Origin of the sequence: Streptomyces venezuelae, assembly GCF_008642315.1 — a bacterium.
GTDB classification, from domain to species: Bacteria; Actinomycetota; Actinomycetes; order Streptomycetales; family Streptomycetaceae; genus Streptomyces; species Streptomyces venezuelae_D.
This window is the reverse complement of record NZ_CP029192.1, coordinates 389,966-503,512: the sequence shown is the minus strand read 5'-3', so window position 1 is coordinate 503,512 and position 113,547 is coordinate 389,966. Positions and strand designations below refer to the sequence as shown.

The following is a 113,547-nucleotide window of genomic DNA, read 5'->3' as shown; positions in this document are numbered from 1 at the left end:
CGGCCACCGCGACACGACACCCGAGCCGCCCCGCAGACACCGCGACGAACTGCCCGCGTACTTCGACCGCATCGTCCTCGACCTGCTCGCCAAGGAGCCCAAGGGGCGACCGCACGACGCGCGGGAGCTGGGCCGCCGCATCGCGGCGGGACGCACCTCGATCACCTACGTCCCCACGGTCGCGACGCCACCCGTCCGCCGCGCCGAACCGCTGCCCGGCCACGGGGCGCGCCTGCCCTCCTGGACCCGGGGCATGACCACCGGGCACAAGGCCGGCGGCGCAGCCGTGCTGCGCACCACTCCGCCCGACGCGGCCGCGGGCCTGACCGGCGAGTGGATCCCGCGCATCGACGCGCGCCGCGCCGCGGACCCCCGGCCCACCGAGCGCCCCACACCCCCGCCCGAGCTGGTGGCCACCCTCACCAACCGCCACAACGCCGGACTCAGCCTCGGCCGGCTCGGCCGCTGGGCGGAGGCGGGCGAGGTGCACCGCTCGGTCGCCGCCGAACGCGAGCACGCCCTGGGCCCCGACCACCCCGATACCCTCGCCAGCCGGTACGAGGTCGGCTTCACGCTCAGCCGCACCGGCCGCGCCTCCGACGCCCTGCGCGAGTACACGCGCGTCGCGCAGGGCAGGGAGCGCACGCTCGGCCCCGAACACCCGGAGACGCTCGCCGCGCGCCAGGAGATGGCGTACGTGCTGGGCCAGCTCGGACGGCACTTCGAGGCCCACCAGACGTACACCTCGGTGCTCGCCGTCCGCGAGCGCACGGCGGGCACCGACCATCCGGACACGCTGCGCTGCCGCCACAACCTCGCGTACAACCTGAGCCGCCTCGGCCGCCTGGAGGACTCCTACCGGCTCGCCGAGGAAGTGGCCGCGGCCCGCGCGCGTGTCCTCGGCCCGGCGCACCCCGACACGCTGGTCACACGCTACGAAGTCGCCTACGCACTCGGCCAGTTGGGTCGCTGGACGGAGGCTCTCCAAACCTACCGGGAGGTCGCCGACGCCCGCGTACGGGCGCTGGGGCCCGACCACCCCGACACGCTCACCGCCCGCTACGAGGTCGGCATCAGCCTGGGCCGGCTCGGCCGCAGCAACGAGGCCCTCGACCTCTACCGCCACCTCATCGACGACCGCACCCGCGTCAACGGCCCCGCCGACCCCGAGACGCTCAGGGCCCGCCACGGGCTCGGCGTGAACCTGGGGCGGCTCGGCCGCTGGGAGGAGGCGCTCGCGGAGGCCCGCGACGTGTGCGCCATCCGCGAACGGGTGCTGGGCCCCGACCACCCCGACACCCTCGTCAGCCGCCGCGAGGTCGCGGTCGGCCTAGGCTGGCTCGGCCGCTGGACCGACGCGCTCGCGGAGTACCGCAGGGTGGCCACGTCCCGCGAACGGGTGCTGGGCCCCGACCACCCCGACACCCTCGCCAGCCACAACGACGAGGCCCACTGCCTGGAACAGCTGGGGCGGGGGGCGGAGGCGGTCGAGGTGTATCGGAGGGTGGCTGTGGTGCGGCAGAGGGGGGCGGGTGGGGGGCGGTGAGGGCAGGGATCCCCGGTGCTCCCAGGAGCTGCTGCCGAGCTTGCCGCGCGCTCGTGTCAGGTCGTCCGGGTCGCGGAGGCTTCTGTGGCTTCTGCGGGCTCTGCGGGCTCTGTGGCTTCTGTGGCTTCTGCGCGTTCCCCGGGTTCTGAGGGTTTCGCGGGTTCTGAGGGTTCCGCTGAAGGGGCCCCGGCTTGCTGCTCGCCGCTCGCTTCGACGGCTGGCCGTGTGCGTCGGATCGCCCAGCCGACCAGGCCCGCGGACACGAGGGTGAGCACGGTTCCGGAGACGGTGACCGCTTCCCGGAACTGCTCGGTCTGCTCAGGGCTCCAGTTCCCCGCGGTGACGTTCCCGACGAACACCGCGGCGAGCACCGTGCCGACCACGGCGACTCCGACCGCGGCGGTGACCTCGGCGGCGGTGTCGACCAGCGCGGCCCCCGTGGACGTGCGGTTGCGGGGCAGGCCGTTGAGCACGTTCACGCCGGCCGCGGCGCCGACGACCCGCATACCGGCGGCCACGAGGACCAGCGCGGCCGCCACCCACGGGTAGCCGAGGCGGCCGGAGAGCGTATAGACCGCGAGACCGGCCACGACCGAGCCCGCGCTGAGCCAGGCGGCCCGGTCGATGCCGGCCCGTTCGACGAACCGGTGGACGAATGGGCCGCCCGCGATCAGTACGACGACCTGAGGCAGCATGCCGACGGACGCGAGCGCGGGCGACCAGCCCCAGTCCAGCTGCAGTTGCAGCGTCACCAGGTAGGCGAGACCGGCGTTCGCGAGTCCTGACGCCGCCTTGTAGGCGAGGCCGCCGGAGACCCGTGGCCGAGCGACGAGTGCGAGGTCGAGCAGGGGGTGCCGGGTCGAGCGCTCGCGTACGACGAACAGGACCGCCGCCACGGCGAACCCCGCGGCGGCGGCCCACGGCGCCCACGAGCCGGCCCCCGAGTCCGCGAAGAGGGTGGGTGCGACGAGCGCGAGCACGATCGTCGCCGTGCCGAGTGCGCCGCCGGTCAGGTCCGCGGGCGCGCGGTGCAGGTCGGCCGGGTCGTCGGCCGGTACGCCGACGCGGATACCGATGATCGCGAGCGCCACGATCGGTACGTTGACCAGCAGCAGGACCTGCCACGGGGCGAAGGAGAGCACGAAGCCGCCCACGGTCGGCCCGATCGCGAGCCCGACCATGCCCACGGTGGAGATCAGGGTGATGGCCCGGACCCGCAGGCCCTCCGTATCGAACAACCGGAACGCCATCGCCATGGTCATCGGCGTGGTCATCGCGGCGGCGAGGCCCATCACGGCACGGACGGCGATCAGCTCGCCGGTGCTGGTGACGGCCACCGACGCAAGGCTCGCTCCGCCGAGCAGGGCCAGCCCGACGAGCATCACCCGGCGACGGCCGAGCCGGTCGGCGATCACGCCGAACACGAGCATCAGCGCACCGAACACGACCGAGTAGCCGTTGGTGACCCACTGCAGGGCGGCCGTCGGGGCCGCCAGGTCGCGGCCGATCGTGGGGAGGGCGACGTTGAGGACGGTGTTGCTCATCATCTCGAAGAGGAAGGCCGCCGAGAGCCCGGTCAGGGCCATCCACGCCTCGCGCAGGGAACGGAAGGGGCGGGGCGGGGCGACAGGTGGGGAAGACATGAGATCCCTCTCAGCAGGAGCGCGATGCGACGGACGAACACTGTTCGTCACGCGAACACCGTTCTACAGAGGAACACTGTTCGGGTCAAGCTATGCTGGGGTCATGGGCAACGGACGGGCTTCGGATCGCGCGGAGACGCACGACGAGTGGGCGGCGAAGATCGCGGCGCTGGGCGAGTCGGGCAGGACCGCGTCCCGATCCGGAAAGGCTCCGATCACGGTCGCGCGGATCATGGACGCGGCGTTCGGCCTCGTCGAGTCCGAGGGCTTCGATGCCCTGACGATGCGCCGGGTGGCCGCCGCGCTGCAGACCGGTCCGGCGTCGTTGTACGCACACGTACGCAACAAGGCGGAGCTGGACGAGCTGATGATCAGCGAGGTCTGCGCCAGGGTCACGGTGCCGGAGCCCGACCCCGCGCGGTGGACCGAGCAGATGCTCGACATCTGCCGGGAGCTGCGCGACGAGTACCTGCGCTACCCCGGCATCTCGCGGGCGGCGCTGGCCGCCGCCCCGAACAGCCTGGACGCTCTGCGGCTGAGCGAAGGCATGCTGACCATTCTGCTGGCGGCGGGGGTGCCGCCGCAGTCCGCGGCATGGGCGATCGACGCCGCGTTCCTCTACGTCTCGGCCTACTGCTTCGAGGTGTCGCTGCGGCACGACCCCGCGAGCGGGGCCGACCAGCGCGTCCTGGACCGCGACGCGCTGGTGGAGCGGTACCGGATGCTGCCCGGCGATACGTTCCCGAGCACCGTCGCCCACATCGACGAGCTCACCTCCGGTGACCCCCACGAGCGCTTCGACTTCACGCTCACGGCGCTACTGGGCGGACTCGCGCCGGGCACGCCACGGGGACGGGTGGGGTCCGCTTGAGACGGTTGATCCCGCACTCGACCGCACGCGGCTCCTCCCTATTGGGCTTCGGCGGTCGGGGCGGCCTACGCGGTGGTGGCGATGCCGCCGTCCACGGGGATCACGGTGCCTGTCAGGTATGCACCTGCCCGGCTGGCGAGGAACACGGCGACACCCGCCATGTCGTCGTCGCGGCCGATCCGGCGCAGTGGGGCCGACGCCGCGATCGCCTCGCCCAACTCGTCGAGGGTCTCAGCCATCATCGCCGAGGGGAACGGTCCCGGTGCCACGGCGTTCACGGTGACGTGCTGCGGTCCCAGTTCCTTGGCGAGCACTCGGGTGAGTTGATGCAGTGCGGCCTTGCTGCTGGAGTACGAGTAGTTGGGCCGCTGGGGGATGTGGATGGCGGCGATGCTGCCGATGTTGATGATCCGCGAGGGATCGTCGGCGGTGCCGGCCCTGCGAAGTGCGGGCAGCAGCGCCTGGACCAGCCAGAACGGCGACTTCAGGTTGAGGTTGACAACCGAGTCCCAGGCCGCGTCCGGGAACGTCTCCAGCGGCTCGTCCCACATCGTGCCCGCGTTGTTGACGAGGATGTCGAGGCGCTCCGAGTCGGCGGTGACGAGGTCGGACAGGCGCCGACACTCGTCGTGGCGGGACAGGTCGGCGGGGATGGCCCGTACGTCACCGAACTTGGACAGATGTTCCTGCGCCTCAGCGCACGCCTCTGCGTTGCGTGAGCTGATGACCACGCGGACGCCCGCCTGGAGAAGGCCCCGCGCGATCATCATGCCGATGCCTCGGGTGCCACCGGTGACGAGTGCGCGCTTTCCTCGCAGATCGAAGAGTTCCGTATGCGTGGTGAATTGGTTGTCTACCATTTGCAACCTGTCCAGTTGGTCGTGCGGGACGATGCGTCGACGCGTTGGGTGTTTCGGTTCAGCTGTCGAGACGCTAGGACCTTGGAGTGCACTCCAAGCAAGTGCGCGCCGCCCCCGTGCGCGGCGACCGTGCCGGGGATTTGACCTCGGACCTCCACAATCCACGGAGAAGACGCATGAGCGATGTGAGCACCGGCACCGGCAAAGTGGTCGTGAACAGGGCGATGTCGCTGGACGGGTTCATCGCCGGTCCTGACCACGCGATGGACTGGATCTTCGAGTATCTGACTGCGGACGCGTTCCCCGAGGTCATGGCGGCCACGGGTGCCATGCTCGTCGGCCGGGGCACATATGAGGTCGCCAAGCGGATGGCCGAGCAGGACGCCGCCTACGACGGGGGAGCGCAGTTCGTCCTCACTCACGAGCCGCCCGACGAGCCTGACCCCGCCGTCACGTTCCTCACGTGTGGCATCGAGGAAGCCGTCGCCACGGCACGCGACGCCGCGGGCGGCAAGAACGTGGAGATCCTTGGTGCCGATGTGGCTGCCCAGTGCCTGCGGCGCGGGCTCGTCGACGAGGTCCTGGTGTACGTCCTGCCGGTGTTGCTCGGCGACGGCGTCCGCTTCTCGCCCCCGAGCCTCGGCAGGATCGACCTGGAGCCTTTCGCCAACACCCAGTCGGGCGCCGTCACGATGCTCCGCTTCCACGTGCGCAATCAGGCGCGGCCCTCCCGTAGTTGACACCGGCCTGCGGCATGTCCGCTTTTCCTAGAACCGTGTGTTCGGCGACACTGTGGATCAAGGCGGGCCGTGTGACGGCGCCGCCGTACCGATGAGGACTGGGGGACGCGTGATGGTCATTGTTGCTGTGCTGGTCGTGGCCGCGGCTGCGATGGGAGCGTGCTGGCTCGTACTGCGGCGCCGAGGGGGCGCGGGGGAGCGCGGCGCGCTGGAGCGCGGGGCGGCTGAGCAGGGGTTGGCGCAGGGCCTCGGCGGGTTGAACGCCAGGAACCAGAACGTGGGGGGACCCGGGGTCTGAACCCTGCTGGTTACAGCCCCTGGCCCGGTGCAGTTTCCGGGCTGCCATTGCCGGGGTGACTCGGGGGCTCCCCGACGCACGGCCAGGGGGCAGGGGCGGGGCGGGCCAGTATGCGCCGCTTCGCTTCGACCTCGCGCAGAACGCGGGTTGGGTCGTGCAGAGCCACATGCAGAGCAATCGTCGGGTGGAATCCTGAGGGGTCAACCTGACGAGGTCGACCGTGTGCCCGTGGGCAGACCGCTCCCCGCATTCGTCACCGACGCGGCGCCGCGCCAAGTCGGCTTCCTCGGCCGGCCGTGCCTCGAGGACCTCACCAACTCTTTAGTCATAGGAGCACTGCGCTCTCGCGCAGGATATTCAGCCTAGTTGGATATCTCCGCTGAATAACATTTCAGGGATCTGTTATGCGTCCGTCATGCATTGCTGGGCAACCCTGACGGAGGGCTTCCGGATCTTCACTGTTTCTCCATGATTGCAGCCCTCGCTGGGTGAAAGCGGGGCTGCTGGGTGGGGTGACATGCCCTGAATCTGGTGCATTCACCCGTTACGTCGTACTGGACATGTGAACACCCTGTGGATTTGAATGAAGGTATTCACATGCCGACGGAACCGCGGGGGGCGCGTTCCATGGCCACCTTCGCCACGAAATACCGCACGTCGCGCGGCAAATCCGCAGCGTCGTGACCTTGTGCGATCCATGCGTACGGCACGCATCCGTACGCGGCACGGCTGGCAGAGGACAAGCGACCGGAACACGTCCTGCGCGGCGCGCACTCCCACGCAGGGCTGATGGCGCACGCCCCTGACCGGGGTGGCTGCGCCGGGGGAAGTAAACAGAGTGAAGATCGCGTTTTTGATCAACAATGCCTACGGCATCGGGGGGACGATCCGCGCCACCGTCAATCTGTCGCGCGCACTCGCCGACCGGCACGACGTCGAGGTCGTGACCGTCCACCAGGTCAGCGACCGAACTGAACTCGTCCTCGATGAACGGGTGACGCTGACCCCGCTCATCGACATGCGCGCGGAAAGCCCCGCCTACGAAGGCGGCCACCCGCTCACCGCTCAACCGTGCACGATGTTCCCGGACACCGGCGCCGCCGCGAACTCCGCGCGCCTGCCCTACTCCGCCTTGCAGGACGAACGCATCGGTGAGTGGCTGCGCGGGACGGACGCCGACGTGGTGATCGCCACCCGCCCCGACCTCAACGGCTACCTCGCCCGCGACGGCCAGAACCGGTACCTGCGAATTGGCCAGGAGCACCTGAGCCTGGACGCCCACAACCCCACGTTACGTGCGCACCAGAACAAGGCGATCGCCCAACTGGACGCCTTCGTGACCGTGTCCGGCGCCGACGCCGCACAGTACCGCCGGGCGCTGCCGGACGTACCGGCCCGCATCCTCTGCATTCCCAACAGCGTCCCCCAACCCGCCGTCGAGCCCTCGGACCTGCGCTCGAACGTCATCGTCGCCGCAGGCCGGCTCGTCGCCGTCAAACGCTACGACCGGCTCATCGACGCCTTCGCGAAGATCGCCGCCACCCACCCCACCTGGTCGCTGCGCCTCTACGGGCGAGGCCCGGAACGCCCCGCCCTGCGCCGCCGGATCGACGAACTCGGCCTGTACGACCGCGCGTTCCTCATGGGGCCGGTCTCCCCGATCGAGGCCGAGTGGGCGAAGGGCGCCATCGCCGCCGTCTCCTCCGACATGGAGTCCTTCGGCATGACGATCGTCGAGGCCATGCACTGCGGCGTCCCCGTGATCTCCACCGACTGTCCCCACGGGCCCGCGGAGATCATCGACGAGACGAACGGTGTCCTGGTGCCTCTGGACGCGGGCGTGGACGGGTACGCGGAGGCCCTCGACCGGCTCATGGCCGACTCGTTCCTCCGTGAGCGGCTCGGTGCCGCAGCTCGAGGACGGGCACGGACGTACGCTCCATCGGCTCTCGCCCTGCGCTACGAGACCCTGTTCCAGGAACTCTCGGCCCTGCCCCGCAAAGCCCCGGCCAAGACCGCGCACCGCGGCACATGGTGGTCCAAGTTGCGGTCCGCGTTACCGGCCACCGGCCGCGACACGCGAGAGGAACCGACCCCGGATCCCGCCTCTGCGTCCGAACCGTCCGAACCGTCCGCCGACTCTCAACCGGCCGCCGTGCGCCCCGTCGCTTTCGCCCGCGTCACGAATGACCGCGGCGTCAGCGTCCGCCTCGACACGGCATCCTTACCGCCCGGCCCCCTCGACTTCGTGGCCCGCCTGCGCCGCGATCCCAAGGGCCGCCACATACGCATCCCCTTACCGGCCGACATATCGCCGCCCCGCATCACACTCGACCCGGCCGAGCACGAACTGCCGGAAGGCCGCTGGGACTGTTACGTCACGGGCCGCGGCACCGCGGTGAAGAGGACGCGGCTCGTCTGCGCCCTGGCGGAACGGGCACGCAGCGTTGGATCCCTGCCCGCACTCGTCGACGGCAACGTGACCGCTGTGCTCCCCTACACCACCTCCGACGGCTTCCTGGCCCTGCGCACCTGGCAGCGCCCCGCACACGCCGAGGTCACCGGCATCACCATCGGCGACGCCCACGCCACAGTCACCGCGCGACTCCTCGCCAGCGACTTGCGCCGCCCCTTGTACGACGCATCGGTGATCGCCGTCTCCCGTCAGGGCGATGCGTACGACTTCACGGTCCCCGTCACGCCCGCTCCCGCCGAGGACGTACCGGCGACACCCCTCATGGAAGAGCCGTCCCGTCCGTCGGGCTTCTCCTTCACCCTGCCCTACTCCCGGGCGCTCGCCCGGCGGAGCAGCGCCCACGACGTGTGGGACCTACGCCTCTACGTGGGGCACGTCAGCCCGCCCATCACCATCGGCCGGATCGGAGGCGACATCGTCGAACGCAAGAAGACGGATGCCTTCCCGGCCGCCGACCTGTCGCACAGCACACGCGGCGCGACACGCGCCAAGCCCTTCTTCACGGTCACCAACGACCTGGCACTGAGCTTGCGGGACGTGCCCGCGGGCTAGGCGGGCGAGCGGCGCTGTCCGCGGCTGCCGCCGTCGCCGTGGCCCCGGCCGTTCAGGGGGAGCAGACTGTCCAGTCGGGCGCCCTTGACCCACGCCCCCAGCAGATCGCGGTGGACCGCGACGATGTCGTGCCGCACGGCCAGGCCCAGTGCGGCCGCCGTGAACCTGCGGCAGGTGGTGACGAACAGGGCGACGTCCGCGCCGTGTTCGTTGCGGGCCGTGCCGAGGAACTTCTGCATGTCCTGGGAGGAGACGCTGCGTTCCGGCGCGTACTTCTTGCACTGGATCACCAGCTTGCGGCCGTCCGCGAGACAGCCGATCACGTCGGCGCCCAGGTCACCACTCCGCCCGCTGACGACGACCTGCGTACAACCGTCCCGGCGGCACAGGTCGGCGACGTACCGTTCGAAGTCCTGCCAGGTGAGTGCGTCGACCTCGGTCATCGACAGCTCCCGCGCCCGCGCGTCCTCCTCCAGCCGCCACGCCCGGTCCTTGCCGACCGCGCGGCGGTGCGCCTGCCACAGCCCGTAACCGGAGCCGCCGAGCACGGCCACGATCAGGACGGCCAGCAGGACGGGCCACACGTTCGCCCAGTGCCCGGCCGCCCACATCGCGGCGACCAGCGCGGCCGCACTGCCCCAGAACCGCACCTGGCGACGCGTCCTCTTCCGTAACGGCCGTCGCCGTCGCCGTGCTGCTGCCATCGGCTCCCAAGCTTTCAGGATTCCAAGCTCCCCAAGTCCCGTGCCCCGCAGTGTGGAGGGCCCGCCGGAACGCGACAAGAGGGCTTTGCGGCCATGTCGAGGGAAGCAGTTCGGCCGAGGAGGGCTACCGGCGCCTCCGGATGCCGGTGGCGCTCAGGGCATGAATGCCCAGGCGGCCGCCCCCAGCATCGGAGCGAGCAGGATGTCCGACCACGCGACGCGGAAGCGGCGTCGCCCCGGCGTCGTCGCTGTGCCGGCTGCCTGCCGCACCGCGTGCCGCAATTCGCGCCGCGCAGCCCCCGCCCGGCGCCCGTCGAACACCGAGCGCGTCATCGCCCACGGCAGCACCGTCCCGATGCTCTCCACCTCCAGCGCCCCGCCCCGGCCCGCGCGGCCGAGCAGCCGCACACCGGAGAGGGGCACCTCGTACGTGAAGAACGGGTTGCGGACGACGAGTTGTTGGTCGTCCCACCCAACGTACGGGGCGAGCGCCGTTCTGATCAGCGTCCAGATGACCGCGCACGGGAGCGCGACGGCCAGGACGACCTCCCATGGGCCGGACGGCCGTTCGCCGTCGAAGAACAGGAACCACACCGCCACCGACACCATCAGCGACGTGACCACCCAGGCGGCGCGGCGCGCGGGTCGGTTGACGTAGTGGTGGCGGGGGCGTGTATCGACGTGCATGTCACATATTGTCGTTGCCTGCCCTCGTGCTACGGGGTGGAGGGGCCCGGCCCGGCGTCAGGCTGCGGACGTCGCCGTGGTGATGGCCACTCGGGACGCCTTGCGGGCGGGCCACAAGGACGCGAGCAGCGCGATCGTCATCGCGAGCGCGATGCCGGCGGCCAGGCGTCCCCAGGGCAGTACCAGCGTGTAGCCGGAGACGGTGTCCTGAAGGGTGCGGCCCAGGGCCCAGCCCAGGAAGATGCCGAGCAGCGTGCCGAGGGTCGCGCCGAACGCGCCGACGATCAGGGCCTCCCAGCGGATCATGCGGGTGACTTGGGCGCGGGCCAGGCCGACGGCCCGCAGGGTGCCGATCTCCTTCTGTCGTTCCAGGACCGACAGGGCCAGCGTGTTGGTGACGCCGAGCCCGGCGATCAGGGCCGCCATGGTCAGCAGGGCGTAGAAGATGTCGAGCTGGTCGCCGATGTCGCCGCTGTACTCGTCCTCGACCGCGCTCCGGTCGAGGACGGCCAGGGCCGGGTCGTCGCCGAGGGCGTGGGTGAGTGCGCTGTACGTCGCCGGGCTCGCGCCGCCGCTCGTCCGGTCCGTGGCGACCAGGATGACGTGGGTGTGCGGGCTCTCGTCGTAGCGGGCCACGAGGGAGTCGGCCGCGGTGATGCTGGGGAGCAGGTTGCTCTGGGGGTCGGCGCGGTAGATGGCGCCGACGGTGACCCGGCCGCTCTTCCCGCCGCGGCGCACGGGCAGGCTCTGGCCCACGTGCCAGCCGGCCTCCTTCGCCTTGTAGTCGGCGACCGCGATCCGGCCTCGGGTGAGGGCGTCGAGCGACCCGCCGACGAGGTCGTAGCGCATCAGCCGCCCGACGGCGGTGGGGTCCACGCCGGTCAGTACCGCCGGGCTGCCGCCGAGCACATAGCCGGTGGACTGGTTGAGTCCGCTGACCGTGGCGCCCGGCGTCCCGGCGGCCGCCTTCGTGTTGGCCGCGGTCAGCCGCGCGCTGTCGACAGCGGGCTTGACCAGGTAGTCCGCGGTGAAGTCGTGCGTGGTGGCCCGCTCCAGGTAGTGGCTTGCCGAGGCGCCGAGTACGGACAGGCCGGAGGCGAGCGCCAGCGCGACGGTGAGGGCGGCGGCCGTGGCGCCGGTGCGGCGCGGGTCGCGCGTCGTGTTGCGGGTGGCGAGGACGCCCTGGACCGGACTGATCCGTAGCAGCAGGGGGCGCAGCACGGCGACGAACGGCCGGGCGAGGAGCGGAATCAGGCCGAGTACGCCGACCACGGCGAGGAGGGTCCCCAGGCCGATGACGGTGCGTGCGTCGGGTCCCGCGCCCACGGCCCCGTACACCACGACCAGGACACCGATCCCCGTCAGCGCGGCGCCGACGGCCGTGCGCGGGGAGCGTGCCGTGGCGGGCGTCGGAGTGTCGCTGCCGGTGAGTGCGGTGACGGGGGCGATGGACATGGCCCGGCGGGCGGGCAGCCACGCGGCGACGACCGTCATCGCGGTGCCCAGCAGCATGGTGCCGAGCAGGGTGGCGGGCGACAGGACGAGCGGGCCCGCCGGGCTGCTCGCCGTGCCGAGGAGTCGGTTCAGGGCGGCGGCGACGCCGGTGCCGATGAGCAGGCCGAGCGCGGAGGCGACGGAGCCGACCAGGACGGACTCGGCGAGCAGGATGCGGCGTACCTGCCGGCCCGAGGCGCCGAGCAGACGCAGCAGGGCCAGTTCGCGGGTACGGCGCCCGATCAGCATGGTGAACGTGTTGGAGATCAGGAACGCGGCCACGAACATCGCCACCAGCGAGAAGCCGAGCAGGATCTGACCCATGGTGTCCTGGTCGCTGGAGGCGAGGTTCGCCTGGATGCGGCCGAGCGTCGCGCCGGTCACGGCGCCGGCTCCCTTCGGCAGCAACTTTTCGACACGTTCGGCGAGTTCGGGTGCGCTGATGCCGCTCTCCGCGGCCAGCTCGATGCTCTGTACGTGACCGGGCGTGGCGAAGAGGCGCTGGGCGGTCCGCGTCGTGAACAGGGTGAGGGTGCCGCCGTCGGTCAGGCGGTGGCCGTCGGAGCGGAAGACACCGCTGAGGCGGTACGTCGCCGCGGCCTGGCCCGTGCCCACGCGGACGCGGTCGCCCGCCCGGTAGCCGCCCCGCGCCGCGGTGGACGCGTCGAGTGCGATCTCGTCGTCGTGGGTCGGGCCGTGGCCGGCGGTGAAGCGGTACGCGGGGTCGGTGCCGTCGGTGCCTTCCGTGCCGTGCCGGTCGGCCGGGGCGTAGTTGCTGCCGCGGTGGGAGTCGCCGTCGCCGAGCAGCCGGCCGTTCCGGTCGGCCACTGCGGCGGAGCCGTCGACGCGGTTCGCGGCGTGCGCGACGCCGGGAACCCGGGCGAGCCGGGATGCGAGCCGCTCGTCCAGGCCGGTCGGCGCCCCGCCGTCCGGCACGGCGTCGACGCCGACGTTGACGGCGATGCGGTCGTAGCCCGCCGAGGCCTGTTCGGCGGCGGCGTCGGACCGGGTCTGGCTGAAGACGAGACTGCCGGTGGCGAACGCGACACCGAGGACGACAGCGAGCGCGGTCATCAGCAGACGCGCTTTGTGCGCGAGGACGTTGCGCAGGGCGGTACGGAACATGGGATACGGATCCTGGGGCAGGCCGGTGCCCTCCCACCGGGGAGGGAGGGAGCCGGGGGGGAGGGAGAGGTCGGGGGAGAGGGCGCGAGACGTGGGCAGATGCAGATGCAGATGCCTCAGACGGTGACGGCGCGCGGGTCGAAGTCCTTCATGCGTTCGAGCACCCGCTCCGCGCTCGGCCGCACCATCTCGTCGAAGACGCGGCCGTCGGCGAGGAAGACGACACGGTCCGCGTAACCGGCGGCGACAGGATCGTGGGTGACCATGACCACGGTCTGGCCCAGGTCGCGCACCGAGTCGCGGAGGAAGCCGAGGATCTCCGCACCGGTGCGTGAGTCGAGGTTCCCCGTCGGCTCGTCGGCGAAGACGATCGACGGTTGTGCCGCGAGCGCGCGGGCGACGGCGACGCGCTGCTGCTGCCCGCCGGAGAGCTCGGCGGGCCGGTGGTGCAGCCGTCCGGTCAGGCCGACCATGGCGATCACGTGGTCCAGCCACTGCCGGTCCGGGTGGCGCCCCGCGATGGTCAGGGGCAGGGTGATGTTCTCCAGAGCGGTCAGCGTGGGCAGCAGGTGGAACGCCTGGAAGACGAAGCCGATACGGTCCCTGCGCAGTTCGGTCAGCTGTCTGTCGTCGAGTCGGCCCAGTTCCGTGGTGCCGATGCGCACGGATCCCGACGTGAACGAGTCCAGTCCCGCCACGCAGTGCATCAGCGTCGACTTGCCGCTGCCGGACGGGCCCATGATCGCGGTGAACTCGCCCTGCCGGAAGGAGATGTCGACGCCGTCGAGGGCGCTGACACGGGTCTCGCCGCGGCCGTAGGTCTTGTGCAGATCGCGGGCGGCCGCGGCGACGGGGCCTTGGCCGGCGGGGCTCGGGGCGACGGTCATGAAGGACTCCTTCTCGGTGCGTGGCGTACGCGTCTGCGTGGTGGCGTACGCGTGTGCGTGGCGTACGCGTCTGCGTGACGTACACGTCGAAGGCTCCGCGAGCGGTGTATCAGCGGCTGATCCGCGCCCGCGCCACGGCGTATCAGTTCCGCGGCAGGTGCAGGGCGGCGACCGCGCCGCCGCCCTCGTCCTCGGCCGTGCCCAGCCGCAGCTCCGCCCCCAGCACCCGGGCCTGGCCCAGGGCGATGGTCAGGCCCAGACCGTGGCCGCCGCCGCGTTCCCGCGCGCCCGTACGGAATCGGCGGGGCCCCTCCCGCAGCAGGTCGGCGGGGAAGCCGGGACCGTGATCGCGGACCGTGACGGCGTTCTCGGCGACGGTGACCTCCACGGGCGTGCGGCCGTGCCGATGCGCGTTGACGACGAGATTGCCGACGATCCGTTCGAGCCGCCGGGGGTCGGTCCGTACCGTCGGCTGGGCCGTCGTGACGACTTCCGTGGGCAACCCGGTGCGCGCGACCGCCTCCCGCACCACCGCGTCGAGCGGGACGGACGTACGGGCCGGTTGTTCGGCGCCCGCGTCGAGACGGGAGACCTCCAGCAGATCCTCGACCAGGTCGCGCAGGTCACGGATCCTGGCCCGCAGCGCGTCCTCGGTCTCACCGGCGGGCAGCAGATCGGCGGCGGCCAGCAGACCGCCGACCGGGGTCCGCAGTTCGTGCGCGACGTCCGCGGTGAACCGGCGCTCGGAGTGCAGCTGTCGCGCCAGGCCGTCCGCCATCGCGTCGACGGCGGCCGCGATGCCGGAGATCTCGTCGCGCCCCTTGGTGGGGCCGGTACGGGCGTCCAGGTCCCCGGCGGAGATGCGGCCCGCGGTCTGCGACACGCGGTGCAGCCTGCGGCCCAGGACTCCCGAGCCGAGGACCGCGAGGGGCGTCACCACGGCCAGGGCTGCCAGCGAGGCGACCGTCATACTCATGTCGAGACGCTCGAGGCCGTGCATCTGCGGGCCCATGTTCACCTGGAACGCCAGGACCTTGCTGCCGGGGCCGCCGACCCGCTGGGCCGCCCACATCGAGGGGCCGAGGTTCCCGTCCACCCGCCCGTCGTAGACGCTGTGCCGCTCGCCGTCGGGCGGTTCGCGCAGAGCGGAGGGCAGGTCGGGTGGATCGACCCGTACGCCATCCGCCAGGATGTCGCCGCGACGATACGTGTCCACCGCCGAGTACAGCTTGTTGAGCGCCTCGGCCTCGGCGCGGGCCTGGATGTCCCACCGGGTCCACACGTGCACCATCACGCCCACGGTGGCGGCGACCAGTCCGGCGCAGGCCGCCGCGAGGGCCGCGATCTTCCACCGCACGGGCATGCTGCCGGACCTGGGCGAGCGGCCGGGGGCGTTCCGTGCCGTGGCGTTCCGTGCCACGTCAGCGCCTGAGCTTGTAGCCGAAGCCGCGGACGGTCTCGATGCGGTCCCGGCCGATCTTCCTGCGGAGCCGCTGGACACACAGGTCGACGACGCGGGTGTCGGCGTCCCAGCCGTAGTCCCACACGTTGCGCAGCAGCGCGTGCCGGTCGAGGACGATCCCCGGCTCGGCCGCGAACTCCAGCAGCAGCTTCAGCTCGGTGGGTGTCAGTGCGACGGGCGCACCGCCGACGGTCACGACCATGCCGCCCATGTCGATGCGCAGATCGCCGAACTCCAGCACGCCGGGGCCGGTCGGCGGCGCCTGCTCCGTGCCGGGCGCGGCCGCGAGCCGCGGGTACGTCGCGCGGCGCAGGAGGGATCGGATCCGTGCGACCAGGACGTAGGTGTCGACGGGCTTGACCACGTAGTCGTCGGCGCCGGCCTCCAGACCGGCGACCACGTCGAGTCCGTCGCCGCGCGCCGACATCATCAGCACGGGCACGAGGCTGGTCTCGCGGACCCTGCGGCACAGTCCGATGCCGTCGAGGCCGGGCAGCATCACGTCGAGGACGAGCAGGTCGAAGTCCTCCTCGCGGAAGCGCTCCAGGCCCTCCAGGCCGTCGCTCGCGGTCCGCACCCGATAGCCGTACCGCTCCAGGGCCGAACCGAAGGAGCGACGCATCAGGTCGTCGTCCTCCACCAGCAAGACGTGCTCGGCGGTTTCGGGTGGCGGGCTGGACGACATGAGAGCGGGGCCTTTCGAACGTCGCGGGGGTCCGGCGGGTGCCCGGAGGGACCCGGCCGCTGTCACCGGTGTCCCCTTCGAACCATATGTCAGACATGGCACACGGCATCGCCGAGCCGAAGCCACTCACGCCGGGCCCGCCCGACTCTGCATCATCGACCCGGCGGTCCGGTCGCAGCCGTGTATCAGCCGGGGCGCAACCCGGCCGGAGGCATGAGTACTGCGAACCGGCAGAAGCGGGTTTGTCGCAGCTCGCCGCGGCGGTCGCCGACTGGATCACGGACACCGCCTAGGCGCACACCAGGTAGGCGAGCCCCCGCGCACCCCGGACCTGCGAGCGGTCAGGAAGGTGTGGCGCTGCCCGGCGCGGTTCGGTGCGCCACGGGCGGCGGCCGGTCCGCGAGCCGGGCGCCTCGTGCTAGGAAGAGCCATGCCCGATCGTGATGCGTACGACGCCGTCATCGTCGGCGGTGGCCACAACGGCCTTGTCGCCGCCGCCTATCTCGCCCGCGCCGGACGGTCCGTGCTGCTCCTGGAGCGGCTCTCCGGAACCGGGGGCGCCGCCGTCTCCAGCCGCCCCTTCCCCGGGGTCGACGCGCGGCTCTCCCGCTACTCGTACCTCGTCAGCCTGCTGCCGAAGAAGATCGTCCGGGATCTCGACCTCAACTTCAGGGTGCGCACCCGCACCATCTCCTCCTACACCCCCACCGACCGGGACGGCCGCCCCACCGGCCTCCTCGTGGGCGGCGGCGAGGCCCGCACCCGGCAGGCCTTCGCGCGGCTCACCGGCGGACAGCGCGAGTACGACGCCTGGCGCGCGTTCTACACCATGACCGGCGAGGTCGCCCGCCGCGTCTTCCCCACACTCACCGAACCCCTGCCGAGCCGCGCCGAGCTGCGCGCCCGCGTCGACGACGACACCGCGTGGCGCACCCTCTTCGAAGAGCCGATCGGCACCGCCATCGAGGAGCGCTTCGCCGACGACCTGGTGCGCGGCGTCGTCCTCACCGACGCCCTCATCGGCACGTTCGCCGACGCCCACGATCCGTCCCTGCGACAGAACCGCTGCTTCCTCTACCACGTCATCGGCGGCGGCACCGGCGACTGGAACGTGCCCGTCGGCGGCATGGGCGCCCTCACCTCCGCCATCGCCGACTCGGCGCGCATGTCGGGCGCGCGGCTGCGCACGGGGTGCGAGGTGACGCGGATCGACACCGATGGGCGGCACGCCGAGGTGGCGTACCGGACGGAGGGCGCCGAACACACCGCCTCCGCACGCCACGTCCTGGTCAACGCCTCACCGGAGGCCCTCGCGGGACTGCTCGGCGACGAGCCGCCCGAGCCGGCCGAAGGCGCCCAGTTCAAGGTCAACATGCTGCTCGAACGGCTGCCGCGGCTCCGGGACACGACCGTCGACCCGCGCGAGGCCTTCGCGGGAACCTTCCACATCGCCGAGGGCTACGCGGAGTTGGGGACCGCGTACGCCCAGGCCGCCGCCGGTACGCTGCCCGCCGCCCCGCCCTCCGAGATCTACTGCCACTCCCTCACCGACCCCACCATCCTCGGGCCCGACCTCGTCGAGCGCGGCTGCCAGACCCTCACTCTCTTCGGTCTGCACACACCCGCCCGGCTCTTCGGCGGCGACCACGACACCGCGCGCGCCGAACTCCTGAAGTCCACCCTCGCCCAGCTCGACGCCCACCTCGCCGAGCCGATCGCCGACTGTCTGGCCCTCGACGCGCAGGGCCGCCCCTGCATCGAGGCGAAGACCCCGCTCGACCTGGAACGGGACCTACGGCTGCCCGGCGGCAACATCTTCCACCGCGACCTCGCCTTCCCCTACGCCCAGGAGAGCACCGGCCGTTGGGGCGTGGAGACCCGGCACGCCAACGTGCTGCTGTGCGGCGCGGGCGCAGTGCGCGGCGGCGGTGTCAGCGGCATCCCCGGGCACAACGCCGCGATGGCGGCGCTGGAGGCGGACGCCGGAGCCGGTCGGGCCGGTCAGAAGTAGCGCGTGAACGGAGTCGCGTCGACGGCGAACAGGCCGGCGAAGGGGCTGTCCATCTGGTAGATGAGGAGGACGGTGAAGGTGATCAGGCCGGAGAGGCCCATCACCATCACGACGTGCGTGAAGCTGCGCCGCACGCCGAACATGAACATGAAGGCGATGGTGAGGACGCCGCCGACGATCAGGCCGAACCAGATCACCGGGGACAGCTGCTCCGCGGAGTCGGCCTCACGTCCGCGGCGTGCCTCGTCGAGGATGCTCAGTTGTGCCAGCGTCTCCTGGCCCGTCGCCTGCTGGGCCGGCGTGGCGTCGGCGGGCACCTGACTCGTCGCGCGCACCTTGTCGAGCAGTTGCCAGCCCGTCGTGCCGAGCGGTGCGCGCTCGGCCATGGCGGGCCACTCGGTGTCGGCGACGTGCCGGACGTACGACTCGATCTCGCCGCGCATCCGGTCGCCCTGCCGTGCGGGCAGACCTGACGCGAGCAGATGGATCTGGTGCGCGGCGCTGGCCTCGGCGGCGGTGTGGTCCTCGGCTCCCGAGTGGGCGTCCCACACCGACACCAGGGCGAGGCCGAGGACGAGGGCGTACAGCACGCCGACCATCATCGAGATGTACTCGGCGACGTCCTCGCGGGGTTCGTCATCCGGTCCCGGCGGCCAGAACCTGTGTTTGATCAGGACGACCGTCGCGGCGAGCAGGGCGACGCCCAGGACGATGGCGAAACTCTCGATCATCGGCGGTCCCTTTTCGTTGCGGACGGCTGCGGACGGCTGCGGACGGTTGCGGACGGTCAGAGTCTGCGCGAGCCGAACACGGCGGCCGCGATGGCTGCGGGCAGGAGGATGAGGAACAGCGCGGCCAGCATGCCGAGTCCGGTGGGGGTGCGGTCCCGCCGGATGAAACGGCCGGCCAGGGAGCGCCGCGGTTCGTTGCGTGTTTCGGTACGCGGCTTGTTCTTCCTCGGCGGCGGCTGCTGCACCTGATCTCGGGCCGCACCCGGCGGGATGTCTCCCGGCGGCACAACGCCCGGCGCGACCACACCCGGTGGAAGCACACCCGGTGGCACCGCACCAGGCGGGACCGCGCCCGGTGGCACCACTCCCGGAGCCAGGCCCGCTCCGGGAGGCGGTGCGGGGCCGACAGGGCCGATCACCGGTGCCGCGATGCCCGGTGGAGGCGGCGGCAGGGGGAAGAGGGCGATGACCGGAGGCCCGGGCTGCGGTGGAGGTACGCCCGGTCGCCCCCGGGGCGGCCCGGCGTGCGGTGGCCGCGGCGCCACGGCCGTCGGCCGGTGAGGCCTCGGCGCGCGCGGGACGGGCGGCGGGGCGCGGAGCGTGAAGCGTGCGGAGGAACGTGCCGTCAGCCGAGGGGGCGCCACCGCCGCGCCGCGGGCGTCGAGCGTGCGCAGCAGGTCGCTGCCGTCCGCCTGACCGCGGCTCTCGTACGTACCGGGCGCGCGCCGCACCACGGCGACACACGTGGCCGACGCGCCGGGGGCGAGGTGGGCGAGGACCGGCTGCGCTGACCCCGCACAGCCGATCCGCTCCGCGGGCAGCGCCGTGTCCGTGACGCGTACGCCGTGGACGGGCTTGTTGCCGTGGTTGGCCACGACGTAGCGGACCTCCGCCCGGTCGGGTTCCGTTACGCGCGCCGTCTCCGTCAGACCGAGGGCCGCACCGACCCCCGCGTACCCCGAGCGCGCGGTCGCCTGCACCATCGCGCGCAGATAGGGCTGCTGGCCGACCGCCCGTACGTCACCGACCCAGGCACCCGGGCGCGCGGCCGCGGTCGCCGAGCAGTACACCGAGCGGTATCCCGCCAGCATCGGCACACGGTCGAGATCGCCGGGGCAGCGGATGGCGGCGCCGGGCATGCCGGGGTCGTGCACCCGTACGTGGTGCAGGTCGGCGCCACCGCGGTTGATCAGGCGGTACGACTTCACGACCGTGGCCCCGGTCCGGATGCCGGGGTCGAGGGCGCCGAGGCCGGGGCGGGTGTTGACCGTGACCTCAAGGCCGAGCTTGCCCGCGGTGGGACCGTCGGCGGCGGAGGGCCCGGCGGCCGACCAGCAGCCCCCGGTCAGGACAAGACCGACCAGCAGCCATCGCGCCCGAGCCGATCCCGCGCCCACTCCTCCGATGATCACACCGGGATGCTGGTACGGGACGTCCCGACCGTCGACCCCGGCACGCCCGCACGCCCGGCGATTCACCTGAGCGGCGGCAGCGGCCCCGCCGACCGGCCCCAAGGCAGGTCAGGGAGCGCCCCCGAGGCCGATCTCGTTGCCGTCGGGATCGCGGTACGTCGCCTTGCGGACCCCGTTCGCGTACGTGTCCCGCTGCGCCGGGGCGAGGCCGCGGTCGGCGATCCGCGCCACGCGCTCGTCGAAGTCGCCGACGAAGACGGTGAGGCGGGCGTGGCCCGCGTGGTCGGGGAGATGCTCGATGTACAGGTAGCGGTGTTCCGCGAGCTACCAGACGGCTTCGACGTCGTTCGGGGAGAACGTGGGAGGGCCGCCCAGCAGGCGTTCGTACCACGTCACGGCCGACGCGTAGTCGCTGACCGGAATGCCGGAGAGCAGATCGAGGGACATACGGCCATCGTAGGAAGAGCCCGTCCCGGTCGCGTGTCGAAAGACCGGCTCGGGCGGTTCACTCGGGCGTCTCCACGATGGCCGGCATCGGGGGGCCTCCCGGCTGCCATGCCTGGAGGAAGGCCTGCTGGCGGCTGAGGTCGACGAGTTCGACGCGTGCCCCGATGCTGTCCATCCGGTGGTAGGCGAACGGGCGGCCGTGGGGGCAACCGGAGAAGTCCACGGGGAAGCCCTCCCTCTCCAGGCGCCGTGAGCCCTCCCGGATGTCGCTCGACCAGAAGCCGATGTGGTCGAACCTGGCCCCGTCCTCCGTGTGCCAGGGGCTGCCGGGCGCGCCCTCTATGAGTTCGATGAAGGGAGCTCCGCCCGAGGTGAAGACGATCCGGTAGTCCCATGCCCCGAGCCGGTCGGAGACGGGTGCGCTCCATTCGACACCGGTGGAGGGCTGGAAGTCGCGCATGGCCTGTTCGAGATCGGGGACGGCGAAACACACGTGGTAGAAGTCAGCCATCCGTCCATGATCGGCTGTCGCGGCGCGTGGGGCCAGGGGGCCGACGCCCGACAGGGCGAACCGGTTGATCTGACACTGCATCAGAAAATCTCTTCCCTCGTCCGGACCGCTGCGGCATCCTGCGCCCATGCAGACGGAGTTGAGCAGGAGACTGGGAGTCGAGCACGCCATCTTCGGTTTCACGCCGTTCCCCGCGGTGGCCGCCGCCATCAGCAGGGCGGGCGGGTTCGGAGTGCTCGGCGCGGTCCGCTACACGGCACCCGACGAACTGGCCAGGGACCTCGACTGGATGGAGGAACACGTCGACGGCAGGCCCTACGGGCTCGACGTCGTCATGCCCGCCAAAAAGGTCGAGGGCGTCACGGAGGCCGACGTCGAGGCGATGATCCCGGAGGGGCACCGGCAGTTCGTGCGGGACACCCTCGCCAAGCACGGCGTGCCCGAGCTCGCCGAGGGCGAGGCGTCGGGCTGGCGCATCACCGGCTGGATGGAGCAGGTGGCCCGCAACCAGCTCGACGTCGCCTTCGACTACCCGATCAAACTCCTCGCCAACGCGCTCGGTTCACCCCCGGCCGACGTCATCCGACGCGCCCACGACCACGACGTCCTCGTCGCGGCCCTCGCGGGCAGCGCCCGGCACGCCCGCAAGCACGCGGACGCGGGCATCGACATCGTCGTCGCCCAGGGGTACGAGGCGGGCGGTCACACCGGTGAGATCGCCTCCATGGTGCTCACCCCCGAAGCCGTCGACGCGGTCGCGCCGCTCCCCGTGCTCGCCGCCGGAGGCATCGGCAGCGGGCAGCAGATCGCGGCCGCGCTCGCGCTCGGCGCGCAGGGCGTGTGGCTCGGCTCGCTGTGGCTCACCACCACGGAGGCCGACCTGCACTCGCCCGCGCTGACCCGGAAGCTCCTGGCGGCCGGTTCCGGCGACACGGTCCGCTCGCGGGCCCTCACCGGCAAGCCCGCACGCCAGTTGCGCACGGAGTGGACCGACGCCTGGGACGACCCGCAGGGCCCCGGCACGCTGCCGATGCCGCTCCAAGGCCTGCTGGTCGCCGAGGCCGTTTCGCGGATCCAGAAGTACGAGGTGCAGGAGCTGCTCGGCACCCCGGTCGGGCAGATCGTCGGCCGGATGAACAGCGAACGAAGCGTCCAGGCCGTCTTCGACGATCTGACGCGCGGCTTCGAGCGGGCCGTCGACCGTGTCATCCGTATCGCGGGAAGGGAAAGCCAGTCGTGAGCACACCCCCGAATGGATTCTGGGCCCAGGCCGCGGCCGACCCCGGCCGCACCGTCCTCGTGGCGCCCGACGGCGAGGAGTGGACGGCGGGCCGGCTGCACGGCGCCGTCAACCGGCTGGTGCACGGGCTGCGGGCCGCGGGCCTGGAGCGCGGGGACGCGTTCGCCGTCGTACTGCCCAACGGCGTGGAGTTCTTCACCGCGTACCTGGCCGCGTCCCAGGCCGGTTTCTACCTCGTGCCCGTCAACCACCACCTGGTCGGCCCCGAGATCGCCTGGATCGTCTCCGACTCCGGCGCCAAGGTGCTCATCGCGCACGAGAAGTTCGCTGACGCCGCGGTGGCCGCGGCCGACGAGGCCGGCCTGCCCCCGACCCACCGCCACGCCGTCGGTGACATCCCCGGCTTCCGTCCGTACGCCCAACTCATCGACGGCCACCCCGAGTCCGCCCCGGAGGGCCGCACGCTCGGCTGGGTCATGAACTACACCTCGGGCACGACCGGCCGTCCGCGCGGCATCCGCCGCCCCCTGTCCGGCAAGCTCCCCGAGGAGTCCTACCTCGGCGGCTTCCTCGGCATCTTCGGCATCAAGCCCTTCGACGGCAACGTCCACCTGGTCTGCTCGCCGCTCTACCACACGGCCGTCCTCCAGTTCGCGGGCGCGGCACTGCACATCGGCCACCCGCTGGTCCTGATGGACAAGTGGACGCCCGAGGACATGCTCCGCCTCATCGACGCGCACAAGTGCACGCACACGCACATGGTGCCGACCCAGTTCCACCGGCTGCTCGCGCTCCCCGATGCGACACGCGCCGCGTACGACGTGACGTCGATGCGGCACGCCATCCACGGCGCCGCGCCCTGCCCCGACCACGTGAAGCGGGCGATGATCGAGTGGTGGGGCGAGTGCGTCGAGGAGTACTACGCGGCGAGCGAGGGAGGCGGCGCCTTCGCCACCGCCCAGGACTGGCTGAAGAAGCCCGGGACGGTCGGAAAGGCCTGGCCCATCAGCGAGTTGGCGGTCTTCGACGACGACGGGAACCGCCTCGGCCCCGGCGAGCTCGGCACCGTCTACATGAAGATGTCCACCGGCGGATTCTCGTACCACAAGGACGAGTCGAAGACGAAGAAGAACCGCATCGGCGACTTCTTCACCGTCGGCGACCTCGGCCTCCTCGACGAGGACGGGTATCTCTTCCTGCGCGACCGGAAGATCGACATGATCATCTCGGGCGGGGTCAACATCTACCCCGCCGAGATCGAGTCGGCGCTGCTCACCCACCCCGCCGTCGCGGACGCCGCCGCCTTCGGCATCCCGCACGACGACTGGGGCGAGGAGGTGAAGGCCGTCGTGGAGGTCACCGAGGACCGGACCGGCGACGCCGCTCTCGCCGCCGAGATCCTCGCCCACTGCGAGCACCACCTCGCGGGCTACAAGCGCCCCAAGAGCGTCGACTTCATCGAGACGATGCCCCGCGACCCCAACGGCAAGCTGTACAAGCGGCGCCTGCGCGAGCCGTACTGGGAGGGGCGGGAGCGCGCCGTGTAGGCCGCGCCCCCGGCCCGCGCGGAGCAGGGGTTCAGCGGCGCTCGCGCACCCGCACCACCTCCAGCTCCGGGTCGCGCAGGATGTCCTTCTCGCAGAAGCGCGACGTCACCCAGCGCTCCTTGCCGTACAGGCGCGTCTGATCGCTGTAGTGAGGGGAGTTGGGGTTGGACGACTGGGAGTACGACAGGAGTGTGCGGGCCTCGGGGCAGCTGCCGGAGTTCCAGCCGACCGCCTGGATGTGGCTCGACCCGTGGGCGACCTCCGTGTAGCCCGCCTTCTTGTCCCAGTTCGCCTCGATCTTGTTCCACACGCCGAGGGACTCGGTGCCGCCGGAGACCGGGATGCGCTTGCCATGGCGTACGACGTACTGGTTCGCGCCGAGCGGGGCGTCCACGTCGGCGCCCGCCGCCGTCAGCTCGGTCACCGCGTCGGCGAGTGCGGTACGGAAGGCGGGCAGCGTGGTGTCGAGGGTGTTCGGCGTGCGCACAGGGTCCGCCGCCGAGAACGGCACCTTCCACAGCTGCGCGTTGGGCACGGCCGCCGTCAGCTTGCGCCAGAACCGGTCGAAGAGCAGGGCGCCGCGGCTGTCGGTGTCCATGCGGTGGTCCCAGCGGGCCAGGACCTTGCAGGCCCTGCGTACGTCAACCACCCTGCCGTCACTGCCCGTCGCCGTGCCGCCGGGCAGCGCCGCGCAGGCCTTCGCCGCGTCGTCCGCCGCGAGACCGGCGGCCGGGACGCGGTTGGCGAACTGCTGGCGCTGGAGGTCGCGTACGGTGAGGTCCCCCTTCTCCGCCATCGCCGCCACGTCCTCGACGGCGCCGCGGGTGCGCATCGAGCGCTGGGTGCCGATCGTCCCGAAGATCCGCTCGTAGCCGGTGATCGGGTGGTCGGCGTTGGTCAGCCAGGCGCTGTCGTTGGAGTTCTCCGCGTACGGGGCGTCCTGCAACGTCGGCATCCTCGACGGGCCGAAGGTGCCGGGCTGCACCGCGTCCTTGTCCGAACCCAGCGCGCACGCGCCGCGCGACCCGTCGAGGACGGCGACCCCGGAGGCCGGGTAGGTGACCTTCCCGAGCGGCGTGCTGCAGCGCTCCGCGAGGTCGTCGGTGATGCGGGGGAGCACCTGGGACTGGCTGAGCAGCGAGTGCCCGTGCCGGTCGGCGGCCACGGTGTTCACCCAGGGCAGCCCCTGTGTCTCGCGCAGGGACTTGAGGATGCCCGCGGTCGAGCGCGCCCTGCCGAAGCCGAGGTCGGTGTCGCTGCCGCGCAGGTTGACGGCGTTGGGGTCGTTGAGCGCGTACGCCGTGGTCGAGGTCCAGGGCAGCGGGAGCTGGGCGCCGAGGCCCGTGACGACGGGGCCGTACCGTGTCCAGTACTGGGTGCGCGTGATCGGGACGCCGTCCTTGACCGGCACGGTGACCGTGCGTTTCGTCATCTTCCTGCGCTTGCCGTCCACCAGGTAGGTGGTCGGGTCGGACGGGTCCAGCGTGAGCTGGTGCAGGTTCAGGGTGACGCCGGTAGCGACGGTGTGGCTCCACGCCACGTCGCCGTTGAAGCCGATGTTGACCACGCTCGTGCCGAGCAACGAGCCGCCGGAGACGTTCAGTTCGCCGGGTATGGTCTGCTGCGACTGCCAGAAGCGGCGGCCGCCCTGCCAGGGGTAGTGCGGGTTGCCCAGCAGCAGGCCCTTCCCGTTCGCGGTGGTCTCTCCGCCGAACGCGACGGCGTTGGAACCCATGTCGGCGTCCTGTGAGGAGAACAGCTCGCGAGCCGCCTCCGCGGTGCGCCCCGGGTCGGGGGCGGCCTGCCGGGTGGTGCTTCCCGATGGCGGGGTGGTCGGCGGCGCGGCCGCTGTGATGCCGTCGATGCCGCGGCCCTGCCCGCCGAGCACCTGCACGGCGAAGCCCTGCCGTGCCACGTCGAGTGCGGTGATCGGGCGTACCCAGTCGGCCTTCGCGCAGGCCGGGTCGGTGATGCGGTTCTGCTTCAGCCAGGCGTTGTAGCCCGCGGCGAAGCCCCGCATCAGCTCCTTCGTCCGGCGGCTCGGCCCGGCGGGCGAGGGCTGTGCGAGGAGCTTCTCCACGGTCCCCGCCTCCCGCACCCCGCGGAAGTACAGGTCGCTGCCGAGGTTCGTGGACGCCGACGACAGCGCGGAACCGGGCGAGGCGTCGGGCCCGAAGTGCCGCGAGCGCTCGCCGCGTACGGTCACGTAGCCGTCGGCGAGCGTGCACACCTGGTCGGCGGCCTGTGCCCAGCCGGTGCCGAAGCCGAGGTTCGCGTAGTCCTCGGCCAGGATGTGCGGAATGCCGTACTCGGTGTAGCGGATGGTGGCGTGCAGGCCGCCGCCCGAGGGGCGTGCGTCCTTCGGCGCGGCGCCCGCGCCGGACGACGGGAGCAGGGCCAACGCCGTCAGCAGGGTGATTCCCACGGCTGTCGTGCGTCTTGTGCGGATGCGCATCATGCCTCCCAACTGGGGTTAGGGAAGGGGCGGTTGAGCGTACCAAGCGGTCGGTCACTTTTCCCCGCCGCGGAACCGATCTCTTGACCTCACCGGTGCGCGGGCCGAGGATCACGCCATGACGGGTGTACGCGACAGCACGGTCGACGGAGTCCTCACGCGCAGCGCGCGCCGCACGCCACGGCGTACGGCGCTGCGCTACGGCGAGCGTGCCTGGACGTACGAGGAACTCGACGCCGCCGTGTCGCGCGCGGCCGGTGTCCTGCGCGACAGCGGCCTGACCCGCGGGGACCGTGTCGGCGCCTACGCCCACAACTCCGACGCCTATCTGATCGGCTTCCTCGCGTGCGCGCGGGCCGGCCTGATCCACGTGCCGGTCAACCAGAACCTGACCGGCGACGACCTCGCGTACATCGTCGGGCAGTCCGGCTGCTCCCTGGTCCTCGCCGACCCGGACATCGCGGGCCGCCTCCCGTCCGGCGTGCCGGTCCTGGCCCTGCGGGACGCGGACGACTCGCTGCTCACGCGGCTCGCGGACGCATCTGCGTTCGCGTCGTCCGAAGAGGACGGGCCCCGGGGTGGCGATCTGGCGCAGCTGCTCTACACGTCGGGGACCACGGCCCTCCCGAAGGGCGCGATGCTCTCGCACCGGGCCCTTGTCCACGAGTACGTCAGCGCTATCACCGCCCTGGACCTCAAGGAGACCGACAGGCCCGTCCACTCGCTGCCGCTCTACCACTCGGCGCAGATGCACGTGTTCCTCATGCCGTACCTGGCCGTCGGGGCGGAGAGCACCATCCTCGACGGGCCCGACGCCGAGCGGATCTTCGACCTTGTCGAGGCCGGCCGCGCCGACAGTCTCTTCGCGCCGCCCACCGTGTGGATCGGCCTCTCGCGGCATCCCGGCTTCGAGACTCGCGATCTGCGGGCGCTGCGCAAGGCCTACTACGGTGCGTCGATCATGCCCGTGCCGGTCCTGGAGCGGCTGCGCGCCAGGCTGCCGGGGCTCGCCTTCTACAACTGCTTCGGGCAGAGCGAGATCGGCCCGCTCGCCACGGTCCTCGGGCCCGCCGAGCACGAGGGGCGGCTGGATTCGTGCGGGCGGCCCGTGCTCTTCGTCGAGGCGCGTGTCGTCGACGAGGACGGGCGTGAGGTGCCGGACGGCACCCAGGGCGAAGTCGTCTACCGCTCACCGCAGTTGTGCGAGGGGTACTGGGGCAAACCGGAGGAGACGGCGGAGGCGTTTCGCGACGGTTGGTTCCGCTCCGGGGACCTCGCGGTGCGGGACGCCGAGGGGTACTTCACCGTCGTTGACCGCGTGAAGGATGTCATCAATTCGGGGGGAGTCCTGGTCGCGTCGCGGCAGGTCGAGGACGCGCTGTACGGGCACGCGGGAGTCGCGGAGGCAGCGGTGATCGGGCTGCCGGACGAGCGCTGGATCGAGGCGGTCACCGCCGTCGTCGTACGGAGTGACAAGGACCTCACCGAGGAGGAACTCATCACTCACGCACGTGGGAAGCTCGCTCGTTTCAAGGTGCCGAAGAGGGTCGTCTTCGTGGATGAACTGCCGCGCAACGCGAGTGGAAAGATCCTGAAGCGGGAGCTGCGGGACCTGTACGCCGTCGGCTGAGTCGGGGGGTCTGGCGGGTGGAGTCGGGATCAGGTTGCGGCGGGATGCCGTTCGCCGTCCTGACCGGAGCTGCTGCGGTCGGCCTCGTCCCGGGCGAGCAGGGAGAGCAGTGAGGCGACCGCCAGGTCGGCTTCGGCGGGGTGGCGAAGGACCTTGGCGGGGTCGATCTGGTATGTGTTCGTGCGTCCCTCCCGGGTGTGGGAGAGATAACCGTCCTGCTCGAGGTCGGCGATGATCTTTTGAACGGCTCGGTCCGTGAGCCTGCAGTGTGCGGCGATGTCACGGATGCGGGCGTTGTGGTTGTCGGCGATGGCCGCCAGTACGCGCGCGTGGTTCGTGAGAAACGTCCATCCAGTGTGGGGCTCCGGCACTCCATCCATGGCTCAACCCTAGTGCCTGCCATTCATGCTTTCAAAAACACGTACTCGATTTCATGTATTAGTTGACGTGCATGTCCCCGGGCGGGCAGCCTGGGAGCAGCGGAAGGCAGCGAGGTGAGGAGAGGCCATGCCGGAGCCCGCATCCACTCGGCAGCCCTTCGATGACGAGGGCGGCGAGCACAGTCAGGGCAGCCGCATCCCGATGGTCTCGTCGCCGCGGGACGGCAGCGCAGTGGGCGGCAGAAGAAGTCTGGTGGTGCGGGGAGAGCTCGACCTCGACACCGGTCAACGGCTCCGGATCGACCTGTACCGCGCGCTCACCGACACGGCCGCCGGACTCGACCTGGATCTGCGTGGGGTGGACTTCTGTGACTGCTCCGGCCTGAACCTGCTGCTCAGCCTGCGTCAGCACGCCGTGGAACAGGGCAAGACCGTGTTCATCCGCCACAGCAATTCGGCTGTGGACCGGCTGCTGGAACTGACCGGGACCGCCGGCCTGTTCGCGGCCCCGGAACCCGAGCCGGAGCCCGCGCCGCGGAGCGAGGAGACGCCCTGTCCGGTCGTGCACGAGGCGAACCAGCCCGAGGGGTCCGGTCAGGACCTGCAGGTCGTCGTGGCCCAGCTGCGCCGGGCCATGCGGACCCGGCCCACCATCGACCTGGCCCGGGGCATCCTGATGTCCACGTTCAACCTGAGCCCCGAAGCCGCTTGGGACGCGCTGGTCACGGCCTCGCAGAACACCAACACCAAACTGCATGTGCTCGCCGGGGACGTCGTCGGCACCGTCCACGGAACCGCCCTGCCCGACACCGTGCGCAAACAGCTCGACGCCGCGATCACCAAGGCGAGCCGGACGCACGCCGCCCGCCCCGCACACACGGGGCCGCGGACGGAGTCGCTGCCCGACCTGGCCGTCTCGGCGGTCGACCCCAGTCCGCCCACGGACGGCGTGCCATGACTGGCCGTCCGGCGGGAGGTGTCAGCCCCGGAGATCCACGATCCGCTTGAACTTGCCCACCGACCGTTCCAGCGTCTCCGGGTCGACGATCTCCACGCCCACCGAGACCCCGACCCCGTCCTTGACCGCCGTCGCGATCTCGCGGGCCGCGGCCTCGCGTCGCTCCGACGGCGTGTCCGCGCGTGCCTCGGCCCGCACGGTCAGGGCGTCCATGCGTCCCTCGCGCGTCAGCCGTAGCTGGAAGTGCGGGGCGACGCCCGCCGTGCGCAGCACGATCTCCTCGATCTGGGTGGGGAAGAGGTTGACGCCCCGCAGGATCACCATGTCGTCGCTGCGGCCGGTCACCTTCTCCATCCGCCGGAAGATCCGCGCCGTGCCGGGCAGCAGGCGCGTCAGGTCCCGCGTCCGGTACCGGATGACGGGCATCGCCTCCTTCGTGAGCGAGGTGAACACGAGCTCGCCGCGCTCACCGTCCGGCAGCACCTCGCCGGTGATCGGATCGACGACCTCCGGATAGAAGTGGTCCTCCCAGATGTGCAGCCCGTCCTTGGTCTCCACGCATTCCTGCGCGACACCGGGACCGATCACCTCCGAGAGCCCGTAGATGTCCACGGCGTCGATGGCGAAGCGCTCCTCGATCTCGCGCCGCATCTCCTCCGTCCACGGCTCCGCACCGAATATGCCGACCCGGAGGGAGGTCGTACGGGGATCGACGCCCTGCCGCTCGAACTCCTCCAGGAGCGTCAGCATGTACGAGGGCGTCACCATGATGATCTCGGGGCGGAAGTCCTGGATCAGCCGGACCTGCCGCGCCGTCATGCCGCCCGACGCGGGGATCACCGTGCACCCCAGGCGCTCCGCCCCGTAGTGCGCGCCCAGGCCGCCCGTGAACAGGCCGTACCCGTACGCCACATGGACCTTGTCGCCGGGACGGCCGCCCGCGGCACGTATCGAACGCGCCACCACGTCCGCCCACATGGACAGGTCCTGTTCCGTGTATCCCACCACCGTCGGCAGGCCCGTCGTGCCGCTCGACGCGTGCAGACGGCGCACCTCGGACTGCTCCACCGCGAACATCCCGAACGGGTAGTTGGCCCGCAGGTCGTCCTTGGCGGTGAAGGGGAACCGCGAGAGGTCGGCGAGCGAGCGGCAGTCGTCGGGGCGCAGCCCCGCCTTGTCGAACGCGGCCCGGTAGAACGGGACGTTCTCGTACGCATGCAACAAGGTGTCCTGGAGGCGCTCCAGCTGGAGGGCTGCGAGCTCGCGCGGGCCGAGTCGTTCGGCCGCGTCCAGCAGCAGCGGCATACGCGTCATAGGGAATGCTCCCGTCCTGAACGGGCGACCGATCATTCGGTCGTCGATCTTCTGTGGAGCTCAGTAATCCAGGCCGGACGGTGGGCGTCAAGGGATCTCGCACAGCGGTGTGAGCTGCGGCGCGAGGGTGCGGGCGGCGGCATGGGCCACCGTCATGGGCCACCGGGCGACAGCGTTGCCCGGGCGGCGCACGAGATGTGATGATCACCCCCATGCCGACATTCAGCGCGTACGACGGGACGGAGCTCGCCTACCACGAGAAGGGGGACGGCGAACCCCTGCTGTGTGTGCCGGGCGGCCCCATGCGTGCCTCCGCCTACCTCGGCGACCTCGGCGGGCTCACCGCCCACCGCCGCCTGATCCTGCTCGACCTGCGCGGCACGGGCGACTCCGCGGTGCCGGACGACCCGGCGACGTACCGCTGCGACCGGCTCGTCGACGACGTCGAGGCACTCCGCGAGCATCTGGGACTCGACCAGGTCGACCTCCTCGGGCACTCCGCGTCCGGCAACATCGCCACCCTGTACGCGGCCCGCCACCCGAAGCGGGTCCGCACCCTCGTCCTGGTCGCCCCGGCCACCCACTCCCTCGGCCTCGCCGTCACCGACCGGGACCACCGCGATGCGGCGTCGCTGCGCGCGGGCGAGCCCTGGTATCCGGCCGCCGAGGCCGCACTCGACAAGCTCGCCGCCGGCGCCGGCTTCGCGGAGGTGGCGGACGACCTCGCGCCCCTCGCCTACGGACGCTGGGACGCGGCCGCGCAGGCGCACCGCGCGGCGAGCGCCTCGGAGAAGAACGCCGAGGCGGCGGCTGCCTTCTACGGCGACGGCGCGTTCGGCCCGGCCGCCACCCGCGCCGCCCTGACGGAACTGGCCGCGCCGGTCCTCGTGCTCGCGGGGGAGTGGGACGGCGGCCCGAACCCCGCGCACGCGGAGGAGCTCGCCGGCTTCTTTCCGCACGGCGTGCGCCAGGTGCAGCCCCGCGCCGGGCACTTTCCGTGGCTGGACGACCCGGAGTGGTTCGTGCGGCGCGTCGCGGGGTTCCTCGCGCAGGATTGAGAACGACCGGCCTGACCATGTCCGAGGGAGACGTCGTGCGCCATACCCCGTCCGTCCGCCGCGTGCTGGTCACCGGTGCGCTCACCGCCGTCCTGCTCGTGAGCGGCGGCACCGCCGTCGCGGCGCCCGTGCAGCCCGCCGCCGCGCCGTCGGCGCCCGGTGCTTCCGTCGGCCCGTACGCCCAACTGCGTCCCCTCGCCGATCTGTCCGCGCGGCGCCTGGCCACCGCCGACCTCGTCGCCGCCGCCAAGTACGGCACGGACAGCCCCATCGACGACCCGGCCCGCGAGCGGCAGGTCCTGGACGCGGTGGCCGCGCAGGCCAAGGAGGCGGGCGCCGACCCTCAGGCGACCGTCCGTATCTTCCGGGACCAGATCGAGGCCAACAAGGTCGTCCAGCGGGGACTGTTCCGCCGGTGGGACGCGGACCCGGCGCAGGCGCCGACGGAACGGCCCGACCTCGCCGAGGTCCGCGAGGAGATCAACCGCGTCAACGGCGAGCTGGTGCGGTCCGTCGCGGCCTCACCGGTCGCGCGCTCGGCGCCGTACTGCGCAGGAGCGCTGACCGCCGCGGCCGCTCACGTGCGGCACGCACACCGGCTCGACGCACTGCACTCCGTCGCCCTGGGACGGGCACTGCCGTCGGTCTGCGCGGGCTGACACCCGCAGCTCGCCGCGGGGACCGCGGTAGGCGAACCGCGGCAGGAAGAACTGGGTGACGGAGCCGACGGCGACGGCGTAGAACACCGTGCCCACGCCCACGGTTCCGCCGAGCAGCCAGCCCGCGGCGAGCACGGCGAGCTCGATGAGGGTACGCACGCGGCGCAGCGAGAGGCCCGTCAGCGCGGCCGTGCCCGTCATCAGACCGTCGCGCGGCCCGGGGCCGAGACGCGCGCCCACGTAGACGGCCACGGCGAGACCGTTGAGGACCACCCCGGCGACCAGCAGAGCCACCCGCACGGGCAGGGCGAGGTGTTCGGGGACGACGAGCAGACCGAGGTCCGAAGAGACGGCGAGGACCACGATGTTGGCGACCGTGCCGAACGTGGGGCGTTGCTTCAGCGGTATCCACAGCAGCAGGACGAGCACGCCGAGGACGGCACTGATCATGCCGAAACTGAGGGGCGTGCGGCGCTCCAGGCCCTCGTACAGGACGCTCCACGGATTCACGCCCAACGCGGCCCGCACCAGGACCGACAGGCTGAAGCCGTAGAGGGCGAGACCGAGGAGCAGTTGGGGCAGTCGCCGGGAGGGGCATTCGCGCAGGGAGACGTATGAGATGGCCATTTCGGCAACTCTGTAGAGTGATTGGCCTGGAAAACACGGCCAATCCCAGGAGAATGGTGTGGTTGACGCCGATCGAACGCTGGGCGGCCGCAGGCTCGCCGGGATGCTGCCCGACCCGTCCGGCGCGCGGCCCGCCTACCGCCGTCTCGCCCACGCGATCAGCGCACTGATCCTGGACGGACGCATCGCCCTGCACGTCAGGCTCCCCGCCGAACGCGACCTTGCCGTCGCCCTCGGAACCAGCCGGACCACCGTCACCGCCGTGTACGACCTGCTGCGCGAGAACGGCTACGCCCACAGCCGTCAGGGCGCGGGCACCTGGACGGCGCTCCCCGAAGGGAGCGCGCCCAACGGCGTGCGGCGGCTCCTCGCGGCCGAGAACACCGCCGTCGAAGGCGCCGCGGCCGAGGACACCGTGATCGACCTGGCCAGAGCCGCACCGGGGCTGCCCGGCCAGGAACTCACCGACACTCTCGCCCGGATCGCCCCGCGCCTCGCCGAGCAGGCGCACACCCCCGGCTACCACCCGTACGGGCTGCCGGAGCTCCGTGCCGCCATCGCCGGGCGCTTCACCCGGCGCGGCCTGGCCACGGTGCCGGAGCAGATCCTGGTGACGTCCGGCGCCCAGCATGCGCTGACCCTCGTGCTGGGGCTGCTGTGCGGGCCGGGCGACCGCGTCCTGACCGAGAACCCGTCCTATCCGAACGCGCTGGAGGCCATGCGGCGCGCCCGTCTGCGCACGCTGTCCGTGCCCGTGACGGACGAGGGCTGGGGCGCAGACGTCGTCGAGGCGGCGTTCCGCGCATCCGTGCCGCAACTCGCCTACCTGATCCCGGACTTCCACAATCCGACCGGCTGCCTCATGCCCGAGGAGGAGCGGACACGGGTGCTGCGCGCCGCACAGCGGTCAGGCAGCTGGCTCGTCGTCGACGAGACCCTCGCCGAACTCGCCCTCGACGTGCCCGCACCCCTGCCGTTCGCCTCCCACGCCCCACCCGGCGGAGCGGCGAAACTCATCACCGTCGGCTCCATGAGCAAGACGCACTGGGCAGGGCTGCGCATCGGCTGGCTGCGCGCCCCCGCACGGCTCGTCACCGAACTCGCGGGACAGCGCGTCGCCACCGACATGGGCGGCTCGGTCCTCGACCAGCTGGTGGCCCTCGACCTCCTCGGCAGGACCGACGAACTGCTGCGGGACCGTCTGGAAGGCCTGCGCGAGCAGCGGGCCGCGCTCGGCGCCGCCTTGGACGAACACTTTCCGGCGTGGAGCTGGAGCCCGCCGCCCGGCGGCCTCTCGCTCTGGGTGGACCTGGGCGAGCCCGTCGCGTCGGCGCTGGCCGAGCGGGCCCGCGCCAAGGGCGTACGGATCGAGAGCGGCTCCTGCTTCGCCACCGATCCAGGCATCTTCGAGCAGCGGCTCCGCATCCCGTACACCGCTCCGTCCGCCACGTTGCGCGAGGCGGTGCGCCGCCTGGCGGTCGCCTCGGCGGACGGTCCCGGCCCGGCCTCCGGTGCGGCGCGGCCGCGCTGGGTGGCGTGAGGCGGGCGGGGGAGCGCGGTGTCAGGGGCGCGTCGCGGCCGCGACGTCCTCGTGCAGGGGGAAGACCTGGTCGAGCCCGACGATGCGCAGGATCCGCAGGGTGTTGGCCGGAACCGCGGCGAGGGCGATGTCCGCGTCGGCCGCCTGCGCGTGGTTGCGGGCGGCCAGCAACGCGGTGATGCCGCTGGAATCGCAGAAGTGCATCTCGGCGAGGTCGAGGACGAGGCGGTCGCCGGGCCGCAGGCCGAGGGTGGGGAGCACGTCGCGCAGCTCTGGGGCGGTGTAGTGGTCGAGGTCGCCGATGATCTGCAGGACGGGCCCCGTCGCGGAGTCACCGGTGATGATCTTCAGTGGTCGCATCGCGCTCCCAGTGCCAGCAGGGCGGTGTCGTCGTCCAGGCCCTCGCCGAGCCCCGTCAGGAGCTCAGTGAGCGCGGCGACGACGTCACCGGCGGACGTGCCGGCGTGCTCGGCGGTGAAGGCGCGCAGCGCCTCGTCCCCGAAGAGGTCCGAGCGGTCGGGGCCGGTGCGGGCCTCGGTGACGCCGTCGGTGTAGAGCAGCAGTGTGTCGCCTGGGGCGAGGGTGGTCCTGGCAGCCGTGAACTGCGGGCTGGGCAGCGCGCCGACGAGGAGGCCGCCGGGTGTGGGGAGGTACTCCGCCGTGCCGCCGCCGCGCAGGACCAGGGCCGGCGGGTGACCGCCGGAGGCCAGTTCCACGGAGACGTGACCGGAGACGGGGTCGGGGTCCAGAACGCCGAAGATGACGGTGCAGAAGCGCGGGTCGTCGCCAGAGTACCGGTCGTGGAGGACCTGGTTGAGCGTGGTCAGCGCGGCCACGGGGTCGGGGTCGTGCAGGGCGGCGGCGCGCAGGGTGTACCGGGTCAGCGAGGTGACCGCGGCCGCCTGGGGGCCCTTGCCGCACACGTCGCCGAGGAAGAACCCGAAGCGCCGGTCGTCGAGCGGGAAGACGTCATAGAAGTCGCCGCCGAGCTGGTCCGGGGAGGCCGTGTGGTAGTACGTGGCGGTGTCCACGCCGGGGATGGGAGGCAGGGCCGCGGGCAGCAGCGACTGCTGGAGGACGGCGAGCGCCTGCTGGAGCCTCTCCCGGTCGGCGCGGGCCTGCCGCGCGGACTCCTCGGCGGCCCTGCGACTGCGCAGCAGCTCCGTTTCGTAGGCGCGGCGGTCGGTGGCGTCGAACACGGTGATGCGGGTCAGCAGCGGGGCGCCGGTACTGCCGTACTTGATGACGGCGGAGACCAGGACCGGCCTGCGGCCGCCGTCGGCCTGCTTGACCTCCAGGGCCACTCCGCTGATCTCGCCCTGCATGCGCAGCAGCGGCGCGAAGTGCGTCTCGTGGTACAGCCTGCCGCCCACGGGGAGCAGGTCCGTGAACCGCAGCCGGCCCACCACCGCTTCCCGGTCGAGCCCCAGCCACTCGAGCAACGTGCTGTTGATCTTCACGACGGTGCCGTCCATCAGCGTTGACAGGTACCCGCAGGGTGCGTTCTCGTACAGATCCTCGGCGCTGTCCTCCAGGAGGGAGGCGAACACCGAGTCCGCGGAGGTTCCGCCGTCGGCCTCCTCGGGACCGGTTCCGGTGCGGCACATCACCCGAGGCCTGCCAGGAACGCGGTGATCGCCGCGTTGGTCGCCTCCGGAGCGGACAGGTGCGGGCAGTGCCCGGTCGCGTCGAGGGTGACCAGCTGCGAGGAGGGCACCGTCCGGTGCACGTAGGCGCCGACCTCGCGGGGCGCGATCGCGTCCTGCGTGCACTCCAGGACGAGCGTCGGGATGCATACGCTGGCCAGCTCGTCCCGGGTGTCCGAGAGGAACGTGGTCCGGGCGAAGACCAGGGCCATCTCGGGGTCGGTGGCGCAGAAGCTGTTCTTGAGCTCGTCGCCGAGCTCGGGACGCTCCGGGTTGCCCATGATGAGCGGAGCCATCGACGCGGACCAGCCCAGGTAGTTCGCCTCCAGGGACGCCAGGAGCTCGTCGATGTCCTCCTCGCTGAAGCCGCCGCGGTAGCCGTCGTCGTCGATGTACCGAGGGGACGGGGCGACCATCACGAGGGCCTTGATGCGCTCGGGGGCCCGCCTGGCGGCCAGGACACCGATCATGGAGCTCACCGAGTGGCCGACGAACACGGCGTCGCGCAGGTCGAGCCGCTCGCACACCTCCACCGCGTCCTGGGCGTACCCCTCCAGCGAGCCGTACCGCTCGGCGGAGAACGCGGAGAGGTCCGACCGGCCCGCGCCCACATAGTCGAACAGGACCACGCGGTAGTGCGGCTCCAGGGCGGGCACGGTCAGGCGCCACATGTTCTGGTCACAGCCGAAACCGTGGGCCAGCACCACCGTGGGCCCTTGCGGGTTACCGGTGACGGTGACGTTGTTCCTGTGGATGATGTCCATGGCTTCCATGATCTCAGACACCGGGAAGGGGCGGCCCCTTCGAGGGGGCCGCCCCAACGGCGTCGAACGGTGTCGCGGTCAGTGCTTGCCGATGTCCTTGGTCTTCTCCTTGGCCTGGCGCGCGTCACCCTTCGCCTGGTCGGCGCGGCCCGACGCGGTGAGGCGCTCGTTCCCGACAGCGCGGCCGGCCGCTTCCTTCGCGGCACCCTTGGCCTGCTCGGTCTTGGCCTTGGCCTTCTCGTTGGCGGTCATGGTCGCTCACGCTCCTTGGCATCGACATCAGGTGCTGAAGATCCGCGTGGCCGCTCAGCGCCGTGTCAAACATCGGCGACGCACTTTTTCGTCGCGTCGTCAGCCGTCGAGGAGCTTGTTCAGCTGCCGCAGGCCGTCCTCGTGGGTGTCGGCCACGATCAGGATGTCGATGACACCCGTGATCTCGAACAGTCGCTGGATGGCGCTGTGCAGGGGGCCGCAGAGGACGAAGGGGCGCTGCGCCTGCTCGTGCTCGGCGCGCGCCAGCAGGATCAGATTGAGCAGGGCGCTGTCGGCGAAGGTCAGCTCGGCGAGGTCGAGCAGGGTGGCCTCGGTGCCGCTCTCGGTCCGGGCGCGCTGGAAGGCGGCAGTGACCTCGCTCCCGTTCTCGAGGTCGATGTCGTGGCGCAACGTGACGACCGCCACCCGGTCCTGTCTGGCGAGTTCGATGCTGTTGAGGGACATGCCCCGACCTTGTCATATGCCGTAGCCGGGTGAGAATGGAGCGGTCCTTTCCATGGGTGCGACCGACCTCATTCACCAGGTACGAATGACCTTCCGGGGAAGGACCGGCAGGACGCCGTTTCACTGTTGTGAACGCGTTTCCTCCTTGTGGGGTGCAGGGGGTGTGCGCGCTGTGGGGTCGGGCATGCGAACACCAGGAAGGGTGCGATGCGGTCGCGTTTGCACGTGTGCAGGGAAAGGATCACAGCTTCATGAGCGCTCCCGAGATGCCCGACACGGTGCGGACGACCTGCGCTCAGGCCCGCGCCGAGGTGGACGCGGCACTGCGGACGGTGAGCCAGGGGCTGCCACGCGCGTCGGCACGGCGCGTGAACGAGGACGCGCTTCTGGTGGTCAGCGAGTTGACGGCCAACGCGATGCGGCACGGCGGGGGGCTCAGCGGACTGGCGGTCCGCGTCCAGGGCGGTGTCCTGCTGATCCGTGTGAGCGACCGCAGCGAGACGGTGCCTCTCCATGTGCCCGCGGACCCGGCCAGGCCGGGCGGCTTCGGCTGGCTGATGGTGCAGCGCCTCTGCTCCAGCGTCACCATCGATGTGGGGGACGGCGGCAAGACCATCGTGGCCGCTCTGGACCTGTCCGAGGAGCCCGGCCCGAAATCTTCGAAAAACTGTACGCGTGAGACGCGATCGACGGGGTAACCGTGGCGCTGCGGGGGTAAACAGCCGAGCTGAACAAGGAGCGGAACGCCATGATTACCGTGACGCAGGGGCAGACGCAGGACACGGCCACGCGTGCCGTGGAGGACCTCGTCGAGCGCGCGTACACGGACCCCTCCTCCATTGCGCCCAGGGACGCGCGTGAGGTCGGCAAGCGGTTCTTCGACCGCCTCACGCAGCTCGAGGAGGGGACGCACGAGTACCAGTACGTGCGTAACGCGCTGATCGAGATGAACCTCTCGCTGGTGCAGTACGCGGCATCGCGCTTCAAGCACCGCGGCCAGCAGGAGATGGAAGACATCATTCAGGTCGGCACCATCGGTCTGATCAAGGCGATCGACCGGTTCGAGCTCACCCGTGAGGTCGAGTTCACCTCCTTCGCCGTTCCGTACATCACAGGCGAGATCAAGCGCTTCTTCCGTGACACCTCGTGGGCCGTGCACGTCCCGCGCCGTCTCCAGGAAGCGCGCATCGAGCTGTCCAAGGCCACGGAGGAGCTGCGCACCCGGCTCGGCCGCATGCCCTCCACCGCCGAGCTCGCGGAGCTGATGCAGCTGGAGCCCTCGGAGGTCGCCGAGGCGCAGAAGGCGTCCAACGGCTACAGCGCGGTCTCCCTGAACGCCGCGGTCAACGGCCAGGACGACGAGTCCGACACGATGCTCGCCGACTTCATCGGCATCGACGAGGAGTCCTTCGAACTCGTCGAGAACTTCCACTCCCTGGCACCGCTCATCGCGGACCTGGACGAAAGGGACAGGACCCTCATCCACCTCCGCTTCGTCGAGGAGCAGACCCAGCAGCAGATCGCCGACACCCTGGGCTGCTCGCAGATGCACGTCTCCCGGCTGCTCTCCCGCGTCGTGAGCAAGCTCCGCGCGGGCCTCCTCACCACCGACTGATCCGCGGCTCACCCCTCCGCCACGACGAAGGCCCCCGCACGACCGCTTCGGTCGGGCGGGGGCCTTCGTCCGCTAGCCCTGGGCGGCCACCGTCTTGGCCCAGCGGTAGTCCGCCTTGCCGCTGGGGGAGCGCTGGATGTGGTCCGTGAAGACCACGGACCTCGGGATCTTGTAGCCGGCGAGCAGAGCGCGGCAGTGGGTCTGCACCGCCTCCAGGTCCAACGGAGCCGCTCCGTCCCTGAGCTGGACGACGGCGGCCACGTGGCTGCCCCACCGCTCGTCGGGCACCCCGGCGACCAGCGCGTCGTACACGTCGGGATGCGACTTGAGGGCCTGCTCGACCTCTTCCGGGTACACCTTCTCGCCGCCTGTGTTGATGCACTGCGAGCCCCGGCCGAGCACGGTGACGATGCCGTCCTCGTCCACCGTCGCCATGTCCCCGAGCAGCACCCAGCGCTCGCCGTCCTTCTGGAAGAAGGTCTCGGCCGTCTTCCTGTCGTCGTTGTAGTAGCCGAGCGGCACGTGGCCGCGCTGCGCCAGACGGCCGGGCACACCCACCGGCACCGGCTCGTGCGTGACCAGATCCACCACCTGCGTCCGCTCGTTGACCTCCAGCCGGAAGCCCTTCTCCGGGCCGGAGTCGTCGGTGGCCTTGCCGTTGGAGCCCGACTCGGAGGACCCGAAGTTGTTCAGGAGCAGCACGTTCGGCGCGAGCTCCTGAAACTGGGCGCGGACCGTCTCCGACATGATCGCCCCGGATGAGGAGACGCTGAACAGGGAGGACAGGTCGGTGCCCTTGAGCGGGCCGCGCAGCGCGTCGATGAGCGGCCTGAGCATCGCGTCGCCGACCAGCGAGACGCTGGACACCCGCTCCTTCTCGACGGTGCGAAGGAGCTCCTCGGGGACGTACTTGCGGTGCAGGGCGACCCGCTGCCCGTAGTTGAAGGCGATGAACGAGGTCAGGGTCGATGTGCCGTGCATCAGCGGCGGCGCGGGGAAGAACGTGATGCCGGGCCCGCCCGCCGCGACCCGCTCGGCGAGCTCCTCGGGCCGCTTCACCGGCTCGCCCGCCGGCTCCCCGCCGAAGAGCCCGGCGAAGAACAGGTCCTCCTGGCGCCACATGACGCCCTTGGGCATGCCTGTCGTGCCGCCCGTGTAGATGATGAACAGGTCGTCGGCCGAGCGGGGCCCGAACCCGCGCTCCGGCGACCCCGCCGCCTCCGCGTCGGCGAACGCCACCACGTCGAGCGCGGGGGCGTCGGCGGGCGGCTCGCCGACCCGCACCAGGTGCCGCAGCTTCTCGGTGCGCGGCAGCGCGGCCGCGACCCGCCCGGTGAACTCGGCGTCGAAGACGAGCGCCGCGAGGTCGGCGTCGCGGTAGAGGTAGACCAGCTCCTCCTCCACGTACCGGTAGTTCACGTTGACCGGTACGAGCCGTGCCTTCAGGCATGCCAGGACCGTCTGCAGGTATTCGACGCCGTTGTACAGGTGCAGGCCCAGGTGTTCGCCGGGGCGCAGACCGCTGTCGACGAGGTGGTGGGCGACGCGGTTGGCGGCCGCGTCGAGCTCGGCGTAGGTGAGGCGGTGTTCCGCTCCCGTGCCGGGGTGGTCGATGTAGACGAGCGCCTCGCGGTCGGGGACCACGTCGACGACCGACTCGAACAGGTCGGCAAGGTTGTACTCCACCGCACTCCTCCTGACCCCGGTGTCCACACTGACGTCTCGCTTGGCGGTCATCAGAGCAGAGGGGCCCCCAAGTGGGAAGGGTCCCTGCGGAAGAAAACTGACTGAGTGTCAGAAAACTATTGAACTGGCTCCCCGGCTACTGCAACCTGTTCCAGGTCTGCAGCCGACAGGCCGGCCGCGCGGGCGGCCGTCGATGGAGGGAGCACGGCCATGGGCGGGACGGAACGCGGTACGGAACACCTCTCCGTGCGGCGCGAGGGCGCCACACTGATACTCACGCTGAACAGGCCCGAGGCGAAGAACGCGCTGTCGCTCGCGATGCTCGTCGGCCTGTACGACGGGTGGGTCGAGGTCGACGAGGACGACGGGATCCGCTCCGTCGTGCTCACCGGCGCGGGCGGCTCCTTCTGTGCGGGCATGGACCTCAAGGCCCTCGCCGGCAACGGCATGGAGGGCGAGCAGTACAGGGACCGGCTGAAGGCCGACCCCGATCTGCACTGGAAGGCGATGCTCCGCCACCACCGCCCCCGCAAGCCCGTCATCGCCGCCGTCGAGGGGTACTGCGTGGCGGGCGGCACGGAGATCCTGCAGGGCACGGACATCCGCGTGGCGGGGGAGTCGGCCACGTTCGGCCTCTTCGAGGTGAAGCGGGGGCTCTTCCCCATCGGCGGCTCGACCGTACGGCTGCCGCGGCAGATCCCCCGTACCCACGCCCTGGAGATGCTGCTCACCGGGCGGCCCTACGCGGCGGCGGAGGCCGCGGCGATCGGGCTCATCGGGCACGTGGTGCCGGACGGCACGGCCCTGGAGAAGGCCCTCGTCATCGCCGAGCAGATCAACGCGTGCGGGCCGCTCGCCGTGGAGGCGGTGAAGGCGTCCGTGTACGAGACCGCCGAGATGACCGAGGCGGACGGCCTCGCGGCCGAGCTGAAACGGGGGTGGCCCGTCTTCGACACGGCCGACGCGAAGGAGGGCTCCAGAGCCTTCGCGGAGAAGCGGGCGCCCGTTTTCCGGCGTGCGTAGGTCGCTCTTGTACTGCGGGCCTGTCGTGGCTGGTCGCGCAGTTCCCCGCGCCCCTGAAGAGGCGCCCCCTTCCCCTCGTCGCCCGGAAACGGAGTCCCCGTCATGACGTCCGTCCCCTCCCCAGAAGTGCTGCGTGCTCCTCTCGTCGTCGAGTTCCCCTTCACCCGCTCGCTCGGGCCCGTGCAGAGCGCCTTCCTCACCGGGCTGCGCGAACGCACCGTGCTCGGTGTGCGGACCGGCGACGGCCGCACCCTCGTCCCGCCCGTCGAGTACGACCCCGTGACCGCCGAGGAGATCCGCGACCTCGTCGAAGTCGCCACCACCGGCACCGTCACCACCTGGGCCTGGAACCACGAGCCGCGCCGCGGCCAGCCGCTGGACACCCCGTTCGCCTGGGTGCTCGTCAAGCTCGACGGCGCCGACACCGCCCTGCTCCACGCACTGGACGCGCCCGGCCCCGACTCCGTGTACACCGGCATGCGGGTCCGCGTCCGCTGGGCCGGTGAACGCGTCGGCGCCATCACGGACATCGCCTGCTTCGAGGCGTACGACGGGGAGGCGGCCCGGACCGGGACCGCACCGCACACCGGCGCGTTCGACGACCCCGTCACCGGCATCGTCGCAGCCGCACGCCTCGACTACACCTACTCGCCGGGCCGCGCCCAGTCCGCGTACATCAACGCGCTCTCCGAGCGCCGGACCGTCGGCGAGCGCTGCCCGTCCTGCCGCAAGGTGTACGTTCCGCCGCGCGGCGCCTGCCCGACCTGCGGGGTCGCCACGGTGGAGCGCGTGGAGGTCGGGCCGCGCGGCACCGTCACCACGTACTGCATCGTCAACATCAAGGCGAAGAACCTCGACATCGAAGTCCCCTACGTCTACGCGCACATCGCCCTCGACGGCGCCGACCTGGCCCTGCACGCCCGTATCGCGGGCATCCCCTACGACCAGGTCCGCATGGGACTGCGCGTCGAACCCGTCTGGACCGAGGGCGGCCGCTACCCCGACCACTACCGGCCCACGGGCGAACCCGACGCCGACTACGACACGTACAAGGAGCTGGTCTAGATGGCGCCCCACGAGCGGCCGCACGTCGCCGTCGTCGCCTTCGCGCAGAGCGACCACCTGCGCACCACCGACGAGCTCTCCGAGGTCGAGATGCTCATGCCGGTGCTGCACGAAGTCCTCGCCGCCACCGGCCTGAAGACCAGCGACATCGGCTTCACCTGCTCCGGCTCGTCGGACTACCTCGCGGGCCGCGCCTTCTCCTTCACGATGGCGCTCGACGGGGTGGGCGCCTGGCCGCCGATCAGTGAGTCGCACGTCGAGATGGACGGCGCCTGGGCCCTGTACGAGGCCTGGGTGAAACTGCAGACCGGGGAGGCCGACACCGCGCTCGTCTACTCCTACGGCAAGTCCTCGCCCGGCTCGGTGCGCGACGTGCTCACCCGCCAGCTCGACCCGTACTACGTCGCCCCGCTCTGGCCCGACTCCGTGGCGCTCGCCGCACTGCAGGCACAGGCGCTGATCGACGCGGGCGAGACCGACGAACCCGCACTAGCCGGGATCGCGAGCCGGAGCCGCACGGCCGCCGCCGACAACCCGCACGCGCAGCTGAAAGGCGCGGTCGCGCAGGGCGATTACGCCGTACGTCCCCTGCGCACCGGCGACTGCCCGCCGATCGGCGACGGTGCGGCCGCCGTGATCCTCGCCGCGGGGGACCGCGCCCGGGAGCTCTGCGAGCGGCCCGCGTGGATCAGCGGCATCGACCACCGCATCGAGGCGCACGGCCTCGGCGTGCGCGACCTCACCGCATCGCCCTCCACCCGCCTGGCCGCTGAACGCGCCGGAGTCTTCGAACGGCCCGTCGACACGGCCGAGTTGCACGCCCCCTTCACCTCGCAGGAAGTCGTCCTGCGCAAGGCCCTGCGCCTGGCCGACGACGTCACCGTGAACCCGTCCGGCGGCGCGCTCGCCGCCAACCCCATGATGGCCGCCGGGCTCATCCGGATCGGCGAAGCCGCCGCACGCATCCACCGGGGCGCCTCGGACCGGGCCGTCGCCCACGCCACGTCCGGACCCTGCCTCCAGCAGAACCTGGTCGCCGTCCTGGAAGGAGAGACCCGTGACTAAGGAACCCGTGGCCGTGGTCGGGATCGGCCAGACCAAACACGTGGCCGCACGCCGTGACGTGTCGATCGCGGGCCTGGTCCGCGAGGCCGCCCAAAGCGCTCTTCTCGACGCCGAGTTGACCTGGGCCGACATCGACGCCGTCGTCATCGGGAAGGCGCCGGACTTCTTCGAGGGCGTCATGATGCCGGAGCTGTACCTGGCCGACGCGCTCGGCGCCGTCGGCAAACCCATGCTCCGCGTCCACACGGCGGGCTCCGTCGGCGGCTCCACGGCGCTCGTCGCCGCGAACCTCGTCGCCGGGCGCGTCCACGGCACCGTCCTCACCCTCGCCTTCGAAAAGCAGTCGGAATCCAACGCGATGTGGGGCCTCTCGCTGCCCGTCCCGTTCCAGCAGCCGCTGCTCGCGGGCGCGGGCGGATTCTTCGCGCCGCACGTTCGGGCGTACATGCGGCGCACGGGCGCCCCCGACACGGTCGGCTCCCTCGTCGCGTACAAGGACCGGCGCAACGCCCTGAAGAACCCGTACGCGCACCTCCACGAACAGGACATCACCCTGGAGAAGGTCCAGGCGTCGCCCATGCTCTGGGACCCGATCCGCTACTCGGAGACCTGCCCGTCCTCCGACGGCGCCTGCGCGATGATCCTCACCGACCGTGCGGGCGCTGCCCGTTCACCCCGGCGGCCCGCCTGGATGCACGGCGGCGCGATGCGCAGCGAGCCGACGCTCTTCGCCGGCAAGGACTTCGTCTCGCCGCAGGCGGGCAAGGACTGCGCGGCCGATGTGTACCGGCAGGCAGGCATCGCGGACCCGCGCCGGGAGATCGACGCCGTCGAGATGTACGTGCCGTTCTCCTGGTACGAGCCGATGTGGCTGGAGAACCTGGGCTTCGCCGAGGAGGGCGAGGGCTGGAAGCTCACCGAGTCCGGGGTCACGGAGCTGGACGGCGACCTGCCGGTCAACATGTCGGGCGGCGTCCTGTCCACCAACCCCATCGGCGCCTCCGGCATGATCCGCTTCGCCGAGGCGGCACTTCAGGTGCGCGGCCTGGCGGGGGAACACCAAGTGGACGGAGCGAGCAAGGCACTTGGGCACGCCTACGGAGGCGGCTCGCAGTTCTTCGCCATGTGGCTCGTCGGAGCCGAACCGCCCACGGGCTGACGGCGACCGCCGACGCCGGACGGACCGAGGAGCTGCCACCGCGGCCTGTCCGGCGCCCGGAGCGAAAGCTAGGCTGACGGCCGGACCGACGCATTCGGGAGGAGCACGGACGTGGCCGACAGCACCACTCAGCAGCATCCGCTCGCGGGCTGGGACAAGCCGGAGCTCGACCTCAGCACGGCGGACTGGCGATCGAGCAGCGAGGGGCGCGGAGACGTCGAGATCGCCTTCGTCGAGGGCTTCATCGCCATGCGCAACAGCGGCCGCCCGGAGAGCCCTTCCCTGATCTTCACCCCGGCGGAGTGGGGAGCCTTCGTCCATGGCGCCCGGGAGGGCGAGTTCGACCTGACGTAGCACGCGCCCTCGACGGTCTTTGGTCCCTGCCGGGCACGTGACCTTCGACTCTCGCCGCGAGCCCCGCACTGCACGAGGCTGAAGCCATGAGCAGCGAACCGGTCGGCAGCGTGAGCAGTGGGTCCGTGAGCGGCAAGGGGCCGGACGACGGCGGTGGGCCCGTCGTCGTGGCCGTGGACGGTTCGGGAGGCAGCGGCCGCGCCCTGGAGTGGGCGCTGGCCGCCGCCGCGCTGCGCGACGTGCCACTGAAGATCGTGCATGTTCGGGGATACGACGTACCGCTGGTCGACGGCCCCTTCGCGTCCGTGGTCGAGCGCGGCGAGAGCGACCCGGTCGTGGACTGGGCCCGCGAGTCCCTCGTGGGGCGGGCCGGTCTGCCCGAGCTGGAGTTCGTCACGGTGGACGGCAGCCCGGGGCGCGAGCTGCCGCGGCTCGGTGCCGGGGCGGGCCTGCTGGTCCTCGGCTCCCGGGGCAGGGGCGGCTTCGCCAGCCTGTTGCTCGGGTCGAACGGCCTGGCGTGCGCGCGCGAGGCGGCCTGCCCTGTGGTGGTCGTGCCGCGGCCGGCTCCCGCCGATCCCGGGAGCCCGGCACCGGACGCGGGGCCGCGTGTCGTCCTCGGCCTGTCGGCCCCGGCGCCGGACGAGCACTCCGTCGCGTTCGCCTTCGCCGAGGCCGAGCGGCGCGGGGCGCGGCTCCAGGTCGTCGTCGCCTACCCGTGGCCGGTCCTCAGCGCCACGCCCGCCGGAGAGTTCGTGATGAAGGCCGTCGCGGACGAGGAGACGGAACGGGACTACGCCGACCTCGCCGACGATCTGCTCACCCCGTACCGCGAACGCCACCCCGACGTCCCGGTGGACATGTGCATCGCCCCGGGCGACGCGGCCCGCCACCTCGTGGACGCCTCGCACGCCGCCGACCTCGTGGTGGTCGGCCGCCACCGCCGCAGGCTCGCCCCCGGCCGTATCCTCGGCTCCGTCACCCACGCGGTGCTGCTGCATGCGGCGTGCCCGGTGGCGGTGGTGCCGCCGGAGACCCCCGCGGCGTAGCGGAACCGCCGTCGTCCGCACCGGCCATGTGACGGAGGGCGCGACCGGGTCCGCTCCGTGGCTGGTGGGGCGGGCGTCGGTGCCTCGGGACGCCGTCGCCCCCGCGCCGGAACGCCCCGCAGGCCACGTACCATGGGCGCATGTCCTTCCTCCGCCGCCGCAGCTCCGCCACTCCCGCGGGCCCGGACTTCGATGTCCTGGCCATGGACCCCGGTGACTGGCCCGGCAATCTCGGCGCGGGCCTCCTGCCCGCCCCCGACGGCAGCTGCCAGGGTGTCTTCCTGCGCTACGACCTGTTCGGCGGCCGCGGCCCCGCGATGATCATCGGCAACCTCCCCGAGGGATCACCCGCGCGCGAGACCGCCGAGGGCGAGGTGCCCTTCGAGGTGGCCCAGCTGCTGCTCGCCCTGGAGAACGACGAGGACGTCACCGTCGTCTCCAGCGAGGACGTGCCGGTGATGCAGGGCGACAACCTCCTCATCGTGCGCCGCCTCAAGCTCTCCGAGAGCCGCATCTCCTGCGTGCAGTTCGACCGCAGCGACAACGTCCTGGTGACCATCGCCGCCTGGGACCGGCCGATCACCGACGACCTGTACGCGCTCCTGAAGCCGCTGCCCGCCGAGCTCTTCCAGCAGGGCTGACAGCGCCGCCGACCGACCTCCACGCACTGCCCCGTTCCCTCCTCGGGACGGGGCAGTTCCGCGTCGTGCTCCCGAACGGTCCCGCAGGACTCCTGTCGACACTCTTGTCAACCAGTCATCGGACTTTTAACGTGACCGGTCATGACTCAGGGGATCACGCGCAGGACGACCATGAAGTCCGCCGTCGGCGGGGCGGCCGCTCTGGCGGCGGGCGGAGGCACTCTCGGTGGCGCCCCGTCGGCTTCGGCGGCCGCGGCAGGGTCCGGGGAGGGCGGGAAGTCGGAGCGGAATACCTCCGATGAATCGACCTCGGATGAATCGATCGATGATCGGCCCGATGGATCGTCGCTCCGGTACGCCGCCCCCGCCGCCGACTGGGAGCGCGAGGCCCTGCCCATCGGCAACGGCTCCCTCGGCGCCATGGTCTTCGGCACCCTCGCCTCCGAACGGCTCCAGTTCAACGAGAAGACTTTGTGGACCGGCGGCCCGGGCTCCCGGGAGGGCTACGACTTCGGCAACTGGCGCGCGGCACGGCCCGGCACCCTCGACGCCGTGCGCGACGAGCTCGACGCGAAGGGCAGGCTGACCCCCGACGACGTGGCGGCCGAGCTCGGCCAGGCCCGGCGCGGCTACGGAGCCCACCAGACCTTCGGGGACCTCCACATCGACGTCCCCGGCGCCCCGGACGCGCCCGACGCCACGTACCGCCGCGCCCTCGACCTCGGACAGGGCCTCGCGACCGTTGAGTACGAGCAGGAACAGGCCCGTCACCACAGGGAGTTCTTCGCCTCGTACCCCGACGGAGTGCTCGTGGGCCGGCTCTCCGCCGACCGCGCGGCCCACATCACCTGCACCGTCCGCTACACCTCACCCCGCGCCGACTTCACCGCGAAGGCGAGAGGCGACCGGCTCACCGTCCGGGGCGAACTCGACGACAACGGGCTGAAGTTCGAGGCCCAGCTCCGCGTCCGGCAGCAGGGCGGCACGCGCACCGCGCACGACGACGGCAGCATCACCGTGACCGGGGCCGACCACGTGTGGTTCGTCCTCGCCGCGGGCACCGACTACGCCGACACGTACCCCGACTACCGAGGCGCCGACCCCCACACCGCCGTCGCCCGCGCCGTCGACGGAGCCGTCGCGGCGGGCCACGGCACGCTGCGCGCCCGCCATCTGCGCGACCACCGCGCCATGTTCGACCGCGTCACCCTCGACATCGGCCAGTCACTCCCCGCCGATCTGCCCACGGACCGGCTGCTCAAGCAGTACGGCACCGGGGCGGACGCTGCCGCCGACCGCGCGCTGGAAGCGCTCTTCTTCCAGTACGGCCGCTACCTCCTCATCGCCTCCTCGCGCGCCGGATCGCTGCCCGTCAACCTCCAGGGCGTCTGGAACAACAGCACCACACCACCCTGGTCGGCCGACTACCACACCAACATCAACCTCCAGATGAACTACTGGCTCGCCGAGGCGGCCAACCTGCCCGAGACGACCGCCCCGTACGACCGTTTCGTCGAGGCCCTGCGCGCGCCCGGACGGCGCACCGCCGAGGAGATGTTCGGCAGCCGCGGCTGGGTCGTGCACAACGAGACCAACCCGTATGGCTTCACCGGCGTCCACGACTGGTCGACCGCGTTCTGGTTCCCCGAGGCAGCGGCCTGGCTCACCGCGCAGCTCTACGAGCACTACCGCTTCGGCGGCTCCACGGACTACCTGCGCACCACCGCGTACCCGGCGATGAAGGAGGCCGCCCAGTTCTGGCTCGACAACCTGCGCACCGACCCGCGCGACGGCACCCTGATCGTCACGCCCAGCTACTCGCCGGAGCACGGCGACTTCACCGCGGGCGCGGCCATGGCCCAGCAGATCGTCCACGACCTGTTCACCAACACCCTGGAAGCGGCCCGCACCCTGGGGGACTCACCGGCCTTCCGCGCCGAGCTGGAGAAGACCCTTGGCGCCCTGGACCCCGGCCTGCGCATCGGATCCTGGGGGCAACTCCAGGAGTGGAAAGCGGACCTGGACGACCGCACGGACGACCACCGGCACGTCTCCCACCTCTACGCCCTCCACCCCGGCCGCCACATCGAACCCGGCAGCAAGTGGGCCGACGCGGCGAAAGTCTCCCTCACCGCGCGTGGCGACGGGGGCACCGGCTGGTCCAAGGCCTGGAAGATCAACTTCTGGGCGCGGCTCCTGGACGGCGACCACGCGCACAAGATGCTCGGCGAACAGCTGAAGTCCTCGACGCTGCCCAACCTCTGGGACACCCACCCGCCGTTCCAGATCGACGGCAACTTCGGCGCGACGTCGGGCATCGTCGAGATGCTCCTGCAGAGCCAGCACGACGCCATCGAGATCCTGCCCGCCCTGCCGTCCGGCTGGCCCGACGGTTCGGTGCGCGGACTGCGGGCCCGCGGCGGCGCGACGATCGACATCGACTGGGCGGCGGGCCGCGTCACCCGCGTCGTGCTGAGGGCCTCGCGCACCCGCGAACTGACGTTGCGCGGTGAACTGTTCAGCGGCGGGACGAGGACACTGAAGGTGCGTGCGGGGCGGCGCTACGTCTTCGGCGCCTGACCCCGCACCGGCCGCGTAGACAGGACGTCGTGTCCGTGCGCGGTGGCGAAGCGGCTGCGGTACTCGCTCGGCGTCGTGCCCAGCCGGCGGGCGAAGGCGCGGCGGAGCGTCTCGTCGCTGCCGAGGCCGCTGCGCCGGGCGGCCGCCGTGACGCTGTGTCCGTCCAGGAGGAGCCGCTGGGCGTGGTCGAGGCGGACCTGCTCGACCCAGCGGGCGGGCGTGGTGTGCAGCTCGGTCCGGAACAGCCGGGCGAGGTGCCGGGTGCTGACGGCGGCGGAGGCGGCCATGGTGGGCAGGGTGTGCTCGCCGGCCGGGTCGGCGAGCACCGCAGCGGTCAGCGAGCGGAGCACGTCGTTGCGCGCGGGCGGGGTCGCGAGGGCCGTGGAGAACTGTGACTGCCCGCCCGGTCGCTGCATGAAGACGACCAGTTCACGTGCGATCGTCCGGGCGGTGTCCGCTCCGTGGTCGTCCTCCACGAGTCCGAGGGCCAGATCGATGCCCGCGCTGATGCCCGCGGAGGTGACGTACCGGCCGTCGCGGATGTGGAGGGCGTCCGGCTCCACCCGGACCTCGGGGTGGCGGCGGGCGAGTGTCGTCGCGTGCCGCCAGTGCGTGGTCGCGCGGCGCCCGTCGAGCAGACCGAGCGCCGCGAGGACGAAGGCGCCGGTGCACACCGAGGCGACCCGCGCGGCCCGCCGGGCGAGGCTGTCGGCGGCTGCCAGTACGTCGTCGTCGAGGGGCTGGAGCGCCAGCCGGTCGGCGCCGACGATCACGACGGTGTCCAGCGGTCCGATGCCCGGGGAAGCGGTGTCGGCCGCCGCGACCGATCCGGCGAGCGCGATCCCCGAGGACGTCGTGACGTCGCCGCCGCGGGGTGAGACCAGCACCGTCTCGTAGGGGAAGCCGAGCCGTCCCGCCTGGTGGAGCACCTCCACGGGGCCGCTGACGTCCAGCAGCGTCACGCCGTCGAAGACCAGGAAGGCCACGCGGCGCGTCATGTCTGAATCTGTGGTTCTACTGGCCGTATGGACATGGCTCCAGAGTAGGACACCGGGCGACAGTGGAAGCGTTCACCGAGCGGACAAGGGAAGGCGCACCTCATGAGTGAGACGATCGCGGGCATTCGGATTCCGGACAGCGCTCTGGCGAAGGAGGCGACGGAGCTGGTGCGCGATGTCGCCGCGCCGCTGCTCTTCGACCACTCCCGGCGGGTGTTCCTGTGGGGGTCGCTGCGCGGCCGGGACCAGGGTCTGACGTTCGACCCGGAGCTGCTCTATGTGGGAGCGATGTTCCACGACCTGGGGCTGACCGAGCGCTTCCGCCGCACCGACCAGCGCTTCGAGATCGACGGCGCGGACGAGGCCCGCCGCTTCCTCCAGGGGCACGGCATCACGGGGGAGCGGGCGGACCGCGTCTGGACGGCCATCGCCCTGCACACCACCCCCGAGATCCCGCTGCACATGGCCCCCGAGATCGCCCTGGTCACCCGCGGCGTCGAACTGGACGTCCTCGGGATCGGGTACGACGCCGTCACCGACGAGGAGCGCGCCACCGTGGTCGCGGCGCACCCGCGCCCCGACTTCAAGAACCGCATCCTGGCCGCGTTCGCCGAGGGCATCAAGGACCGTCCGCAGACCACCTTCGGCAACGTGAAGGCGGATGTGCTGGCGCACTGTGTGCCCGGCTTCGAACGCGGCGACTTCGTGGAGGTCATCAAGGGCTCCGACTGGCCCGAGTGACGACCGGCCACAGAGCGGCGCCGGGCTCGGGGTCGGTCAGGCCGCGCCGTCGACGGGCATCCCGCTCCGCCGCAGGCCACCGGTCGTCCGGTGCGCCGGTCCCGCGCAGCCCGTCGCGGCGGGCCGCGCGGCGGTCCGTACGAGTTCCGCGTACGCGCAGCGCAGCGCGACCAGCGACTCCTGGGCGTCGCGGTAGGCGTCCGCGTCCGCCCCGCGCCGGTGCGCGAGGGTTCTGACGGCCACGCTGCGGCGGTCCAGGGTGGAGAGCCACGCGCGGTGCCGGGCAGCGAGATGCCGGCGTTGCTGGCACCGGCTGCCGGCCCCCATGGGGCCGCCCATGCCGAGCACGGCGTCGGCGGCGAGCAGCACCGGCGGCTCCAGCGCCTCCTGCTCGGCCAGCGCGGCGAGCACCGCGCACTGCTGACCGGTCGCGGGCGCCAGGCTCAACTTCACCGCGTTCGAGCGCAGTTGCCCGTGCAGTGCGTGCTGGACGCGGGTCATGCGGCACAGCGCGACGGAGACGGACCGGTCGCCGGGGGACCGGCCCGCCAGCGACTCGGCGAGACGGAACAGCCAGACCCCGTGGGCCTCCAGGCGCACCGTGGCCAGCATGAGCCGGTCGAGACGGGACAGCGGCTGGTCGCCTGCCGACCAGTGCACGATCGGCACGAGGGGTTCGGTGCGGGCCAGTTGGTCGACCGGCAGGGCCCGGCCGGGCTTGCGCAGCGGCGCCCAGTTGAGGAGCGACAGCATGGGCAGCCCGACGAGCCGGGTGTGGTCGCTGCGGTGGGCGAGGGACGTCCACAGGGCGAGGAACCGCTCGTCGGCCACCCGCCCGGCCCTCGACGACGTCGGGTCGAGGTCGGTCCACCCGCAGGCCGCCACGATCACCGCCATCCGCATGGCGGCCGCCTTGGCCCGGTGCTCCGACAGCCGGGCGACACGGAGGCGCAACGCGGGCAACTCGGTCGTGCGGCAGGCCTCTTCGACGAGGAGGCGGGCCTCCTCCCGGCACGGCGCGGCGGCGGCCGCGCGGGCCAGCGCGTCCAGGTCCGTCCAGCCTCCGGCGAGGTGGGGCGCCGGGAGCCGCTGCGGCAGGAAGCCGTGGACGAGCGGGTTGTCCGGGTCCGGGAGGGAGGTCATCGAGGCACCCTTTCGCACGTAACGGATGATCTTCGGGTACACCTTGATCGTCACAGTTCGCCGCTCTCGATCTCTTCGGCGAAAGTCCTCAAGGCGGGGGTCTTTGGCCCTCTGGCCGACGTCTGATCCGGTGCTCGCAGTCCGGTGAGGACCGGCCGGTGGTCGCTGCCCAGGTCCGGGAGGACCGTCGATCCCGTCGACGCGAGGCCGCGCACCAGAACGTGGTCGAGACGGACGACGGGGAACGCGGCGGGCCAGGTGAACCCGAGGCCGTGGCCCGCCCCGCCGTCCGCGGGGCGCAGTCCACGGGTCAGCGGGGCCAGACCCCGGTCCCGCAGGCTGCCGTTGAGGTCGCCGAGGACCACCACGCGCCGCGTGGGATCCCGGGCCACCCGCTCGGCGAGCCGGGCCGCGCTCGCGTCACGCCGCTGCACGGTGAAGCCCTCGCGGACGGTGACCCGTACGGACGGCAGGCGCACCGCGTACACCGCCGTGTCGCCGACCGGCGTGCGGGCGACGGCCCGGATCGCGTGCGGCCAGGCACCGCCGAGGTCGAGCTTCTCGACCCCGTGCAGCGGATACCGGGACCACAGGCCGAGCGTGTCGCCCGTCGAGTGGTGCGGATAGGCGGCGTGCAGTTCCTGCTCGTACGTCTTCACCGCGTTGTTCGGCACCTTCTCCAGGGCCACCACGTCGGCGCCGGTGGCGAGGATGTCGCGGGCGACATCGTGCGGCGCGGTGCGGTCGCCGCCGACGTTGAGGGTCAGGACCTGGAAGTCGGTACGGCCGGGGGCCGCTTCGGGGGACGGGACGAGGCCGGGGCCGAAGAGGACGGCCCAGGCCACCGTCGGGACCAGGGCGAAGGCGACCCCCCTGAGGGAACGCCGCACCGCTGCCGCCGCGAGCAGGAGCGGAATGCCGAGGCCGAACCACGGCAGTGCGGTCTCCACCAGACTCCCCAGGTGCCCCGGCGTGTCGGGCACCACGCCGGGGAAGACCAGGAGCGCCGTGAGCAGGAGTGCGCAGAGAGCGATACGCATCGTCGGTGCCGCCCCTCTCAGAATTCGCCGCTGCCGGCGCGCCGACCGGCCCCGCCCCGCCCGGCCACGCCCCGCCCGGCCACACCCCAGCCCGCCAGGGCGAACGCCACCGCCGTGACCGAGGTCCCGAGCAGCACGCCGCAGAGGAGCTGGGCCGTGCCGGGAGCCACGGTGGTCACCGCGGCCAGTACGACGGCGGCGACCGCGACGAGGGCGACGGCGGCCCGCAGGGACTCGCGCGACGTCATCGCTCGTCTCCCGTCACGAGATCCTCGTGCGGCAGCAGCAGGACGCGGTCACGGGCGTCGTACTCGAAGAGCTCGGCGTAACGGCCCCACGTGATGGCGGTGTTGAGCTGCTGGCGCGAGGCGCGGTCCGAGGAGCTCGCGCACAGCCGCTCCGTGACGTGGTGCTCCCGCAGCCGCCCGGTGCCGGACGCCATCAGGAGCGTACGGATGGTGGCGATGAGCGGGACGTTGGCGAGGACGGCGGCGGCGAAGAGGCGCTTGCGCGTGAGGATGTCGGCGCAGGCGAAGCCGCTGCCGGTGATCGTGAGCCGCAGCTCCCCGGCCCTGATCCGGGCGTAGGCGAGCGTCTCCGCCGCCTCCACCAGGGGCATCAGGTCGTCGAGCTCGTAGTTCAGCGCGTCCGCAAGAGAGGGGAGGTCCACCGAGCCGCCCCGGCTGTCGAGCTCTTCCAGGAGCCCGGTGAGCTGCTCGACGTCGGCCTGCGGCAGCGGCGCGGCGGCCCGGAGCGGGTCGTGCGTGCCGAGGGTGGGCGGGAGTTCGGCCCGTTCGCCGGTCAGGCATTCGTACGCGTCCTCGATGAGCGCCTCGAAGCCGCGGGTGCGGCGGTTGCGGGGGCGCGGGAGGTCCACCCGCAGCTCGACCTCGATGGTGCCGGGGTCGGTGCCGAGGATCAGGATGCGGTCGGCGAGCTGGACGGCCTCCTCGATGGAGTGGGTGACCAGGAGGGCGGTGCGGGTGGGGCTGTCGGGACGGGTGAGGAGTTCGACGAGCTCGTTGCGCAGGGTCTGCGCGGTCAGGACGTCGAGGGCGGAGAACGGCTCGTCCATCAGGAGCACGTCCGGCTCGACGACCAGGGCGCGGGCGAAGCCGACCCGCTGCCGCATGCCGCCGGAGAGCTCCTTGGGATAGGCGTTCTCGAAGCCGTCGAGGCCGACCATGTCGATGGCCGCGAGGGCCCGCCCCCGGCGCGCGATCGGTTCCACGCCCTGCGCCTGGAGGCCGAGTTCGACGTTCTGCTGCACCGTGAGCCACGGCATGAGGGCGAACGACTGGAACAGCATGGCCGTGCCCGGGTTGGGGCCGTTCACCGACCTGCCGCGGTAGTGGATCGTGCCGGCGGACGGGGCGAGCAGTCCGGCGATGTGGCGCAGCAGCGTCGACTTGCCGGAGCCGGACTTGCCGAGGAGCGCGACGATCTCGCCCTCGCGCACGGTCAGGTCGATGTCCTGGAGGACCGGCAGGACACCGCCGGTGGGGGAGGCGAAGTGCTTGTGGAGTCCGCGGACGGTGATGACCGCGGTGTCGGCGGCGACGGCGACGGCTGTGGTGTCGTTCATGGAATCGCTCCTCGGCGACGGGGTGGTGGGGTGGTGGACGTGGTGGGGCCGGCAGTGACGCCGCACGCGCGGCCGGTGCGCTCGGGCCCGGTGCCCGCTGCGCGCCGTCACAGCGCGCAGCGCTTCTGCGCGAACCGGTACAGGCGCCGCCACAGGAGCCGGTTGATGATGACGACGTAGACGCTCATCAGGACCGCGCCGAGGAAGTTGCGCGCGAAGTCGCCCGAGTCCGTGGCCTGCGTGATGTAGGCGCCGATGCCGACGGCGGTCAGCGTCGTGGTGCCGTAGCTGACGAGCTCGCCGGGGATCGAGGCGTTCCAGGCCCCGCCGGACGCGGCCAGCGCACCGGTCGTGTACGACGGGAAGACCGCGGGCAGGATGAGCTTCTTCCAGCGCAGCCAGCCGCGCAGCCCCAGGTCGTCGGCGGCCTCGCGGAGGTCACCGGGGATGGAGCTCGCACCGGCGATCACGTTGAACAGGACGTACCACTGGGCGCCGAGCGCCATCAGTGCGATGGCACCCCAGTTCAGCGAGATGCCCGAGGCGCCGAGCACCACGACGGCGAGCGGGAAGAGGAAGTTGGAGGGGAAGGAGGCGAGCACCTGGACGATCGGCTGGGCGATCCGGTTGACCCTCGGGTTCATGCCGATCCAGGCGCCGACCGGCACCCAGACGAGCGTGGAGAACACCACGAGGATCATCACGCGGCCGTACGTGACCAGCGCGAGCCAGGCCGCGTGCCCGATCTCGCCGACCGGGACGTTGTCCAGGATGTACGTGCAGGCCTGCCACAGGATGGCCGCGACCGCGGCGCCGTACAGCACGTAGAAGACGACGTCGGCGCGCTTGCGGCGGACCGGGTCGTGGTGAAGGCGCCCGGGGCTGGTGCCGAGGACACGCATGGCCCGGTCGAGCCGCTCACCGGCAGGACGCGCCGTACGGCCGAGCAGCGACGGCACCGTGGAGCGGCGCAGCAGGTCGAGGAACCAGCTGCGGGGCTGCTCGGCGAGCTCGCAGTCCTCGGTGCGGAACCGCTCCGCCCAGGCGGTCACGGGACGCCAGAAGAAGAAGTTCACGGACACGACCATCGCGATCATCACGACGATGGCGAGCGTGACCCGCATGCCTTCGCCGTTGTCCAGGGCCTGCGCGACGTAGGAGCCAACGCCCGGCAGGCCGTTGTCGCTGCCGTTGACGCTGATCGTCTCGGAGGCGGACAGCGCGAACCACGCGGCCCCGAAGCTGATCATGCCGTTCCAGACCTGGGCGATCATGCCGCTGGGCACGTCGACCTTCCAGAACCGCTGCCAGCGGGTGAGGCGCATCAGCCGTGCCGCCTCGTCCAGCTCCCTGGACTGGGTGATGAGGGACTGGTAGAACGCCATCGCCATGTTCCACACCAGAGCGGTGAACACGGCGAAGATCGACGCGAGTTCGAGGCCCAGGGTGGAGCCGGGGAACATCGCGATGAAGCCGGTGACGGTGATGCTGAGGAAGGTCAGGACCGGCACCGACTGCAGGATGTCGATGGCCGGCACGATCACCTTCGCCGCGCGCCGCGAGCGGGCGGCCCACGTGCCGAAGACGAAGGTGAAGAGCACGGCGGGCACGAGCCCCGCGAACATCCGCAGCAGGGAGCGGGCCGCGTAGTAGGGCAGCTCGCCCGGGTCGGTGGAGACGGCCGGGGGCGCGTCGACGTCGTAGGGCTGGTCGGTCGAGGCGCCGACCCGGATCACGACGTAGAAGAGCGCGACGATCCCGAGCAGGACCAGGAGGTCCACGGGGCGCATACGGGCGACGCGCACGGCGCCGCGGGAGGGGAACTGACGGAGCTTGGACATGGGGAACCCGAATGTTCTGCGGGTACGACGGCGCGACGGCATGGCGCGGTGCCACGGCTCGACGGCGTGGCACGACGGAATGGCACGGCGGACACCGCGCGCGGAAGGACCCGTGGGAAGGGGGACGGTCAAGGGGGGACACCCCGCCGTGACGACGTGCGTCAGGCGGCGGTCCGCCGCCGCTGTCCAGCGGTGACGACACGCGTGGAGCAGCGGGACACGCGACTGGGAGGGTCGCCGTAGAGCACAACGACCACCTCCTCACATCCTCGGGCAGCGCGTTTCTCGCACCGGCTCCCAAAGGATCGCGCCACGCCGCTGAAGACAACCTGAGCGACCTGAGTCCCTCTTCAGGATCCGGGCCCCCGGCGGGTTCAGGTTCCTCAGGAAGGACTCAGGAACCTCGGCATAGAGTGGGAGATCCGCGTCGTAATTACTGGATATGTGATATTTGCACCGTGAAGATCCTGGTCATCGAAGACGAGCACGCACTCGCCGACACTCTGCGCCGGGCCATCTCCTCGGACGGCCACTGGGTCGACGTCGCCCACGACGGGCACACCGGACTGGAGCTGGCGCTGACCGGCGGCTACGACGTGATCGTGCTTGATCTGATGCTGCCGGGCCTCAGCGGCCTTGAGGTGTGCCGCAGGCTCCGCGCCCACGACGAGCACGCACTCGTCCTGATCCTCACCGCCAAGGACAGCGAGTACGACGAGGCCGACGGGCTCGACGCGGGCGCCGACGACTACCTGACCAAGCCGTTCTCCCTCGTCGTGCTCCTCGCCAGACTGCGCGCCCTCGGCCGCCGCGCCGGACGGGAGCGCCCCGCGACGCTCCAGGTCGGCGACCTGACCCTCGACGTCGTCGCCCGGCTCTGCAAGCGCGGCGAGCAGACGGTCGAGCTGACCGCGCGGGAGGTCGAGGTGCTCGGCTGTCTGCTCGCCGCCGACGGGGGCGCCGTCTCCAAGCAGGACATCCTCGACGAGGTGTGGGACTCGCCGACCGACCTCGACCCCAACATCGTCGAGGTGTACGTCAGCTCGCTGCGGAAGAAGGTCGACGCGCCCTTCGGCCGGCACACCATCCGCACCGTGCGGGGCATCGGCTACCGGCTGGCTCCCGATGCCGCCTGACAGAGCCCGCGCGACCCGTGAAGCTCGTGGCCCCCGCCGCTTCCGCCCGCGCATGCCCCGCACCCTACGGGGCCGAGCCACAGCCGCGGCCGTCCTCATCATGGTCGTGGCCCTCGCCATCGGCGGCGGCTGGCTGTACGTCACCCTGCGCGGCAATCTCGTCGACAACGCGGGCGCCCGCACCGAACTCGCCGCCCGCCAGGCCGCCGCGGACATCGCCGCGAAGCAGGGCCGCCCGCACGGCGACATGCAGGAGCCCGACGGCGGCGTGGACGCCGTCCTCGTCCTCGACGACCAGGGGCGACCGCTGGCCAGCACCGCCCCGCACCCCGCCGCCCGCGCCGCCGTCCTCGCGGCGTTCCGCCCCGGCCGGGGCGAGGACTCGGCGGTACGGGACTTCGCCGCCGCCCCCGCGCTGGCCAGCGAGACCAGCGTCGTCGCGGTCGTCCGCACCCCGTCGCCCAGCGGTGACGGCGACCTCTACGTCTACGCGCTGACCGTCCTCGATGCCGTGGCCGACGCCGAGCGGGCCCTCGGTGTCACCGTCCTCGTCGGCGGTCCGCTGGTCGTCCTGCTCACCGGACTCATCGCCTGGTCGGTGAGCGGCGCCGCGCTGCGGCCCGTCGAGTCCATGCGCAGGGAACTCGTCGCCGTCTCCGCGGACCGGCTCAGCCGCCGCGTGCCCGCGCCGGGCGGCCAGGACGAGATCACCCGGCTCGCCGAGACCGTCAACGACACCCTGGAACGGCTCGAGCACTCCGTCACCCGGCAGCGCCAGTTCGTCGCCGACGCCTCGCACGAGCTGCGCAACCCCATCGCCGCGGCCCGCGCCGAACTCGAACTGGCCCTGCTCAACAAGCCGGACCCCGACACGGCGGCCTCACTCTCCCAGGCACTCGACTCGACCGTACGACTGGAGCGGATCGCCGCCGACCTCCTGCTCCTCGCCCGGCTCGACGCGCAGCAGCCGCCGAACGTGGAGCTCGTCGACCTGTCGCTGCTCGCGGCCGAACTGATCGCCCGCCGCCGCTCCGCACGGGTGCCCCTGCGCCTCGTGCCCGCCGAGGACCCGGTCCTCGTACGCGCCGATCCCGGACAGCTGGAGCGGCTGCTCGCGAACCTCCTGGACAACGCACAGCGGTTCGCCGACTCCGAGGTGCGCGTCGGCACGGCCACGGACCGGGCCACCGGCACGGCCCTGCTCGACGTGGCCGACGACGGTCCCGGCATCCCGCCCGAGGCGACGGAGGAGGTCTTCGACCGGTTCACCCGGCTGGAGGCGGACCGCAACCGGGCCAGCGGCGGCACGGGGCTCGGTCTCGCCATCGCCCGCGAGATCGCCCGTGCCCACGGCGGGAGTCTGCGGGTGGAGCCGAGCGGGCGCGGCGCACGCCTGGCCCTGCGGCTGCCGACGGCGGACTCCCCGTCCCGGCCGTGACCGCCCGTCGCTGAAGACCCGCTCCTGGAGACCCACTCCTGGAGGCCTCTTCCTGAAGACCTCTTCCGTTTCCTCAGGATCCGCTCAGGAACGGGCGTTCAGGATCGTCCCCATGCCTCAGCACCGAGCCGTCAGCCCCCGCTCCCGACGACATCGCGCGCGCCGCAGGGCGCGGATCGGCCGCACGCTGCTGGCCCTCACCGGTGTCCTGGTGCTCTGCGGCGGCGCCGCGGCCTGGTACCTGTACCGCGAGATCGACAGCATCGGCTCCTCCGCCGCTCTCGGCGCCGACGCGCCCAAGTCGAAGGACGGCTCGACGAACATCCTGCTGATGGGCCTCGACACGCGGAAGGACCAGAACGGGGACGATCTCCCCAAGGACGTGCTGAAGAAGCTGCACGCCGGGAACTCCGACATCGGCGGCTACAACGCCAACACGCTGATCCTGCTGCACGTCCCGGCCGACGGCGGCAAGGCGAAGGGCTTCTCCATCCCGCGCGACGACCTCGTCGACATACCGGGGTACGGCAAGGACAAGATCAAGAAGGCGTACGGGCTCGCCAAGGCGGCCGAGGAGGACAAGCTGCGCCGCGAGGGCGTCACGGACGCGCACAAGCTGGAGCACGACGGCCGGGAGGCGGGCCGGCAGTCCCAGATCCGGACCGTGCGCGACTTCCTCGGCGTCCCCATCGACCACTTCGCCGAGGTCAGCCTCTCCGGCTTCTACCGCCTCGCCGACGCGCTCGACGGCGTCGAGGTCTGCCTCAACCACCCGGTCAAGGACCGCTACTCGGGCGCCGACTTCCCCGCGGGCAAGCAGGAACTCGACGGACAGCAGGCACTCGCCTTCGTACGCCAGCGGCACGGCCTGCAACGCGGCGACCTGGACCGCACCCGCCGCCAGCAGGCGTTCCTCGCCTCGGCCCTGCATCAGGTGAACAGCGTCGGCACCCTCACCAACCCCGCGCGCCTGCTCGACCTGAAGAACGTCGCCAAGGACAACGTCGTCCTCGACGAGGGCTGGGGGGTCTTCTCCTTCGTCCGGCAGGCCAAGAACCTCACCGGCGGCAAGGTCGAGTTCACGACCCTGCCGGTGGAGAGCTTCGCCAAGCACAACGGCGAGGACGTGAACATCGTCGACCGCGACCTGGTGCGCAAGAGGGTGCAGGAGGCCCAGAAGCAGACCGGCGACAAGGTCGGGAAGAAGAAGTCCGACGACACCTCCGAAGGCCACTCCGAGGACCACTCCCCGAAGGTCGCGGGAGGCGGTGTGCCGTGCGTGGACTGATCACGCGGTATGCCGTGCGGCGGCCGGGCGCCCGCGACGCGGGCCCCCGCGCCCTCGACGCCCGGCGCACCGAGGCGCTGCTGCTCGCCTTCGCCCTCGCGGTCGTCATCTACGGCTACGCGTCCGCGGGCCTCGCCATGACGGGCGGCCTGCCCGCCCGGCTCACCCATTTCGCCGTCTCCCAGCTCTGCCTGGCCACCGCCGCCCACCTGGCCGTCCGCAGATTCGCCCCCTACGCCGACCCGCTGATCCTGCCGCTCGCGTTCCTCCTCACGGGCCTCGGCCTGGTCCTGATCCAGCGCCTGGACCCCGCCTACGCCGCACGTTTCGACTCGGCGCCCGCGAGCGGCGGACAGCTCGTGTGGACCGTCCTCGCGGTGGCCGCCACGATCGTCGTGCTGTGGGCGCTGCGGGACTACCGGCAGTTGCAGCGCTACCTCTACGTCACCATGGCCGCCTCCATGGCCCTGCTGATGGCGCCCGCCTTCTTCCCGGGCGACACCTACGGCGCCAAGCGCTGGGTGTACCTCGGCCCGCTCTCGTTCCAACCGGGGGAGTTCGCGAAGGTCAGCATCGTCGTGTTCTTCGCGGGTTTCCTGGTGCTCAACCGTGACGCCCTGTCCTGCACCGGCCGCCGCTGGCTCGGCATGACGCTGCCGTACGGTCGGCAGATCGGTCCCATCGCCGCGGTGTGGCTCCTGAGCCTGCTGGTGCTGGTGTTCGAACGCGACCTGGGTACGTCACTGCTGTTCTTCGGCGTCTTCATCGCCATGCTCTACATCGCCACCGAACGCACCAACTGGGTGGCCTGCGGCGTCGCCATGACCCTGGTGGGCGCCGTCGCGGTGGGCGCCACCGAACCGCACGTCAAAGGCCGGGTCATGGCCTGGCTGCACCCCTTCGACATCTATCTGCCGGCCGACCAGCGCCCGCCGGGCCTGATCTCGGACCAGGCCGCGCAGGCCCTGTTCAGCTTCGGCAGCGGCGGCGTCACGGGCAGCGGCCTGGGACAGGGGCACCCGGAACTCATCGGCTTCGCCGGGCGCAGCGACTTCATCCTCACCACGGTCGGCGAAGAGCTCGGCCTCGCCGGCGTGATGGCGGTCCTGCTGCTCTACACCCTGCTCGTCGCGCGCGGCTTCCGCACGGCCATCACCTGCGGCAACCCGTTCGGAAAGCTGCTCGCCGCGGGCCTGTCCCTGGTGATGGCGTTGCAGGTGTTCATCATCGTGGCGGGAGTGACCGGCCTGATGCCGTTCACCGGCAAGGCGCTGCCGTTCCTCGCCCAGGGCGGCTCGTCGATGGTCGCCAACTGGCTGATCGTCGCGCTCCTCCTGGCCATCAGCAACCAGGCCCGCAGGCACCTGAACCCGACCGACGGGGACCAGTACGGGACGGAGGTCTCAGATCCGGGCGCCGACCATCCCGAGCCCGTCGGCCGCGGCCGGGGACAGCACCGACTCGTCGAGACCGGCCAGGGGCATCCAGGCGACGTCTGACGTGGAGCCGTCGGACTCCACGACCCCGACGGAACCCGGCGCGAGCTCGACGACGTAGAAGAGCCCCACCAGATGCCAGCTCACCCCGAACCTGCGCGCCGAGTACGTCCGCGCGTCCACGAGGCGAGCACCGACGAGTTCGAGCCCCGTCTCCTCGTGCAGCTCCCGCGCGAGCGCCTCCTCCGGCTGCTCGCCCGGGTCGACGCCGCCACCGGGCAGATGCCAGAGACCGGGTTCGAAGACGGGGGAGGCGGCAGAGAGCCGCGTCAGCAGCAGCTCGTCCCGCACGGCCGCGACGGCGTAAGCCGAGACACGTGAGCGCACCTGATCCGTCGCCCGCTCGCCCACCTGAGCACCTCCGGAGTTCCCACCCGCGACACGAGATCGCTCCAGATCGTACGTCGGGCCCGGCACCGCCCCCACGCGGCCCCGGGCCCGACCGGTCGCGGCGCGGCTACTTGCCCGACCGTGCCGCCTGGACGTCGGCCGCCCGCACGTAGCCGACCCGGTGCCCGTACTGGATCACGTAGTACATGTCCTTGCCGCGCACCACCTTGTGCGGTGCCGTGTCGAACGTCGGGGAGTAGAAGTACTCGCCCGGCACCTTGTCACCGACCACGTACTTCTGACCCGCGAGGATCTTGTACGGCAGCGGCGGGACGGTCTGCACCGGCACACCGGCCGGGTAGGCCTCCTTCTCGGGGTACGCGCGCCCGTACACCGGGACGTCGCCCGCCCCGGCCTTCGGTGTCACCACGAGACCCTTCGCGTCGACCGCGGTGGGCTGCTTCTTCGGGTTCTTGAACCAGGCCTTCTGCCCGAGGTACCAGACGGCCGTCCAGTCGCCCTTGCGCTCCGCGACCGCGTACTGCTGGCCGGTGGAGAGCCGCGCCCCCGTGTCGTTCACGTCGATCGTGGAGTCCTGGCCGCCGGGGCGCTTGCCGATGTCCTTGATCAGCGGCGCGTCGTCACGCGGCTCGGTGTGGACGCGCACCGCCGCCGAACCGTGCGGCACGCACTTCTCGCCGGGCTTGACGCAGCCCGTGTACTCCGGACGGTTCTTGGAGTACGTGGGCGCCACCGTCACCACGCCGCCGTCCCGACCCGCCGTGCGGTGGAACGGCTTGCCGAGCAGCGTGAAGTAGTGCTGCCAGTCCCAGTACGGGCCCGGGTCCGTGTGCATGCCCGGGATAGACGACGTCACGGTGCCCTGGACGTTGTCGTGGCCGAGGATGTGCTGCCGGTCCAGGGGAATGTCGTACTTCTTCGCGAGGTACTTCACCAGCCGGGCCGACGTGCGGTACATCGCCTCCGTGTACCAGGTGTCGGGAGCGGTGAGGAAGCCCTCGTGCTCCAGGCCGATCGACTTGGCGTTCACGTACCAGTTGCCCGCGTGCCAGGCGACGTCCTTGGCCTTCACGTGCTGGGCGATGTGTCCGTCGGTGGAGCGCAGGGTGTACTGCCACGACACGTAGGTCGGGTCCTGCACCATGTTCAGGACGCCTTCCCACCTGCCCTCGGTGTCGTGGATGACGATCGTGTCGATGCTCTGGCTCTTCGGCCGGTCCGACAGGTCGTGGTTGCCGTAGTCCGGGTTGCCGTTGGGGTCCTTGAACTCCTCGTACGGCGCCGGGATCCACTCGCACGACACGGTCTTCGGGCACTCGGTCTCGGCCGCCGCCGCCCTGCGCAGGCCCATGCGCTTCAGCTGTGCCTCGTCGGGCGCGAGGCCCGGCTCCGGCGCGAGCGTCACGCGCTGGCCCGCGTCCGTGGTGCGCTGTTCGCCGTCACGGATCACGGCGAACACGTCGTTGGCGTACGTGGCCGCGGTGGCCTCGTCGTCCGCTCCGGAGAAGCGCGCCACGGCGCCGTACCAGTCGGCGGGGTCGCCGCTCAGCGGCTTGCCGAGCTTGCGCTGGGCCGCCGCGAGCAGGGCCGCGCCGCCCTCGACGTTCGCGGCGGGATCGGTGCGCAGCTCGTCGGCGGACCGGCCGCTCAGCTCGGCGGCGCGGGGCAGCGTCTTGAGGCGGGCGGGGAGTTCGGACTCCTCGGGCACCTCGGCCTTCGGCGGGGGCGCCGGGCGCGAGGTGTCGCCGCGCGGGTCCTCCGTGCCCTCGCTGTGGTGCGGGGCCGAGGCCAGGGCGGTGCGGGCGTCGGTCAGGTGCATGGGGCCGTAGCCCCCGGTGACGCTGGCCGCGCCGCCGTGGGCGTCCCACCGGGACTGCAGGTAGGACACGCCGAGCAGCACGCTCTGTGGCACGTGGTACGCGTCGGCGGCCGCGGCGAAGGCTCCCTGCAGCCGGTCCGGGGCAGCCTGTTGGGGTGCGCTCGACGACGGGGCCGCGCCGAGCAGTGGAACCAGCAGGCCGGCCGACGCGAGGGCGCCGGCCGTCCTGACGGTACGTCTGCGCGCGGACGGCGTACGGGCGGTGTCGGATCCTCGCAAGGCAGCCTCCTGGAACTCCTGGGCCGGTGAAGCGTGACGGGGCGTGCGGGGCCGGGCGTGCGTCAGTGGTACCGGCTCTCCGACGATCCGTCAATCATGCCCAGGGGCCGGAATTTCGCATGTCAGCGCTGGTCCTGATGGGTCAAGAGTGAGGTACGGACAAATTTTCGCAGGCGGTGGTCGCACCGGCTGCGGCGCGTCAGTGGCATGGACCAATGAGGCTCGGGCGAGGGGCCGACGTCACCCGGCGGTCCGGGCACGCCGCCGAACCGGCCCACGATGGTTCGGGGTGTTCCCGATCTCCAGACGCGGCCAGTCCGCGAGGTCCCGCAGCAGCTGCCGGTCGTGCGTCGCGACCACGACGGCGGCGCTCGTGACGCGGAGTGCGTCCGTCAACTCGTCGACGAGCGCGGACGACAGATGGTTGGTCGGCTCGTCGAGCAGGATCGCACCCGGCCGCCCGGACAGCGCCAGCGCCAGATCCAGGCGCCGCTGCTGGCCCTGTGACATCCTCCCGACCGGCGTGCGCGACGCGTCGCGGTCCAGCAGACCGAGCGAGCCGAGCGGGACCACGTCGGCGTCGCGGAGCACCCCGCGGGCCACGAGCCGCCCCACGTGACGGGCGTGCACCTCACGGGCGGTGAGAGCGGGGTCCTGCCCGGCGGTCTCCTGGGTCACCCGCACCACCCGGGCGCCGGCGGCCGTGGAGACGTATCCCTCCGTGGGCGCGAGCGAACCGGCGAGCACCGCGAGCAGCGTCGACTTCCCGGCACCGTTCGGCCCCGTCACGAGCAGCCGGTCGCCCCCGTCGAGCGTGAGGTCGACGGGCCCTGCGAGGCGACCCTCGACCGCGACGCAGTGCGCCCGCAGCTGGGCCGCGCCCCGCCGGACAGCCGCCTCCGGCCACCGCAGCACCGGAGGCGGCTCCGGCACGTCGATTCGGTGCGCCTCCAGGGCTTCCTGCTGCCGCTTCAGGGCCTGGACGACGCCCGGGGCGCGGGACTGGCGCTGGTGCTTTCCGGTGCCCTTGTCCGGGCGCCAGCCCGTGGAGAGCCGGTCGCGGGCCTGCGCCGCCGCGTCCCGCAGCCGCCGGTGCTCCGCCTGCTGCTCCTCGTGGTCCTGCTCCCAGCGCTCGCGCTCACGGCGTCGGGCCGCCTGCCAGGCGTCGTAACCGCCCGCGTACGTGCGGGTCCTGCCGTCACGTGTCGGATCGAGGTCGAGGAACCGGTCGGCGACGTCGCGCAGCAGCGCCCGGTCGTGGCTGACGAGGGCGAGGCCGCCGTCGTGCTCGCGCAGCCTGCGCGTCAGGAAGTCGAGCCCGCCGGCGTCCAGGTGATTGGTCGGCTCGTCGAGCAGCAGGACGTCGTGCCGCGCACCGAGCAGGCACGCGAGGCGTACGCGGTACCGCTGCCCGACCGACAGGCTCGACAACTCCCGCCCCCGGTCCGTACAGGCACCGAGAGCCTCCAGGGCCACGTCGACACGGCGTTCGGCTCCCACGCGTCGAGGCGTGTGGCGGTGTCGAGCGCGGCGGCGTAGCGGTCGTCGGCGGTGGGGGCGCCGTCGGCCATGGCGAGGGTCGCCTCGTCCAGCGCGGCCAGGGCCGTGAGCGATGCGGCCAGGGCTTCGGAGGTGAGGGTGCCGACGGTCTCGCCGTCCCGCGCGGACAGCTCCTGCCGGGCGAGCCCGATCGTGCCGGTCCGGTGCACGGCGCCTTCGTCGGGGGCGATCAGCCCGGCGAGGACGTGCAGCAGTGTCGTCTTGCCCCGGCCGTTCTCGCCGACGACGGCGATGCGCGACCGGGCGGACACAGTGACCGAGACGTCGTCGAGGACGCGTCGGGACCCGCGGGTGACGGTGACGCCCTCGGCGCGGATGTGCGCGCTGTCGCCGGCCTCGACGGGCAGAGGGAGGGGGAGAGCCTGGGTCGGGCGGGTTTCGGGAAGGGGGTGGGGTTCACGGGGTGCTCCGCAGCTCGCAGTGGAGCCGGGCAGCGGTGAGCGGCCGCCCGGCGGGAACCGGGACGGCGAGCGCTGATTCAGTGGGAGAAGGGCGCCGCCGTCAGCGGGCGGAGCGGACCTTCTGCGACCAGATACCTCGTGCCATGCGGATCAGGCTAACAGCAGGGACTGTCACTCTTCCTCTGGTTTTTCAGGGGGTGGGCCTTCGCGCGGCAGGCCTTCGCGCTCGGGGATGCCGCCGTCATCTGATGTCCCCGGCCCACTCGAACCGGGCCTGACCGCCCGGCCTCGGGCGGTACGTCGACCGGCCGCCGGCGCCGAACCGCCCCAGCTCGGTCGGGAGGGCGACGCCCGCGGTGACCTCCTCGCGCGTCCAGCCGGTGATGTCGAGCAGCAGCCCGTCCAACGGGCCGCCCACCAGCTCCACATAGGACTTCCCCGGGCGCGGGCCGGGGCGCTCGTGATCGTGGCCGTAGACCCGGCCGCGCAGCAGCTGCTCATCGTCGCTGTCCATGCGGCCCAGCCTTCCAGCCACCACTGACAGTGGACCCCTGCCGAGCCTTTCGCAGATCCGCAATTTCTCTTGCAGGAGTGAAACAGCGCTGCCGAAGCTGTCGACATGGAATCCACCGAAAGCACCCCCGAGGGCGCCGAACAGTTCTGGGAACGCCACTACCGCACCCACCGCGACTGGGGCACCCGCGTCAATCCGCTGCTCGCCGAGACCGCCGCGCCGCTTCTCCCCGGCACCGCCCTGGACCTGGGGTGCGGCGCCGGGGGCGACGCCGTCTGGCTCGCCCGGCAGGGCTGGCACGTCACCGCCGTGGACATCTCCGGTACGGCCGTCGAGCGGCTACGAGAACGCGCACGCGACCTCGGGGTCGCCGAGCGGATCACCGCGCAGCAGCACGATCTCGCCGTGGGAGTCCCGGCAGGCCGGTTCGACCTCGTCTCCGCCCAGTACTTCCACACCCCGTTCCCGCTGCTCCGCACCCACGTCCTGCGTGCCGCCGCCCGGTCCCTGCGCCCCGGCGGACTCCTCCTGATCGTCGACCACGGCTCCACGGCGCCCTGGTCCTGGAACCAGGACCCCGACGTCCACCACCCGACCCCGGAGGAGGTCGCCGCCGACCTCGCTCTCGATCCGACGTGCTGGCCCGTACTGCGGGCGGAGGCGGCCCGCCGTACGGCCACGGGCCCCGCGGGCGAGACCGCCACCGTCGTCGACAACGTCCTTCTCGTCCAGTCCACCGCCGGACTTCTCCGGCCCGCCACCACAGGAACGGAGTGACGACCGCATGCGTACGAACACGGCACCTTCCCCGGCGGACGACGACGAGAAGGCGACTCTCCGGAACGTCCTCGACCAACTGCGGGGCGCGATCGCGGACAAGGTGGACGGCGTGCCGGAACCGCGGGTCCGCACGGCCGGAGTCCCGTCGGGCACGAGCCTGCTCGGGCTGCTCAAGCACCTGGCGTCCGTCGAACGGTTCTACTTCCTGGGCAAGGAACCCGCCGACTGGCAGGCGACCCTGAGGCCGTGTGCCGAGGACACGGTCGAGAGCGTGCGCGCCGACTACCGGAAGACCGTCGAGCGGGCGAACGAGATCATCGACGCCTGCCCGGATCTGACCCGGCCGGCCCCGCGCGCCCGTCGCCGGGGCCCGGTGCCTTCGATGCGGTGGGTCCTCGTGCACATGATCGAGGAGACCGCCCGGCACGCCGGGCACGCGGACATCCTGCGTGAGCGGCTCGACGGGTCCACCGGCCGTTGAGGCGGGTGAAGATGGACACATGGCAGGGGAGAGAGAAACGGCTGACACGGCAGGCACAGCCGACACAGCAGGCACGGTCGAGGCGACGGACATCGTGCTCGGCAAACAGGACCTCCGTGAGGTCACCGCGTTCGCCGCGGCCTGCGCGCAGGAGGTGCTCGCGCTCGTCGAGGCCGACCGGCCGGACGACGCGCGCCCCCGGGAGGCGATCGACGCGGCTCGGGAGTTCGCCGGGGGCGGCGAGCGCGGGAAGCGGCTTCGCGACACCGCATGGGCGGCGCTGAAGGCGGCAAAGGAAGCGGACACCGCACCCGCTCAGGAGGCGGCGCGGGCGGCGATGGCCGCGGCGGGAGCCGCCTATCTGCATCCGCTCGCCAAGGCCACCCAGGTCAAACACATCCTCGGAGCGGCCGCCCACGCGGCGCGTGCGGCGGAGCTCGCGGCCGGCGACGACCGCGACGTAGGAGCCGAGTGCGTCGAGCGGGCGGCGCGTCGGGCGACACGGGCTGTCGTCGACGTACTCGATCGCTATCCGGCGGCACCGGCCGGCGGCGGACGGGTGGGCGAGCTGATCCGCGAACTGGACGCGCGCCTGCGCCCCTGACCCGGCAGAACAGGACCCTGACCGGCGCAACCCGCAGCGGAGGGACCGGCGGTGACACGAGAAAGCCCCGGCTGGACGGGGGAGACCAGCCGGGGCCGTTGGGTGTGACCGGCGGAGGGCGGTCGCCTCTCGGCAAAAGGCTCCATGGGGCTTCAGCCGAACGATCTTCCCCATGGGCTATAGGTGAGGCCCGGGGACACTGTCCCCTCCGCAGTCACGTACAGAAGAACGACACGTCACCGTTCGTTGTTCCGGACCACGGCCGTGTACGGGGTGAACTGGACCACACGGCTGCCGCGCCCCGGAGGCCCCCGCCTACGCTGCCCTCATGCACCTCCGCCTCACCGACCCCCGCACCACGACCTGGGAACAGGACCGCGCCACGTACCGGATCCACTTCTGGGACGTACCGTCCAAGGCCTCCCACGAGTACGAGGTCCAAGAAGAGGTCGACGTCGACGAACTCCTGACCTGGGCGCAGGAGTACGCGGCGGAGCGCTCCTGGACGTACACGATCTACGTCGTGACGGCGGACGCCTCCGGGCCCGGCCTCATCCGGCTCGCGGGCGTCTCGGGCGATCCCTTCGTTGTTTGATGTAGTGGCCCGCGATTTTTGTACCTCTCTGGTGAAAGCGGTCGACAGTTCGCGTCACCGCAAGCGACCATGATGTGACGCAAGGTGAGAGCCGCGTCGGAGCGGCTGCTTCGCTAGGGAGTGCTCAGTGGAACCGTCCGAAGCGCCCATCGCCCTGGATCGGGACGTGTTCATGCGGAGCCTCATCCGTGAACTGGCACGGGTTCTCGAAGACGTCGTCGGTCTCGAGGAAGCCGCCGGGTACGTCAGCCTCGTCAGCCAGACCATCGGCGTCGATCTCAACCACCAGTACGCCAAGGCGCTCGCCGTCGACCGGCTCGACCGCGGGCAGGTCGCTCAGGTCATGGTCGACTTCAAGAGGCGTATCGGCGGGGGCTTCTACGTTCTGGAGGAGAGCGACCAGCGCATCGTCCTGGGCAACCGGGTCTGCCCGTTCGGCGAGAAGGTCGTGGGCCGCCCCTCGATGTGCATGATGACGTCGAACGTCTTCGGCACCCTCGCCGCCGAGAACCTCGGATACGCCCGAGTGGAACTGGAGAAGACCATCGCCCGCTGGGACGTCGGCTGCCGGGTGGTCGTCCACCTCCGCCCACCGTCCGAGACCGAGGCGAGCACCGGGCGTGAGTACTACGGCGATCTTCCGTGATCCGCGACGAGGCGCTCGGCCTCTTCCGGAAGATCACCTCCCTGCACACCGAACCCGTGCTGCTCGTCGCCGCCGACGGTCAGGTCCTCGCCGCCAACCCCGCGGCCGTCCGGCTGCTCCCGGGCGTCGAGGACGACAGCTCGCTGAGCGACCTCGTCTCCGAATCCGCCGATGACGTCGGCCGGTTCGTCCGGCAGTGGCTGCGCACCGGCCATCCGACACCGGCGGGCCTCACCCTCCACGGCTACAACGGAGTACGGCTGCGATGCCGCTGCTTCGGCGCCCGGGCGCAGTGGCTGCCCGCCCCGACCGTGCACCTCCGCGCCGTCCGCATCGACCCCGGCGACCGCTTCCTCACCCTCAAGGACCGCGTCAACGCGCTGGAACGCGAACGCATCCTCCGCTTCCGGGCCACCGAGGACCGCGCCGCGCTCAACACGGCCCTGTCGGCCGTCCGCACCCGACTCGACCACCTGCACACGCTCGTCGTGGCGCTCGCCGCGGCCGCCACACCGGAAGCGGTCACGAAGCTCGTCGCCGAACACGTCCCGCCGGTCCTCGGATGTGCCCGGGCCGACCTGCACCTCGCCGACGCGACACCCGTGAACGCGGGCCTCCGCATTCCCGTCCCGCCGCACGCCACCCTCGCCCTCACCACGGACGCGCAGCCTCCGGCGGAACATCTGGAGTCGGTGACGGCCCTGATCGGCGGCGCGCTGGAACGATTCTGAACACGCGCCCGGCGTCGTCAGACGAATCGGCGTACGAACGCGAGCGCCACGTCCGCGACCTCACGCCACCTGCTGTCGAGCGTCAGCGCGTGGTCGCGCCCGTGCAGCTCGACGATCTCCGTGACGCCCGGATTGCGCTTCTGCCGCTTGTACGCCCCGCTGGCGAGCGCCCAGGGAATCGCGTTGTCCTTGCCGCCCGAGACGACGAGCAGCGGGCCGCGCTGCGGATTGCGGCAGTCCACCTTCACTTCCGTACGGGGGTTGAAGTTGGCGAGCGCCGCCTGCATCGGCGGGGCGCACGGCGCGGGCACGGCGTACCGCTCGTAGATGGAGCGGGCCTCCTCCTCGCTGACGGCGTTGGCGTAGGCGTAGCGGAACTGCTGGTACGTCAGCGGCTTCGCGCGCTTGCGGTCGGCGGGGTTCGCGATCATCGGGATCAGTGAACGCACCGTCGACAGGGGCATCGCGAGGACGCCGCGGAACGGGGCAGGGTCGATCGCCACCGACGCCGCGGACAGGCCGCGGCCCGCGAGGATCTGCGTGAGCAGCCCGCCGACGGAGTGCCCGATCACCACGGGTTTGCGCTCCAACGTGCCGATGAGGCCCGCCAGATGGTCGGCGACCTGCCCGACCGTCCGGCCCGCGATGGTCTCGGGGCGCTGCCTCGCCTCGGTCGTCGTCGCCGCCTCGCCGGGCCACGTCAGGGCGACCGGGGCGAACCCGGCGGCCTCGAAGTGCGGCAGCCAGTGGTCCCAGCTGCTCGCCAGCATCCACAGGCCGTGCACGAAGACGGCCGGTGTGCGGTCGGAGGAATTGGCCCGGTCGATCTGCTCTGCGTCGGTTGCGGACATACCCAGACGCTACGGTCACCGGTGCCGTGCGGTAAGGGCAATCCGAGGGTGTTGGCCGATACTGCCGCCCGCGCTGCCGGATCGCGCCGTCACGGGCGGGGTCGTGTGTCCGTGCAGTGATCGGTGTGTGTCAGCGCGCCGCGCCCGACAGGACACGGTCCACCTGCCGCGGCGACAACGCGTGCTCGACCGCGAGGATCCCCGCGCCGATCGCCGCCGCGTTCTCCCCGGTACGGGTCGGCTCGATGCGCAGCACATGCGTGGCCAGCGGATGCGAGCGGCGGTACACCGCCTCCCGGACGCCCGCGAGGAGCTGGTCGTGGACGGCGGCGAGCGCCCCGCCGACGACCACCGTGTCCGGGTTGAAGAAGTTCACCAGACCCGCGAGCACCTCGCCGACCGCCCGGCCGGCCTCGCGCACCATGCGCACGGCGTCGCGGTTGCCCGACTTGACCAGACGTACGACGTCGCTGCCCGACGCCGCCTCCAGACCGAGCGCGGAGAGCCTGCGGGCGAGCGCCGCGCCGCCCGCGACCGCCTCCAGGCAGCCCGTGTTGCCGCACCGGCAGGGGTCCTCCACATCACCGACCCGGATGTGCCCGATGTCGCCCGCGCTGCCCTGCGCGCCCCGGTGCAGCCGGCCGTCGGCGACGATGCCGCAGCCGATGCCCGTGCCGACCTTGATGTAGAGGAGATAGCGGGTGTCCGGAAAGGCGCGGCGCTGCTCGGCCAGCGCCATCACGTTCACGTCGTTGTCGACGAGGGCGCGCGGACCGAAGCGGTCGGCGAAGAACTCGGGGATGGGGAACTGATGCCACCCCGGCATGATCGGCGGATCCACCGGCCGGCCCGTGGAGAACTCGACCGGCCCCGGCACGCCGACGCCGATCGACTTGAGGCCCCCCGCGTCCCGCCCCGACTCCTTGAGCAGGGTGCGCAGCGTGCGTTCCACGTGGCCGAGAACCGCCTGCGGGCCGTCCCCGATGGACAGCGGGTCCTCGCGCAGGGCCAGCGTCTCGCCGCCGATGTCCATGAGCGCCACCCGGCAGTGCGACGCCCCCAGGTCCACGCCCGCCACCGCGTGCTCGCCGGTGCGCAGCCGGAGCCTGCGCGGCGGCCGCCCGCCCGTCGAGCCGCCGTCGGACTCCTCCGCGAGGAAGCCGTGCGCGATGAGCGCGTCCACGCGCTGCGAGACCGTCGACCGCGCGAGGCCCGTCAGACGGGCGATGTCCGCACGCGTCTGGGCGGCACCGGTGCGCAGCAGGGCGAGCACCTCACCGGGCGAGGACGGCACGGCTGCGGGGAGATGATCCGGCGCTCCAGACATGCCGCAACCTTAGGGACGACTTTCGCTGCTCACAAGGCCGATGCTGTTCGATCCTCGACCTAAGTCACCGTCAAATTGCTTGCTGGCAAACGCGCTTGAGCCCTTGACAGGTCAAAGTTCGCTCATCACATTGCTCTGCAGACCGCTGCCGAAGGAGCCGAGGGTGCAGGCGATGCAGGCAAGCCAGGTGAACCGCACGATGCTGACGATGCGCGGCGTCTCCAAGAGCTTTCTCGGGGTGCGCGTGCTGCACGGGGTCTCACTCGACCTCGCCGCGGGCGAGGTGCACGCACTCGTCGGCGAGAACGGCGCGGGAAAGTCGACTCTGATGAAGATCCTCGCCGGCGAACACGTCCCGGACGAGGGCACGATCACACTCGACGGCACGGAACACGCCTTCACGCATCCCGCGCAGGCGCAGGCCGCCGGAATCGGCATCATCCACCAGGAGTTCGCGCTCCTCGAACACCGCACCGTCGCCGAGAACGTCTTCCTCGGTCGTGAGCCCGCCCGCCGCGGCCTCGTCGACCGCCGCACGATGGAGGCCCGCACGGCCGCACTCCTCGACGAGGTCGGCGTGCCGGGCATCACCCCGCGCACCTACGTCCGCGACCTGTCCGTCGCCCGGCAGCAGACCGTCGAGATCGTCAAGGCGCTCGCGTCCGACGTGCGCGTGCTGGTCATGGACGAGCCGACCGCGCCCCTCGCCGACCACGAAGCGGGCCTGCTGCACGCGCTCGTACGCCGCCTCGCCGACCGCGGACTCGGCATCCTGTACATCTCGCACCGCCTACGCGAGGTCTTCGACCTGTCGCAGCGCGTCACGGTCCTCAAGGACGGCCGTCATGTGACGACCGTGCCCACCTCGGAGACCGACACCGACCACGTCGTACGCGCCATGGTGGGCCGGGAGCTGAGCGCCTACTACCCGCCCCGCGCCCGCCCCGAGGACATCGGCGACGTCCGCCTGAGCGTGCGCGGCGGCGGCAACAGCCGGCTCAAGGGCATCGACCTCACCCTGCGCGCGGGCGAGGTCACCGGCATCGCAGGGCTCCAGGGCTCCGGCCGCACCTCCCTGGCCCGCGCCCTGTTCGGCGCCGCACCCTTCACCGAAGGCACCATGACCGTCGACGGCACCGCACTGCGCCCCACGTCGCCGCGCCGGGCCATCCGCGCCGGGATCGCCCTGGTCACCGAGGACCGCAAGGCCGAAGGCCTCGCCCTGCGCCAGTCCGTGCGCGACAACGCCCTCCTCGTCACCCGCGCCGTACCCGACCGGAACCGGCCGCCCGCCGCACGCGAACTGACCGCACTCCTGGAACGCGTCAGGCTGCACGCGCGCGGCGAGGACCAGCAGACCCAGTACCTCTCCGGCGGCAACCAGCAGAAGGTCGTCATCGCCAAATGGCTCGCCGCACGGCCGCGCGTGCTGCTCTTCGACGAGCCGACGCGCGGCGTCGACGTCGGCGCCAAAGCCGCCATCCACACCCTCGTCCGCGACCTGGCCCGCGAGGGCCTCGCCGTCCTCATCGTCTCCTCCGAACTGCCCGAGCTCATCGGCATGAGCGACCGGATCCTCGTCATGGCCGACGGCCGCATCGCCGGAGAACTCCCGCCGGGCGCAGCCGAGGAGGACGTGATGCACCTCGCCACCGGACACCCCGCGGCGACCCCGGCGCCCGCCCCGCCCCCACCGCGCCACGCCCAGCCCTCACCGCACCACGGCCCGACCTCACCGCACCACGGCCCGACCCCGCCCGCGCCCGGCAGACCCGCAGAGGAAGGAGCCGCATGACCGGCACCGCCGTCGCGCCGCCGCCCACCGTACGAGCGAGCGCCCCCCACCGCCGCGGCCGACTCACCGACCCGGCCGTCGGCATCTGGCTCGCCGCCGCCGCCGTCACCGCACTCGGCTGGATCGTCGTCGCCGCCCGGGGCGGTGACTTCCTCACCCTCGCCAACGTCGTCGGCATCCTGCAGAACTGCGTCGCCCTCGGCCTCGTCGCCGTCGGCCAGACCGCCGTCATCCTCACCGGCTCCCTCGACCTGTCGGTGGCCTATCTCATCAGCCTCGGCACGCTCGTCGCCGCCACCACCATGGAGGACGGCGGCGTCGTCACCGCCGTCCTCGCCGTCCTCGCGCTGTCGGCGGCCGTCGGCCTCGCCAACGGGCTCATCGTCACCGGACTCAAGGTCAACGCCTTCATCGCCACCCTCGGCACCGCGTTCATCCTGCGCGGCTGGATCGAGGACAACTACACGGGACCCGCGGGCAAGGTCACCGTCTCCTTCCAGCACCTCGGCTACGACCGCATCGGACCCTTCCCGGTCTCCCTCTTCCTGCTCCTCGCCGTCGCCGCCGCGCTCTGGCTGATCACGCGCCGCACCCGCTTCGGCCACCACCTGTACGCCACCGGCGGCGACGAACACGCGGCACGCCTCTCCGGCGTCCGCACCCGCCGCACCGTCATCGCCGCCCACGTCCTTTGCTCGCTGTGCGTCGGCGCCGCCGCACTGTTCCTCGCCGCGCGCCTCGGCTCCGGCGCCCCCTGGGCCGGCACGGAGGCCCGCTACGACCTGGAGTCGATCGCCGCCGTCGTCCTCGGCGGCACGGCGCTCGCGGGCGGCCGCGGGGGAGTGGTCGGCACCCTCGGCGGCGTCCTCGTCCTCGCCGTCCTGGACTCCGTCTTCAACCAGCTCGGCGTCGACCCGTTCTTCAAGAACGTTGTCAGAGGCGTCGTCATCATCGCCGCCGTCGCCCTCTACGCCCGGCGCGGCAGCAGGAGGACCGCATGACCACGGCCACGGCAACCGGCGCGACGTACAAGCGCGTGGTCCGCTCCCTGGGAACCGGCGCTCCGGTCTACGCGCTCCTCGCGGTGCTGCTCGTCCTCCTCGCGGTCACCGACATCGGCTTCTACGAACCCGACCGCTTCCTCGCCTTCGTCAAAAGGGCGGCGCCCCTGGTGATCCTCGCGGCCGGGCAGTATCTGGTCATTGTCTGCGGCGAGTTCGACCTGTCCGTGGGGGCGATCGTGACCGCCGGGGTCGTCGCGGCCGCCGAGGTCTACGGCTCGTTCCCCGACGCGCCCTGGCTCATCGTCGCCTCCGGACTGCTGCTCGCGGGAGCGCTCGCCGGACTCGTGAACGGGCTGATCACCACCTGGCTGCGCGTCCCGTCGTTCATCACCACGCTCGGCATGATGCTGATCCTCGAAGGAGCGGTCTTCTACTGGACGGGCGGCTCGCCGCACGGCCAACTCCCGCAGGACTTCCGGCAGCTGGGGCGCGGCACCGCGCTGGGCTGGCTGCCCTGGGCCGTCGTCGCCTGTCTGGCCGCGGGCGCCCTCGCGGTCCTCCTCATGCGCTCCGACTTCGGCCGCACGCTCGTCGCCACCGGCGACAGCGAACGCACCGCGGCCCTGTCGGGCGTACGCGTACACCGGGCGCGTGTCATCGCCTTCGTCCTCTCCGGGGTGGCCGCCGCGCTCGCCGCCGTCCTCGTCGGCGGCTTCTCCGGCGTCTCCGCGCAGGCCGGCCGGGGGTACGAGTTCGAGGCGATCACCGCCGTGGTCCTCGGCGGCGTCGTGCTCGGCGGCGGCCGCGGCAGCGTCGTCGCCGCGATGGCCGGCGCCTTCTCCCTGCAGGCCCTGTTCACCCTGCTCAATCTGCGGGGCGTGTCCGGCGCCCTGGAGTCCACCGTCCAGGGCGTCATCGTCATCGCCGCCGTCGGCATCGGCGCCGCCGACTGGTCCCGGCTGCGCCGTCGTCGTACCAACTCCTCGGGAGGGACACCCACATGAACCCGCGCACGGTCCGTAGACGAACGCTGGCGTCGGCCGCCGTCCTGCTGTCGGGCGCCCTGCTCGCCGCCTGCTCCAGCGACACCCCGCTCGACGCGCCCGCCGCCGCGAGCGGGAGCACGGAGACGGGCGGCGACAAGCCATCCAAGTTCTTCGAACGGTCCGAGTACAAGCGGCAGTTGGCGCTCGCCCGCGAGACCCCGAGGGGCCCGGCGGGCAGACCCTGGGAGCAGATGCTCGAACCGCAGATGACCAGCACCGCCCAGTACAAGAAGAAGGGCTCGGGCGGCGTCCACCTCTGCTTCTCCAACGCGGGGGTGTTCAACCCCTGGCGGCAGGTCGGCCTCAAGACCATGAAGGCCGAGGTGAGACTCCACAAGGACATCTCCGACTTCACCGTCCTGGACGCGCAGGGCAAGGACGACAAACAGATCTCCGACATCCAGGAACTCGCCGGGAGCAAGGACTGCGACGCCCTCGTCGTCTCCCCGAACACCACCGCCACCCTCACCCCCGCCGTGAAGGAGGCCTGCGACAAGCTGCCCGTCATCGTCTTCGACCGCGGCGTCGAGACGGACTGCGCGGTCACCTTCGTCAACCCGATCGGCGGATACGGCTACGGCGCGGTCGCCGCCGACTTCCTGGTCGACAAGGTCGAGCCCGAGGGAAAGATCCTCGCCCTGCGGATCTCACCGGGCGTCGACGTCCTGGAGACCCGGTGGTCGGCGGCGAAGCTCGCCTTCGACAAGAGTGAACTCGACGTCGCCGACGTGAAGTTCACCGACGGCGACCCCGCCAAGACCAAGTCCATCGTCGCCGACGCCATCTCCCGGCACGGCTCCATCGACGGCGTGTGGATGGACTCCGGCGCCACCGCCGTCGCCGCGGTCGAGGCCTTCGAGGACGCGGGCGTCGACGTACCGCCCATCACCGGCGAGGACCAGCAGGACTTCCTGGAGGCATGGAAGGACAAGAAACTCACCGCGATCGCCCCCACTTATCCGACCTTCCAGTGGCGTACGCCCGTCATCGCGGCCCTGCGCGTCCTGGACGGCAAGCCGGTCCCCAAGGAGTGGAAGCTGCCACAGCCCACCGTCACGCAGGCCAACCTCGACGAGTACCTCCGCGACGGCATGCCGCCGCTGCACTACGCGATGTGCGGCTGCCAGAGGATGCCCGGCTACCCCGGGGACTGGGGAGGCAAGAAGTGACGCCGACGGACGGCGCCCGACCATGGGCCGCTGAATGGCAGCTGGGCGCCAATCCCTGGATCTGGCACTCGCCCGTGACCACCGACGCCCTCGCCGAGACCCTGCCCCGCCTCGCCGACTGGGGCTTCGACTGCGCGGAACTCCCGCTGGAGAGCCTCGACGACTGGAACCCGGCCGCGGTCACCAAGGTCCTCGACGCCACCGGTGTCTCCCCGGCCGCCGTCGTCGCGGTCATGTCCGACGGCCGCAACCTCGTGCGCGCTGACCCGATCACCGCCCGCACCACCCAGGACTACCTCCGCCGCTGCGTCGACGCGGCGCACGCGGTCGGCGCTCCCGTGGTGGCCGGACCCGTGTACGCACCGGTCGGCCGCACCTGGCGCATGGACCGCGCTGTGCGCGCGGCGGCCCACGAGGAGTGGCGGGCCAACATCGCCCCGGTCGTCGACCACGCGGCCCGCGCCGGAGTCCGCATCGCCGTCGAGCCCCTCAACCGGTACGAGACGAGTCTGTTCAACACCGTCGCCCAGACCCTCGACGCGCTCGAAGGTCTGCCCGAGGACGTCATCGGCATCGCTCTGGACACGTATCACCAGAACATCGAGGAGCACTCCCTGCCCGAGGCCGTGGCCGTGGCGGCGGGGCGCATCGCCCACGTCCAGGTGTGCGCCAACGACCGCGGCGCCCCCGGCGCCGACCACCTCGACTGGCCCGGCTTCCTGACCGCGCTGCGTGCGGCTGAGTACCGGGGCACCCTGTGCATCGAGTCGTTCACCGCCCACAACGACGCCATCGCTGTCGCCGCCTCCGTCTGGCGGCCGCTGGCCCGCAGCCAGGACGCGCTCGCCACGGACGGCCTCCGCTTCCTGCGCCGCACTCTCGCGGCCCTCTGAGTCTTCCCAGCCTTCCGGCATCCGGAATTCCCGTCCCTTCCACACAGAGAGGACCACCTCATGAGCTGTCATGCTCGTGACATAAAGGGCTTCAGAGGCCTACGAAGAGCGGTCTTCGCCCTCACCGCAGCCCTGCTCCTCACCGTCGCCTTCCTGCCCGGCGCCGGAGCCACGGCCGCCGACAAGGCCCCAGCCTTCCGCGCCCTGCTCTTCACCAAGGCCGTCGGATACGTCCACGACTCCATCCCGGCCGGCGTCCAGATGGTGAAGGAGCAGGCGGCGGCGGAGAACTTCGAGGTCGTCCAGACCGACGACGCCACCGTCTTCGACGACGCGAAGCTCAAGGACTTCGACGTCATCATCATGCTGCAGAACTCCGGCATGGTCTGGGACACCGAAGCCCAGCGCGACGCCATGAAGGCGTACGTGAAGAGCGGCAAGGGCGTCGTCGCCCTGCACAACACCCTGGACATGGGCGTCGAGGACTCCTTCCCCTGGTGGGACGACCTGATCAACGCGGGCGCCCACATGCCCGCCCACTCACCGGGCGTCCTCAAGGGCACCGCCAAGGTCGCCGACCGCGCCCACCCCTCCACCAAGGGACTCCCGGAGCGCTGGGAACGCCCGGAGGAGTGGTACAACTTCGACAAGAACCCCCGCGGCGACGTCCACGTCCTGGTCACCGCAGACGAGACCACGTACGACCCCGGCGGCTCCAAGATGGGCGCCGACCACCCCATCTCCTGGTGCCGCAACGCAGAGGGCGGCAAGGTGTGGGCCACCGCCATGGGCCACGACAAGGCCTCCTACAGCGAGCCCGCCTTCCGCGACCACGTCCTCGGCGGCATCAAGTGGGCCGCGGGCAACGCTCCCGGCGACTGCGGCGGCACCGTCTGGTCCGGTTACGAGAAGACCGCGCTCGACGACAACACCGCCGACCCCATGGAGCTCGACGTCGCCAAGGACGGCAAGGTCTTCTACGTCCAGCGCAGCGGCGAGGTGAAGATCTTCGACCCGAAGACCCACGCCACCAGCACCGCTGGCAAGCTCGACGTGTACACGGGCGGCGAGGACGGCCTGGTCGGCATGGAACTCGACCCCAAGTTCGCCACCAACCGCTGGATCTACCTCTACTACGCGCCCGCCAAGGCCACCGACGACGTCAACCGCCTCTCCCGCTTCACGGTCAAGAAGGACGACACCCTCGACCTCGCCAGCGAGAAGAAGCTCCTCGACGTCCCCGCCTACCGCGACCGCACCTTCCCCGAGCCAGGACACACCGGCGGCGCCGTCGAGTTCGGACCCGACCGCACCCTCTACCTCGGCGTCGGCGACGACACCCCGCCCAACCTCGACCCCGCCTGGCAGGGCTACGCGCCGCTCGACTGGCGCCCCGGCAAGCAGATGCTGGACGCCGCCCGCACCGCGGGCAACACCAACGATCTGCGCGGCAAGATCCTGCGCGTCAAGCCCAAGGACAAGGGCGGCTACACCATCCCCAAGGGCAACCTCTTCAAGCAGGGCACGGCCAAGACCCGCCCCGAGATCTACGCCATGGGCTTCCGCAACCCGTTCCGCTTCACCGTCGATCCCAAGACGGGATACGTGCACGCCTCCGACTACGGCCCCGACCGCGGCGCCCCCACCACGGAACGCGGCCCCGAGGGACTCGTCGAGTACAACGTCATCAAGAAGGCCGGCAACTTCGGCTGGCCCTTCTGCCACGGCAACAACCAGGCCTACGCGCCCTACGACCCCGACACCCAGAAGGCGGGCGCCAAGTTCGACTGCGCCAAACCCGTCAACCCCTCACCCAACAACACGGGCCTCAAAGACCTCCCCGCCCTCCAGCAGCCCGAGATCTGGTACGGGTACGGCACCTCCGAGGAGTTCCCCGAAATGGGCTCCGGCGGCTCGGCGCCCATGAGCGGCCCCGTCTACCACTACGACGCGAAGAACCCCTCCACGACGAAGTTCCCCGCCTACTTCGACGGCGCGAACTTCTTCTACGAGTGGGCGCGCGACTCGGTCAAGGAGATCCGCTTCGACAAGGACGGCAAGCTCCTCAAGATCAATGACTTCCTGAAGACGGCGAAGTTCGCCAAACCCATGGACATGACCTTCGGGCCCGACGGATCCCTGTACGTCCTGGAGTGGGGCAGCGAGTTCGGCGGCGGCAACAACGACTCCGGGCTCTACCGCATCGACTACGCCCAGGGACAGCGCATCCCGCTCGCCAAGGCCAAGGCATCCGCCACCAACGGCCCCGTTCCGCTGAAAGTCGACTTCTCCAGCGCCGGCAGCACCGACCCCGACGGCGATTCCCTCAGCTACGCCTGGGACTTCGACGGCGACGGCACCTACGACTCCACGGACGCGAACCCCTCCCACACCTACACCACGAAGGGCGACTTCAACGCACAGCTCAAAGTCACCGACTCCACGGGCAAGACCGGCTACGCCAACGTCCCCGTCACCGCGGGCAACACCGCGCCCGAGGTGACGATCGAGACGCCCGTCGACGGCAAGCTCATCGACTTCGGCGACAAGATCCCGTACAAGGTCACCGTGACCGACCCGGAGGACGGCACCGTCGACTGCTCGAAGGTCACCGTCAACCCGGCACTCGGCCACGACGACCACGAGCACCCCACCACCGACATCCCCGGCTGCGAGGGAACCGTCGACACCGGCGACCTCGGCGGACACCCCGAGGGCGCCGACCTCACGTACGTCCTCAACGCCAAGTACACCGACAAGGGTGGGGACGGCGTCAGCGCCCTGACCGGCTACGGCCGTTCGGTGCTGCAGCCCAAGCACAAGCAGGCCGAGTACCGCGACGACCAGTCGGGGACGCGCATCGTTTCGCAGGAGGGAGCCGAGAACGGCAAGCGCATCGGCGACATCAGCAACGGCGACTGGATCGCCTTCAGCCCGATGAGCGTGGAGGGCATCGGCAAGGTCGCGTACAAGCTGTCCTCGCCCTACGGCGTCGGCTCCGTCGAACTGCGCGCCGACGCGCCCGACGGCAAGCTGCTCGCCACGACCCCCGTGCCCGACACGGGCGGCTGGGACACCTACCGGTCCACTCCCGAGGTCCCGGTCGAGGCCCTGACCGGCACCCACAAGCTGTACCTGGTCTTCAAATCGCCCCAGGACAATTCCTTCGACGTGGACGCGGTCCAGTTCTCCGCGTCCTAGCCGGAACAGCCACATGAGAAGGTCCGCGGTGCGCCCCTGTCCAAAGCGCACCGCGGACCTGTTTCCCCGTCAGCGAGTGCCGACCGCCGCCCGCACGGCCCGGCGGGCCAGCTGGCAGTCGTCGTGCAGCCGCCTGAGCAGCAGCCGCTGTTCCTCGCCGGACGGCGCAGCACCGGGGTGGGCCGGGCCCGGTGCCGTCGGGGTCGCGTCGTGCATCGAACGCTGCACGGCCGTCTCGTACGTACGGATCTCCCGGGTCAGGACCAGCATCAGGTTGACCAGGAAGGCGTCACGCGCCGCCGGACCCGCGGACTGCGCCAGCTGACTGATCTCCCGCCGGGCCACCGGCGCGTCACCGAGCACCGACCACAGGGTCGCCAAGTCGTACCCCGGCAGGTACCAGCCGGCGTGCTCCCAGTCGACGAAGACGGGACCGGGAGGCGAGAGGAGAATGTTCGACAGCAGGGCGTCACCGTGGCAGAACTGCCACATCGACTGGTGGCCGTTTCCCTGATGCGCGACGGAGTGCGCGATGCCGTGCAGCAGCTTCTGCAGATCGCCCATGTCGCGGTCCGTCAGCAGGCCCAGCTCGTGGAAGCGGGTGATGCGCTTGCCGTAGTCCATCGGCTTGCCGAACATCTCGGCCGGGGGCCGCCACTGGTTGAGGCGGCAGATGGAGGCAAGCGCCGCCCGGATGTCCGGACGCGGCGGCGACTCGATGGGATGCCGGTGCAGGGCCGCCACCCGCCCGGGCATCCGCTCGATCACCAGCGTGCAGTCGTCCGGATCGGCGGCGATCAGCCGCGGCGCCCGGACCGGCGGCCGGTGCCGGACGAACGAACGGTATACCGCTATTTCGTGCCTGATCCGCTCCGCCCAGCCGGGCGAGTGGTCCAGCAGACACTTGGCTACAGCGGTGCTGCGCCCCGTCGTGCCGACGAGCAACGCGGTGCGACCGCTTCTGCGGAGCACCTGCACCGGATTGAACTCGGGGCAGATGCGGTGCACCGAAGCGATCGCGGTGCGCAGTTGCGCCCCCTGGGGGCCGGACAAGTCGAGTCTCCCGCTGAGCGTTTGCGTGCCGGCCCCCGGCAGACGGGGCGTGCGGCCGGCGCCCAGCGGTGCGCCCGCGGGGCGCACCGGCTCCAGATAGGGGCCGTTCCCCGACGACGGGGTCACCTCGCGGCTCCGGTGGACCGGGGGGCGCGGGTGCAGTGGCCGGGGCGGGGCGGACACGGAGGACGATGCTGCGTACATGGGCGATACAGATCCCTTCGTGTGCCTGTGAGTTGCGTGCGCCTCCCGGCCCGATCGCTTCGGGTGCACCCTGGGGAGTGCCTTGCGGCGACCGGGTCGGGGTGGCGCACTCCTACCTGACACCCGGCGTCCCCTGGCACACCATGTGGCGCACCCTGGCGAACCCTGGCGAATAGTCGCTCAGCAACTGACAGAGGGTTACTGTCAACTCAGCCGAGAACCTGGGGGCTTGACGTGAACGGACAACCCAACACCCGCCTGTCGGACCTGTTCGGCCTGGCCGGCTGGTCGAAGGGGGAGCTCGCGAGACTGGTGAACCGGCAGGCGGCGGCCATGGGCCACCCCCAGCTGGCCACCGACACCTCGCGGGTGCGGCGGTGGATCGACATGGGAGAGATCCCGCGCGATCCGGTGCCACGGGTGCTGGCTGTTCTGTTCACCGAGCGTCTCGGCCGTGTCGTGACCACTGAGGATCTGGGTCTGGTCCGGCACGGGCGCGCAGGGAAGCGGCGTGGCGACGGGAGTGTGGAGCACCCCGACGGCGTGCCGTGGGCGCCCGAGCGGACGGCCGCGGTCCTCACCGAATTCACGGGAATGGACCTCATGCTCAACCGACGCGGCTTGGTGGGCGCGGGCGCTGCGCTTGCCGCAGGCTCCGCACTCAGCAGCGCCATGCACGACTGGCTGCACACCGATCCGGCCATCAAGGCCGACGCCCCCCGTATCGAGGATCCCTTGCACGTCGACCCCGCGGGGCTCGACCGCTACGAGGCAGCTCCCATCGGGTCCCAGGAGATCGAGGAACTGGAGCGCTCCGTCGAAGTGTTCCGTGCCTGGGACGCGGCCCGCGGAGGCGGGCTGCAGCGCAAGGCCGTGGTGGGCCAGCTCAACGAAGTGGGCGGCATGCTCGCCTACCGGCACCCCGATCACCTCCAGCGGCGCCTGTGGGGCGTCGCTGCCAACCTCGCCGTGCTCGCGGGATGGATGTCGCACGACGTCGGCCTGGAGCCCACGGCGCAGAAGTACTTCGTCATCGCCGCGCACGCCGCCCGCGAGGGCGGCGACCGCCCGCGCGCCGGTGAAGCACTGTCGCGGGCCGCGCGCCAGATGGTGCACCTGGGCAAACCGGACGACGCCCTGGACCTGATGAAGCTCGCCCAGTCGGGCGCGGGCGAGGAGGCGCTGCCCCGCACCCGGGCGATGCTGTACACCATCGAGGCGTGGGCGCACGCGTCCATGGGGCGCGGCCAGGCCATGCGTCGCACCCTCGGTCTCGCCGAGGACCTCTTCGTCTCCGACAAGGGGGACGTGCCGCCGCCGAGCTGGATGCAGATGTTCGACGAGGCGGATCTGCACGGCATGCAGGCCCTGGCGTACCGCACCCTCGCCGACCATGAGGCGTCCGCGGCGAACGCCGCGCAGCGGCACGCGAAGGAGGCGATCGAGCTGCGGGCCAAGAATCGCGACCGTTCGCAGATCTTCGACTACATCTCACTCGCGTCGGCCTGCTTCATCGCCGACGACCCCGAACAGGCCGACAGGTACGCGCGGTTGGCGCTGGTGTCGATGCGGGCGAACTCCTCGCACCGCACCTGGGACCGGCTGCGCGAGATGTACCGGCTGACCGCGCAGTACTCGGGCTACCCGAAGATCCAGGACCTGCGCGAGGAGATCAAGTTCGCCCTGCCGAAGGGTGCCAGGGGGAGGACAGCCAGGGCGTAGCTCACCGGAGTGCACACGGCGTCGCGCGGTCGGCAGGTCAGACCCGCGCGACCAACAGGCAGGCGTCGTCCTCACGAGGTGCCTCGCCGAATTCCTCGACGACGGTCCGCACGCAGTCCTGCGCTGTCCGCGCCCCGGTGAAACGGGACGCGAGGGAGAGCAGCAGGCCCGTCGCCGTGTCCCTGTCGCGCCGCGGCACCAGGCCGTCGGTGTGCAGCAGCAACAGGTCTCCGGGCCGCAGTTGCTCATCGGCCTGCTCGTACGCCGCGCCGGAGGTCGCGCCCAGGAGCACGCCCTTCGGTGGTGTGAGCGCGCGCCCCGTCCCGTCGCGGAACAGCAGCGGGGCGGGGTGCCCGGCCTGTGCCCAGGTGAGTAAGTGCGTGGCGGGATCGAAGCGGCAGCAGACGGCGCTGCCGAGGGCGGGCTGGGCGGTGGCGTCCAGCAGCTGGTTCAGCCAGCCCATGATGTGGCCGGGTTCCGCGAGGTGCCCTGGTCGCGCTCCGGCGACCGCCATGCCGCGCAGCGCGCCGAGCAGCATCGCCATGCCGGAGGCGACGGCGACGCCGTGCCCGGTGAGGTCGCCGACGCTCAGCAGGGCGTCGCCGCCGGGCAGTTCCATCGCGTCGTACCAGTCGCCGCCGATGAGTGCGCTGGTCGCGGAGGGGAGGTACTGGGCGGCGAGGTCGAGGCGTCCAGGACCGCCGTGCGGCAGTCGCAGGGAACCCCGCCACGGCGGCAGGACCGCTTCCTGCAGGGCGACGGCGAGGCGGTGCTCGGTCTGCGCGATGTCGTGGTGGCGCTGGAGCGAGTCGCGGCTCTCGCGCAGGACGCGCTGGCTGCGGCGCAGCTCGCTGACGTCCCGCAGGACCGCCCACATGGAGGCGGTGGAGCCGTCGGCGGCCAGCACGGGCTCGCCCATCATGTGCACCTGGCGTTCGCGGCCGTCGGAGCGCAGGATGCGGAACTCGCCGTCTATGGGTTTCCCGTCGATGAGGCAGTCCGTGACCATCGACGTCAGCTGGGGCTGGTCTTCGGGGTGCACCAGGGACGGGATCTCGTCGAGGGAGAGCGGGGGAGCGGCCCGGTCGCGGCCGAGGATGTCGTAGAGCTCGCCGGACCAGGTCGCCTCGTCGGTGAGCAGGTTCCACTCGGCGCTGCCCACCCGGCTCAGGAGAGAGCCGCGGCCCGGCTCGGTGGACTCCGGGACGGCCGGCGCCGCGGGCTCCCCGCCCGTTCGTGGCGGGCCGTCCCGCAGCTGGGCCAGGTGGTCGTCGAGATCGTTGAGCTGATGGACCGCCAGGTCGCACAGGGCCCGCTGCCAGCGCACGGCCGCGTCCCCGCCGTCGGCCACGGCGTCGCGCCGCACGGCGTCGACGTCGACGCGGAGCCGGCGCGTCTGCGTGATCAGCGCATCGACCGGGCCGCGCTCGGGCGGCTGGGCGGCTGCGTGGTCCGCAAAGAGATGGGACGGCATGAGGTGCTCCGTTGAGGTGCGGTGCGACTCCGTGGAAGGTGCGGTGCGACCAGCTTGACGGGTGGTGGACCGCTAACGACTTTGGCACAGCGGGGGGTGGGCCGTAAGGGATTTGGCAACACACGATGCGGTGGTGCTTCTGGCATATGCCTATGTCCTGCAGATACGCGTACCCGGATGCGGAAGTCTAGAGGGAGAGGGTGAAGGCTGTGTAGAGGTACGACGCGGAATGTGGGGCTCTGGCGGGGGAGGTGGGTGTGGGCGCGTACGAGTGGTGCCCGCGCGAGCCGTGACGCCTCCGAGGTGCGGGACCGGCGACGATCCCGCACCGCATGCGGGGCGAACTACCGTACGAGAGTGCCATGTTGGGCGTATCAGAACGGCGCGATTTGACCGCTGGGAGGGGCGGGGCTGCCGGGTGTCGGCAGCCCCGCCGCCGGCCGACCCGCTGTCCGCTGCTACGGGTGCGGTTCAGTTCGCGAGGTGGAAGCCCGCGCCGACGCCGCCGTTGGCGTTCATCTCGTCGATGATGCTCAGGATCGGCGAGCTGTGCTGGGCGCCCCACGCGTTGCCGACCAGGGTCTGGCCACTGACGACGGGCGAACCGGAGTCACCGCCGTCGGTCCAGATGAGGTGGGTGAACCACATGTTGTGGGTGCCCAGCTTGATGCCGCAGGTGAGGCCGGTGCGGTGGCCCTGCTTGCACATGCGGACCCCGTTGGCGGGAGGGGCGCCGATCGATGTGATGGTCGTCTGGCCGACGGTGTCGGTGGGGGCGACCCTGGTCTCATCCAGGTCGATCACCGCGAAGTCCAGGCCCTTGGGGCCGGTGTTGAGCAGGTTGTTGGGCGTGCTGACGTACGTCACCGTGCCGATGGGGCCGGTGGCCAGGTCGGGGCGGCTGGCCTTGAGGTCGGCCGGAGCGGCGGCGGTGCCGGCGGGCGAGGTGTCGCGGTAGAGCGTCGCGCCGACCAGCTTGTTGCCCTGCTCGTCGATGAAGCAGTGGGCGTTGGTCAGGCCCACCAGGTTGCCGGTCGCGTCACGGCCGACCGCGGTGAGGGTGCAGACCTGGTAGCCCTGCGGGTCCTCCGGGCTGGGCACGATGCGGAAGATGATCCCGGTGCCGCCTCCGACCGGCGTGAGGGTGGTGGCCGCGCCGGCGGACGGGGCCGCGAAGAGGGACATGCCCGCCAGGAGTACGGCGAGACCGAGGGTGCGTATGACACGTAACACGCGATCACTTCCCGAGTGAGGCTGGGGGCGACCGGGCCGAGCGCCCGGGACGAAGCCACAGGTCAACGTCGCCGGACAACACCCAGAGAGGAGAAAAGTGCCTCATCCCTATCACGGGACAGCCACGAACCACAGACCTCGCACTGCCCCTCCATGCCATCCACGCTCACGCCCATCACGGGTGCCGCCGATGCGAAGGTCACCGGGAAGCGGGGGGATCCCAGGCGTTGCTCACCCGGCAGTATCCGGGGAACACGAGCCACCCCCTACGCCCCGCTGCTCGGCGGACACCATGGGGTGGGCTGCGAGGCGGCGGGCTTCGGCCGCCACCTCGGCATCAACCTGGTCCACGGTTCTGTCGCCGTACTCGAGGACGTCGTACTCGTCGTCGAGTTCAGCGAGGCGCTCGGTCAGGGGCAGTTCATGTCCGTGGCGCTGGTGAATCCGGAAGGTGAACTCCCGAGGCGTGAGCTCTCCGGCGAGCATGCGTCGCGCGAGGGCTCGGGCGGCGGCTTCCTCGCCGGCCTCGCTGCCGACCGGATAGAAGGAGAGGCCAAGTTCGCTGAGTGCCTCGGGAAGCAGGTCGTGGACGTCGTAGTCCGCTTCGGCGCGCGTGCAGGCGGCGAGGACGCGAAGGCCGGGGGTGTCGAGTCCGGTGACAAGCGCATCACAGGCGGCATGCACGACATCGCTGGCACGGATTTCCGCAATGCTCCAGAGGGCGGCATGGTCCTGGAGAGCGATGGCTGCTGCTTCGGTCGACGTCACTCCTCCATGATTCCCTTCACGCTGCGTCCTGGTCGAGCAGGTTTCATCGAAGGTTCTGTTCAGCGGCCTGTTCCAGTAGGGCTCGTGGGGAGTCCGCGTAGCGCATCGCCTTCTGCTCGTCGGACCCGAAGGCGTCCGCGAGAGGGGGTGGGCCACGCCCGCGAACCAGGCTCTTCGAGCTGCCGGCCACCGGCGCCGCCGGTAGTCCATCCAGGAGTCAGGTGGTCGTCGGCCGTTTCACCTGCCGGTGCGCGCGATGACTCCACGCGGAACCTGTCCGCGACCAACAAGATCGCCGTGACGGCGTTGGAGGCCGCCGGGCACGAGGTGCGGGTGGTAAGCCGGACGGACGCGAGCCGATGACGTTCTCGGCGCGGCGGTGTTCGGCGAGGCGTCGGTCCAACCAGTCGAGCGTGGGGCCGTCGACGTGGCTGTCGGAGTCGACGACGCTCGTGACGCGGGCCAATAGGTCCTCGTCCGCGCACGGTCCGATGGGACGCGAGCGAGGAGGAGATCGACCGGACGCTCGTGCACCTGATCGAGACGGCTCCGAATCCGGTGCCGCCACGGGAGGATCCTGACCCGCAAGGTGGCGACTGGGCCGCGTGGGCGGAAACTGGCCCTGGGGCGCACAGCCATGGCCTCACAGGCCGAATCAGGAGCGGAGGATGCGCGTCGCGATGTCGTGGGTGCCCTCGCGGGAGAACGTGTGGTGGACCCACTCCGGCGCGGTGTTGACCTCCAGGATGGTGGCGGCCGTCGGCGGGTCCCGCGGGGTGACGCACAGGGCGTCGATGGCGAGGATTCTCGTGCCGAAGAGCTTCCACGGACGCGGCCCATGGGCCGAAGTCCGGGTGCAGGCTGCTCGTCACGTCGACGGCGACGCCTCCCTTGGCCAGGTTGGCCGTCCTCTTGAGCCGGACCACCCGGTCGGCCGCGGGCACATCGTCGAGTCCGAGTCCCTGAGCTGTCACCAGGGCCTGTGTTTCGGCGTCGACGACAAGAGTCCGCGCAGATAGGCGCGGTGGTACTCAAACAGCGAGGCGGGTACTGGGTCCTGGCGATCACGGAGGTGCAACGCTCTGTGATCATGGATTTGAGTGCCCTTCTTAAGTAAGCCCCCTCACTCGACGGCCACCGTCGCCTGCCATGCGCCCGGGCGCATGCCTGTCGCCTTCCGGAAGAACACCGAGAAGTTGGACGCGTCGGGGAAGCCGAGCGTGTTGGCGCAGGCGGCCGCGGTGAGGCGGTCGTGTGCGAGGAGCCGTTTGGCTTCCAGGACGATCCGATCGACGATGTACGCCTTCGCGCTGCGGCCGGTGACCTGCTGCACCGCTCTTGAGAGGGTGCGGGGCGCGTATCCCAGTGTCCGGGCGTAGTAGCCGGCGTCGTGATGTTCCCGGTAGTGCGCTTCGACGCTGGACCGGAACAGTCTGAACACCGGATTGATCGACCGTGCTTCGGCGTGCGGGGGCCGGAGCCGGGCGATGAGCGCGGAGAGCAGGATCTCGGGCAGCTCCGTCGAGCCATCCCCTGGTGGGGCGGATGCTTCGAGGAGGAGATGGTTGCGGGCGGTGTCGACGAACGGCCAGTCGGCGTCGGGAATGTTCCAGTGTGCAACCAGGTCCGGGGACCCGACGAGCTCCCGGGTGGCGTGGGTGACCGGCGCGGTCGGCACGAACAGCACGACGTGCCCAGCCACGCCAGCGATGTCATCCCATCGGTGCACAGCTCCAGGAGCGACCCACACCGCGGACCGCTCCTGGAGCGGGTGTCGGAGGAAGTCCACGGTGACGGATCCGTGCCCAGCATCGACGACGGCGAGGACGTGGAAGTCGGCACGCTGTGTCCCGCCGTCGTTCAGCTCGCGAAGGCGGTCGAACGTCATGGTTTCGACAGTGGCGGCACGGCGCCCGACGGGCTGGTAGGTCATCTGCCGGATCACAGTCATCTGTCCAGTTTCCACCATCAGGCGACCAGTCCTGCCGATGCCCCGGCACAGCGGCAGAGATTCAATGGACACACAGAACAACCGCCCCAGAACACTGATCGAGAGATTCACGATGAACACGACGCAGCAGCCGCTACTGCCCGTTTATGACCACCGGCCGGGGACCGGACCGACCCTGGTGTTTCTGCACTACTGGGGTGGATCCGCCCGCACCTGGGACCTCGTCGTCGACCGCCTGGCGGGACGCGACATGCTCACTGTCGACTTCCGCGGGTGGAGTCGCTCGAGCAACCTGGCCGGCCCTTACACCCTCCGCCAACTCGCCGATGACACGCTCGCCGTGATCGCCGACGCGGGCGTCACCGACTACGTCCTCGTCGGACATTCCATGGGTGGCAAGGTCGCGCAGCTCATCGCGGCGACCCGGCCCGTCGGCCTCCGGGGGATCATCCTCGTCGGTTCCGGTCCGGCGAAGCCCGCCGCAGGGATCACTCCCGAGTACCGGGAAGGCCTTTCCCACGCCTACGACTCCGACGAGTCCGTCGCCGGCGCACGGGATCACATCCTCACCGCGACCGAGCTGCCTGAATCGATCAAGTCGCAGATCGCGACCGACTCGCGGGCCAGCACCGACGCCGCCCGCACGGAGTGGCCGCTGCGCGGTATCGCGGAGGACGTCTGCGAGCACACCCGCATGATCAGCGTCCCCGCCCTCGTCGTCGCCGGGGAGAACGACCATGTCGAGCCCGTCGACGTGCTCGTCAACAACCTGGTGCCCTACCTCTCCGGAGCCGATTTCACGGTGATTCCGAACACGGGTCACCTGATCCCGCTGGAAGCTCCGGCCGACCTCGTCGACGCAATCACGGCATTCGCACCAGCAGCCTGACCATCTGCGCGGCCCGAAAATCGACTTCGTCCCCGATCACCCGCGGGACGCCCCACCGCGTGACAGTGCGAGGCCTGGGCCCGACCCTCCCGCGTTGATACGCACCTCAGCCAGCCCTGCTTGCCGCGGCCGACCGGGGCGACAAGCAGGTCGGTCTCATCGCCCGGCGCCGTGCCGAGAAGGGCCGCGAGCGCCCGCCCAGGGCGCCGCCGCCCGCGGGTGCCGCTGTGTGCCGGGTGCAGGCGATCCACCGGCGGCGGGACTCCGTTCGGGTGACGCTGATGCGGACGCCGACGCGGACGGGACGTGCTCGTCGCGTCGCCCCTTCCGCAATGTGGGGGCGGTCAACGGCTGGTACAAGGTCACGATGTGCGACGGTCCGGCCATCGACGTCCGGCTCGTCTCCTGTCGGACGAACGCGGTGATCGGCGGCCCCGTCAGGGTGGCCGACGCCGACGACCCCTCGTCGTGGACCGCGCCCAGGAGGAACCGGGGCTCTTCCGCTCCGCATATCCGCTCGCACGAGCTCGGACACCACGGGTCCAGGACCGACATCCGCGCGGCCGAGCCGGTCCCGCAGTCAAGACAGTTCGGTGCTGTCGTACGTCCGCTCCCGCTTCACCGTCTTCCTCGTTACTGCTCCACTCTCCACAACGGGCTCCCCGCATCCCCCGTGCGACCGTGCCGTTGCTGGTCACGGAGTCGGCTGAACTCATCTGCGGTCAGGTCGAGTTCCTCGCGGACGCGACGTGTGGTCACGTACTGGATGCCGTGCCCCGCGATCTGCGCCGACCAGTGGGTGAACCGGTCGGCCAAGGTCGTGCGGGAGCCCCTTGCCCGCTGAGTTCCGCTGGCGGGATCGCGCCATGTGCCCGTGCGGGCGCGCTCGCGCTCGCGGGCGATCTCGGAGAAGCCGCAGACGCGTCGGCTGACGTCCTCCGCCCGGGCCAGGGCGGTGGTGTCCCGCAGCGCACGCGCCAGGGGGTTGAGGGCGAGCGCGCGGGCCAGCGGCAGCCGGTACACGCACGCACCGGTGTCGGTCAGGGGGACCGGCTGCGGTGCGTCCCGGATGCCGCACACCCCTCGTACGCCATGGGCGGCGGCCGCCACGAGCGCGCTCGCCTCGGAGGGATGCCAGTCGAAGACGTGCTCCACGACACCGGTGTGCCGCGGCGTCAGGGTCATGGCCGGTGGCGTCCCCTCCAGGCGGCGCAGCACATCCTTCTCGGGGATCTCGCAGTCCAGGCCGGGACCGGCCACGTGGACGCGGGCCGGCAGGCCGGTGCCTGCGCAGGCGGCGAGCACCAGCGCGTCGCCCAGCGGGCTGCGCAGGGTGGGTTCGGTGCCGTCGGTCAGGATGTCTCCGCCCACGTCGACGATGTCGATCCGGGTGGCGCCGCAGTACGCGGCGGCCTCCTCGACCTGGCGGGCAAGGCCCACGGCTCCGTCGTAGGGGTCGAGCAGCCCGAGGCGCACCGGCAGGTCGGCCGCGAGCCGGGGCAGTGACGAACCGGCCGGCGGCACGGGGGCCGAGGCGGGGGTGAGTAGACGCAGTACGGATCCGGCGGCCACGGTGTCCGTGAAGTCCGAGGCGCGCCGGGGCCCCGGGACCGGGTCGACGGTCAGCCGCTCCCAGGCGTACGTGAGGACGAGAGCGGGGGATCCAACGCCGTGCAGGGCTGCGTGGACCGCGGTGGTGGTGATGACATCGCCGCCACCGCCCGCGGCTATCAGAAGGTTCGTCATGGCATCACAGGTATCGCATCAGCTGAACGCGCCGCGCCAGGAATGATGAAACCGGGCCCGAGTCGGGTGGAGACAAATCCCCGGAGTGCAGGGGAAGTACAGAATTCAGAATGGGGCAATACAGCGAAGGTCCCAATTCGATTCTCGCCGGGCCGCGATATTGGGAGGTTCGCACCGTCGCTGCGCAGGAGCGGCGTACGTACGGTTACCGGTGGGCGCGATCGATGATTTCGCACCGAAAGGAACCTTCCGCTTCATGGCGACTACTGTCCCGCTTCCGTTAGTTCCGTCCGGCTCGGCCGAGCCGGAGACGCCCTACAAGCAGTACGTGTACGCCTATCCGCATCAGAAGTCCTACCGTCTCCTGGAAGACGGCCCTTTGCTGCGCGACCTGTGGTCGCGCGAGCGGCTGGACGCCCTCTCCCTGTATGTGCACATTCCGTTCTGCGAAATGCGCTGCGGGTTCTGCAACCTGTTCACCCGCACGGGCGCGCCCGAGGACGTCACCCGGGCGTTCCTCGCCACGCTGGAACGCCAGGCCCGGGTCACGCGTGAGGCGCTCGAGGTCAAGGGGGACCCGGTCCGCTTCGCCCTCGCGGCGTTCGGCGGCGGCACACCCACGTATCTGACGGCCGCCGAACTGACCCGCTTGTGCACCATCTGCGAGGACGTGATGGGCGCGGACCTCGCCGCTGTGCCGTGGTCCGTGGAGACCTCCCCGGCCACCGCGACCGCCGACCGGATCGCGGTACTAAAGGAGCGCGGCGCGACCCGGCTGAGCATCGGAGTGCAGAGCTTCATCGACGCCGAGGCGCGCGCCGCGGTCCGGCCGCAGAAGCGCGAGGAGGTCGAAGGGGCCCTCAAGCTCCTCAAGGAGGCGGCCTTCCCGGTCCTCAACATCGACCTGATCTACGGTATCGACGGCCAGACCGAGGACAGCTTCCGCTATTCGCTGGACGCGGCCCTGGCCTGGGAGCCGGAGGAGATCTACCTCTATCCGCTGTACGTCCGCCCGCTGACCGGTCTGATGGCGCGCCACGACAAGGACGGCGCGCTCTGGGACGAGCAGCGGCTGCGGCTCTACCGCTTCGGCCGGGACCACTTGCTGGCGGCGGGATACGAGCAGACGTCCATGCGGGTCTTCAGGCGCCCCGGCACCGCCGCCGTGCAGGGCGCGGACGAGACCAGCATCAGCGAGTACAACCAACAGGCCGGAATGGTCGGCCTGGGCGTGGGTGCCCGCTCGTTCACCACCGACCTGCACTACACCACCGACTACGCCGTGGCGGTGCCCGAGGTACGCCGGATCATCGACGACTACATCGCCACCCCCACCGAGCAGTTCCGCCGCGCCCAGTGGGTGTTCGAGATGGACGGCGACGAGCGGCGCAGGATGTACGTCCTGCAGACCCTCCTCGAATCCGGCGGGCTGTCCCGCGACGCCTACCGGCGCCAATTCGGCAGTTCCCCCGAGGGGGACTACCCCGAGCAGTTCGCGCTGCTCGCCGCGCGGGACTGGACGCGGACCGAGCAGTCGGACCTGGTGCGGTTGACGGGCGAGGGCATGGCCTGGGCCGACGCGATCGGACCCCTGTTCTTCTCCGCCCGGGTGAACGACGCGATGGCCTCCTACCAGGACCGCTGACGGTCCTCGCCCTCCGGCAGGGCCCGGGGGCGGCGCCGGGCTCACCCGCCCTCGGATCGCCGCCCGGTCACCACGGGCCGGTCCTGAACAGCGTGGCAGCTGCCGCCGTCGTCCCGGAGCCGGGGCTCCTTTCGCCGCTCCGCCTCGCCCCGGCCCCGGGACGGCATCGAGGTCACCACCAGACCGCCCAGCAGCAGTGCCGCTCCGGCGGCCGCGAGCAGGCCGGGCCGCTCTCCCAGCAGTACGACTCCCAGACCCGCCGCCACCAGCGGTTCGATCAAACTGAGAGTGCCCGCCGTCGCACCGCTGACGCGGGCCACCCCCTTGGTGAACAGCAGGTACCCCAAGGCCGTGGTGGCCAGGCCCAGATAGCCGACCAGCAGCAGGCTCTCCGGCCGCGCGAGGCCATCAGGCCGGACGGCCAGCCACGGCGACACGAGGAGACCGGCACACACCACGCTCACCGGGGCGGCCGCCGAGGGATCCGCACCGAGCACGGCGATCCGCCGCGTGAGCGCGATGTACACCCCGAAGCTCGCACCCGCCACGCACCCGAGCGCCACCCCCGCGGCATCGACACGGGCACCCGCACCGGGGAGCAGCAGCAGCGCGAGCCCCACGACCGCGCAGGCCGTCGCGCTTGCCCAGCGGGGGCCGAGCCGGTCCCCGCCGAGCCGCCGCGCCGAGAGCCCGGCCACGACAGGCACGGTGCCGAAGGCGGCCGCGGTGGCCAGCGCCGCCCCGCACCGGTCGACCGCGACCAGGAAACAGGCCTGGAACGACGCGGTCACCGCCACGCTCACCGGCATCCAGCCACGCACCCCGGGCAGCAACAAGGTCCGCAGACCCGCGACGCGCACGGTGAACAGCCCCAGCGCCATGCCTCCCAGCAGCATCCGGCAGGCTCCCAGGGTCACGGGGTCGACCGAGGTGTCGGCCAGCAGCTGTGCCGGTGCGACGGTCCCCCACAGCACGGCGGCAGCCGCGATCAGGCCGACTCCACCGGCCGGCTCCCGCTTGTTGTCATCCGATGTGGGTCGCATGTGTAGGCCCGCCCGTCCTCTCAGCGCAGCGCTGGACGGACCCCGTGGTCCGTCCGTCAGGTGAAGCTAACCCGCACCAGGACGCGCGACCCATCGGGCGAATCCACCAACTCGTCCCCCTGCCAGGCCCGTTACTTCATGCGTTCAGACCGAAGCGACGTCCATGGTCCCAGGGGGAGCGGCAGCGGCTCTCCCGTTACCGGCCGGACAGCTCGTCGTGGCCCGCTGTGGTCCGGCGGACGAACCGAATCGGGGCCTGGAAGCGGGCCTTGCGTGCGGCGCGGCGGAAGACGGTCAGTACGGCGGGGCCCGCGAGGGTGATGCAGACGAAGTTCGTGACCGCTCGGCCGGTGTCAGGCCCTGGCCATGCTCGGCGTGCTCTCCGCCGTCAACGCGGGCATCCGCCCCCTGGAACGGCCAGGGTGATGACCACTCCGGCGCGCGGTGTGATGCGGTTGCCGTGGTGCGGGGTTGTCGGGGGGAGAGGCTCATGTGCCGGCGTCGCCCTTCCGGGCGTCGGGGAGGGCTCACACCGCCTGCCGCACCGTCAGGTAGGGGAGTGGTGACAGGATTTTGGCGACCTGCGGCGCGAAGACCGGTGAGGACACGACCACGTCGGCGGCGGGGCCCGTCCGCGACGGTCTCGCCCTCGGCCATCACCACCACCCGGTCGGCGGTCCTGGCGGCGGACTCCACGTCATGCGTGGAGACCACGACCGCTCGGCCCCGACCAGCCTCGCACTGACCGTCGACGACGGCACCGCACTCAAGGTCTGCGCCGTCACCTTCACCCCCACCTCGGCCACCACCACACTGGGCGCACTCCTCGACGCGGCGCAGACCTCCGCGGCCCCCACGGGCTGCGTCACCGAGACGACACCCGGCACCGGCGACGGCACCATTACGTCCGTCAACGGCAAGACGAACAACGGCAGTTCGACCTGGCAGTCGAGCCCCGACGGCACGCCGGCCGCAGCGGCGAGCCGCGGCACGGTGATCAACGCCGGTGACACGATCGCGCTGCGCTACGGAGGCTGAAGCACGTCAGCGAAGCCCTCGGAGCGCCGGAAAGCGGACAAGCGGGGCAGGAGCCGGACTCAGTCCTCCTGCCCCTCCACCGGATAGGGCACATGGGTGCGCCGGTCGGCGTCGATCGCCAGCCGGCCGCCGGCCGGTGGGCGGGCCCGCTGGGCGCAGTCCCGGCGTTCGCAGATCCGGCAGCCGAGCCCGATCGGCGTGGCAGCCCGAGGGTCGTCGAGTGCGACTCCTGCCGCGTGGACCAGCCGATGGGCGTGGCGCAGCTCGCAGCCGAGCGCGACGGCGAACTCGGCGCGCGGCGCGTGATGCCCGTGGCCGCCGCGCGTGACGGTGCGGGCGATCCAGAAGTGCCGCTTGCCGTCCGGCATCTCGGCGACCTGGGTGAGGACCCGGCCCGGGGCGGAGAACGCCTCGTACACCGTCCACAGCGGGCAGGTGCCGCCAAGGCGCGAGAAGTGGAAGTCGGTGGCCGACTGCCGCTTGGAGATGTTCCCGGCGCGGTCGACCCGCAGGAAGGAGAACGGCACGCCGAGCCGCCCCGGCCGTTGCAGTGTGCTGAGCCGATGGCAGACCGTCTCGAAGCCGACGCCGAAGCGTGCCGCGAGCAGTTCGATGTCGTAGCCGCTGTCCTCCGCCGCCCGATGGAACGCCGCGTACGGCATCAGCAGCGCGCCTGCGAAGTAGTTCGCGAGCCCGATGCGGGCCAGGGCCGATGCCTCGGTCGAGCCCAACTCGCCCGCCCTGTCCGTCAGATCATCGAGAAGGGAGGCGTGTTCGAAGAGCGCGAGCTGGGTGGCGAGCTGGAACGCCCGCTGTCCGTCACTCAGCCACGGCGACAGGAACAGCAGGCCGGAATCACGGTCCAGACGACGGGCATCGGCCGCACGGCCCGCGGCCGCCTGTACCACCGTCAGGCCGTGCCGCACGGCAAGCCGTACGGCCAACGGCCCGGCGATCTGCCCCGGCCGCAGCTCCATGTCCCGGGCCAGCTCCTCGGCGGCCGCGTCGAGCGGTGCGAAGTGGTTGTGGTGGGCGTAGAAGAAGTCCCGCACGTCGTCGTGCGGTTCGGCGGACGGCATCGCCGCCGGGTTCGCCGAGCTCTGGTCCGGGGTGCCGAGCGCGGCCGCCTGTGCGGCGGCGTCACGGTAGCGGCGGTGCAGGGTCACCAGGGCGCGCGCCACCGCGGGGTGGTCACGGACCGCCTCGGCGATCTCTTCCACCGGTGGGGGCTGGGCGCCGCACGCCTCGTCGGCCAGCGCGGTCCGCAAGTCGGTCGCCAGGCGATCCTCGTCGGCCCCGGAGAAGTACTCCGGGGCGACCCCGAAGACATCCGCCACGCGCCGCAGCACGGAGGCTGTCAGCGGGCGCTGACTCTGCTCGATCTGATTGGCGTAACTCGTCGAGATGCCGAGCGAACGAGCCATCTCCACCTGGTTCATGCCTGCCTCACGCCGCAGCCGGCGCAGCTTCGCATGGGCGTAGATCTTGCGCTCGGCGGGACGCCGGGGCATGGGCGCGCCTCCTGTACCTGCGAACACCGCGACGGGCTCGTTCCTGCGAATCTAGCATCCGCGTTCTTCGCAGGATTCGCAGATCATCCGTCGTGACCTGTACGGATTCCACAGCTTCGGCCGGTGGTCCCGCGCCGGTGGAGCGGGCAGGATCACCGCATCGGCAGGGGCGTTGCCCGCCCCGCATCCGCCCCGCATCCGCCCCGTGCCCGCCGTCGCCCGTTGCGGCGTGCGTTTCCGTACCAGGGCAGGCTTCGGCCGCCCACCGTGAGGAGTCACGTGATCGAGCACCGAGTCCGCGTCCACCCCAGCTCCGACCCTCTGCCTCGCGAGGGCCAGCTGGCCTGGAAGCTGGCCGCCGTCGCCACCGCCACCGACGAACTCGACGCGAGCAGCGTCGCCATGGCCGTCAACCGTGTGATCGACAACGCCTCGGTCGCCGTCGCCTCTGTGACCAGGCGCCCGGTCGCGGTCGCCCGCGCCCAGGCGAGTGCCCACCGCGCCACCGCACCGGGAGCCTCCGTGTTCGGCAGCCGCGTCCGTGTCCCGCCCGAGTGGGCGGCCTGGGCGAACGGCACCGCCGTCCGCGAACTCGACCACCACGACACCTATCTGGCCGCCGACTACTCCCACCCGGGCGACAACATCCCGCCGCTGCTCGCGGTCGCCCAGCACACCGGACGCACCGGCGCCGACCTGCTCCGCGGCATCGTCGCCGCGTACGAGATCCACGTGGCCCTGGTGAAGGGCATCTGCCTGCACGCCCACCGGATCGACCACGTCGCCCACCTCAGCGCCGCCACCGCGGGCGGCCTCGGCGCCATGCTGCGGCTGCCCACCGGAACCGTCCACCAGGCGATTCAGCAGGCCGTGCACACCACGACCGCGACCCGCCAGTCCCGCAAGGGCGAGATCAGCAGCTGGAAGGCGTTCGCCCCGGCCTTCGCCGGCAAGGCCGCGATCGAGGCCGCCGACCGGGCCATGCGCGGCGAGTCCTCCCCGTCGCCGATCTACGAGGGCGAGGACGGCTTCCTCGCCTGGATGCTGGACGGCCCCGGCTCCGACTACACCGTCCTGCTCCCGGAGCGGGACGAGCCGCGCCGCGCGATCCTGGACACGTACACCAAGGAGCACTCGGCCGAGTACCAGGCACAGGCGATCATCGACCTGGCCAGGCGCCTGCGCGACAAGGCCGGACCGCTCGACCAGGTGCGCTCGATCGTGCTGCACACCAGCCACCACACCCACCACGTGATCGGCTCGGGCGCGAACGATCCGCAGAAATACGACCCGCGTGCCAGCCGCGAGACCCTCGACCACTCGGTGCCGTACATCTTCGCCGTCGCCCTGGAGGACGGAACCTGGCATCACGAGCGGTCCTACGCGCCCGAGCGCGCCCGCCGTCCCGAGACGGTCGAACTGTGGCGGAAGATCACCACGGTCGAGGACCCGGAGTGGACCCGGCGCTACCACGATCCCGACCCACAGCGCCGCGCCTTCGGCGGTCGTGCGGTGATCACCCTCGCCGACGGCACCGTGATCGAGGACGAGCTCGGTGTCGCCGACGCCCACCCGGCCGGTGCGCGCCCCTTCGACCGTCCCGCCTACCAGCGCAAGTTCCGCACGCTGGCCGAGGGCATCGTCACCGACGCCGACCAGAACCGCTTCCTGTCCGCCGCCGAGCACCTCACCGACCTCGGTGCGGCGGATCTCGACGGCCTCTTCCCGGCTGTGGACCTGGAAGCCGTCGCCGCGTACGACGCGCAGCTCCCGAAAGGCCTGTTCTGATGCTGCTCCACACCCGTACGACGCCGCAGGAGCGCCGCCGCTCCTTCCGCGAACAGCTCGCCTCCGGACGACTGCTGCGCATGCCCGGCGCCATCAACCCGCTCTCCGCCCGCCTCATCCAGGACACCGGCTTCGACGCCGTCTACCTGTCCGGCGCGGTGATGGCCGCGGATCTCGGTCTGCCTGACATCGGCCTGACCACCAATGTCGAGATCGCGGCACGCGCGGCGCAGACCACCCGCGTCACCGATCTGCCGGTCCTCATCGACGCCGACACCGGATTCGGCGAACCCATGAACGCCGCCCGCACGGTGCAACTGCTCGAAGACGCGGGCCTCGCGGGCCTGCACCTGGAGGACCAGGTCAACCCCAAGCGCTGCGGTCACCTCGACGGCAAGACGATCACGCCGCGCGAGGAGATGGCCAAGCGGCTGCGCGCCGCCGTCGACGCCCGCCGCGACCCGGATTTCTTGCTCATGGCCCGCACCGACGCCCGCTCGGTCGAGGGGCTGGACGCGGCGATCGACCGCGCGAAGGCATACGTCGACGCCGGAGCCGACGCGATCTTCCCGGAGGCGCTGGCGGACGTCTCCGAGTACGAGACGTTCCGTGAGGCCGTGGACGTCCCCCTCCTCGCGAACCTGACCGAGTTCGGCAAGACCCCGCTGCTCGACGCGCCGACCCTGGCATTGCTCGGCTACAACATCGCCCTCTACCCGGTAACCCTGCTGCGCACCGCGATGGGCGCCGTCGAGAACGGGCTGCGCACGATCGCGGCCGAGGGAACGCAGAAGGCCCTGCTGCCCGACATGATGACGCGCTCACGCCTGTACGAACTCCTCGGTTACGACGAGTACGCGGCGTTCGACGCCTCCGTCTTCGACTTCCGTCTGCCGCCCGGCGCCTGACCGGCCGCCCGGCGCGCCCCACCTCACCTTTGCCGCCCGGCTTTTGACGTCCGCACATACCCGGAGGACCGCCATGATCACCAGCGCCCCCGAGATCCACCGTGGTCTCGCCGGTGTCGTCGTCGACACCACCGAGATCTCCACCGTCATCCAGGAGACGAACTCCCTCACCTACCGCGGCTACCCGGTCCAGGAGCTGGCCGCCCGTCGCTCCTTCGAGGAAGTCGCCCACCTCCTGTGGCACGGCGAGCTCCCGGACTCCACCCAGCTGCGCGAACTCCAGGCCCGCGAGCGCGCCCTGCGCCCCCTCGACCGCACGACCGCCGAACTCCTCGCCCGGCTGCCGGAGACCTGCCACCCCATGGACGTCCTGCGCACCGCGGTGAGCTTCTTCGGCGCCGAGGACCCTTCCGAGGAGGACGACAGTCCCGCCGCCAACCGCGCCAAGTCCCTGGCGCTCTTCGCCAAGCTGCCGACCGTGGTCGCCGCCGACCAGCGCCGCCGCCGAGGACTGGCACCCATCGCACCGGACCCGTCCCTCGGTTACGCCGAGAACTTCTTCCACATGTGCTTCGGAGCCGTCCCGGACCCGTCGGTGGTCCGCTGCTTCGAAACCTCCCTCGTCCTGTACGCCGAGCACAGCTTCAACGCCTCGACCTTCACCGCTCGCGTCGTCACCTCCACCCTCTCCGACCTGTACAGCGCGGTGACCGCCGCGATCGGCGCTCTGAAGGGCCCCTTGCACGGCGGTGCGAACGAGGCCGTGATGCACATGCTGAACGAGATCGCCGACCCGCGGGACGCAGAGCGGTGGCTGTGCGACGCCCTCGCCTCGAAGCGGAAGATCATGGGTTTTGGTCACCGCGTCTACCAGCACGGCGACTCCCGGGTCCCGATCATGCAGGAGGCCCTCGACGGACTCGTCGCGCGTGCCGCCGATCCGGAGACGACTCGCCTGGCGACCCTGCACGCCGCACTGCGGCACGCGATGATCTCGTCCAAGGGCATCCACCCGAACCTGGACTATCCAGCCGGCCTCGCCTACCACCTCATGGGCTTCGACATCCCCGTGTTCACCCCGATCTTCGTGATGAGCCGCATCACCGGCTGGACCGCGCACATCACCGAACAGCTCACGCACAACGCCCTGATCAGGCCGCTCGCCTCGTACGACGGACACCGGCAGCGGACGGTCCCGAGCTGACCTGTCCCGAGAAGCCTCCAGGCGCCTCCCGGGCAGAGACCCCTGCAAGACTGTCCCCATGAGTACGGAACAGCGCGCGATCCTCGTCATCGGCATCGGAGCCGGCGATCCCGACCACCTGACCCTCCAGGCCGTGAAGGCGATCCGGCGCGCCGACGTCTTCTTCATCGTCGGCAAGGGCCCGCACAAAGCGTCCCTGACCGACCTGCGCCACCAGATGATCGACGAGCACGCGCAGGGCCCGTACCGCGTGGTGGAGGTCGAGGACCCCAGTCGCGACCGGCGCCCGATGGACCGTTCCGACTACACGGCGGCCGTCCAGGACTGGCGCGAGCGGCGCGGCGAGATCTTCGAGCGGGCGATGCGCGAGGAGATGACAGCCGGTGAGACAGGGGCGTTCCTCGTCTGGGGCGACCCGTCTCTGTACGACAGCACACTCGGCATCCTCGGGGACATCGAGGACCGCGGCGCCCTCGGTGTGAACGTCGAGGTGATTCCCGGGATCACCAGCGTCGCCTCCCTGACCGCCCGTCACCGCATCCCACTCAACCAGGTGGGCCGCCCGGTGCACATCACTCCCGCCCGCCGCCTCGCCGACGTCGGCCATAACGACGACGGCGACATCGTCGTCATGCTCGACGCGAACGAGTCGTTCACCCAGGTCGAGGGCGACGACGTGTGGATCTACTGGGGTGCCTACCTCGGCACCCCGGACGAACTGCTCATCGCCGGGCCGCTCCACGAGGTTTCCGAACGCATCCGGCGCGTCCGCGCAGAGGCTCGCGAGCGGCACGGCTGGATCATGGACACATATCTGCTGCGGATCGCGCAGGGGACGCCGCGGGGAGCCGCGTCAGTGGTGCCAGGGGAGACGGACCGGAGCGGCGGGCACGTCGCCTGAGACTCCTGGTGTCACCAACTCGGCGGGTCCCCGTGGATGAACGGTGTCGCGGGTGGCGGCGGGCTCCTTCCGACGGCGGCACCCGGGCCCCTCAGCCCCGGTGGTTCTCGGTGGCTCCCCGCTCGTAGACGTGGAAGCCGCGCCCCGTCTTCCGCCCCAGCAAGCCCGCCTCGACCATGCGCTGGAGCAGCGGCGGCGGTGCGTACAGCGGCTCCTTGAACTCCTCGTACAGCGAATCGGCGATCGCCGCGACCGTGTCGAGCCCGATCAGGTCGGCGAGGCGCAGCGGGCCCATCGGGTGCGCGCAGCCCAGCTCCATGCCGTGGTCGACATCGGTCGGCGTCGCGAAGCCGGACTCCGTCATGCGGATCGCCGCGAGGAGGTAGGGGATGAGCAGGGCGTTGACGACGAAGCCGGCGCGGTCACGGGAGCGCACGACGGTCTTGCCGAGCGTTGTGGCGGCGAATTCCTCGGCCAGGGCGGAGGTATCGGACGAGGTGTGCAGAGATGTGACGACCTCGACCAGAGGCAGAACCGGGACAGGGTTGAAGAAGTGCAGTCCCACGACGCGGTCAGCGCGGTCGGTCGCCATGCCGAGACGCATCACGGGGATCGATGAGGTGTTGGTGGCGAGGACCGCGGCCGGATCCTCGACGATCTTGTCGAGGGCGGCGAACAGCTCGGTCTTGGCGTCGGTGTTCTCGACGATCGCCTCGATGACGAGCTGCCGGTCCGCCAGGTCGGTCAGGTCTCCGGTGAACGTCATCTTCTCCAGGGCGCTCCGCGCGACCTCGGCCGTGCACCTGCCGCGGCCGACCGCCTTGTCGAGCGAGGCGGTGACGCGGTCGCGGGCGCGTTGCACGGCCGTGGCGTCGGCCTCGCACACGATCGTGTCCAGGCCGGCGCGGGCGCAGACCTCGGCGATGCCCGCGCCCATCTGGCCGCCTCCGACGACCCCCACCCGCTGCACGTCGATGGTCATGACCGCGGCTCCCGGGTGCGCACGAGGTGGCGCGTGTAGGCGTCGGGCGTGAAGAAGAGCGGGAGCTCCGTGCTGAGGGCGGTGCGCTGGAGGAGGTCCCGGATCTCCGCCAGGGGCGCGTACGGCAACTCGGCGGCGAGCGCGTCCAGTTCCTCCTCGACGAGGGCGAGGACGGTCTCCCGGTCGATCTGACGGTGACGCAGCCACTGCCAGATCTGGACCCGGGCGATCTCCGCGGTGGCGGCGTCCTCCATCAGGCCGTCCAGGGCGACCGCGCCCTGCCCGCGCAGCCAGGCGGCGAAGTACCGCAGCGCGACGGAGATGTTGGTGCGCACGCCCTCGGCCGTCGGGGCTCCGCTCACCTTGCGCACGGCGAGCAGCTGCACGGGCGTGACGGCCACGTCCTCGCGTGTGCGGCTCAGCTGGTGGGGCGCGTCCCCCAGGACGTCGTCGAACACCTCGCGGCAGAGCGGGACGAGCGCGGGATGAGAGACCCACGACCCGTCGAAGCCGTCCTGGGCCTCGCGTTCCTTGTCCAGGCGGACCTTCGCCAGTGCGGCCGCGTTCGCCTCGGGGTCCTTGCCGGGCACCTGAGCGGCCATCCCGCCTATGGCATGGGCGCCGCGCTTGTGGCAGGTGCGCACGAGGAGATCGGTGTAGGCCCGCATGAACGGTGCGGTCATCGTGACCCGGGCGCGGTCCGGCAGGAGGAAGTCCGTGCGGTGCCCGAAGGTCTTGATGATGCTGAAGAGGTAGTCCCAGCGTCCCGCGTTCAGGCCGGCGCTGTGTTCACGCAGTTCGTACAGCATCTCCTCCATGTCGAACGCCGCGGTGACCGTCTCGATCAGGACGGTGGCCCGGATCGTGCCGCGGGGGATGGAGAGAAGTTCCTGGGCGAGGAGGAAGATGTCGTTCCAGAGCCGGGCCTCGTCGCGGTTCTCCAGCTTGGGCAGGTAGAAGTACGGGCCGTGTCCCGCGTCGATCTGCCGCTGTGCGCAGTGGAAGAAGTACAGGCCGAAGTCGACGAGGGCGGCCGGCACTGGGCGGCCGTCGACCTCCAGGTGTTCCTCGTCGAGGTGCCAGCCGCGCGGCCTGACCACGATGGTGGCGAGCGGCCGGTCGGTGGCCAGCCGGTACTCCTTGCCCGCCTCGGTCGTGAAGTCGATGCGCCGCTCGATCGCGTCCAGCAGGTTGAGCTGTCCGCCGATCACGTTGTCCCAGGTCGGTGCGGTGGCGTCCTCGAAGTCGGCCAGCCACACCTGCGCGCCGGAGTTGAGCGCGTTGATGGTCATCCGCCGTTCGGGAGGCCCCGTGATCTCCACGCGCCGGTCGGTCAGACCAGGAGCCGGTGGCGCCACCCGCCAGCCGGGGTCCTCGCGTATCGGCCGCGTCACCATCGAGAAGTCGAGGGGGCGGCCCTCCGCGAGCCGCATCGCCCGGCGCCGGCGCTCCTTGAGCAGACGCGCGCGATCCGGGGCGAACGTGCGGGCGAGCGTGCCGATGAAGTCGAGCGCGGCGGGCGTGAGGATCTCGTCGTGGCGGTCACCGGGAGCGGCGAGCACCTGAACGGGCTGGGTGAGTAGTTGCGGTGACATCGGATCTCCTGAGGGGGGAGGAGGCGAAGGAGCGAGGGAGGGCAGGGGTGGATCGACGGGCGGGAGCTGGGACTCCGTCTTGCCCCCGCCGTCGAACACCACCTGCTGCCGTTGCTGTGTCGTGCAACTGCTAGTGGAACTGCTCCTCCTCTGTGGAGCCGGACAGCGCCGTCGTGGAGGAGTTCGGGTTGACGGCGGTGGAGACGAGGTCGAAGTAGCCGGTGCCGACCTCGCGCTGGTGCCTGACGGCGGTGAAGCCGTGCTCCTGCGCCGCGAACTCCCGCTCCTGGAGGTCGACGTAGGCGGTCATGCCGTGCTCGGCGTAGCCGCGGGCCAGGTCGAACATGCCGTGGTTGAGGGAGTGGAAGCCGGCCAGGGTGATGAACTGGAAGCGGTAGCCCATCGCGCCCAGCTCCCGCTGGAACTTGGCGATCTGGTCGTCGTCGAGGGCGGCCTTCCAGTTGAAGGACGGCGAGCAGTTGTAGGCCAGCATCTGGTCCGGGTGCTCCGCGTGGATCGCCTCGGCGAACGCGCGCGCCTGTGCCAGGTCGGGCGTGCCCGTCTCGACCCAGATCAGGTCGGCGTAGGGGGCGTAGGCCAGGCCGCGCGCGATGACGGGGGCCATGCCGTTGCGCACCCGGTAGAAGCCCTCCGCCGTACGCTCACCCGTCACGAACTCCGCGTCCCGCTCGTCGACGTCGCTGGTCAGCAGGTTGGCGGCGAGCGCGTCGGTACGGGCGACGAGCAGCGTGGGCACGTCGGCGATGTCCGCCGCGAGACGGGCCGAGTTGAGGGTGCGGATGTGCTGGGAGGTGGGGACGAGCACCTTGCCGCCGAGGTGGCCGCACTTCTTCTCCGAGGCGAGCTGGTCCTCGTAGTGGATGCCGGCGGCGCCCGCCGCGATCATCGCCTTGGTCAGCTCGAAGGCGTTCAGCGGACCGCCGAACCCGGCCTCCGCGTCGGCCACGATGGGCGCGAGCCAGTCCACGGAGTGGTCGCCCTCACTGGTGGCGATCTGGTCGGCGCGCAGCAGCGCGTTGTTGATCCGGCGCACCACCTGGGGAACGGAGTTGGCCGGGTACAGGCTCTGGTCGGGGTAGGTGTGCCCGGCCAGGTTGGCGTCCGCGGCGACCTGCCAGCCGGACAGGTAGATGGCCTGCAGCCCGGCCTTGACCTGCTGCACGGCCTGGCCGCCCGTCAGCGCGCCGAGGGAGTGGATGTAGTCGTTCTCGTGCAGCTGCCGCCACAGCCGCTCGGCGCCGCGCCGGGCGAGGGTCTGCTCCTCGCGGACGCTCCCGGAGAGGCGTACGACGTCCGCGGCACTGTAGGTACGCTCGATGCCCTTCCAGCGCGGGTCCGTGGACCAGCGGCGGGCGAGTTCGTCGGCTGCCTGCGTCAACGTGTCGGTTGCCATGAAGGACACCGTCTCCTCGGTCGTTCGTCTGCGAATTCGGTCAGCACCGCGCAGTACATGAATCGATGGCTGGCACTGTGTGCCGCACTGCTGGTGTGCGGCCCACCCCTCCCGAGGTGGGGCGAGCTGAGCAATCCTGCCGACGCGGATGCGCTCGATGCCGGGATCTCCGACGTCAGGGCATAAATCGTGCCCCGGTTCCGAGCCGCACCCGCCGGGATCCGGTGGGCCGCACCAGAACTCTGGCACTGGCACTGAGTGCCAACAAGCGTGGATCGGTGCCAACTTCTGTGAATCTTCCAGGCCCGGATTGCCAACATTGCGAAGGCGGTGTGCGGTGCGCGACGGCGTACGCTGAGCCGCCCCGGAACGGCAGGAGAAGCGGATCCATGGGCAAGACGTACGCGGGCGCCCGGCTGCGCAGGCTGCGCGAGGAGCGCGGCATGAGCCAGGCCGAGCTGGCCCGCACGCTCGGCATCTCACCCAGCTACCTGAACCAGCTGGAACACGACTCGCGCCCCCTCACGGTCCAGGTGCTGCTGCGCCTGACCGAGGTGTTCGGCCTCGACGCGCACTTCTTCTCCGAGCGGGACACCAGCCGCCTGATGGCGGACCTGCACGAGGCGCTGGCGTCGGAGATCGACGCGGCGCGCGTCTCACCGACGGACCTGAGTGAACTCGCCTCCCGTATGCCCGCCGTCGCGCGGGTCCTGGTGGACCTCGGCCGCCGCAACCAGCGTCTCGCCGAACTCGTCGGGGCGGACGGGGACCGCGACGCCGGACTCGACGCCCCGCGCTCCCCGCACGAGGAGATCCGCGACTACTTCTACCGGCGCCAGAACTACCTGCACGAAATCGACACCGCGGCGGAGGAACTCGCGACCGCCATCGGTATCCGTCCCGGCGAGGTCCTGAGCGCGCTGACGACCCGTCTCACCGAACGGCACACGGTGCACCTGAGCACGGAGTCCGGCGACCGACTGCACCACTACGACACGGCGACGCGCACCCTGCACCTGTCGACGCGACTGCGCCCCGGCCAGCGCGCCTTCCGCATGGCCACCCAGCTCGCGCTCCTGGAGCACGGGGACGAGCTGGACCGCGAGGCCGCCGAGGACTTCGCCCCCGCCTCACCGGCCCACTCCCTGGCCCGGATCGGCATCGCCAACTACTTCGCCGCCGCGCTGATCCTGCCGTACCGCGACTTCCACACCGCAGCCGAAGCGGTGCGTTACGACATCGAACGCCTCACCGACCACTACGGCCTCGGCTACGAAACCGTCTGCCACCGCCTGAGCACCCTCCAACGGCCCCGGCTGCGCGGCGTCCCGTTCTCCTTCGTCCGCGTCGACCGCGCCGGCAACGTCTCCAAACGGCAGTCCGCCACCGGCTTCCACTTCTCCCGCGCGGGCGGCACCTGCCCGCTGTGGAACGTCTACGAGGCCTTCGCCGCCCCCGGCCGCATCCACGTCCAGCTCGCCGAAATGCCGGACGGACAGCGGTACTTGTGGACCGCCCGCGCCGTCACCCGCCACCGCGGCGGCTGGGGAGTGCCGGGGAAGACCTTCACGATCGGCCTCGGCTGCGAGCTGCGCCACGCGCACCGGCTCGTCTACTCCGACGGCCTCGACCTCGGCCGCAGCGCGGCCGCCACCCCGATCGGCATGGGCTGCCGCGTCTGCGAGCGCCTGGAGTGCCCGCAGCGCGCGGCGCCGCCCCTGGGCCGCCCGCTGCACATCGACCAGAACGCCACCACCTTCGTGCCCTACCCCGTGGCGCCCGGCCCTCAGGGGCATGCCCACTCGTGATGAGGCGGCCAGGTCCAAGGTCCCCTTCCGATGGACTTGCGTCACCACTACATCTTGCTCGGGCGTGTCGTGGTCGTCCCAGATGTAGTGTCCGAGTGTCGGTTCGGCGGTGCGCACGGGATGTGCGCGCCCTCGAGGCAACAGGGAATCCGGTGCGAATCCGGAACTGCCCCGCAACGGTGTGCCCCCTCGAAAGGGGAGCGAGTCCGATACCTGCCGGCACCGGCCACGCTCCGTGGGTCCGGGTCCACTCCGTATGCCTCGTGGGAGGGCTGTCGTGACGCAGATCAATGCCGTCGATTCGGTGACCGAGTACCTGGACCGCCGTGACTGGCGGGTCAACGCCAACGCGAACCAGGGCTATTCGCTCGGCGGACTGATCCTCAACGTGGCCGGAAAGGTCGTGGCCAACTACTGGCTCGACCACGTGTACCCGAAGGGCGTGGGCCGCGCGCACCGCGAGGGCGATTTCCACCTCCATGACCTCGACATGCTCGCCGGGTACTGCGCGGGCTGGTCCCTGCGCACCCTGCTGACCGAGGGGTTCAACGGGGTGCCCGGGCAGATCGACTCGGCCCCGCCGAAGCACTTCTCCTCGGCCGTCGGCCAGATCGTCAACTTCCTCGGGACGCTCCAGAACGAGTGGGCGGGCGCGCAGGCGTTCAGCTCGTTCGACACCTACATGGCGCCGTTCGTCCGCAAGGACGCGATGACGTACGACGAGGTCCACCAGTGCGTGCAGGAGATGGTGCACAACCTCAACGTCCCCTCCCGGTGGGGCACCCAGACACCGTTCACCAATCTCACCTTCGACTGGACGTGTCCGCAGGACCTGCGCGCCCAGGTGCCGGTCATCGGCGGCGACGAGATGGGCTTCACCTACGGCGAACTGCAGGCCGAGATGGATCTGATCAACCGGGCCTACATCGAGGTGATGACGTCCGGTGACGCCTCGGGACGTGTCTTCACCTTCCCGATCCCGACGTACAACATCACCCAGGACTTTCCCTGGGAGAGCGAGAACGCGACGAGGCTGTTCGCGATGACCGCGAAGTACGGCTTGCCCTACTTCCAGAACTTCCTCAACTCCGAACGCGAACCCGGCCAGATCCGTTCCATGTGCTGCCGACTCCAGCTGGACCTGACCCAGCTGCTCACCCGGGGCAACGGTCTCTTCGGCAGTGCCGAACAGACCGGATCTCTGGGCGTCGTCACGATCAACTGCGCGCGGCTCGGGCATGTGCACGCCGGCGACGAGGCAGGGTTGTTCGCCGCGCTCGACCGCCTCCTGAACCTGGCGAAGGACAGCCTGGAGATCAAGCGGGTCACCGTCCAGGAACTGATCGACAGCGGACTGCTCCCGTACAGCAATCGGTACTTGGGGACCCTGCGCAATCACTTCTCCACGATCGGTGTGAACGGCATCAACGAGATGATCCGCAACTTCACCCACGATCGCGCCGACATCACCGCGGCGGAAGGTCACGCCATGGCGGTCCGGCTGCTGGATCACGTGCGGGCGCGGATGATCGAGTTCCAGGAGGAGACGGGACACCTGTACAACCTGGAGGCGACCCCCGCCGAGGGAACCACGTACCGCTTCGCGAAGGAGGACCGCCGGCGCTTCCCCGCGATCCTCCAGGCGGGTACGGACTCCAACCCGTACTACACCAACTCCTCGCAGCTGCCGGTCGGCTGGACCGATGATCCGTACGAGGCACTGGAGCGGCAGGACGAACTCCAGACGAAGTACACCGGCGGCACCGTCGTGCACCTCTACATGGCGGAGCGGATCTCCACCGCCGAGGCGTGCCGCGCCCTCGTGCGCCGTTCCCTGGAGCGCTTCTCCCTGCCCTACCTGACGGTGACGCCGACGTTCTCCATCTGCCCCGGACACGGCTATCTGCCCGGCGAACACACCACCTGCCCGACCTGTTCCGCTACGTGCGAGGTGTGGACCCGGGTCATGGGCTACCACCGTCCGGTCTCCTCCTTCAACATCGGCAAGAAGGGCGAGCACACCGAACGCGAGCACTTCACCGAAACGGCGGCGGCGCGGGCGTGATCGCGATAGGCGGCTGGTCCCGGCTGTCCACCTGTGACTGGCCGGGCCGCCTCGTCACCACCGTCTTCTGCCAGGGCTGCCCGTGGCGTTGCGGCTACTGCCACAATCCCGCACTCCTCGACCCTCGGGCCGCTGTGCACATCGCGTGGGAGGACGTGGCGGCGCACCTCGACCGCCGACGAGGGCTGCTCGACGGCATCGTCTTCTCCGGAGGCGAGCCCCTCCTCCAGCCCCGGCTGGCCGACGCCGCACGCGCCGCACGGGAGCGCGGCCACGCGGTCGGTCTGCACACCGCAGGCGCCTTCCCACGCCGGTTCGAGACCCTGCTGTCCGAAGGGCTCCTCGACTGGGTCGGCTTCGACATCAAGGCCGGCCCCGACGCCTACGACCGAGTCACGGCGACGAACAACAGCTTCCCGCCCGCCGAGCGGAGTCTGCGGATGCTGCGCGACTCCGGAGTACCCCACCAGCTGCGCACCACCGTCGGCCCGGCCGCCCTGGACGGCGACGACATCACCTCTCTCACCGCTTGGCTGGGGGAGCACGGCCTGCACGACCACGTGTGGCAGACAGCCCGTCCTGTCTGATCCGGGGGACGTGGATTCGACGACGAGGATGTGCCGATATGATTTCCGCTTCGGTCGCCCGCCGAGAGAGGGCTGTGGGATACACGCCTCGGTGACTGTCCCCCAAGGAGAAGCGAGGTATGGCAGTGATCTGCGTCGGCGGCATGATCGGGATCGGTAAGACGAGTGTGGCCGAGCTGATCGCCAAGGAGCTGGGGAGCGAGGTCTTCTACGAGAGCGTGGAGGACAATCCGATCCTCCCCCTCTTCTACACGGCCGGCCCCGAGGAGATAGAGGCGAGGCGCTACCCCTTCCTGCTCCAGCTCTACTTCCTGCAGACGCGCTTCGCCGCGATCAAAGAGGCGTACAAGCAGGACGACAACGTCCTCGACCGCTCCATCTACGAGGACTGGTACTTCGCCAAGGTCAACCACGACCTCGGCAGGATCAGCTCCCTGGAGATGCAGATCTACGAGGGGCTGCTCTCGGAGATGATGCGCGAGATCGACGGCCTGCCCTACCGCAAGGCACCTGATCTCATGGTGTACCTCCGGGCGGACTTCCCGACGGTGCTGCACCGCATCGGGCTGCGGGGGCGCGACTTCGAACAGGACCAGAGCCTCGTGGAGTACTACCGGACCCTGTGGTCGGGCTACGACGACTGGGTTCACCAGCACTACTCCGCCAGCGATGTCCTCGTGATCGACATGAACGAGACCGACGTCGTCAACCGACCCCAGGACGCGGAGCGAGTGGTCCGGGAGACAGTGGACGCCCTGGCACTGGCGAAGTCACGCCTCGTCTGATGCCTGCCGAGAGCGGGCGCAAGTTCTCCACGGAGGGCGAGCCCCCCACTGCGTGACGCGGAGATCGTGGGAATTCTTGGCGCCCGCGTCGGTGTGATCGTCGACGGGCAGGCGCCGGGCGGCGCCCGCATCTCCCGGCCTACCGGTCCGGCGCGCGGGCTTCGCTCAGGGTGTGTTCGAGCGCCTTCTTGGTGTCCGGTGTGTAGGCGGGCCTTGGGTACTGGAAGGCTCCGGGGCCGATGTTGGTGTCGGCCCGACGCTGGATCTTCTCGACGTTGATACCGAGGGGCGGCAGGGCGTCCTTCGCGGGTTGTGCGCCGGCGGCGACGATTCCGGCGGCCTCCAGGATGCGTACGGTTTCCTCCTTGACCCGCGTCAGCTCGACACCCTGCTCGCGCAACACGTCCCCAGCCGTGCTCTGGAATCCTGACAAGGTTCGGCCGGACGACCCGGCCACTGTCCCTTGCCGAGGGCGAAGACGCCTGGATCGTTGATCGGTAGGGTCATGGCGTCATGAAGGCTCTGATCCTGCTGTCCGCCGTGCTTCTCGTTTTTGTGCTGCCAACCTC

100 protein-coding genes, 4 pseudogenes and 1 riboswitch (2 of these 105 only partly in view) are annotated in these 113,547 nt (G+C 71.2%); of the genes and pseudogenes, 53 read left to right on the top strand and 51 right to left on the bottom strand.

Features of this window, described 5'->3' with window-relative positions:
• Positions 1-1,546: the 3' portion of a serine/threonine-protein kinase gene (locus tag DEJ48_RS02325; protein WP_150213987.1), read on the top strand. 692 nt of this gene lie to the left of the window's left edge; only the last 1,546 of its 2,238 coding nucleotides appear in the window; the start codon falls outside the window, past its left edge; it ends in the stop codon at positions 1,544-1,546.
• A gap of 56 nt (positions 1,547-1,602) precedes the next feature.
• Here the strand turns inward: DEJ48_RS02325 and DEJ48_RS02320 are convergent, their stop codons facing one another.
• Positions 1,603-3,189, bottom strand: a complete 1,587-nt coding sequence (locus tag DEJ48_RS02320; protein WP_223831845.1) for an MFS transporter — start codon at positions 3,187-3,189, stop codon at positions 1,603-1,605.
• A gap of 103 nt (positions 3,190-3,292) precedes the next feature.
• Here DEJ48_RS02320 and DEJ48_RS02315 point away from each other — a divergent pair, with 103 nt between their 5' ends.
• Positions 3,293-4,060, top strand: coding sequence for a TetR/AcrR family transcriptional regulator (locus tag DEJ48_RS02315; protein ID WP_150213985.1), 768 nt, complete (start codon positions 3,293-3,295; stop codon positions 4,058-4,060).
• A gap of 65 nt (positions 4,061-4,125) precedes the next feature.
• On the opposite strand, the gene DEJ48_RS02310 is transcribed toward DEJ48_RS02315, so the two are convergent.
• Positions 4,126-4,920 carry an SDR family oxidoreductase gene (locus DEJ48_RS02310; RefSeq protein ID WP_150213983.1) on the bottom strand — a complete coding sequence of 265 codons (795 nt, stop codon included), beginning with the start codon at positions 4,918-4,920 and terminating at the stop codon, positions 4,126-4,128.
• Positions 4,921-5,096: 176 nt separating this feature from the next.
• Between DEJ48_RS02310 and DEJ48_RS02305 the strand changes: the two genes are divergently transcribed.
• Complete coding sequence (locus tag DEJ48_RS02305) at positions 5,097-5,660, top strand: dihydrofolate reductase family protein (protein WP_150213981.1); 564 nt, start codon at positions 5,097-5,099, stop codon at positions 5,658-5,660.
• Between the two features lie 308 nt (positions 5,661-5,968).
• Here the strand turns inward: DEJ48_RS02305 and DEJ48_RS40130 are convergent, their stop codons facing one another.
• The gene (locus tag DEJ48_RS40130) at positions 5,969-6,208 is read right to left on the bottom strand and encodes a DUF6221 family protein (RefSeq protein WP_223831844.1); all 240 of its coding nucleotides are present in this window, start codon (positions 6,206-6,208) and stop codon (positions 5,969-5,971) included.
• A gap of 588 nt (positions 6,209-6,796) precedes the next feature.
• On the opposite strand from DEJ48_RS40130, the gene DEJ48_RS02290 reads away from it, so the two are divergent.
• Entirely contained in the window at positions 6,797-8,986 is a 2,190-nt protein-coding gene (locus DEJ48_RS02290; RefSeq protein WP_150213977.1) for a glycosyltransferase, read from the top strand.
• Here DEJ48_RS02290 and DEJ48_RS02285 read toward each other — a convergent pair.
• The 6 genes from DEJ48_RS02285 to cseB form a co-directional block, all read right to left on the bottom strand.
• Positions 8,983-9,597, bottom strand: coding sequence for a restriction endonuclease (locus tag DEJ48_RS02285; protein WP_150220897.1), 615 nt, complete (start codon positions 9,595-9,597; stop codon positions 8,983-8,985). The genes DEJ48_RS02290 and DEJ48_RS02285 overlap by 4 nt on opposite strands.
• A 246-nt stretch (positions 9,598-9,843) precedes the next feature.
• Positions 9,844-10,377, bottom strand: coding sequence for a hypothetical protein (locus tag DEJ48_RS02280; RefSeq protein WP_150213975.1), 534 nt, complete (start codon positions 10,375-10,377; stop codon positions 9,844-9,846).
• Between the two features lie 57 nt (positions 10,378-10,434).
• Entirely contained in the window at positions 10,435-12,996 is a 2,562-nt protein-coding gene (locus DEJ48_RS02275; RefSeq protein WP_150213973.1) for an ABC transporter permease, read from the bottom strand.
• Between the two features lie 116 nt (positions 12,997-13,112).
• Positions 13,113-13,883: an ABC transporter ATP-binding protein gene (locus tag DEJ48_RS02270; RefSeq protein ID WP_150213971.1), complete on the bottom strand. Its 771-nt coding sequence runs from the start codon at positions 13,881-13,883 to the stop codon at positions 13,113-13,115.
• 142 nt (positions 13,884-14,025) lie between these two features.
• A complete protein-coding gene (locus tag DEJ48_RS02265) occupies positions 14,026-15,246 on the bottom strand; it encodes a sensor histidine kinase (RefSeq protein WP_150213969.1) in 1,221 nt (406 codons plus the stop codon).
• 58 nt (positions 15,247-15,304) lie between these two features.
• Positions 15,305-16,030 (bottom strand): two-component system response regulator CseB, encoded by a 726-nt coding sequence (cseB, locus tag DEJ48_RS02260; protein WP_150213966.1) that lies wholly within the window; start codon positions 16,028-16,030, stop codon positions 15,305-15,307.
• A 430-nt stretch (positions 16,031-16,460) separates the two neighbouring features.
• On the opposite strand from cseB, the gene DEJ48_RS02255 reads away from it, so the two are divergent.
• On the top strand, positions 16,461-18,041 hold the full coding sequence (locus DEJ48_RS02255) for a phytoene desaturase family protein (RefSeq protein WP_150213964.1): 1,581 nt from the start codon (positions 16,461-16,463) through the stop codon (positions 18,039-18,041).
• Here the strand turns inward: DEJ48_RS02255 and DEJ48_RS02250 are convergent.
• From DEJ48_RS02250 to DEJ48_RS02235, 5 genes are all read right to left on the bottom strand, one after another.
• Positions 18,032-18,772 (bottom strand): DUF4239 domain-containing protein, encoded by a 741-nt coding sequence (locus DEJ48_RS02250; RefSeq protein ID WP_150213962.1) that lies wholly within the window; start codon positions 18,770-18,772, stop codon positions 18,032-18,034. The genes DEJ48_RS02255 and DEJ48_RS02250 overlap by 10 nt on opposite strands.
• A 56-nt stretch (positions 18,773-18,828) precedes the next feature.
• Complete coding sequence (locus DEJ48_RS02245; protein WP_150213961.1) at positions 18,829-20,184, bottom strand: hypothetical protein; 1,356 nt, start codon at positions 20,182-20,184, stop codon at positions 18,829-18,831.
• Between the two features lie 108 nt (positions 20,185-20,292).
• Entirely contained in the window at positions 20,293-20,415 is a 123-nt protein-coding gene (locus tag DEJ48_RS40730) for a hypothetical protein (RefSeq protein ID WP_263399429.1), read from the bottom strand.
• 93 nt (positions 20,416-20,508) lie between these two features.
• Positions 20,509-20,631: a hypothetical protein gene (locus DEJ48_RS40725; protein ID WP_263399428.1), complete on the bottom strand. Its 123-nt coding sequence runs from the start codon at positions 20,629-20,631 to the stop codon at positions 20,509-20,511.
• Positions 20,632-20,689: 58 nt separating this feature from the next.
• Positions 20,690-21,142 (bottom strand): VOC family protein, encoded by a 453-nt coding sequence (locus DEJ48_RS02235; RefSeq protein ID WP_150213959.1) that lies wholly within the window; start codon positions 21,140-21,142, stop codon positions 20,690-20,692.
• A 127-nt stretch (positions 21,143-21,269) separates the two neighbouring features.
• On the opposite strand from DEJ48_RS02235, the gene DEJ48_RS02230 reads away from it, so the two are divergent.
• Both DEJ48_RS02230 and DEJ48_RS02225 read left to right on the top strand, forming a co-directional pair.
• A complete protein-coding gene (locus DEJ48_RS02230; RefSeq protein ID WP_150213957.1) occupies positions 21,270-22,382 on the top strand; it encodes an NAD(P)H-dependent flavin oxidoreductase in 1,113 nt (370 codons plus the stop codon).
• A complete protein-coding gene (locus DEJ48_RS02225) occupies positions 22,379-23,929 on the top strand; it encodes an acyl-CoA synthetase (protein WP_150213954.1) in 1,551 nt (516 codons plus the stop codon). The genes DEJ48_RS02230 and DEJ48_RS02225 overlap by 4 nt, the downstream gene beginning before the upstream one ends.
• A 31-nt stretch (positions 23,930-23,960) precedes the next feature.
• On the opposite strand, the gene DEJ48_RS02220 is transcribed toward DEJ48_RS02225, so the two are convergent.
• Positions 23,961-26,384 carry a penicillin acylase family protein gene (locus DEJ48_RS02220; protein WP_150213953.1) on the bottom strand — a complete coding sequence of 808 codons (2,424 nt, stop codon included), beginning with the start codon at positions 26,382-26,384 and terminating at the stop codon, positions 23,961-23,963.
• Positions 26,385-26,502: 118 nt separating this feature from the next.
• Between DEJ48_RS02220 and DEJ48_RS02215 the strand changes: the two genes are divergently transcribed.
• On the top strand, positions 26,503-28,014 hold the full coding sequence (locus tag DEJ48_RS02215; protein WP_150213951.1) for an acyl-CoA synthetase: 1,512 nt from the start codon (positions 26,503-26,505) through the stop codon (positions 28,012-28,014).
• A gap of 29 nt (positions 28,015-28,043) precedes the next feature.
• On the opposite strand, the gene DEJ48_RS02210 is transcribed toward DEJ48_RS02215, so the two are convergent.
• Complete coding sequence (locus tag DEJ48_RS02210) at positions 28,044-28,394, bottom strand: helix-turn-helix transcriptional regulator (protein ID WP_150213949.1); 351 nt, start codon at positions 28,392-28,394, stop codon at positions 28,044-28,046.
• Between the two features lie 127 nt (positions 28,395-28,521).
• On the opposite strand from DEJ48_RS02210, the gene DEJ48_RS02205 reads away from it, so the two are divergent.
• Positions 28,522-29,352: an ANTAR domain-containing protein gene (locus tag DEJ48_RS02205; protein ID WP_223831843.1), complete on the top strand. Its 831-nt coding sequence runs from the start codon at positions 28,522-28,524 to the stop codon at positions 29,350-29,352.
• A 21-nt stretch (positions 29,353-29,373) separates the two neighbouring features.
• Here DEJ48_RS02205 and paaK read toward each other — a convergent pair whose 3' ends face one another.
• Positions 29,374-30,657 carry a phenylacetate--CoA ligase PaaK gene (gene paaK / locus DEJ48_RS02200; RefSeq protein WP_150220895.1) on the bottom strand — a complete coding sequence of 428 codons (1,284 nt, stop codon included), beginning with the start codon at positions 30,655-30,657 and terminating at the stop codon, positions 29,374-29,376.
• A 221-nt stretch (positions 30,658-30,878) separates the two neighbouring features.
• Here paaK and DEJ48_RS02195 point away from each other — a divergent pair, with 221 nt between their 5' ends.
• Positions 30,879-31,724, top strand: a complete 846-nt coding sequence (locus tag DEJ48_RS02195; protein ID WP_150213947.1) for an alpha/beta fold hydrolase — start codon at positions 30,879-30,881, stop codon at positions 31,722-31,724.
• A gap of 17 nt (positions 31,725-31,741) precedes the next feature.
• A pseudogene (gene aroQ, locus DEJ48_RS02190) lies at positions 31,742-32,221 on the top strand (gamma subclass chorismate mutase AroQ); the annotation flags it as partial.
• A 24-nt stretch (positions 32,222-32,245) separates the two neighbouring features.
• Here the strand turns inward: aroQ and DEJ48_RS41000 are convergent.
• Positions 32,246-33,010 carry a YczE/YyaS/YitT family protein gene (locus DEJ48_RS41000; RefSeq protein WP_411757413.1) on the bottom strand — a complete coding sequence of 255 codons (765 nt, stop codon included), beginning with the start codon at positions 33,008-33,010 and terminating at the stop codon, positions 32,246-32,248.
• A 58-nt stretch (positions 33,011-33,068) separates the two neighbouring features.
• Here DEJ48_RS41000 and DEJ48_RS02180 point away from each other — a divergent pair, with 58 nt between their 5' ends.
• Positions 33,069-34,550 carry a PLP-dependent aminotransferase family protein gene (locus DEJ48_RS02180; protein WP_317850896.1) on the top strand — a complete coding sequence of 494 codons (1,482 nt, stop codon included), beginning with the start codon at positions 33,069-33,071 and terminating at the stop codon, positions 34,548-34,550.
• A gap of 21 nt (positions 34,551-34,571) precedes the next feature.
• Here DEJ48_RS02180 and DEJ48_RS02175 read toward each other — a convergent pair whose 3' ends face one another.
• The 5 genes from DEJ48_RS02175 to DEJ48_RS02155 all read right to left on the bottom strand — a co-directional run bounded on the left by DEJ48_RS02175 (position 34,572) and on the right by DEJ48_RS02155 (position 37,677).
• Positions 34,572-34,910: an STAS domain-containing protein gene (locus DEJ48_RS02175; RefSeq protein WP_150213943.1), complete on the bottom strand. Its 339-nt coding sequence runs from the start codon at positions 34,908-34,910 to the stop codon at positions 34,572-34,574.
• The gene (locus tag DEJ48_RS02170; RefSeq protein WP_150213941.1) at positions 34,898-36,157 is read right to left on the bottom strand and encodes a PP2C family protein-serine/threonine phosphatase; all 1,260 of its coding nucleotides are present in this window, start codon (positions 36,155-36,157) and stop codon (positions 34,898-34,900) included. Before DEJ48_RS02170 ends, DEJ48_RS02175 begins: the two co-directional genes overlap by 13 nt.
• Positions 36,157-36,960, bottom strand: coding sequence for an alpha/beta fold hydrolase (locus tag DEJ48_RS02165; RefSeq protein ID WP_150213939.1), 804 nt, complete (start codon positions 36,958-36,960; stop codon positions 36,157-36,159). The genes DEJ48_RS02170 and DEJ48_RS02165 overlap by 1 nt, the downstream gene beginning before the upstream one ends.
• A gap of 78 nt (positions 36,961-37,038) precedes the next feature.
• Positions 37,039-37,212, bottom strand: coding sequence for a CsbD family protein (locus DEJ48_RS02160; protein ID WP_150213938.1), 174 nt, complete (start codon positions 37,210-37,212; stop codon positions 37,039-37,041).
• Positions 37,213-37,311: 99 nt separating this feature from the next.
• A complete protein-coding gene (locus DEJ48_RS02155) occupies positions 37,312-37,677 on the bottom strand; it encodes an STAS domain-containing protein (protein WP_150213936.1) in 366 nt (121 codons plus the stop codon).
• 251 nt (positions 37,678-37,928) lie between these two features.
• Between DEJ48_RS02155 and DEJ48_RS02150 the strand changes: the two genes are divergently transcribed.
• Both DEJ48_RS02150 and DEJ48_RS02145 read left to right on the top strand, forming a co-directional pair.
• Positions 37,929-38,375: an ATP-binding protein gene (locus tag DEJ48_RS02150; RefSeq protein ID WP_150213934.1), complete on the top strand. Its 447-nt coding sequence runs from the start codon at positions 37,929-37,931 to the stop codon at positions 38,373-38,375.
• A gap of 50 nt (positions 38,376-38,425) precedes the next feature.
• Positions 38,426-39,292, top strand: coding sequence for a SigB/SigF/SigG family RNA polymerase sigma factor (locus tag DEJ48_RS02145; RefSeq protein ID WP_150213932.1), 867 nt, complete (start codon positions 38,426-38,428; stop codon positions 39,290-39,292).
• A gap of 72 nt (positions 39,293-39,364) precedes the next feature.
• Here the strand turns inward: DEJ48_RS02145 and DEJ48_RS02140 are convergent, their stop codons facing one another.
• On the bottom strand, positions 39,365-40,978 hold the full coding sequence (locus tag DEJ48_RS02140) for an acyl-CoA synthetase (protein WP_150213930.1): 1,614 nt from the start codon (positions 40,976-40,978) through the stop codon (positions 39,365-39,367).
• A gap of 210 nt (positions 40,979-41,188) precedes the next feature.
• Between DEJ48_RS02140 and DEJ48_RS02135 the strand changes: the two genes are divergently transcribed.
• From DEJ48_RS02135 to DEJ48_RS02100, 8 genes are all read left to right on the top strand, one after another.
• On the top strand, positions 41,189-42,001 hold the full coding sequence (locus tag DEJ48_RS02135; RefSeq protein ID WP_150213928.1) for a crotonase/enoyl-CoA hydratase family protein: 813 nt from the start codon (positions 41,189-41,191) through the stop codon (positions 41,999-42,001).
• Between the two features lie 102 nt (positions 42,002-42,103).
• On the top strand, positions 42,104-43,066 hold the full coding sequence (locus DEJ48_RS02130; RefSeq protein ID WP_150213926.1) for a Zn-ribbon domain-containing OB-fold protein: 963 nt from the start codon (positions 42,104-42,106) through the stop codon (positions 43,064-43,066).
• A complete protein-coding gene (locus DEJ48_RS02125) occupies positions 43,067-44,131 on the top strand; it encodes a thiolase domain-containing protein (RefSeq protein WP_150213924.1) in 1,065 nt (354 codons plus the stop codon).
• Positions 44,124-45,290, top strand: a complete 1,167-nt coding sequence (locus DEJ48_RS02120) for a thiolase domain-containing protein (RefSeq protein ID WP_150213922.1) — start codon at positions 44,124-44,126, stop codon at positions 45,288-45,290. Before DEJ48_RS02125 ends, DEJ48_RS02120 begins: the two co-directional genes overlap by 8 nt.
• 111 nt (positions 45,291-45,401) lie before the next feature.
• Positions 45,402-45,644, top strand: coding sequence for a DUF397 domain-containing protein (locus DEJ48_RS02115; protein WP_150175171.1), 243 nt, complete (start codon positions 45,402-45,404; stop codon positions 45,642-45,644).
• Between the two features lie 86 nt (positions 45,645-45,730).
• Entirely contained in the window at positions 45,731-46,690 is a 960-nt protein-coding gene (locus DEJ48_RS02110) for a universal stress protein (protein ID WP_150213920.1), read from the top strand.
• 140 nt (positions 46,691-46,830) lie between these two features.
• The gene (locus tag DEJ48_RS02105; RefSeq protein ID WP_150187755.1) at positions 46,831-47,331 is read left to right on the top strand and encodes a hypothetical protein; all 501 of its coding nucleotides are present in this window, start codon (positions 46,831-46,833) and stop codon (positions 47,329-47,331) included.
• A gap of 171 nt (positions 47,332-47,502) precedes the next feature.
• Positions 47,503-49,911 (top strand): glycosyl hydrolase family 95 catalytic domain-containing protein, encoded by a 2,409-nt coding sequence (locus DEJ48_RS02100; RefSeq protein WP_150220893.1) that lies wholly within the window; start codon positions 47,503-47,505, stop codon positions 49,909-49,911.
• Here the strand turns inward: DEJ48_RS02100 and DEJ48_RS02095 are convergent.
• Positions 49,893-50,909 (bottom strand): GlxA family transcriptional regulator, encoded by a 1,017-nt coding sequence (locus DEJ48_RS02095; protein ID WP_150213918.1) that lies wholly within the window; start codon positions 50,907-50,909, stop codon positions 49,893-49,895. The genes DEJ48_RS02100 and DEJ48_RS02095 overlap by 19 nt on opposite strands.
• 102 nt (positions 50,910-51,011) lie before the next feature.
• Here DEJ48_RS02095 and DEJ48_RS02090 point away from each other — a divergent pair, with 102 nt between their 5' ends.
• On the top strand, positions 51,012-51,650 hold the full coding sequence (locus tag DEJ48_RS02090; protein ID WP_150213916.1) for an HD domain-containing protein: 639 nt from the start codon (positions 51,012-51,014) through the stop codon (positions 51,648-51,650).
• Between the two features lie 36 nt (positions 51,651-51,686).
• Here DEJ48_RS02090 and DEJ48_RS02085 read toward each other — a convergent pair whose 3' ends face one another.
• The 5 genes from DEJ48_RS02085 to DEJ48_RS02065 all read right to left on the bottom strand — a co-directional run bounded on the left by DEJ48_RS02085 (position 51,687) and on the right by DEJ48_RS02065 (position 57,259).
• Positions 51,687-52,793 carry a hypothetical protein gene (locus DEJ48_RS02085; protein WP_150213914.1) on the bottom strand — a complete coding sequence of 369 codons (1,107 nt, stop codon included), beginning with the start codon at positions 52,791-52,793 and terminating at the stop codon, positions 51,687-51,689.
• A gap of 50 nt (positions 52,794-52,843) precedes the next feature.
• Positions 52,844-53,833: an endonuclease/exonuclease/phosphatase family protein gene (locus DEJ48_RS02080; RefSeq protein WP_150213912.1), complete on the bottom strand. Its 990-nt coding sequence runs from the start codon at positions 53,831-53,833 to the stop codon at positions 52,844-52,846.
• 17 nt (positions 53,834-53,850) lie between these two features.
• A complete protein-coding gene (locus DEJ48_RS02075; RefSeq protein WP_150213910.1) occupies positions 53,851-54,081 on the bottom strand; it encodes a hypothetical protein in 231 nt (76 codons plus the stop codon).
• Positions 54,078-55,418 carry a nitrate/sulfonate/bicarbonate ABC transporter ATP-binding protein gene (locus DEJ48_RS02070; protein ID WP_150213908.1) on the bottom strand — a complete coding sequence of 447 codons (1,341 nt, stop codon included), beginning with the start codon at positions 55,416-55,418 and terminating at the stop codon, positions 54,078-54,080. Before DEJ48_RS02070 ends, DEJ48_RS02075 begins: the two co-directional genes overlap by 4 nt.
• A 107-nt stretch (positions 55,419-55,525) precedes the next feature.
• Positions 55,526-57,259: an ABC transporter permease gene (locus tag DEJ48_RS02065; protein ID WP_150213906.1), complete on the bottom strand. Its 1,734-nt coding sequence runs from the start codon at positions 57,257-57,259 to the stop codon at positions 55,526-55,528.
• Between the two features lie 458 nt (positions 57,260-57,717).
• On the opposite strand from DEJ48_RS02065, the gene DEJ48_RS02060 reads away from it, so the two are divergent.
• From DEJ48_RS02060 to DEJ48_RS02045, 4 genes are all read left to right on the top strand, one after another.
• Entirely contained in the window at positions 57,718-58,395 is a 678-nt protein-coding gene (locus DEJ48_RS02060; protein ID WP_150213903.1) for a response regulator transcription factor, read from the top strand.
• A gap of 52 nt (positions 58,396-58,447) precedes the next feature.
• Complete coding sequence (locus DEJ48_RS02055) at positions 58,448-59,833, top strand: sensor histidine kinase (protein ID WP_190537138.1); 1,386 nt, start codon at positions 58,448-58,450, stop codon at positions 59,831-59,833.
• Positions 59,834-59,945: 112 nt separating this feature from the next.
• Complete coding sequence (locus DEJ48_RS02050) at positions 59,946-61,121, top strand: LCP family protein (RefSeq protein WP_150213899.1); 1,176 nt, start codon at positions 59,946-59,948, stop codon at positions 61,119-61,121.
• Positions 61,122-61,135: 14 nt separating this feature from the next.
• Positions 61,136-62,620, top strand: a complete 1,485-nt coding sequence (locus DEJ48_RS02045; protein ID WP_223832416.1) for an FtsW/RodA/SpoVE family cell cycle protein — start codon at positions 61,136-61,138, stop codon at positions 62,618-62,620.
• On the opposite strand, the gene DEJ48_RS02040 is transcribed toward DEJ48_RS02045, so the two are convergent.
• The 5 genes and pseudogenes from DEJ48_RS02040 to DEJ48_RS02025 form a co-directional block, all read right to left on the bottom strand.
• On the bottom strand, positions 62,525-62,968 hold the full coding sequence (locus DEJ48_RS02040; protein WP_223831841.1) for an NUDIX hydrolase: 444 nt from the start codon (positions 62,966-62,968) through the stop codon (positions 62,525-62,527). The genes DEJ48_RS02045 and DEJ48_RS02040 overlap by 96 nt on opposite strands.
• 106 nt (positions 62,969-63,074) lie before the next feature.
• The gene (locus tag DEJ48_RS02035; RefSeq protein ID WP_150213897.1) at positions 63,075-65,066 is read right to left on the bottom strand and encodes an N-acetylmuramoyl-L-alanine amidase; all 1,992 of its coding nucleotides are present in this window, start codon (positions 65,064-65,066) and stop codon (positions 63,075-63,077) included.
• Between the two features lie 240 nt (positions 65,067-65,306).
• Complete coding sequence (locus tag DEJ48_RS02030) at positions 65,307-66,542, bottom strand: ATP-binding cassette domain-containing protein (protein WP_263399427.1); 1,236 nt, start codon at positions 66,540-66,542, stop codon at positions 65,307-65,309.
• 209 nt (positions 66,543-66,751) lie between these two features.
• Positions 66,752-66,877, bottom strand: a pseudogene (locus tag DEJ48_RS40720) (ATP-binding cassette domain-containing protein); the annotation flags it as partial.
• 391 nt (positions 66,878-67,268) lie between these two features.
• Positions 67,269-67,541 carry a hypothetical protein gene (locus DEJ48_RS02025; RefSeq protein WP_150213895.1) on the bottom strand — a complete coding sequence of 91 codons (273 nt, stop codon included), beginning with the start codon at positions 67,539-67,541 and terminating at the stop codon, positions 67,269-67,271.
• A gap of 105 nt (positions 67,542-67,646) precedes the next feature.
• On the opposite strand from DEJ48_RS02025, the gene DEJ48_RS02020 reads away from it, so the two are divergent.
• From DEJ48_RS02020 to DEJ48_RS01995, 6 genes are all read left to right on the top strand, one after another.
• Positions 67,647-68,318, top strand: a complete 672-nt coding sequence (locus DEJ48_RS02020) for a class I SAM-dependent methyltransferase (RefSeq protein ID WP_150213893.1) — start codon at positions 67,647-67,649, stop codon at positions 68,316-68,318.
• A gap of 7 nt (positions 68,319-68,325) precedes the next feature.
• Positions 68,326-68,802, top strand: a complete 477-nt coding sequence (locus tag DEJ48_RS02015) for a DinB family protein (RefSeq protein ID WP_150213891.1) — start codon at positions 68,326-68,328, stop codon at positions 68,800-68,802.
• Positions 68,803-68,821: 19 nt separating this feature from the next.
• On the top strand, positions 68,822-69,406 hold the full coding sequence (locus DEJ48_RS02010) for a putative immunity protein (RefSeq protein ID WP_150213889.1): 585 nt from the start codon (positions 68,822-68,824) through the stop codon (positions 69,404-69,406).
• 328 nt (positions 69,407-69,734) lie between these two features.
• Positions 69,735-70,001 carry a hypothetical protein gene (locus DEJ48_RS02005; protein WP_150213887.1) on the top strand — a complete coding sequence of 89 codons (267 nt, stop codon included), beginning with the start codon at positions 69,735-69,737 and terminating at the stop codon, positions 69,999-70,001.
• Between the two features lie 127 nt (positions 70,002-70,128).
• Entirely contained in the window at positions 70,129-70,647 is a 519-nt protein-coding gene (locus tag DEJ48_RS02000) for a methanogen output domain 1-containing protein (RefSeq protein WP_150213885.1), read from the top strand.
• On the top strand, positions 70,644-71,378 hold the full coding sequence (locus DEJ48_RS01995; protein ID WP_150213883.1) for a PAS domain-containing protein: 735 nt from the start codon (positions 70,644-70,646) through the stop codon (positions 71,376-71,378). The genes DEJ48_RS02000 and DEJ48_RS01995 overlap by 4 nt, the downstream gene beginning before the upstream one ends.
• Before the next feature lie 17 nt (positions 71,379-71,395).
• Here DEJ48_RS01995 and DEJ48_RS01990 read toward each other — a convergent pair whose 3' ends face one another.
• Entirely contained in the window at positions 71,396-72,229 is an 834-nt protein-coding gene (locus DEJ48_RS01990; protein WP_150213881.1) for an alpha/beta hydrolase, read from the bottom strand.
• A gap of 130 nt (positions 72,230-72,359) precedes the next feature.
• Positions 72,360-73,556, bottom strand: coding sequence for an ROK family transcriptional regulator (locus DEJ48_RS01985; RefSeq protein ID WP_150213879.1), 1,197 nt, complete (start codon positions 73,554-73,556; stop codon positions 72,360-72,362).
• A 199-nt stretch (positions 73,557-73,755) separates the two neighbouring features.
• On the opposite strand from DEJ48_RS01985, the gene DEJ48_RS01980 reads away from it, so the two are divergent.
• From DEJ48_RS01980 to DEJ48_RS01955, 6 genes are read left to right on the top strand one after another with little or no spacing between them, the layout of a single operon-like run.
• On the top strand, positions 73,756-75,351 hold the full coding sequence (locus tag DEJ48_RS01980) for a sugar ABC transporter ATP-binding protein (RefSeq protein WP_150220890.1): 1,596 nt from the start codon (positions 73,756-73,758) through the stop codon (positions 75,349-75,351).
• On the top strand, positions 75,348-76,352 hold the full coding sequence (locus DEJ48_RS01975; protein WP_150213877.1) for an ABC transporter permease: 1,005 nt from the start codon (positions 75,348-75,350) through the stop codon (positions 76,350-76,352). The genes DEJ48_RS01980 and DEJ48_RS01975 overlap by 4 nt, the downstream gene beginning before the upstream one ends.
• Positions 76,349-77,359: an ABC transporter permease gene (locus DEJ48_RS01970; protein ID WP_150213875.1), complete on the top strand. Its 1,011-nt coding sequence runs from the start codon at positions 76,349-76,351 to the stop codon at positions 77,357-77,359. Before DEJ48_RS01975 ends, DEJ48_RS01970 begins: the two co-directional genes overlap by 4 nt.
• Positions 77,356-78,570, top strand: a complete 1,215-nt coding sequence (locus DEJ48_RS01965) for a substrate-binding domain-containing protein (protein WP_150213873.1) — start codon at positions 77,356-77,358, stop codon at positions 78,568-78,570. The genes DEJ48_RS01970 and DEJ48_RS01965 overlap by 4 nt, the downstream gene beginning before the upstream one ends.
• On the top strand, positions 78,567-79,463 hold the full coding sequence (locus DEJ48_RS01960; RefSeq protein WP_223831839.1) for a sugar phosphate isomerase/epimerase family protein: 897 nt from the start codon (positions 78,567-78,569) through the stop codon (positions 79,461-79,463). Before DEJ48_RS01965 ends, DEJ48_RS01960 begins: the two co-directional genes overlap by 4 nt.
• A 60-nt stretch (positions 79,464-79,523) precedes the next feature.
• Complete coding sequence (locus tag DEJ48_RS01955; RefSeq protein WP_150213871.1) at positions 79,524-82,664, top strand: ThuA domain-containing protein; 3,141 nt, start codon at positions 79,524-79,526, stop codon at positions 82,662-82,664.
• A 69-nt stretch (positions 82,665-82,733) separates the two neighbouring features.
• Here the strand turns inward: DEJ48_RS01955 and DEJ48_RS01950 are convergent, their stop codons facing one another.
• Complete coding sequence (locus tag DEJ48_RS01950; protein WP_150213869.1) at positions 82,734-83,921, bottom strand: aminoglycoside phosphotransferase family protein; 1,188 nt, start codon at positions 83,919-83,921, stop codon at positions 82,734-82,736.
• A gap of 234 nt (positions 83,922-84,155) precedes the next feature.
• Between DEJ48_RS01950 and DEJ48_RS01945 the strand changes: the two genes are divergently transcribed.
• Positions 84,156-85,643, top strand: coding sequence for a hypothetical protein (locus tag DEJ48_RS01945; protein ID WP_150213867.1), 1,488 nt, complete (start codon positions 84,156-84,158; stop codon positions 85,641-85,643).
• Between the two features lie 37 nt (positions 85,644-85,680).
• Here DEJ48_RS01945 and DEJ48_RS01940 read toward each other — a convergent pair whose 3' ends face one another.
• The 3 genes from DEJ48_RS01940 to DEJ48_RS01930 form a co-directional block, all read right to left on the bottom strand.
• Positions 85,681-87,117 carry a PP2C family protein-serine/threonine phosphatase gene (locus tag DEJ48_RS01940; protein WP_150213864.1) on the bottom strand — a complete coding sequence of 479 codons (1,437 nt, stop codon included), beginning with the start codon at positions 87,115-87,117 and terminating at the stop codon, positions 85,681-85,683.
• Between the two features lie 471 nt (positions 87,118-87,588).
• Complete coding sequence (locus DEJ48_RS01935) at positions 87,589-88,350, bottom strand: trypsin-like peptidase domain-containing protein (RefSeq protein WP_223831838.1); 762 nt, start codon at positions 88,348-88,350, stop codon at positions 87,589-87,591.
• Positions 88,351-88,581: 231 nt separating this feature from the next.
• The gene (locus DEJ48_RS01930; protein WP_150213862.1) at positions 88,582-89,118 is read right to left on the bottom strand and encodes a hypothetical protein; all 537 of its coding nucleotides are present in this window, start codon (positions 89,116-89,118) and stop codon (positions 88,582-88,584) included.
• Between the two features lie 668 nt (positions 89,119-89,786).
• Here DEJ48_RS01930 and DEJ48_RS01920 point away from each other — a divergent pair.
• The gene (locus DEJ48_RS01920) at positions 89,787-90,137 is read left to right on the top strand and encodes a hypothetical protein (RefSeq protein ID WP_150213860.1); all 351 of its coding nucleotides are present in this window, start codon (positions 89,787-89,789) and stop codon (positions 90,135-90,137) included.
• Positions 90,138-90,241: 104 nt separating this feature from the next.
• On the opposite strand, the gene DEJ48_RS01915 is transcribed toward DEJ48_RS01920, so the two are convergent.
• The gene (locus tag DEJ48_RS01915) at positions 90,242-91,069 is read right to left on the bottom strand and encodes a helix-turn-helix domain-containing protein (RefSeq protein WP_190537903.1); all 828 of its coding nucleotides are present in this window, start codon (positions 91,067-91,069) and stop codon (positions 90,242-90,244) included.
• A 112-nt stretch (positions 91,070-91,181) separates the two neighbouring features.
• Between DEJ48_RS01915 and DEJ48_RS01910 the strand changes: the two genes are divergently transcribed.
• Positions 91,182-91,958, top strand: coding sequence for an alpha/beta fold hydrolase (locus tag DEJ48_RS01910; protein ID WP_150213858.1), 777 nt, complete (start codon positions 91,182-91,184; stop codon positions 91,956-91,958).
• A 633-nt stretch (positions 91,959-92,591) separates the two neighbouring features.
• On the opposite strand, the gene DEJ48_RS01905 is transcribed toward DEJ48_RS01910, so the two are convergent.
• Positions 92,592-93,704 (bottom strand): DUF1152 domain-containing protein, encoded by a 1,113-nt coding sequence (locus tag DEJ48_RS01905; RefSeq protein WP_150213856.1) that lies wholly within the window; start codon positions 93,702-93,704, stop codon positions 92,592-92,594.
• A gap of 256 nt (positions 93,705-93,960) precedes the next feature.
• On the opposite strand from DEJ48_RS01905, the gene DEJ48_RS01900 reads away from it, so the two are divergent.
• A complete protein-coding gene (locus DEJ48_RS01900; RefSeq protein ID WP_150213854.1) occupies positions 93,961-95,349 on the top strand; it encodes an STM4012 family radical SAM protein in 1,389 nt (462 codons plus the stop codon).
• Between the two features lie 41 nt (positions 95,350-95,390).
• Here the strand turns inward: DEJ48_RS01900 and DEJ48_RS01895 are convergent, their stop codons facing one another.
• From DEJ48_RS01895 to DEJ48_RS40110, 3 genes and pseudogenes are all read right to left on the bottom strand, one after another.
• Positions 95,391-96,392: a DMT family transporter gene (locus tag DEJ48_RS01895; RefSeq protein ID WP_150213852.1), complete on the bottom strand. Its 1,002-nt coding sequence runs from the start codon at positions 96,390-96,392 to the stop codon at positions 95,391-95,393.
• 196 nt (positions 96,393-96,588) lie between these two features.
• Positions 96,589-96,753, bottom strand: a pseudogene (locus DEJ48_RS40115) (ECF transporter S component); the annotation flags it as partial.
• A gap of 166 nt (positions 96,754-96,919) precedes the next feature.
• Positions 96,920-97,127 (bottom strand): annotated as a pseudogene (locus DEJ48_RS40110) (cobalt ABC transporter ATP-binding protein); the annotation flags it as partial.
• Here DEJ48_RS40110 and DEJ48_RS01880 point away from each other — a divergent pair.
• Positions 97,092-97,430 (top strand): hypothetical protein, encoded by a 339-nt coding sequence (locus tag DEJ48_RS01880; protein ID WP_150213850.1) that lies wholly within the window; start codon positions 97,092-97,094, stop codon positions 97,428-97,430. The pseudogene DEJ48_RS40110 and the gene DEJ48_RS01880 sit on opposite strands and share 36 nt — an antisense overlap.
• Before the next feature lie 59 nt (positions 97,431-97,489).
• Here DEJ48_RS01880 and DEJ48_RS01875 read toward each other — a convergent pair whose 3' ends face one another.
• On the bottom strand, positions 97,490-98,941 hold the full coding sequence (locus DEJ48_RS01875) for a short-chain fatty acyl-CoA regulator family protein (protein WP_150213848.1): 1,452 nt from the start codon (positions 98,939-98,941) through the stop codon (positions 97,490-97,492).
• Positions 98,942-99,220: 279 nt separating this feature from the next.
• On the opposite strand from DEJ48_RS01875, the gene DEJ48_RS01870 reads away from it, so the two are divergent.
• From DEJ48_RS01870 to cobF, 4 genes are all read left to right on the top strand, one after another.
• On the top strand, positions 99,221-100,729 hold the full coding sequence (locus DEJ48_RS01870; RefSeq protein WP_150213846.1) for an MmgE/PrpD family protein: 1,509 nt from the start codon (positions 99,221-99,223) through the stop codon (positions 100,727-100,729).
• Between the two features lie 2 nt (positions 100,730-100,731).
• Positions 100,732-101,637 carry a methylisocitrate lyase gene (gene prpB / locus DEJ48_RS01865; protein ID WP_150220886.1) on the top strand — a complete coding sequence of 302 codons (906 nt, stop codon included), beginning with the start codon at positions 100,732-100,734 and terminating at the stop codon, positions 101,635-101,637.
• A 73-nt stretch (positions 101,638-101,710) separates the two neighbouring features.
• The gene (locus tag DEJ48_RS01860) at positions 101,711-102,841 is read left to right on the top strand and encodes a bifunctional 2-methylcitrate synthase/citrate synthase (protein WP_150213845.1); all 1,131 of its coding nucleotides are present in this window, start codon (positions 101,711-101,713) and stop codon (positions 102,839-102,841) included.
• Positions 102,842-102,899: 58 nt separating this feature from the next.
• The gene (cobF, locus tag DEJ48_RS01855) at positions 102,900-103,742 is read left to right on the top strand and encodes a precorrin-6A synthase (deacetylating) (protein WP_150213843.1); all 843 of its coding nucleotides are present in this window, start codon (positions 102,900-102,902) and stop codon (positions 103,740-103,742) included.
• 91 nt (positions 103,743-103,833) lie between these two features.
• Here cobF and DEJ48_RS01850 read toward each other — a convergent pair whose 3' ends face one another.
• From DEJ48_RS01850 to aceA, 3 genes are all read right to left on the bottom strand, one after another.
• Positions 103,834-104,724, bottom strand: coding sequence for a 3-hydroxybutyryl-CoA dehydrogenase (locus tag DEJ48_RS01850; protein WP_150213841.1), 891 nt, complete (start codon positions 104,722-104,724; stop codon positions 103,834-103,836).
• The gene (gene aceB, locus DEJ48_RS01845; RefSeq protein ID WP_150213839.1) at positions 104,721-106,319 is read right to left on the bottom strand and encodes a malate synthase A; all 1,599 of its coding nucleotides are present in this window, start codon (positions 106,317-106,319) and stop codon (positions 104,721-104,723) included. Before aceB ends, DEJ48_RS01850 begins: the two co-directional genes overlap by 4 nt.
• 130 nt (positions 106,320-106,449) lie before the next feature.
• The gene (aceA, locus tag DEJ48_RS01840; RefSeq protein ID WP_150213837.1) at positions 106,450-107,733 is read right to left on the bottom strand and encodes an isocitrate lyase; all 1,284 of its coding nucleotides are present in this window, start codon (positions 107,731-107,733) and stop codon (positions 106,450-106,452) included.
• A 389-nt stretch (positions 107,734-108,122) separates the two neighbouring features.
• On the opposite strand from aceA, the gene DEJ48_RS01835 reads away from it, so the two are divergent.
• The 4 genes from DEJ48_RS01835 to DEJ48_RS01820 all read left to right on the top strand — a co-directional run bounded on the left by DEJ48_RS01835 (position 108,123) and on the right by DEJ48_RS01820 (position 112,978).
• A complete protein-coding gene (locus DEJ48_RS01835) occupies positions 108,123-109,541 on the top strand; it encodes a short-chain fatty acyl-CoA regulator family protein (RefSeq protein WP_150213835.1) in 1,419 nt (472 codons plus the stop codon).
• A gap of 82 nt (positions 109,542-109,623) precedes the next feature.
• Positions 109,624-109,777: riboswitch (cobalamin riboswitch) on the top strand.
• A gap of 41 nt (positions 109,778-109,818) precedes the next feature.
• Positions 109,819-111,606, top strand: a complete 1,788-nt coding sequence (locus tag DEJ48_RS01830) for a ribonucleoside triphosphate reductase (protein WP_223831837.1) — start codon at positions 109,819-109,821, stop codon at positions 111,604-111,606.
• On the top strand, positions 111,603-112,193 hold the full coding sequence (locus DEJ48_RS01825; RefSeq protein ID WP_190537134.1) for an anaerobic ribonucleoside-triphosphate reductase activating protein: 591 nt from the start codon (positions 111,603-111,605) through the stop codon (positions 112,191-112,193). Before DEJ48_RS01830 ends, DEJ48_RS01825 begins: the two co-directional genes overlap by 4 nt.
• 119 nt (positions 112,194-112,312) lie before the next feature.
• Positions 112,313-112,978 (top strand): deoxynucleoside kinase, encoded by a 666-nt coding sequence (locus DEJ48_RS01820; RefSeq protein ID WP_150213829.1) that lies wholly within the window; start codon positions 112,313-112,315, stop codon positions 112,976-112,978.
• Between the two features lie 139 nt (positions 112,979-113,117).
• Here DEJ48_RS01820 and DEJ48_RS01815 read toward each other — a convergent pair whose 3' ends face one another.
• Complete coding sequence (locus DEJ48_RS01815) at positions 113,118-113,381, bottom strand: hypothetical protein (RefSeq protein WP_190537133.1); 264 nt, start codon at positions 113,379-113,381, stop codon at positions 113,118-113,120.
• A gap of 110 nt (positions 113,382-113,491) precedes the next feature.
• Between DEJ48_RS01815 and DEJ48_RS01810 the strand changes: the two genes are divergently transcribed.
• A protein-coding gene (locus DEJ48_RS01810; protein ID WP_150213827.1) for a hypothetical protein crosses the window boundary here: on the top strand, positions 113,492-113,547 show its 5' end (the start). It continues 328 nt past the right edge of the window; only the first 56 of its 384 coding nucleotides appear in the window; its start codon is at positions 113,492-113,494; its stop codon lies off the right edge, out of view.

Coding starts and splice junctions, on each gene's coding strand:
- DEJ48_RS02320 (WP_223831845.1), bottom strand. CDS start 3,189: ATGTCTTCCCCACCTGTCGCCCCGCCCCGCCCCTTCCGTTCCCTGCGC.
- DEJ48_RS02315 (WP_150213985.1), top strand. CDS start 3,293: ATGGGCAACGGACGGGCTTCGGATCGCGCGGAGACGCACGACGAGTGG.
- DEJ48_RS02310 (WP_150213983.1), bottom strand. CDS start 4,920: ATGGTAGACAACCAATTCACCACGCATACGGAACTCTTCGATCTGCGA.
- DEJ48_RS02305 (WP_150213981.1), top strand. CDS start 5,097: ATGAGCGATGTGAGCACCGGCACCGGCAAAGTGGTCGTGAACAGGGCG.
- DEJ48_RS40130 (WP_223831844.1), bottom strand. CDS start 6,208: ATGCGGGGAGCGGTCTGCCCACGGGCACACGGTCGACCTCGTCAGGTT.
- DEJ48_RS02285 (WP_150220897.1), bottom strand. CDS start 9,597: ATGTGGGCGGCCGGGCACTGGGCGAACGTGTGGCCCGTCCTGCTGGCC.
- DEJ48_RS02280 (WP_150213975.1), bottom strand. CDS start 10,377: ATGCACGTCGATACACGCCCCCGCCACCACTACGTCAACCGACCCGCG.
- DEJ48_RS02275 (WP_150213973.1), bottom strand. CDS start 12,996: ATGTTCCGTACCGCCCTGCGCAACGTCCTCGCGCACAAAGCGCGTCTG.
- DEJ48_RS02270 (WP_150213971.1), bottom strand. CDS start 13,883: ATGACCGTCGCCCCGAGCCCCGCCGGCCAAGGCCCCGTCGCCGCGGCC.
- DEJ48_RS02265 (WP_150213969.1), bottom strand. CDS start 15,246: ATGCCCGTGCGGTGGAAGATCGCGGCCCTCGCGGCGGCCTGCGCCGGA.
- cseB (WP_150213966.1), bottom strand. CDS start 16,030: ATGTCGTCCAGCCCGCCACCCGAAACCGCCGAGCACGTCTTGCTGGTG.
- DEJ48_RS02255 (WP_150213964.1), top strand. CDS start 16,461: ATGCCCGATCGTGATGCGTACGACGCCGTCATCGTCGGCGGTGGCCAC.
- DEJ48_RS02250 (WP_150213962.1), bottom strand. CDS start 18,772: ATGATCGAGAGTTTCGCCATCGTCCTGGGCGTCGCCCTGCTCGCCGCG.
- DEJ48_RS40725 (WP_263399428.1), bottom strand. CDS start 20,631: ATGTCCCTCGATCTGCTCTCCGGCATTCCGGTCAGCGACTACGCGTCG.
- DEJ48_RS02235 (WP_150213959.1), bottom strand. CDS start 21,142: ATGGCTGACTTCTACCACGTGTGTTTCGCCGTCCCCGATCTCGAACAG.
- DEJ48_RS02230 (WP_150213957.1), top strand. CDS start 21,270: ATGCAGACGGAGTTGAGCAGGAGACTGGGAGTCGAGCACGCCATCTTC.
- DEJ48_RS02220 (WP_150213953.1), bottom strand. CDS start 26,384: ATGCGCATCCGCACAAGACGCACGACAGCCGTGGGAATCACCCTGCTG.
- DEJ48_RS02215 (WP_150213951.1), top strand. CDS start 26,503: ATGACGGGTGTACGCGACAGCACGGTCGACGGAGTCCTCACGCGCAGC.
- DEJ48_RS02210 (WP_150213949.1), bottom strand. CDS start 28,394: ATGGATGGAGTGCCGGAGCCCCACACTGGATGGACGTTTCTCACGAAC.
- DEJ48_RS02205 (WP_223831843.1), top strand. CDS start 28,522: ATGCCGGAGCCCGCATCCACTCGGCAGCCCTTCGATGACGAGGGCGGC.
- paaK (WP_150220895.1), bottom strand. CDS start 30,657: ATGCCGCTGCTGCTGGACGCGGCCGAACGACTCGGCCCGCGCGAGCTC.
- DEJ48_RS02195 (WP_150213947.1), top strand. CDS start 30,879: ATGCCGACATTCAGCGCGTACGACGGGACGGAGCTCGCCTACCACGAG.
- DEJ48_RS41000 (WP_411757413.1), bottom strand. CDS start 33,010: ATGGCCATCTCATACGTCTCCCTGCGCGAATGCCCCTCCCGGCGACTG.
- DEJ48_RS02175 (WP_150213943.1), bottom strand. CDS start 34,910: ATGCGACCACTGAAGATCATCACCGGTGACTCCGCGACGGGGCCCGTC.
- DEJ48_RS02170 (WP_150213941.1), bottom strand. CDS start 36,157: ATGTGCCGCACCGGAACCGGTCCCGAGGAGGCCGACGGCGGAACCTCC.
- DEJ48_RS02165 (WP_150213939.1), bottom strand. CDS start 36,960: ATGGACATCATCCACAGGAACAACGTCACCGTCACCGGTAACCCGCAA.
- DEJ48_RS02160 (WP_150213938.1), bottom strand. CDS start 37,212: ATGACCGCCAACGAGAAGGCCAAGGCCAAGACCGAGCAGGCCAAGGGT.
- DEJ48_RS02155 (WP_150213936.1), bottom strand. CDS start 37,677: ATGTCCCTCAACAGCATCGAACTCGCCAGACAGGACCGGGTGGCGGTC.
- DEJ48_RS02150 (WP_150213934.1), top strand. CDS start 37,929: ATGAGCGCTCCCGAGATGCCCGACACGGTGCGGACGACCTGCGCTCAG.
- DEJ48_RS02145 (WP_150213932.1), top strand. CDS start 38,426: ATGATTACCGTGACGCAGGGGCAGACGCAGGACACGGCCACGCGTGCC.
- DEJ48_RS02135 (WP_150213928.1), top strand. CDS start 41,189: ATGGGCGGGACGGAACGCGGTACGGAACACCTCTCCGTGCGGCGCGAG.
- DEJ48_RS02130 (WP_150213926.1), top strand. CDS start 42,104: ATGACGTCCGTCCCCTCCCCAGAAGTGCTGCGTGCTCCTCTCGTCGTC.
- DEJ48_RS02125 (WP_150213924.1), top strand. CDS start 43,067: ATGGCGCCCCACGAGCGGCCGCACGTCGCCGTCGTCGCCTTCGCGCAG.
- DEJ48_RS02110 (WP_150213920.1), top strand. CDS start 45,731: ATGAGCAGCGAACCGGTCGGCAGCGTGAGCAGTGGGTCCGTGAGCGGC.
- DEJ48_RS02105 (WP_150187755.1), top strand. CDS start 46,831: ATGTCCTTCCTCCGCCGCCGCAGCTCCGCCACTCCCGCGGGCCCGGAC.
- DEJ48_RS02100 (WP_150220893.1), top strand. CDS start 47,503: ATGAAGTCCGCCGTCGGCGGGGCGGCCGCTCTGGCGGCGGGCGGAGGC.
- DEJ48_RS02095 (WP_150213918.1), bottom strand. CDS start 50,909: ATGACGCGCCGCGTGGCCTTCCTGGTCTTCGACGGCGTGACGCTGCTG.
- DEJ48_RS02090 (WP_150213916.1), top strand. CDS start 51,012: ATGAGTGAGACGATCGCGGGCATTCGGATTCCGGACAGCGCTCTGGCG.
- DEJ48_RS02085 (WP_150213914.1), bottom strand. CDS start 52,793: ATGACCTCCCTCCCGGACCCGGACAACCCGCTCGTCCACGGCTTCCTG.
- DEJ48_RS02080 (WP_150213912.1), bottom strand. CDS start 53,833: ATGCGTATCGCTCTCTGCGCACTCCTGCTCACGGCGCTCCTGGTCTTC.
- DEJ48_RS02075 (WP_150213910.1), bottom strand. CDS start 54,081: ATGACGTCGCGCGAGTCCCTGCGGGCCGCCGTCGCCCTCGTCGCGGTC.
- DEJ48_RS02070 (WP_150213908.1), bottom strand. CDS start 55,418: ATGAACGACACCACAGCCGTCGCCGTCGCCGCCGACACCGCGGTCATC.
- DEJ48_RS02065 (WP_150213906.1), bottom strand. CDS start 57,259: ATGTCCAAGCTCCGTCAGTTCCCCTCCCGCGGCGCCGTGCGCGTCGCC.
- DEJ48_RS02055 (WP_190537138.1), top strand. CDS start 58,448: ATGCCCCGCACCCTACGGGGCCGAGCCACAGCCGCGGCCGTCCTCATC.
- DEJ48_RS02050 (WP_150213899.1), top strand. CDS start 59,946: ATGCCTCAGCACCGAGCCGTCAGCCCCCGCTCCCGACGACATCGCGCG.
- DEJ48_RS02025 (WP_150213895.1), bottom strand. CDS start 67,541: ATGGACAGCGACGATGAGCAGCTGCTGCGCGGCCGGGTCTACGGCCAC.
- DEJ48_RS02020 (WP_150213893.1), top strand. CDS start 67,647: ATGGAATCCACCGAAAGCACCCCCGAGGGCGCCGAACAGTTCTGGGAA.
- DEJ48_RS02015 (WP_150213891.1), top strand. CDS start 68,326: ATGCGTACGAACACGGCACCTTCCCCGGCGGACGACGACGAGAAGGCG.
- DEJ48_RS02010 (WP_150213889.1), top strand. CDS start 68,822: ATGGCAGGGGAGAGAGAAACGGCTGACACGGCAGGCACAGCCGACACA.
- DEJ48_RS02005 (WP_150213887.1), top strand. CDS start 69,735: ATGCACCTCCGCCTCACCGACCCCCGCACCACGACCTGGGAACAGGAC.
- DEJ48_RS01990 (WP_150213881.1), bottom strand. CDS start 72,229: ATGTCCGCAACCGACGCAGAGCAGATCGACCGGGCCAATTCCTCCGAC.
- DEJ48_RS01985 (WP_150213879.1), bottom strand. CDS start 73,556: ATGTCTGGAGCGCCGGATCATCTCCCCGCAGCCGTGCCGTCCTCGCCC.
- DEJ48_RS01980 (WP_150220890.1), top strand. CDS start 73,756: ATGCTGACGATGCGCGGCGTCTCCAAGAGCTTTCTCGGGGTGCGCGTG.
- DEJ48_RS01975 (WP_150213877.1), top strand. CDS start 75,348: ATGACCGGCACCGCCGTCGCGCCGCCGCCCACCGTACGAGCGAGCGCC.
- DEJ48_RS01970 (WP_150213875.1), top strand. CDS start 76,349: ATGACCACGGCCACGGCAACCGGCGCGACGTACAAGCGCGTGGTCCGC.
- DEJ48_RS01965 (WP_150213873.1), top strand. CDS start 77,356: ATGAACCCGCGCACGGTCCGTAGACGAACGCTGGCGTCGGCCGCCGTC.
- DEJ48_RS01955 (WP_150213871.1), top strand. CDS start 79,524: ATGAGCTGTCATGCTCGTGACATAAAGGGCTTCAGAGGCCTACGAAGA.
- DEJ48_RS01950 (WP_150213869.1), bottom strand. CDS start 83,921: ATGTACGCAGCATCGTCCTCCGTGTCCGCCCCGCCCCGGCCACTGCAC.
- DEJ48_RS01940 (WP_150213864.1), bottom strand. CDS start 87,117: ATGCCGTCCCATCTCTTTGCGGACCACGCAGCCGCCCAGCCGCCCGAG.
- DEJ48_RS01920 (WP_150213860.1), top strand. CDS start 89,787: ATGCGCGTCGCGATGTCGTGGGTGCCCTCGCGGGAGAACGTGTGGTGG.
- DEJ48_RS01915 (WP_190537903.1), bottom strand. CDS start 91,069: ATGACTGTGATCCGGCAGATGACCTACCAGCCCGTCGGGCGCCGTGCC.
- DEJ48_RS01910 (WP_150213858.1), top strand. CDS start 91,182: ATGAACACGACGCAGCAGCCGCTACTGCCCGTTTATGACCACCGGCCG.
- DEJ48_RS01905 (WP_150213856.1), bottom strand. CDS start 93,704: ATGACGAACCTTCTGATAGCCGCGGGCGGTGGCGGCGATGTCATCACC.
- DEJ48_RS01900 (WP_150213854.1), top strand. CDS start 93,961: ATGGCGACTACTGTCCCGCTTCCGTTAGTTCCGTCCGGCTCGGCCGAG.
- DEJ48_RS01895 (WP_150213852.1), bottom strand. CDS start 96,392: ATGCGACCCACATCGGATGACAACAAGCGGGAGCCGGCCGGTGGAGTC.
- DEJ48_RS01880 (WP_150213850.1), top strand. CDS start 97,092: ATGCGTGGAGACCACGACCGCTCGGCCCCGACCAGCCTCGCACTGACC.
- DEJ48_RS01875 (WP_150213848.1), bottom strand. CDS start 98,941: ATGCCCCGGCGTCCCGCCGAGCGCAAGATCTACGCCCATGCGAAGCTG.
- DEJ48_RS01860 (WP_150213845.1), top strand. CDS start 101,711: ATGATCACCAGCGCCCCCGAGATCCACCGTGGTCTCGCCGGTGTCGTC.
- cobF (WP_150213843.1), top strand. CDS start 102,900: ATGAGTACGGAACAGCGCGCGATCCTCGTCATCGGCATCGGAGCCGGC.
- DEJ48_RS01850 (WP_150213841.1), bottom strand. CDS start 104,724: ATGACCATCGACGTGCAGCGGGTGGGGGTCGTCGGAGGCGGCCAGATG.
- aceB (WP_150213839.1), bottom strand. CDS start 106,319: ATGTCACCGCAACTACTCACCCAGCCCGTTCAGGTGCTCGCCGCTCCC.
- aceA (WP_150213837.1), bottom strand. CDS start 107,733: ATGGCAACCGACACGTTGACGCAGGCAGCCGACGAACTCGCCCGCCGC.
- DEJ48_RS01835 (WP_150213835.1), top strand. CDS start 108,123: ATGGGCAAGACGTACGCGGGCGCCCGGCTGCGCAGGCTGCGCGAGGAG.
- DEJ48_RS01820 (WP_150213829.1), top strand. CDS start 112,313: ATGGCAGTGATCTGCGTCGGCGGCATGATCGGGATCGGTAAGACGAGT.